The organism is Mammaliicoccus sp. F-M27, assembly GCF_022387115.1.
In the GTDB taxonomy this organism is placed as follows: Bacteria; Bacillota; Bacilli; order Staphylococcales; family Staphylococcaceae; genus Mammaliicoccus; species Mammaliicoccus vitulinus.
Genome location: NZ_JAJNIE010000009.1, coordinates 1 through 115,343, shown reverse-complemented (window position 1 = coordinate 115,343; position 115,343 = coordinate 1). Strand labels below are relative to the sequence as shown.

Sequence of the window (115,343 nt, the reverse complement as noted above, 5' to 3'; positions counted from 1 at the left end):
AGCTACATTTTGTAAATACTTCGATGAATTCTCCGTCTTCAAGAATGTTTCTTACGATGTTACGGTCTTCTTCATACGGTGAAATAAATGCTGTCATCGTAACAACACCAGCATCTACCATAAGTTTACCTACTTCACCTATACGTCGAATGTTTTCTTTTCTATCTTCTGGACTAAATCCAAGATTTTGATTTAATCCATGACGAATATTATCGCCATCTAAACGATATGATGTGATTTGTTGTTCAAATAATGCTTTTTCTAAAGCAACTGAAATTGTTGATTTCCCTGATCCAGACAAACCTGTAAACCAAATAACGACGCTTTTATGGCCGTTTCTTTCTTGTCGTTGTTCTTTTGTTACTTCTGAATCGTGCCATGTGATATTTGTTGACGCGCTCATTGTTTCACTCCTAAAGAAATTAGTTTTGTTTTAAGCCTTTAATTAATACATCTGCCACTTCTGGTCTAGAGAATTCTTTTGGTAATTGCTCACCGTTACGCAATTTTTCTCTTACTTTTGTTCCGCTTAAATGTACATGCTTGGATTTATCATGTGGACATGTTTTGGCAGTTGTCATGTTTTCACAAACTGTACAGAAAAATGCATGTTCAAATTTAAAGATTTGAATATCGATTTCATCTTCATATTGAGCAATCAATTCTTGTGCATCATAAGTGCCATAATAATCACCTACACCTGCATGGTCACGACCGACAATAAAGTGCGTACAACCATAGTTTTTACGTACTAGTGCATGTAAAATCGCTTCACGTGGGCCAGCATATCTCATAGCTGCAGGATATATTACAAGTCTCGCTCTTTCTTCAGGATAATAATGTTTTAAGATGACTTGATAACTTTCCATTCTAATTTCTGCTGAAATATCATCAGACTTTGTTTCACCTACAAGTGGATTTAACAGTAAACCATCTACTGATTCAAGTGCTATTTTTTGAATATATTCATGAGCTCGGTGAACAGGATTTCTTGTTTGGAAACCAACGACTGTTTTCCATCCTAACTCTTTAAATAATTCACGCGTTTCACTAGGATCTAAATGGAAATCACTAAATTCATCATGCTTAGGACGGTCTACTAGTTGAATAGGACCTGCAAGATATATATTGCCTTTTTCATAAACACGTTTCACACCAGGATGATCGACATCTGTTGTGCCATAAACATTTTGAGCTTCTTTTGATTTATCATAAGTATATTTTTCTTCAAGGTTTAACACACCATATAGATGATCATCTTCACCATATAAAGCGATGCTTGAACCTATTTCAAAGTTGTTTGCTTCTTCTTCTGTAACTGGCAATGTAATTGGAATACTCCATACTAAGCCATTTTCTAGGCGTACATTCTCTACTACACTCACGTAATCTTTCTCACCTAAAAATCCTGTTAACGGACTGAAACCACCAATTGCGATAAGTTCTAAATCCGATAAACTCCAAGGATTTAATGTTAACTTAGGAAACGATTGCGCTTCTTCAATTAATTGTTCTCTTTCTTGACCTTTAACTTGACGATTGATCAATTCGCCACCATGAGGCTTGATCGTTTCTTTAGTCTTTTGAGTTGTTGATACCATCAATGTTCACTCCTATTAATTAATTTGGTCTACTTCTTTTGATTTTTGATTTTGAATGTTGAAAGGAAATTTATTATGTTGGTAAAGTGTAAATAAGACGAGACCTAACCAAGCAACGATAATACCAATTTTCACTATGTTGATTGTTGCTTCATTGCTTACAAAGTTACCTAATAATACACTGCTATTTGTAAATATGATTAGTCCGCCTACAAGTACTGCAAGCACATATACTGGTAAAGTTTTCACTAACCAAGCTGAGAATGGCGCTGCAACTACACCACCAAAAGCTAATGCCACAACGAGTAGTAAGTTAATTTGACTCCATCCAAGGAAAATAATAAACCCTAACGAAGTAGAAATTGTTACAAAAAATTCACTCGCTGAAACAGTACCAATCACATATCTCGGCTCAATTTTATTTTGAGATAGCAATAGAGGTGTGTTAACTGGACCCCAGCCTCCTCCACCTATTGCATCTAAAAATCCTGCAATAGCGCCTTGAGGAACAAGGACAAATCCAGATAACTTACCACTGTTTAATTTATTGTTTTGTTGTTTTTTAAACACAAATTGATAAATAATATAAACACCCATCGTTAATAAAAATATGGCTATAAATGGTTTTATAAAATCACTATGTAGGTTACTAAGCACACCCGCACCTATAAACCCTGTAATTGCACCTGGTAAAGCAAGTTTTAAAATGATAGATTTATCTACGTTTTTAAACTTTAAATGTGATATACCAGACGCTGCTGTCGTTGCAACTTCAGAAAAATGAATTGTTGCAGATGCGATTGCTGGGGCAACACCAAATGTTAATAATAGTGAAGATGAAGTTGCGCCAAATCCCATCCCGAGAGAACCATCAATTAATTGAGCTAAAAATCCCACAATTGCAAATATCGTTAGTTTTCGCATATGCTACTCCTCTCTTGCCCTCTTTTTAGGTTGTCGTTTTAACCAATTTGTTAATTTCTCTTGTTCATCTTCATCAAAATATTGATCAGATAAAATGGATTCTAACAATTGATTCTTTTTTGCTTTTTCTAGGTCTAATGATTTAATGATTATGCGACATTCATATAAGAAATCTACATATTCTGCATAATCAATAGGATATTGCTTATCTAAATCATTCAAAATATTACTAACTAACTTCGGACTTGCACCAGTTGAAGTTACGCTTATTTGTAATTTCCCTCGTTTTAATGTCCCAGGAAATATAACGTTGCCACCTTGTGCATCTCCGACCATATTGATCAGACTATGAATAGGGGCTGACTTTTTAATAACATCATTTACCTCTTCTTGATTTGTAGCAGAAATAATAAGTTCAGCATTATCCAAATCCTTTGATTCGAAAGATTTTTTATACCATATTATTTTTTCATCAAGATAAAGTTGATATAAATTGGCTGTCAGGTCTGGGCTGATGACGTGAATCGTTGCATCACTATCGAGCAAGGCTTTCACTCTTCGTTCAGCAATTTTTCCACCGCCGATGACTTTAATCTGCTTATTTGTTAAATCAATATTGAGAGGAACATATGCCAATTTAGATCACCCTTTAATCATATATTCAGACTTTTTGAGTAGTAAGTGTTTCAAGTACACGGTCTTTCAATGCTTCTTGTATAGAAGGATGATGACCTAAATGTTCACATACGATAATGTCACTTTTCGTATTATGTTCTTTAACCGTTTTCTCTATATGGCGTTCTAAAACGCCAGTGAACCAGAGATAAGGTGCTATAAATATTTGAGAATGTTCTGCTTGTAACGCTCTTTGTAGCGCATCTTCGAAGGAAGGCTCACATGCAGCTAAATAACAAACTTCTACATTTTCAAATTCAGTCGTTTCGTTTAATGCATTACCAATAGCTGATATATCTATTTGAGTTTGAGGATTATAACTTCCTCTTCCTACAACAAGCAATTTCACATCTTCTTTAAGTGAAACATTCGTTTCTTCAATGCGCGCTTTAAGAATAGCTGTTAATCTTGGTTGAACACCTAAAGGCTCTCCATAAGTAAATGTAACTTCTGGATATGATTTCTTTATTTCGTCAATTTCATTAGGTATATCTTTAAAATAATGACCTGCGCTGAGCAATAATACTGGTATAACAGATATTTCAGTAGCACCTTTGTCTATTAATTTTTTTACACCTTGCTGAATATCAGGTTGTGCTAACTCTAAGAAGCAAATTTCTTGTAGTGGAATATCTATTTTCTTTTTAACGGATTCAATAAAAGAAATAGCCTCATCTGTCGCCTCTTTAATTCTGCTACCATGACTGACATATAATACGCCTATCATTGTATCCCTCCAGTATTAATAAATAAGTTGTGGAACATGTTGTTCGTCTGCTACTTCCTCAAACCAACTCATCTTTTCTCTTAGTTTTACAACTTCTCCTATGACGATCATTGCAGGATTTTTTATATGTTTAGATTTCGTTATAATATCATCTAAAGTTCCAGTAACCGTTACTTGATGATTTGATGTGCCGCAATGTATTAATGCAACAGGTGTATCAGAACTTCTACCATGTTTTACTAACAATCGTTTAATTTCTGGCAGCTTTTTGACACCCATATAAATACAAAGCGTTTCAGGACCTAAAGCTAAATGTTTCCAATATTCATCTTCATCAACCGAATCTTTCATTACACCTGTAATAAAAGCAACTGACGAACTGTAATCTCTATGAGTTACAGGAATTCCGGCATAAGCTGGTGCTGCAACACCAGCTGTAATACCTGGAACAACTTCAAATTGGATGTCATAATTTTTTAATGTTTCTGCTTCTTCACCGCCACGACCGAATATGAAGGGATCTCCACCTTTTAGTCGTGTAACGGTATAACCTTCTAAAGATAATTTCACAAGTAACTCATTAATTTCATCTTGTGTTAATGAGTGATTGTCAGGGCTTTTTCCGCAGTAAATCATTTTTGTATCTTCAGTCGCATAATCAAGCAACGCTTTATTAACGAGTCGATCGTAAAGAATGACGTTAGACTGTTTAATTGCTTTAATACCTTTAACTGTTATTAGATCTGGATCGCCCGGTCCAGCACCAACCAAGAATACTTTGCCCATTCTTTCACCCCATTTTTTGATTAACTATGAAAGTCTTGTCCTGAATGCACTTCTTTAATAATGCCTTTACGGATAACATAGTCTCCAAAGTGTTCTCCATCATTTTTTTCTTTACCGTATTGAATAAGAATTGGTTTTAAACTTTCTAAAATTTCATCTTCACCAATATTTTCTTTATATAGTTTGTTTAGACGGTCTCCTGTGAATCCACCACCAAGATACATGTTGTATTTACCTGGTGCTTTACCGATAAATGCAATTTCAGCTAATGCTGGTCTCGCACATCCGTTAGGACAACCTGTCATACGAATTGTAATTTCTTCTTCGTTTAAGCCCGCTTCATCTAAAAGACCTTCAATTTTATTAATAAGTGTAGGTAAATAACGTTCAGATTCAGCCATTGCTAAACCACAAGTAGGGAAAGCTACACAAGCCATTGAATTTCTTCTAAGTCCTGTATAATGTTCGCCGTCTGTAATATTATATTTATCTATAATTTTTTGAATTTCATTCTTTTTACTTTTGTCTACATTAGCAATAATTAAGTTTTGGTTAGGAGTTAAACGGAAATCTCCAGTGTGAATTTCAGCAATTTCTCTTAAAGCTGTTTTTAGCTTGTAGTCTTGTGTATCTTTCACACGACCATTTTGTATAAATAGTGTAAAGTGCCATTTGCCACTACCTTCAGTCCAACCGTAACGATCTCCATTATGTTTAAACTCAAATGGTCTTGGCTCTTCAATTTCCCAACCAAGTCTTGAATTCAACTCTTCACGAATCCAATCCACGCCTAGTCGATCAACTGTATATTTGAATCGAGCATTTGCTCTATTCTCTCTATTACCATGATCTCTTTGAATTGTTAAAATCTTTTCACAAACATCAATTGCTTCTTCTTTAGGGAAGTAACCAAGCATTCTACCTACTTGAGGGTATGTCTTAGTATTACCATGTTTCATACCCATACCACCGCCGACAGTGACATTGAACCCAACTAATTGGCCATCTTCAATAATTGAAATAAGTCCAATATCTTGTGAGTAAACATCGATATCATTTGAAGGTGGTACAGCGATACCGATTTTAAATTTTCTAGGTAAATAAGTTCTACCATACATCGGTTCTACTTCTTCTTTAGTATCAATAATTTTTTCGTCGTCTAGCCAAATTTCATGATACGCGCCTGTTTGTGGAGATAAGTGATCACTAATATCAGTAGCAAGTTGATCGACTTCTTTATGAACGCCTGATTGATACGGATTCGGGTTACACATAACATTTCTGTTTACATCACCACATGCTGCAAGTGAATCCATCACTGCATGATGAATACTTTGCATAGAACTCTTTAAGTTTCTTTTTAAAATGCCGTGGAATTGAAATGCTTGTCTTGTCGTTAATTTGATTGTGTCGTTTGCATATTCTGTAGAAATATCATCCATTGCAATCCATTGATCAGCTGTTGCAGTACCACCCGGCACTCTAACTCTAATCATGAAGCTATAAGCTGGTTCTAGCTTTTGCTTACGACGTTCGTCACGGATGTCTCTATCATCTTGCATGTAGCTTCCGTGGAATTTAAGCAATTTCGTATCATCTTCAGCTATCGCGCCAGTGATTTCATCTGCTAAACCTTCTTTAATTGTTCCTCTTAAATAATTACTTCTATTTTTAATGTGTTCCAGTTCATCTAATTTTTCGGATAAATTAGTTTGAGTGCTCACAATAATGCCCCCTCTTAATAAATATCTCTTTGATATCTTCTGTCTTTTTTCAATTGAGTTAAAAATTCTTCTGCTTCTTCTTCGTTATAATGGCCCTCTTTTTGAATGACATTCAAAATGGATTGATGCACATCTTTAGCCATGTGCTTTTCATCTCCACAAACGTATATAGCAGCGCCTTCTTGAATCCATTGATAAAATTCTTTACCATTTTCTTCGATTCTATGTTGTACGTATACTTTTTCTTCTGAATCTCTAGAGAAAGCAACGCTCAATTTATCAAGCACACCATCTTTCAACCAGCCTTGCCATTCTGTTTGATATAAAAAGTCTGTTGTAAAATGTTGTTCTCCAAAGAACAACCATGCTTTATTATTAAGTTCTAGTTCTTCTTTTTCTTGAATATAAGATCTGAATGGTGCTACACCTGTACCAGGACCAATCATGATAACTGGTGTTTCATTTGTTTTAGGGAACTTAAAGTTCGGGTTCTTTTTCAAGTAAATAGGTACTGTGTCTCCCGGCTCTAATCGTTCAGCGAATTGAACTGAACAAACACCTTTTCTATCTCTATCATTTGCATGATATCTAACGGCACCAATTGTAAGATGTACTTCATCTTGTGTCGCTTGGTAACTACTCGCAATTGAATATTCTCGAGCTGGTAATTTTCTTAAAATTTGATGTAACGCATCTGGCTGTAAATCTTCTGGTGGGAAATCATTGAGTAAATCAATTAAATCTCTACCTTCAACGTATCCGTATATCCATCTGTCTTTTTTAACTTTTTCGGATAACACACCATTCCCAAAAATATTAGCTGCTTTCGTAACAATTGGTTTTGTAAGTTTTGTAATTTCAAAATGGTTTGTAAGTGCATCACGAAGACTTAACGTATCGCCTGCATCATTAATAGGAACACTTTCATCTGGATCCCAAACAAGTGTTTCAATTAATTCTGATACTACTTCCGGATCATTTTTAGGGAATATACCAATACAATCTCCCGGTTCAAAGGAATCATTGAAACCTTCTAAAGATAGCTCAATGTGTCTGACTTCTTTATTTGAACCTCTACCATTTAAGTTAATGTTCTCAAGTATTTCAGCTTCGTAAGGATTAGTTCTAGAATACGTTTGAGTAGCCGATATATCTTCTGAATCAATTTTAACTGGCTCATCAGATTCATGAACTGATGTTTGTCCAATTGAATTCAAGATGTCTTCCATCCATTTTTCAGCTGGTTCATCAAAATCTAAGTCACAATCAACTCTAGGATGTAATCTCTCAGCTCCTAGTTCTTCTAGTCTCTTATCAAAATCTTTACCCGTCTGACAGAAGAATTCATATGACTCATCTCCTAGAGCTAAGACAGAATATCTTAAGTCATTTAACTTAGGTGCCTTACGACTATGTAAAAACTCATGGAAAGTAATGGCATTATCAGGTGGATCACCTTCACCATGAGTTGCAGTAATGATAAATAAATCTTCTACTTTCTTTAAATCTTTCGTTTTGAAATCTTCCATACATGCAAGATTAACGTTAAATTCTTTTTCTTTTAGTTTACTTTCTAACGTTTCAGCTATTCCTTGAGCATTTCCTGTTTCAGAACCAAACAATATTGTAATGTCTCTCGTTTTTGGTTTTGGTTCATTACTCACTGCTACAGTTGGTTCAACAACTGACACGCTTGATTGATTACTTTGGGCAGCTGCCGCTATTAAATAACCACTAAACCAAACTTTCTGTTCTTTTGTAAGCGTTGAAAGTACTTGATTTAATTTTTCTGACTGTTCTTGATTAAATGGGCTGTTTGTTACTGTTAATTCCAAAAATGTCACCTCATCCTGTCCAATTTTTAAATTACACAATTTTACTATTCTTATTGGAATAGTATGTTTTATACTAAAAAAAGATTATTAAAATCTTTTAATTAGATCATTTACTTAGGTTTATTATTCGCTGTATGCAGTCCACATTCAGTCTTGTTGAAATTCGTCCATCTTCCTTCACGTGAATCCCCTGAAGACGAAACTTGTGATGTACAAGGTATGCACCCGATACTAGGATAATTGGAATCATGCAATTCGTTATAAGTTAAATCATGACGTTCCATATAAGCCCATACATCATCCCAAGTCCAATAAATTAAAGGACAAACTTTTATAGCTTTAAATCTTTCATCCTTATTAATGAAATCTGTGTTTTGTCTACTTGGAGATTGTTCTCTTCTTAATCCTGAAACCCAAGCTGTCGCACCAGATAATACTTCTTCTAACGGTTTAATCTTTCTTATATAACAACATTGATTTGGATCACTCGTCCACAAAGCTGGTTCATATTGATCAGCTTGCTGTTCCAATGTTAAATCCGGCTTTTTTAATTCGATATTCAATGAAGGATATCTTTCTTTAACACGATCAATTAAGTCATAAGTTTCTTGAAAGTGTAAATCCGTGTCTAAAAATACGATTTTCGCATCTTTTTTAACTTTTGATATTAAATCTATCAAAATCATACCTTCTGCCCCGAAACTACAAGAATATACTATAGAATCTCCGTAATGTTCATATGCCCATTTAATTATTTGATATGCACCTTTCGTTTCATCGTCAATATCAATATCTTTAAAAGGATCAGTGTCAAAACGTTCATAAGTTAACACTTCTGCCATGATATATAACGTCCTCCTTATGCTTATTTCTCTCCTTTTTCTGTCTAAAATTTCATCGATTTAACGGAAATTATTTTAAACAGATTAGAATACTAAGAAATAATAAATTATGATGATTAGCATACCCGATACACAGTATGATGTCAACTGTTCTTTTTTAATTTTCAGTCAATTCAATATAAAAAAATGCCCGTAATTTCTTCTCAAAAATTACGAACATTTTTTAAACAATCTATAAATTATCGTCTTCTTTTTTCTCTCGAACTTGGACGATTCTTAATGAACGTCGTTCTACTTCTTTGAGCCTGTCTGCTCGTTCTTCTAATTTAATCCGATCTTCATTTAATGTTCGTATAAATGAGATCATCATCATAACAAATATAACTGTTAACGGTACACTCGCTAAAATAGAAGCAGTCTTTAAAACATCCAATGCTTGTTCTCCGCCTACTAACATTAAAGAGAATGGTAATAAACATAAAGCAAAGGCCCAGAATAAGCGATTTGCTTTTAATGGTTCATCAATCACTTCTTTTTGAGTTGCTGCAGCTAATATATATGAACCCGAATCAAATGTAGTAGCTAAATATAAGAATGCTGAGATTAAGAACAAGACAATCATCACTTTCGGGAATGGTAATTGATGCATTACTTCTATAATAGTAGCTTCTGCACTATGTTGGTTTAAAAATTGAATAACATCAAACTGTCCTGAAATTTGTAAAAAGACAGCATAGTTTCCGAAAATACCAAAGAATAATACACAACCTAAAGTCCCATATATAATTGTTCCTAATATCACTTCTTTTAAAGTACGCCCTTTTGAAATTCTAGCGATAAACAGACCTATAAATGGGGCGTATACTAACCACCATGACCAGTAGAATATCGTCCAGTCTTGGGGGAAATTGGTTTCTTTTCTGTTTCCAATTCCACCAAACGGTTCTAACCAAGTTGCCATTTGGAAGAAGTTCTTAAGCATATTACCAAATCCAGTTACAGTAGTTTCCATTATAAATACTGTCGGACCAACAATCAGTATGATACCCAAAATTAAGAACGTTAGCCAAACATTAATGTCACTTAATTTTTGTATACCTTTTTTCAATCCTGTATATGAGCTAAATGCAAATATAACTGTGATGATGATTAATATGATACTTCGCATGACCATACTTTCACCGTCGAGTCCTGTTAGTCGTTCAACACCTGCTGAAATCATTGGTACACCGAGTGCTAAAGATGTTGCTGCACCACCAAGCAAACCAAAAATAAACAGAATATCTACAACTTTACCAGCAAACTTGTCAGTTTGCCCTTTTAAAATTGGTCTACAAGCTTGGCTGATTTTATAAATCGGTTTTTTCTTAACAAATACTAAGTATCCAATAGGTAATGCAGGTAACACATAAATAGCCCATGCAATCGGTCCCCAATGGAACATGCCATACATTGTTGCATATTGGAGTGCTTCATCTGTCATACCTTTCGCACCATATGGCGGCACTTGATAGTAAAACGCCCACTCTATTACACCCCAGTATAGAATATCGGAACCTATACCTGCACAAAACAGCATAGATATCCAACTAAAATTATTAAACTCAGGCTTATCACTCGCTTTGCCTAGAGTAACGTTTCCATATTTACCAAACGCTATGTATAATACAAACGCAAATACAATCAAGCCAAGTAATAAATACCATGGACCTAATGAATTTGAGATCATGTCATTAAGGCTTGTTATAACTTCTTGACTAGCTTTTGGGAATACCATCATCGGTATAACTGCTACAAGCAATACAGCGACCGTCCCGTAAAATGTCCACCAGTCCATTACTTTATGTTTCTTCACTTCTGAACACTCCTCGTTGTCGATTAATGTACATCGTCAATATAATCACTATTAATGAACACGATGATTTAAATCACAATAAAGACACTATAGTTTTTTCAATAATAATGCAAATTACATACAATGAAGAATGTCACTTGTTATGAATAAATATATATAAACAAGTATTTAAAATCTTTACAAATATTGCTATAACGGTTGCGTTAAGTTATTATTTAACAAACATTATAAATCTTACATACTTTTATTTCGTATTATTATACATAATTAATGAATAAAAATTTATATTAAAATTATGGATTTCTCTATGATTTTTCACAAAAAATTAGAAGTTATAGTGATTTTACACCATAACTTCTTTTATAATTCACTATTATTAACAATTTAAATATAAGTCATCATTAAGTAGAGAAAAGGTAACAAAATTGCGCTTAACACTGCAGTTAATATCATACCAATTGTACTAAACGCGCCTGCTTGCAAGTTAGTCTCTAATGCTTTCGCTGTACCAAATGCGTGGGATGCATTCCCATACGTTAAACCTTTCGCTAAATCACTTTTAAACCTAGCTTTACTTATATAGAAATTACCTAGAATACTACCTATTAAACCCGTAGCAATAATTAACATAACGGTTATCGTATCTGTTCCACCCATTTGATGTGAAACTTCTATACCTACTGCAGCCGTCATCGATCTTGGCAATACGGTAACAATAGTCGAACTAGGGTAGCCCATTACATAAAGGGCGCCATATATCACAATAAAATTAACCATAATACCCGTTAATACGCTAGAAATGATAATTTTAAAGTTCGCGACAATTAATTTTCTGTATTTATATAAAGGGAACGCTAAGCTCACAACCGAACAATCTAAAAATTGATGTATCCAAGAGCCACCTGTCATATAGTCTGTATAGTTGAATCCTAGAATAAGCAATACGCTCACTATCATGATTGAAGATATGAGCGCAGGATTAAGCATAGGATGGTTATATTTAAGTTGTAATTTCTTAGCGATTATAAAACATCCAAGTGTTAACAATATCATTGTAATTGTTTTTATAATCATGATGCATTCTCCTTATTCGCTTTATTTATATTTAAAATCTTTTCACAAACATAACCAGATGACAGCGCAACTAAACTCGTCGTTATAATCAATAACACAACCATAATGATGTAGCTTGGTCCAATTTGATCTGCGATATCCATTACACCAACAATAGAAGGTACAAAAAATAGAATCATAACATTAATCAATTTATTAGCGCCAACTTCAATCCAATGCTCAGGCAAAATACCCGTTAATAGCAAGAAAAACAGAAATGCGAGGCCAACAATACTTCCAGCAATCGGTATATGCAGTATTTCTTGTAGCCATTTTCCAATTTGCGTAATCACATATATGAGAGATACTTGGAATAGTATCTTAATAAATAGTTTCATCATTTAAACACAACCTTTTATAAATCGTTATAGACATCATTATAGGGGCATTTGAACTATTAATAAAATACATATTATCGATATAAACTATTCCGTTTTGGAATACATAGAAAAAATCAGAAATATAAAAATCACCCAATCCGAAAATGTATCCAACGGATTGGGTGATTTATTATAAGAAAGGGAATGATCTCCCAAGCTGCTTATTTCTTTTTTAGTGATTCTTTTAAAAATATTATCCATTCATTTGTAACGTTGTTCACGTATGCACCTTTTTTCCAAATGAGTCCTAGATGCCAATATATTTTCTCACCTTTAAGTTCAATCATTCTAACATCATTACTCATTTGCTCTGCTATGCTTCGAGGGACTATTGAAAGTCCTAGTCCCCTCTCTATCATATTGCTTATAAAAGTCAGCTGTGATATTTTCGCTACAGTTTTTGGATAGAAACCTTCTTTACGACAATTTTCTATAATCATATCTCTTAAATAATAATCATCATGAAATAGTACAAATTCCTCATCTCTCAGTTCGCTAATAGCAACTTGTGCTCTTTGAGCGAACTTATGTGATTTGTAAACGACTAAAAACAACTCTTCTTTATACAAAGGCATACTATTATATTTAGAAGAGTCTACGGGTAATGTTGTTACACCAATATCCACTTCATCTTTATTGATATAGTGTTCTACCGCTTTCCCGCCACCTTCAGTCACTTCATATGTAACATTCGAGTATTTCTTATGAAAATTTTCCAGACTATCTGTAATGAGATCCACTTTTATCATCGGTGATAAGCCTAATCTGATATGTCCTCGTTGAACTTCAAATATATCATTGAGTTCTAATGTTAAATGATCAAATAACGTTAAAAATTCTACTGCTTTATCATAAAATACTTCTCCCGTATCTGTCAGTTTAATATGTTTTTGAGAACGGTCAAAAAGCGTTACATCAAATTCATTCTCAAGATTTTTAACAGCTTTACTTATTGTTGATTGCGCTACAAACAAATAATCTGCAGCTTGTGTCATACCACCATTTCTAACGATTTCCACAAAATACTTCAACTGTTTAAATTCCAATTATGACACCTCTTTTCATGGATTTCGTTTCGAATTTAAAGTGAGCATATAAATACGATAATAATAATGATAGGTATGATATATCTCATTAAGAATTTCCATAATTTAAACCATTTTAAAGATAGTTGATTACCCATTTGGAATTCTTTTTTCACGATTGCTTGATCCATTCTAAATGAGATGAATACCGCTATGAGCAAACATCCAATCGGTAGAAGTATATTACTTACTAAATAATCTGTTGCATCGAATATAGATTTACCGAATATAGATACATCTGCAAGCACACCATATGATAATGAAGATGGTATACATGCAATAAATGTTAACAAGCCTATTATCCATACAATTTTAGTTCTAGATCTTTTACCTTCTTTTTCTAATGCCGAAATAATGATTTCGAATTGACTGAAAGATGATGTCAATGTTGCAAATAAGAATAACAGTAAAAATAAAGTTAAGAATATTGAACCGAATGCCATTTGACTAAACACATTTGGTAGTACTATGAATAATAAACCGGGTCCTTCAGTCGGTTCCAATGAAAATGCATATACGACTGGGAAAATAGCCATACCAGCTAAGATTGAAACGACGATATTCATAGCCGATACGGTCGCAGCTGATGTAGGTAAGCTTTCCTTTTTACTCAAATAAGAACTGTAAGTAACCATACATGAAAAGCCTACTGCTAACGAGAAGAATGACTGTCCAAGTGCATACAATACACCTTCTGCTGAAAAATCTTCAAAATTAAAACTAAAGAAAAAAGATAATCCTTCAGATGCACCTTCTAAAGTAACTGCTCTTATAACAAGTATGATAAAGAAAATAAATAGTAAAGGCATTAAAATATTATTCGCACGTTCAATTCCTTTTTTAATACCAAAATTCAAGACGATGACGTTCATTAAGATAAACACGAATACACCGATGAGCACTGTGAAAGGTTGTCCGATAATCTGTTCGAATATTTGACCGTAATTTGCATCATCAGAAATAATGTTCCCCGTTAAACCTAATAGCGTATAGATCGTTATCCATCCACCAACTACACTGTAGAAAGATAGTAATAAGAAACATCCAACGACACCCAGTCTACCCGTTATTCTCCAAGGTGATTTAGGTGCCAATGAATCATAAGCAGCAACCGCTTCTTTACTCGTAGAACGTCCAATTATAAATTCTGATATTAACATTGGTAATCCTATAAATAGCGTAAATATAACAAACAACAGTAAGAAAGCACCGCCGCCGAATTGACCAGCAACATATGGGAATTTCCATATTGCCCCAATACCGATTGCAGCACCAGCAGATGCCATAATAAATCCTAATTTAGACGACCATTGATCTCTTATTTTTTCCACGTTATCACTCCATTCTTGTCACTTAACCCTTTATTGAAGTATAACTTATAATTGTAGACTACACAGTAAGAAATTTATGATTATGCGTTTACATATATTCATATTTAAACTTACAAATAAAAACTGCCACAAAGTTAACCTTTGCAGCAGATAATGAACATGATATTTAAAGTTCTTTTTTTCCAAACTTCATTTTAAATGGTGCATATAAGAGCGCTAATATGAGTACTAACCCTAAATAGCCAATTAGCGGATAGAAAATGGCAACTAAATCTGTAAATCCTACAAAGCTTAAGCCTAATCCAACGATTACAGATACCGTATAGAATATTTTGAAAGGTGTTGAACCGACAAATGTAAATCTAGAAGCAAACGCATAAAACATGCCTAGTCCTGTATTAAATATCATGCCGAATATAACAATCGCCATGAGGACACCTAATATAGGAGATATTTCATTGACAATACCTAACATAGGCATATCGAGATCTCCTACTGTATCGATTTTAGTGAAAATAGCTAAATGACTTAATATAATCATTAAACCTAAAGCAATACCACCGATTAAACCACCAATACTAGCGATTTTAGAATCTTTTTCAGCACCACCCATGACAATCGCCATTGATGCACCTACCGCAGTATTAAATGACGCATAGTTAATACCTGCTATAAACCAGTTTGGCAATGGTGATGAATGTGCCACTGATAATTTATTTAATTCAGCAAACGATGTATCTACAGTGAAGAAACTATACACTGAAATGATGACGATAAAGACAATAAGAAATGGTGTTATGTTCCCTATTACTTTAACTACACCTTCAACTTTTAACATACCTGCAAAAAGAATAAGGACAGTCATAATTAAAGTACCGATAATAGGTGCGATACCAAATTGTTGGCTTAAATTTGAACCTGCACCTGCCAACATTACGACACCTACACCAAATAGTGTGAAGATAATAACTAAATCAATAATCCATCCTACGATAACGCCAATAATGGATCTTCCAGTTATTTTATGTATGACTTCTTTATGTGAATCTGTCTTCATTTTACTTCCGAGCCAAACAAGCATCATACCTACATAAGCAAACAATGCTGTTGTTATGATAGCTCCAAATATTCCCATAATGCCGAAGCTTGTGAAATATTGTAGCACTTCTTGACCAGATGCAAATCCAGCACCTACTATTACACCTATAAAAGCACATGCTATCAAAATAATTCTCTTCATAAAACTCACTCTCCCCTTATGTACACTATATCAAATTTCAGGGTTAATTTTTTAAATATTAAATTATTTTTTATAATTTTTATTTATGAATAGAAAATATTTGCAATCGTTTTCATTTTGTGAATTAAAAAGCTTCTTATTATCCGATTTCTCATTCCAAAACCTTATGTCATATTAGTGGAATTCCCTAATATTGAGAACTTTTTTTATATACTATAATTAAGCTAAAATATATGACTATTTCAAAAGGAGGCATTCAAATGATTACTAAAGAACGTCATGTTGCAGATGTCGTAACAGATATCCCAAAATCTGCTGATATTTTCCGGAAATATGGTACTGATTTTTGTTGTGGAGGTGATGTATCAATAGAACATGCAACTTCTAATAACAAAAATGTTGATTTAGAAACGCTTTTAAGCCAATTAAATAGCATTACCCAAACTGATCATACTGGAAATATCGATATAAAATATTTAAGCGCACCATCGTTAATGCAATATATACAATCTCGCTATCACGAAACTTTAAGAGAAGAGTTCAAGAATCTTACACCTTATGTTACTAAACTAGCTAAAGTACACGGTCCTAATCATTCATATTTACTAGAATTAAAAGATTTATATACTAAACTGAAACAAACACTTTTACAACATATTGAAGACGAAGATCAACATTCTTTTCCAAAACTAATTGAAGCGTCCTCAGGCAACTACACAGATAACCTTTCTGAAACCATCATGTCACTTATTGATGACCACGAAGAAGCTGGACAAATATTGAAGGAAATTCGTTCAATCACTAATGACTATCAACCTCCATTAGAAGCATGCGGCACATGGAGACTCGTATATCAACGATTAGAGAAATTAGAACACGATACACACGAACATGTACATTTAGAAAATCACGTACTGTTCAAAAAATACCAACACCTGTTATAGGTTCTAAAAACGAGCGTTTCTTAGATGCGATAAAAATAAACACAAACTCAAAAATGATTTTTATTTTTTGAGTTTGTGTTTATTTTTTGCAGAATGAGTGTTTTTGTTAAATCAGCTATACTTTTTTTATAAAAAAGCATTTATGTTCTTTAGACATAATGATATATAATATGGATAAAAAAAACAGGAGGTCGATATATGGAACCTATCACTTACTTCCAAGCGATTGATAATCGTATAGAAGAACATGAAACAACTAAAGAAATTTATACTCAGTTAAAAGGAGAAGAAGGAGAAAGAATCGTTAAATCAATCTTAGATCAAGGACTTAAATTAAATTATGAATACAATCTCAGACTAGATATTAAAAATAAAGTTCAAATTGATTTTCTAGTTGTAGATGATGAAAAAATGATCAATCTAGAAATTAAACACTATCATGGCGACTACTATATTGTTGATAATCAAATGAAAAATAGCTACGGAAACATATTCCCAACACCTTTTCAGCAGATGAGGAGGGCAGAATATGAACTCGAAATGATGAAATCCAAACTTCATATCAACCGTGAAATCGAATCATATCTCATCTTTACCAATCCCACTTTTACAATTCACACAGAAATCCCAAATCGAAATCAAGTGTTACTCCCAACAGAACTACACAAAATCCCAAAGTTATTTAAAAATTATAAAACTCACGAAAATAAATCTATATTGAATAAAATCAAAACTCTGCAACAAGATTCTTCACAAATCTATCCTAAAAGCTTAATCCCATTCGCTAAAATAACCCCAGGTTTAAGATGTCCCCACTGTAGAAAAGTAGGACATATAAACATAGACGAACGCATGAGACACGGGCAATGTATGTATTGTTCAACAACCACTACAAGACAATCACTATATTTAGAAAACTTGAAAGAATTATACGTATTGAAAAATGAGCCATTTACATTGAAAGAAGCGGAAGCCTGGTGTGGAGGGAATAGATATGCAATAAACACTTTAAAAAAGAAGGTCGTCATACATTTCATTATTATCTATGACTCATCCATTGATTAGGTAATGTCTTGGATTAACTTTGGACTTAAACAATCAAAAGTGTACATTATTAAATTATCATTTCCAGACTTCGGCTATGTCTTGGATTAACTTCGGAATTAACTCACGACTTTGGCTATGTCTTGGATTAACTCAAGACTTAACTCACGACTTCGGCTATGTCTTGGATCAACTTCAGACTTAACTCACGACTTAGGCACCAAGACCAAGTCATCTCAAACTAAAAACCACAGCTTCAGCGAGTTTTGAAACAAGCTGAAGCTGTGGTTTTGTTATGCCCACCAAATATTATCTAGTGATTCATTTATGTTGACTGTCTGAAGGTTGTGGGCTGCTTTTTGGAATCCTTCTTCGACTGACATAATTGGATCTTCGTGTTCTATACTTACGACATAGTCATATCCATTAATTCTTAATGCGCTTATTATATCTCCCCATACTTGCGGGCTATGTCCATAACCGACTGTTCTAAACGTCCATGCTCTTGATTGGACTGAACTATACGGTTGCATATCTGTTAATCCATACATGTTGACATTTTCTTGATCGATATAAGTATCTTTCGCATGGAAGTGATGAATTGCATCGGCTTTGCCTAATATTTTAATTGCTGCTATTGGATCTATGCCTTGCCACCAAAGATGACTCGGGTCTAAGTTTGCACCTATTGCATCATTTGTTGCTTCTCTTAGTTTCAGCAACGTATATGGTGTGTGCACTGAGAATCCTGCATGTAATTCAATACCTATTTTAACATTGTGGTCTTTAGCAAACTGAGCCGCTTCTTTCCAATATGGGATTAATTTTTCTTCCCATTGCCATTCTAGAATTTCAGAATATGCTGTTGGCCAAGGTGTTACAGGCCAGTTAGGATGCTTTGAATCTTCATCTGATCCTGGTATCCCTGAAAAAGTGTTTACTACTGGTACACCTAATATTGAACCTAATTTGACCGTTTTAATAAATGTTTCATGTGCTTGTTTAGCATGCTCTTTATTAGGTGATACGGGATTGTCATGGCAACTAAACGCACTAATTTCCAAACCTCTTTGTGTGATGGCATCCATAAATGCTGATCTTTTGTCTTCATTTTCTAATAATTCATCTAAATTACAAAAATGATTTCCTGGGTTACCACCTGTTCCTATTTCGACCATTTTTAAACCAGAATTCGCTACATGATCTAACATTTCTTCAAATGTTTTATCTTGAAAAAGCACTGTAAATACACCAATTTTCATATGTAACACCCCTTAGAAATTTGTTAATATTTTATTCTTACACTTCTGCCTTCTTCACTACTTTGATAAATCGCATCTATTAATGAACTTACACGCTGAGCTTCTTCCGGCTTCACAATTAAATCTTCTAAACCTAAACAACTATTAACGAAATTTAAAGCTTGTCTTTGTGCTGCCTCGTCTTCATTATGTTCGGCATATGCTTGTTCATTAAAGAACGTTCCAAATCGAGGTTGATATATTTCAAATGGATACACATTGAGACCACCTTCAACTCCGGACATGCTTAAATGAATTTTATCTTCTTTAATATTCGCCGACCATGAACATTCAAACTGCATCGTTGAACCATCATCAAAAGTTATAAAAGTAGAAACATGGTCATCTACTTCAAATGTTTCATGGTTAAAAGCACCCCAGTCATTTATTTGGTTTGGTGTTTTGCTTAAACGGTTATAAGTCTTACCTAACACTTCTACTGGTTGGGCATTATTTTGTAGCCACATAGCAAGATCTAATAAATGACATCCATAATCTATAAGGCTTCCTCCACCTTGAAGTTCTTTGTTTGTAAAGACACCCCAACCTGGTACTTTACGTCTGCGCAACGCTTGTACCCTTGTTACAAGTGGATCTCCAACAACACCTTCTTCAATTGCACGATGAGCAGTAATAGCCGCATCTGTAAAACGATAATGATATCCAATTGCTAATAACTTACCAGATTTTTTCGACGCTTCTATCATGGCATCACATTCTTCTCGATTCATCGCCATTGGTTTTTCACAAAATACATGCACACCCGCATTTAAAGCTGCAATGCTGATTTCAGCATGAAATTTATTCGGTGTGCATATAACAACCGCATCCACTTCACTAAACATTTCTTCATATTCAGTAAAAACATTCGAAATATGAAATTGAGATGCTACTTTCTGAGATAACGCCTCATTAATATCTTGCACACCTACTATTTCTACTAAGTGATTTAATTTTTGAAAAGCTGGTATATGCCTATTTTGTGCGATTCCACCAACACCAATGACACCTAGTTTGAGTTTATTCATAATTGAAGTCTCCTATTTTATTTTTCACTAATTTCTTCTAGTGGTTGAGCGTTGCCATATTGATGTTTCGGTGTGTTTCGATTGCGTGCCCACTCAACAGCATTTTTAATAACTTGCTGGATTTGCTCATTATAATAAGTAGGATAACTTTCATGTCCTGGTCTAAAGTAGAAAATCTTACCATTGCCCCGTTTAAATGTCGCACCACTTCTAAAGATTTCTCCTCCTTCAAACCAACTTATAAATACTGTTTCATCAGGTGCAGGAATATCGAAATGTTCACCATACATTTCTTCTTTTTCGAGCTCAATGTACGAATCTAAACCTTCTGTAATAGGATGTGTTGGATCAACTACCCAAAGTCTTTCTCTGTCGTCAGCTTCACGCCATTTCAAATCACACGTTGTACCCATTAAACTTTTGAATATTTTCGAAAAATGACCTGAATGCAACACAATAAGTCCCATACCATCTAGTACACGTTGCTTAACTTTAGCTACAATTTCATCTTTTACTTCATCATGTGCTTTATGTCCCCACCAAATTAAGACATCTGTATGCGCTAATACTTCATCCGTTAAACCGTGTTCAGCTTCATCTAATGTTGCAGTTTTAACTTTATAATCCTTACTTAAAAAACCTGCTATAACATTGTGAATACCATCAGGGTAGACAGCTTTAATTGCTTCACTTTCTACTTCATGTCTAAATTCGTTCCATACTGTTATGTTCATATCGATATCCCCTTTTTATTAATCAAAATAAACAGCTTTACCTGTTTTAGCAGATTCGTAAAGTGCTTCTAATATTTGAGTGATGATAATCGCTTCTTCTGGTTTAACAACTGGTTCACTGTCATTCAGAATGCTATCAATCCAACTACGCGCTTCTACTTCAGCCTCATCAACTGTTTCACCTTCATAAAAATCGACGCCTTTATTTTCAAGCTCTATATTTGAAGTATATAAAGAGCCGAAATTTTCACCATGAATTCTTAAACCATCTTTCATATCAGCGCCACCTTCAGTTCCTGAAAGTGCACATTTCGCTTCATCCACATCTAATGAATTGAGAGCCCAACTTGATTCGAGAATAATCGTAGAGCCATCTTTCATTTTAATAAATCCAAAAGCTGAGTCCTCAACAGTGAACTTTTTAGGATCCCACGGTCCCCATGCATTTGCTGCATTTTCTTTTTTACCTAACTCATGGAAAGTTGAACCCATGACTGATTCAGGCTCATAATTATCCATCATCCATAATGTTAAATCTAAAGCATGTGTGCCAATATCGATTAAAGGTCCGCCGCCTTGTTTTTCTTCATCAAGAAATACACCCCAAGTCGGTACTGCTCTTCTACGGATAGCTTGAGCTTTCCCGTAATAAATATCACCTAAGTCACCACGTTGGGTTGCTTTACGTAAATATTGACTGTCAGGTCTGAAACGATTTTGGTAACCAATTGTTAACTTTTTACCGTTACGTTTAGCCGCTTCAATCATATCTCTCGCTTCTTCTGTCGTCTTAGCCATAGGTTTTTCACACATAACATGTTTACCTGCGTCGAGAGAAGCAACCGTTAATTCTTTATGAGAACTATTTGGTGTACATACATGAATAACATCAATAGAATCATCTTCCAGCAATAATTTATAATCTTCGTAAACTTTCGCGTTATCAGTTCCATATTGTTCAGCAGCAACTTGCGCTTTTTCAACTTCAATATCACAAAAAGCAACAATGTTCACTTCATTTATTTTCTGCAAACTAGGTAAATGCTTACCGTTTGCGATACCACCACAACCAATGATTCCAACATTTAAACTCATACGTACAGCCCCTTTTATGTATTTCTAAAAATTAATTTTAATTTTTAGAAATCGCTTACATTTTTGTTTATATAACTATGTTAAGATAAAAAAGATCAAAGACCAATGAATAACCCTTGTATAGACACTTATATTTCACATCTGTATATATTTTCATAAGCTAAAAATATTTTCACTTAAAATAAAAGATGTCTTCATTAGGTTATAGACTAGTGAAAACATCTTTATATATATTAAAATCTTACGATTTTGTTCGTGCATGCTTGCCTAGGGGTATGGTTCGAGCCTGTAGTCTCTCTCTCATACTATTCCCCCGGGCGTCAGCACTTCACAAAATCGCGAGGAATATTCATTTTTCTTATATTTTTTCGTTTGTTCTTTTAAGTACATGCTGTATGTTGCAAGACTACACAAACAAGCAACATAGAACGTCTGTATGTTGCAAGACTGACCAAACAAGCTACATAGAAGCTCCGAATGTTGCAAGACTTACCAAACAAGCTACATTCAGACCCCGCTCCCGCCAAACACACCAACCTCAGCCAATAATAAAAAATAAAAAGAGCGCAAATTCTTCGAAAATAAGAATTTGCGCTCTTTTATATTAATCTGAGATGTTAATGTCTCAGCCTATCTTTACTTTTATAATCTAACTTCTGATGTTTGTGTATATGTGTCTTCACCTAAATTGATCATAGATTCAGATATATTTCTTGAGTGATAACCGATTCTTTCAAGAACGGAAATCATATCTATATAAACAAGGCTGCCTTCTGGAGAACATTCTCCGGAACTTAATCGTTTAATGTGTTTTTTACGTAACTCGTGTTCTAATAAATAAGAATCTTCACTTCTTTTAACGACTTCATCTTTTTTAATATAATCATAAACGTCGAATACTTCGAATGTTTTTTCATACGATACTTTGACGTGATTATATAATTGACCGATGCTTTTTTCTGCTTTTTCAGATATATGGATATCTGCCGATTGTTTTTTCTGAAGTTCTTCTAAATAATTTTCTGTTAATGACGAAACTTTTAATATCGTTCTATTTACATCATATAACACTGACAATCTTTCAGCATCTTTAGCAGATAACTTTTTCTCTGATAATTTATTTAAATACTGTCTTACATTATCGTACATGTTATCTACTGCTACATGTTTTTGTTTATGTTTTTTTATAGATTTATCATCTATGTTTTCAACATTATTTAACATTGAAACTGTCATTTTACCGATGTTTTGTATTTCATTTTGTGCTTCTTGTAGTGCTATGCTCGGTGCTCTATTAATTAAATTATTATCTAAATATTTTGGTTTATATTTTTCATTTAAATCTTCACCTGGAATAATCTTCGTTACAATCCAAGCTAATGCGAATATAAATGGTAATTGAATGAGTGTATTTGTTACGTTAAATGTTCCATGTGCAAATGCAATAACCATTTTAGGGTTTAAGTTCAATGCATGTTGAACCCATTGCATTGCCGCTTCATAAAATGGCAATATTAATAAGAATATTGCTGCACCAATCACGTTAAACATAACATGTACGACTGCTACGCGTTTTGCTGCTATCGAACCTGCTAAACTTGCTAGTACTGCTGTTATCGTTGTACCAATATTGTCTCCGAGTAAAATTGGTAAAGCACCATGCAATGATACTAAATCATTCGCAAAGAATCCTTGAAGAATACCAATTGTAGCACTTGAACTTTGTACAATTAAAGTTACGAACGTACCTGCTGCTACGCCTAAAAATGGATTCGAAGACATATCTAACATGATCTGTTTAAATCCATCTAAGTCTGCCAATGGTTTAACTGCACCACTCATTAACTCGAGTCCATAGAATAGTGAACCAAATCCGAAGAAAATCATACCAATATTTTTAACTTTACGTTTTTGAATGAAGAATATTAAAAAAGCACCTAATGCTAGTATTGGTAAAGCATAGTCTCCAATATTAATACCGATAATAAATGCTGTTACTGTAGTTCCTATGTTAGCACCCATGACAACACCAATGGCTTGTCTCATCGTCATAAATCCTGCACTTACTAACCCGATAGTAATAACTGTTGTTCCCGAACTGCTCTGTATCAATACCGTAACAATCATACCTGCTAGTACGCCCATTAGTGGATTGCTCGTTAATCTATTTAATATACTTCTTAACCTATCTCCTGCTGCTGCTTGTAAGCCATCACCCATTTGCTTAATACCATATAGAAAAATACCTAAACCACCAATAAATGTAAAGATAATTTCTAAAGCCGACAGTTCCATAAGACACCTCTTTAAAGTTATTGTAACCATTATGAATATTAAACTATCATTGTAAATCTAGTGTAAAGATTTAATGAACTTTTCTTTACACTAGATTTAATTTTTTATATTCATTTTATAAAAAGGATTTCATTATTGATATATGGGCTTTTCTTACTTATTAAATAATACTTCAATATTTTGATGCATTTTAAATATCATCATACGTTCACCTGTAAGTGAACTTAAATCAGTATGAAAACTTTTAACTTCATGTTGCGTCATGTTATATATCATTTTATATAAGTTCTCCATATCTGATTCAACTAATTTCGAACGCGTTCTTTTAATAGATAGTAAGCCTTCTTGCGTTTCACAAACACTATATTCAGCAGGTGTTAATACGCCTTGTAAATCTACTATAATCATATCTCTCAATATATCTGTTTTTACAGATAATGATCCTCTGCCTAAGTATTCTTTTTCCCATTGTGTGATGGCTTTACTTATTGATGATTCACATGCGCCTTTTGTTATGTCCATATTTATCGTCTCCTTGCTGCATATTTTAGTCTAGTTATTGTATGTTAAGTAGTTTGCTCTATTACTACCTCTGTTTCATTTTTCTTTATCTTTACACCATTTATTTTAATGCCTATTGGTATGAGCGGATGATTTGAAATATGATTGACACTTGCTTTTAAACTTTTATCAATATCATTTTCACCATTTAGCCAATCTACTATATTGTCACTACTAAATTCTGGTTTACAATTGTGAAACAAATAATCGAGTGTTTTAATTTTCTCTGTATTATTTATGATACTTTTAGGCAACTCAATTGTATGCATATAGGTAGAACTTCCTATTATATAGATTTCATGTACATTATATTGGTAAATAGCAATTATGATTGATCTCATCACATCACCATATGCATGAGATATTTCAGCCTGATAACTATTAATTGTCATCACTTTACCAGGCTTGAATTCCAAAGATTTAAGAAGTTGGTTTTCTAGATGTGTATTTAAATCAGATAGTATGAGTATATTTTTTTCTTCATTCATATTATACATCCTCTCACCGTATTTATTTTGATCAAATTACCATTTGTGCCATTCACCCTTTTCATCAATACTTGATAATAGAAGCCAATCATTTTCAACTTTCGTTCTAAACGTCTTATTTTGATTGAGCAAGTTCTCTATATAGACGTTTGGCGCTTGGATTACAACTAGTAATCTAATTGGTGCATGATAATATTCTTCATCAGATTTCATCACAGATTGCCATGGTAATCCCGTCAGTAAATCACTACCATTTCCTTGCATAACACCAATGCCACCTGTAACTGTTTGCGTGATTTTATTTCCACTACCATAATAATGAGGTGCTACAGTCGATGCATAATATTGAAGGTTAATCCATTGCGCTACAGTTGCAGGTCCACTCATAATTGTATTTAAAATTTCTCCATTTAAATCTTTCGTCCAATCATAATTATGTAAAAATGCACGCCCATCCAATTGAGATTGTTCCGTTAGCGCTCTTTGCCCAATTATAAATGCAGCATTTCTAGCAAGTCCCCATTCTGGACGTATTTCACTCCAGTCACTCGACAATCTATCAGCTTTCGTTCTAGAGTTACTTTTCGAATGACTCATCCCAGGAATGTGTTCAAGTCTTAATCGATTTGCATGACGACTAACTGTAGGTAAGACATTTTTCAATTTTTCAAAAGATGCTGTCGCTTGATCAGTAAGTTCAGGTACGTAAACCCACTGTAAATCATCAACTGTCGTGCAATGCTCAGCCGCTATAAATACAGTTTCTTCTGGAATAATTATATTTTCTTTAATAAGTCCTGCTCTAACTTCAGGCAAGTTACATAAAGTAGCCAAAACTTTAGCGTTAAATCCACTTGCCGAACCTCCACAAGCGCCACAATCTAATGAGGACGCATAAGGGTTGTTTGCACTATGACTTCCATGTCCACAAATTACAACAAGTGAAGCAAACTGTTCCGTTAAATTCATCAGTTTTAAAGCTTCTCTTACATAAATGATTTTTTCTTGTTTTGTAAATCCTATCGGTAATTCATTGTGATCATTTTGACTTCTATCAATAGAAAGTTTCGTTTCTGGTTTCTTTAATACTTTTTGATTAAATTGATTAATGAACCACCCTGTACTTTTAGGAGCAAAACTTCTTGAAATGGTTTGTAAACTTAGCCACGGACCTGTCAATTCAGGTAATAATAAACTTGGTAATACATTCTGTTTCATTTTTTTAAACGTATAAATGAGTGAAGATAAGCTTTTCTTTTTTTCTATATATTGAGTAGTTTGACGTGTATCTACATATTCATATATTTTATGCTGTGGCTTGTTCATAACAGGTAAGGCATTATGCGTGTGATGCTGACCTAATTCACATTTCTCTATCGGTAAACCAAAGAATCCTGCAATACCGATTGTTTCAAAAGGGCCTTCCATCTCTAATTGACGTCTGAATGGTTCAGACCTTGTATCAATACAAAAAGCTAGCTGCGCTTCAACTTTTTCTTTTTTATACTCAGTAGATATATGAGATGAAATTTCTTGTTTTAAACGATGTTCATAAGTATCTTCCCAAGCTTCTAACAACAATTTATGTCTTGTAATGTGATCAAAATCATTCGCAAAAGAAATATATATATCTTGATCCTCGCTTGATAATTGTAACCAACTGTCCACTGTAAACATGCCACACTTAATCCATGAAACTATTGGTGTTATATCAATGTTATCTTTATTCGATAGTTCTACTGACTCATCACTTATAAGCGCCCATTCTAAAGAAAGTCTGATTGCTAAGTAATCAGTCACTAAAACGAGTTGTTCATCTTTCCAAAGCAACATACCCGTCCATCCTGGAAGTGATAACAAATGTGCTTCTAAATAAGTTTGAAAATCATCTTCAGTCATCCCAAGTCGATTCAAACAATAATATATCGACTCAATTGGCTCTAAAGGTAACGTTTTAATTTTATGTCTCATCAATTTATTTAATGCTGGATCAAACTGTGCCATTTCATTCCAAGTCTTATAAAATCCTTTGCCATATTTAGGGATTGACCAACCTGATTGTGTATCATCGAGATATAATTTACACCACTTAATCATTTGAGCATTCAGTACATCTAAACACGATTGACCAGATCGATGCATGATATATGAGCTGAGTACGTGTTTATGCTCGTTTTTATAAGGCTTATTCATATTTGCTAATGATGCTTCCAACTTCTCTTTATCATGGTTAGAAATCATAATATTATTTACATCATTCATGATTGTTTGTTTACAATATTGTTCTATTATCTCTATATTTAAATCATTATTTCTTCCTTTTAACCATTGAGCAAGTTTGTTTTCAATAACATCTTGTTGAATTTCTCCTCTTTGAATCGCAGAGCTTAATAAACTTTCACTCGGATATAAATTTATGTTTTGTGTTTTTTCAAACGATCTTGCGACTTCTTCAAAAGTTTCTTCTTCCATATTTGCCCACGGATGTCTTGCCGCAAAAATATTAATCGGAGAAAGTGGTGTTATGACACGACTTGCTCGTTTAATCAAATCATAAACAGTTTGATGTGTTTCAACCGCTTCAGTCATGTTTATAACCTCCTTTAAATAGATGATTTTTTAAATAATGAGGATGTGTTTCTATATTTTGAGTCTTAGCTTCGCCTATATGAATCAGCCATAAATATATAATCGTAACGAACTTAGATGATTGATTTCTTCCAATCCATAAGTTCAAGCCACTACCTATGAGCAGCAATATCACCATAATGATGACAGCTAACAATGGCGTCTCATTACTGTAGATTGAATATTGATAAAGTAAGTCATGGAATAAATGGTGTACAGCAAAATAAGCAGCACCAACGATCACTAATGCAACGAGACCAATTATGCGACCTAGTTTCCCTTCACCAAACGCTACGAGTTGCGTCCATGAAACAGATAACGACCACGCTAAAATTAATGCACTTATAATTTGATAACTGTTTGTTGGCGCCATAAGCCAAAACATTATTCCAATAATGATTGCTAACAATCGACCTAGCAATACCCATATATACGATACACTTTCATTCATTCTTGAAGGCATGTCAAAATGCCTCACAGCTGATCCTGAACGTAAAAATAGCGTCGCTTTAAATAAACCATGCAGAATAAGATGTACGATTGCTGCTGAATAAACACCTAACGCACATTGAATTAACATAAATCCCATCTGCCCAATTGTTGAACCAACTAACTGTCTTTTATAATCCACATGTACTAAGCTAATGCCTGATCCAATTAACACGGATACCGTCGCTATAATAATTAATAACGTGATAACCCATTCATTCGTAAAAATTGGTGCAAAGCGCGTTAAAATAACGCCCCCTACATTTACAATACCAGCGTGCATAATAGCTGATACTGGTGTCGGCACAGCAACAGACTCTATTAGCCATTTATGAAACGGCCATTGTGCTGCTGGAATAATAACTGATAATATTAACAACAATTGGATCACAATACCTTGCCAAGATTTAAACTGAGCAAAGTTGTCACCTTTAAATATTAACGACTGATTCCACTCACCTGTAACGTTGTAAGTCATGAACATTGCGATGAGTAATGCTAACCAACTTACAAAAAAGATTACGCTCGTACTTCTAGCAACTCGTTTTGTAATTTGCCACTTTGCATTTAAACCTATTAACAACGTTAAGCAAAAAAGCGTTAATCCCCATAAACACGTCATTAATCTAAGATCATTACTTAACCACGCGACAGAAGCCAATGTCGTCAAGAAAGTAAATAACGCAAAGTATTTACGATACTGTGCATCACCATCTAAATATCGAACTGAAAATCGTTGAAGGATAAGTCCAATGCTTAAAATGAAAAAGGCAAGCAACCAAGATAAAGTATCTAAATGCCAAAATCCTATATCTATCATTTCATTCATAAAAACTAATCCTATAAATGCTATAAAAACTGGAATAGATACAATAACCAAATGAACATGAACATATCGTGTTGGAACTTTCGGTATTAAATATACAATTCCACTTATCACAGCTAATACAATTGAAATAAAAAATAATGTTAATAAATACGTCATATCGTTTGCCCCTTTTCTGACAAAAGCAATAAAAAAAGCCGACAATGTAAAACAAATCATTTAAACTGATTTGTTTTAATTGTCGGCTTCAACCAAACTAACTTTGTATAGTTATTTTAATTGCTTCCTTACTATTTATGTTGCTTATATGTAATTTCCTGAGAAATATTTAATGTTAAACTAAGACTTATCAATATCTTTTTCAATTAACCAATTATTATTAGCTGCTTGCTAAAGATTTTCACATGATATCGTTTTTAATATACTTTAATAACATATATTTATTTTTAAAAAATGTCAATAGATTGATGCTAACTGTTTTCATATAGTTTCATTTATTCGTATTAATGATTATTCATTGTTAAAATAAGATAATAATAAAAATGAGGAGATTAGCATGAAAAAAACAGACTTAATAGCACCCGAAACATACAATATTGTTAATGAAATCGAAAAATATACAACTGACGAATCTAAAGAGGCAATCGTTTTTGAAGATGTCGAAGGTACAGTACAAACAATTACATACTCAAAACTGATAAAGAACGCTAATAGAGTTGGGAATATATTTAAAAACCACGGCTTGAAAAAAGGTGACAAAGTACTTATTTTAATGCCACGCTCTATTAAAACTTATGAAATATATATTGCTGCACTTAAACTCGGCGTTATCATCATTCCAAGTTCAGAAATGTTACGTACGAAAGATTTACAACATAGAATTACACATGGTGAAGTGGACGCTGTAGTAGCCATCGATCAATGTACAGTCGAATTTGAAGGTATTAAAGAATTCGATGATTTAACAAAATTCATCGTAGGATCTGAGCAAGAAAATTGGATATCAATCAATCAAGAAATACAAGATGCTAGTGAAGAACTCACTGTAGATGAAACAAAAAGAGATGATATCGCAATCTTATCTTATACTTCAGGTACAACAGGCTTACCTAAAGCAGTTATACACACTCACGGTTGGGGATTTGCACACATCCAAACAGCACCAAAACATTGGTTAAGCATTACTGAACAAGATACTGTTTGGGCAACTGCAGCACCAGGTTGGCAAAAATGGATTTGGAGTCCATTCTTATCAATACTAGGTTCAGGTGCAAAAGCTTTCGTTTATAATGGTAAATTTAATGCTGCTAAATATTTAGACTTGCTAGAAAAACATCAAGTAAACGCATTATGTTGTACACCAACAGAATATCGTTTAATGGCTAAATTACCTAATTTATCTGATTACACATTAAAAGATCTTCATAGTGCAGTTTCTGCAGGTGAACCATTAAACAAAGAAGTAATAGAACAATTCCAAAGCAATTTCAACATTAAAGTAAGAGATGGATATGGACAAACTGAAAACACATTGCTTATCGCATTTTTAAAAGACACTGAAAGCAGACCAGGCGCAATGGGTAAAGCAATACCAGGAAGCCATGTTGCCGTTATCGATGAAGACGGTGAACCCATTACAAACGGAGAAACAGGAGACATTGCCGTTTCATTAGATTCACCATCATTATTCCAAGGTTACTTCAAAGACGAAGAACGCACAGAAAAATCAAAACGAGGCAACTACTATGTAACAGGAGACCGCGCACAATTAGACAAAGACGGTTACTTTTGGTTTAAAGGCAGAGAAGATGACGTTATCATTAGCTCTGGATATACAATTGGGCCCTTCGAAGTAGAAGACTCATTAACAAAACACCCTAAAGTACAAGAATGTGCAGTCGTAGCAAGCCCAGATGAAATAAGAGGTAACATCGTCAAAGCATTCGTCATCTTGCAAAACGATATCACTGGCGACGAAGAACTTGTAAAAGAATTACAAAGCTATGTTAAAAAAGATGTAGCACCATATAAATACCCAAGAGCAATCGAGTTTGTAACAGAATTACCAAAAACAAACTCAGGTAAAATCAGACGTGTAGAATTAAGAGAAGCTGAAAAACAAAAATATAATAAATAGCATATAGTACTCCCCGAAAGTTAGAACAGATAAACTAACTTTCGGGGATTTTTTATATGGCTAAATTGTAAGAAGTTGGAGATGTGGACGCGATTGCAGATGAGATGTGGATACAGTGCTATCTCTTGGATTAACTTCGGACTTAACTCACGACTTCCCCTATTTCACACAAACAAAAAAGCATTCGATTCAAATAATCGAATGCTTACTATCATTACCTTACATATTCAAATATTCCTGCTGCGCCCATTCCTACACCGATACACATTGTTACCATACCGTATTTAGTGTCTGGTCGTTTACTCATTTCTGATAATAACTTACCTGTTAACATTGCACCAGTTGCTCCGAGTGGATGTCCTAATGCGATTGCACCACCGTTAACGTTAGTTTTATTAATATCTAATCCTACTTCATTTATTGAAGCTACAGTTTGTGATGCGAATGCTTCGTTTAATTCTACTAAGTCTATATCATCTACTGATAAGTTTGTTAATTCTAACACTTCAGGTATGGCATAAGCTGGACCAATACCCATTAATTTAGGATCTACGCCAACAGCTTTGAAGCCTACAAATTTAGCAATTGGCTTGATACCTAATTCTTTTACTTTATCGCCAGACATCAGCACTACAAATCCTGCGCCATCAGTAAGTGGTGCTGATGTACCGGCAGTCACTGTTCCATCTGCTTTAAATACGGTTCTTAATTTAGATAAGGATTCTAAATTTGTTTCTGGTCGTATTAACTCATCTTGCTTAAATTCTTCTTTTGTTACAGACGGTCCATTTTCGTCATACTTCACTTTATGCACTTCTATAGGTATAATTTCATCATTAAATTTACCTGATTTTTGTGCTTCTGCTGCTCTTTTATGACTTTCGACAGCGTACGCATCTTGCGCTTCTCTCGTTACTTTATATTCTTCAGCAACCATTTCAGCTGTTAAGCCCATTGGATACGATACGCCAGTGTCTGCTTCTTGCAACTCTGGATTATTCGTTGGTTCATTACCGCCCATTGGTACTGCACTCATTAACTCTACACCACCTGCTACGAGCACATCAGCTTGCTCTGACATGATTTCATTCGCTGCAATGGCGATGGTTTGAAGTCCTGATGAACAATAACGGTTAACGGTTTGACCAGGCACTTCATTTGGTAATCCGGCAAGCAAAGCAATTGAGCGTGCTATATTTTGTCCTTGTAATCCTTCAGGAAAAGAGTTCCCCACAATGACATCTTGAACCATGCTTAGATTAAATGAGCCACCTACTCTATTGAGTACGCCTTTTAATACTTGAGCTGCCACTTCATCAGGTCTTTCATGAAATAATGCGCCACCTGGTTTAGCTTTACCTGCTGCAGAACGTCCGTATGCTACTATATATGCCTCTTGCATTGATATTCATCCTCTCTTATTCAGCACTTTATTAATTACGTAAAGGTTTTCCTTTTTCTAGCATGTGCGTAATACGATCATAAGTTTTTTCATTTTGTAAAAGAGATAAGAAACCTTCTCTTTCAAGCTTTTGAATATATCTTTGGTTTATATACGTATTACGTGGTAAATCACCACCTGAAAGTATGTGTGCTACTTTTAACGTAATTTCATAATCATAATCACTAATAAAATGACCGATTCTTTGAGCGTCTAATTGAGCTTGCGCTAACGCTTTGAAGTCTCTACCTAATGCTGGATATTGAGCTTTAGGTTTAGGTACATAGTTCGTTTCAGATTCATAGCGCGCTTTATTGAGTGCAACTTCAATACGTCTTTCTTTATTGAAAATAATTGTATCAATGTCTCTTAAATAGCCATATTTTTTAGCTTCATAAGCGTTCGTAGAAACTTTAGCTAAACCTACATTCATTAATACTTTAGAAATAGATTCTTGTTTATCATCATTTTTATGATCCGTTCTTAACACTCTATCAACAAACTCAGCTAACCCGCCACCTGAAGGTAATAAGCCTACACCTGTTTCAACTAAACCAATATATGTTTCACTAGCTGCAACAATAAATGGAGAATGTAGTACTACTTCACAACCGCCACCTAATGCTCTTCCGTGAACAGCTGTTACGATAGGTTTAAGTGAATATTTCATTCTGCTGAAACTTTCGTGAAGCTTATCAATTGCTGGACCAACTAACTCTTCTACTTTTTTGCTTTCATGAACCTGTTTCATCATGTACAAGTTCGCACCTACGCTAAAGTTGTTACCTCCAGCGTATATCACCATGCTTGTGTAGTCTTCTTGTTCTAATAAGTCAATTGATTCAATTAAGTCATTTGCAAAACCATCTGAGATAATATTATTTTTACTTTGTATTTTAAGTAATAATTGATCTTTATTCGCTACTGATAAATTAGAGTCTTCTCTATTCCATATTTCATGGTCAACAAAAGCTGAGGTAGGTGTTACACGTTCGATTGTTTCATCTTCTTTATAGAATGAACCACTTTGTTGTTCAATCCATTTAGGTAATTCTCCAAGCTCTTCTTTCATTCTCGTTTTAACGCGTTCAAATCCCATCAAGTCCCAAAGTTGGAATGGTCCTTTTTTCCAATTGAAGCCCCATACAAGTGCACGGTCGATATCTTTAAAATCTCCTGCAGCTTTAGGAACATTGATTGCTGAATAATAGAAATTATTTCTTAATGTTTCCCATAAAAACTTACCAGCATCATCTTCAGCGTTAAAGATGACATCTAAATTTGATTGTAAATCTTTACTAAATTTTGATAGTATTTCAAATTTTGGTTGTTCAGCTTGAACATATTCATTTGAATCTATGTCATAAACTAATCTTGTTTTTTTATCTTTTTTATAGAAACCTTGTTTTGTCTTGCGACCTAACGATCCATTTTTAACAAGTGTGTCTGCTACTTTCGTATCTTTAAAGTAAGGTTGTTCTTCAGGAACTTGTTGTAACCCTCTTGTCACAGTGACTGCAATATCTAAACCTACTAAATCTGATAATCCATAAGTTCCTGTATGCGGTCTACCGATTGCTCTACCCGTTAAGGCATCTACTTCAATAATGGAAAATCCTTGTTCTTCACCACGGTACATAATATCATTCATCGTTTGAGTACCAACTCTATTTGCTACAAATCCTGGCACATCATTCGCAACGACAGCACCTTTACCTAGTACTTCTTCGGCAAATACTTGAGTTCTTTCAATTACTGCATCTGAAGTATGACGATTAGGTATAACCTCTACTAATTTCATAATACGAGGTGGATTAAAGAAATGAAGTCCTAAAAATCGTTCTTTATCCTTTTCATCAAATGCTTTAGAAATAGCTTCAATCGGAATACCAGATGTGTTAGTAGCGAATATTGCACTTTCTTTAGCTACTTGTGTAACTTGTTTCCAAACTTGATGTTTAATATCTAATTCTTCCTTCACCGCTTCAATATAAATATCGGCATCATCTTCACCTGTTAAATCATCTTGAAAATTACCATAAGATAAATTTGATGCAAATTCTAGATCAAACAATAAAGGTCTTTTAGCATCTGTGATGACATCATATGCTTTTTTAGAAATTTTATTCGGATCATTTTCATCTATTACTATATCTAATAATTTTACTTTTAAACCTGCGTTTACTAATAGTGCGGCAATTTGACTTCCCATAGTACCTGCACCTAGAACGGTCGCTTTACTTATCGTCATAAAAAGTCCTCCAAATTAATATATTCTGAGATAATCTTCGCTCAGTTAGACTAAATAAATGCTGAATCACCAGTCAATGCACGTCCTATAACTAATGCATTAATTTCGTGTGTACCTTCATATGTGTAGACGGCTTCTGCATCCGAGAAGAATCTCGCGATATCATATTCGGCCAATATACCGTTTCCGCCAGTAATACCACGACCCATTGCGACTGATTCTCTTAATCTAAGTGAATTCATCATTTTGGCAGCTGAAGTTGCAACTTCATCATATTCACCATGTTCTTGCATTCTCGCAAGTTGTGCACATATTGACATGGAATGCGCTAAATTACCTTGCATCATCGCTAACTTCTCTTGAATCAATTGATATTTACTAATTTCTTTACCAAACTGTTTACGTTCAGTTACATAATCAAGTGTCGCGCGTAACGCACCTGCTAAAGCACCAGTTGCCATATAAGCTACGCCGGCACGTGTTGAATAAAGTATTTTTGCAATATCTTTAAACCCATTAATATTTTGGAGTCTTTGTTCTTCTTCAACTTCTACATTTTCCAATTTAATAATCGTATTTGGGATGATTCTTAATGCAATTTTGTTTTCAATGATTTCAATATCTACACCTGCTTGTTCAGGTCTCACAATGAATCCTTTAGGCTTACCTGTTTCAACATCTACAGCATAGACAGGAATAACATCGGCTAAATTCGCGCCGCCAATCCATTTTTTCTCACCATTTAAGACCCATTTATCACCTACACGTTTAGCTGTCGTTTCTAGACCACCAGCTACATCTGATCCATGTTCTGGCTCTGTTAAAGCAAAGCATGTTCTCAATTCATGTGATTGTAATTTCGGGATGTAATAAGCAATTTGTTCTTTACTGCCACCGAACAAGAATGAATTGTGACCTAATCCTTGATGTACACCTAATAATGTAACTAACGATACGTCAAACCTTGCTACTACATATGACATGAAAAATTGGAATAATTGACTTGGTGTTTTAGCACCTTCACGCCCTTCAAATAATAACGGATTTTGAAAATAATTTAATTTTCCCATGTCATCAAAGAAGTCCTCTGGTACAGTTGCATTCACCCAATGTTCATTGATTGTTGGACGGTATTTCTCTTCTAATAAATCATCTAGCTGTTTTAAAAATTTCACTTCACCTTCAGTTAATTCTTTTGAAATATTTAAAATATCTTCTGGAAATAATTTTTTTAATGTCTCTAATTTAGTTGTCATAACTATGACCTCCATTTATTTTTAAAGCGCTTACATAATCATCTAAAAAATTTTAGCAATTATGCTAAGTCGTCTTTTTTCTTCAATTGTTCAGCTTTTCGATTCATCATTTTCTTCACTTCTAATTTGTCAGGTTTAGCTGTTGAAGTTAATGGCATCTTCGTAACTGATAAATACATTTTCGGCACTTTGTAACTCGCCAAACTTTCTCTCATATGTTTATCTAATTTTTCTTCAAAATCAGGATCATTTTCAGTTAGCAATACGGCTGCTGATACAGTTTCGCCAAACTTCTCACTTTCAAATCCTACAACAACACATTGAGCAATAAGAGGATGAGCTGAAAGAACCGTCTCTACTTCAGATGGCAATACGTTCTCTCCACCTGTAATAATCAATTCTTTTCTACGATCTACAATAAAGATGTCACCATCTTCATCTAATCGAGCCAAGTCTCCCGTTAAGAAGTAACCATCATGAAACGATTCTTCAGTCGCTTCCTTTTTATTCCAATAGCCAGGTGTAACTTGTTTACCTTTAATTGCTAATTCACCTATTTCACCTATCGGCACATCGTTAAAGTCTTCATCAAACAATCTTGACTCAACATACATAACAGGTTTACCAATACTCATCGGCTTTTTAAGTGAATTCGTAGGCGTATTGATTAACGCAAGTGGTGCCTCAGTTAGTCCATAACCATTAATAATATTTAATCCCATGCTAGCGAATTTTTTCTGTACGCCAGGTAATGGTGCTGAACCACCTTGAATAAGGAAGTCTATATTATCAAAGTTCTTAACATTAAAGTTCGGTGCAACTAACATCGCATAATACATTGTAGGTATAAGCGACAAATAGTTCGGTTTATATTTAGCCATTAAATCGTTGAGCTGTTCACCTTCAAAATAGCGATGCAATACAATTGAACCACCTGCCATTAATAGTGGAATAACTAAGTCATTAAAGCCAAATACATGAAACATTGGTAACGATACAACTGTTGAAAAACCTGCATTAACTTTATACGTTAGAATCGTATTAACAGCATTTGTCGTAAACGATTCATATGTGAACATGACACCTTTAGGTAAACCAGTTGTTCCACTCGTATACATTAATGCTGCTAAATCATCTCTATCAACATCGGCCGTTTTGAAAGGTTTATGATTTCTAGGATGTACAAGTTCATCATATTCAGGTGAATCAATATCCATGTGCAAATAATCATCCGCAATACCTTGTAAACTACTTAAATGTCGATTTGCATAAAATATCATTTTAACGCCTGAATCTTCAATCACACTTTCAATTTCGTTCGGTTTCAGTCTCCAGTTCATCGGAAAGTATACTGCACCTATTTTAAATGAAGCGAATAATAAATCGATGACCGCTACATCATTTGGTGCAAATATGCCTACTACGTCTCCTCTTTGAACACCTTGTTCTTGAAGATGATTCGCTAAGTTTTCAGCACGAATATTTAAATCTTGGTACGTCCACTCCGTTCCTTTTAACGGATCGGTGACTGCTGCCTTCTCTTCATCAAATTGTGCTCTCGTCTTTATCCAATCGTAATTCATATTAAACTACCCCCTTAATAGTTTGAACCTTTGCCTTTAATACATTGTTGCAATCCTCCCCAATTGTCTTGATAAATATTCTGATCTATCACTTTAAGTTCGTCATCAATAATTGGTTGAAATGCTATGTTTGCGAGTATATCTTTTTCCAAATCAAGACCAGCAGCTATTTCAATCAATTTCAGACCTTCATCAGTTAATTGGAATACAGCACGTTCTGTAACATAATAAATTTCTTGACCTAATTCTTTTGCATAAGATGCATTGAAGTCCATATTATGCACATGTTCCACAAACTTTTTAGAGTGACCTTCTTGTTCAATAACTAATGCTTTATCATTACAAGTAGACTGACTTCCGACTACCATTGTTCCTGAAAATATAATTTTTTTAACAGTTTGGCTGATGTCTATGAAACCCCCACAACCATTCATTCTATCGCCATATTTAGAAACATTTACATTGCCAAACTGATCTACTTCAGCAAAGCTTAAGTAAGCTATATCTAAACCACCATTATAAATAAAATCCCAAGTCATTTCGTGTCGCATTTTAGCATCTAAGTTATAATTCAAACCGAAATTTTGACCGCTGCCAATCATGCCACCAAACACACCAGTATCTATATTCAATTGCACTAAGTCATCAACTTTTTCCTCAACTAATAAATTAGAAAGCTCATTATTAATGCCAAACCCTATACTTACGACATTACCTTCACTTAAATATTGAGCTGCACGTCTTAAAATCACTTTACGTATACTAAATTTATTAGCCGGTTCAGGCATATCGAGCACTTTGTACTCACCTGATATAGCAGGATTATAATAATGTTGAAATGTTTGTCTATGATATTTTGGGTCATCATTTATAAATACATAATCCACAAGTTCTCCAGGTATAAAGACTTCTGTTGGTTTAAAACTACCATGTTGTACAACTTCTTTTACTTGCACAATTACTTTTCCACCATTTTGGTGAGCAGCTAAAGCAACACCATATCCTTCACCTAAATGTGCTTCATGGTTCATATAAATATTTCCCTCGCTATCAGCGTATGTACCACGAAGCAAAGCAATATCTACTTTAGGAAATGCATATTGTAAAAATTCTTCACCATTGATTTCTAATAATGAAACAATATCTTCCTTAGTCATATTATTTACTTTTCCGCCAGTGTATCTTGGATCCACAGAAGTGTGTAATCCTATTTTAGAAATCATGTTTGGAAATTTATTCGATGAATTTCTATAATGGGTAGCCAATAAACCTTGTGGCACAAAGTAAGCTTCTAACTCATTATCTTTAATAGCCCCAATCGTTTTAGGTGACCCAATAATAATGCTCATAATGAGACGTTTAATCATACCTCTACTAACAAATGAATCTAAATCATATCCATCCCCGCGATAATCACTTATATCATTTGCTAACATAAACGTTAAATCATCAATATTACCAAATTCATCGTGAGCCTTAACAATATGTTTTAAAACATTAACAGGTAAATTGCTTACCGATAATGCAGCAAGTGCTATGACATCTCCACTTTTAACAATATCTTTTAAATCATTGAACGACATAATTTGCATACGATTATCCCCTTATCTCTCATTATTACAATCGTTACATAAAAGACCTCCCTAATATAATGTAAGCCCTTACATAACTTAATATAACATAGTGCAAATATGAATTAAAAGCGAAAAGGTATACAACAATATCTTTTAAATAACAAAAATTAAAAATTTACAACTAACACTTAGTACCTCCTCACATACTGTAGTTATAATATTTTTAAAAATATTCATCGTTCGATAACAAGCAAAAATTGACAAAGTAAGATGAATGTTAAGGAAATATTTAATTATATTTATATAACATTTATAGCGTTGATAAATAGAAAAAACCTATAAATGATTATGGAAAGATACTAGATACTAAGCGAAATTCGGTGTATAATTTCACGAAAATATTAAATTCATAATATTTGATAAATGAAACATTATGACGCAAAATTTAACCAAAATCGTTGGATAATTAAAGAAGGCCATCTAGCTTATGACTATTCATAAAAAAATAGCTATGAAGAAGTCTATTGGCATAGATTTCTTCATAGCTAATCTTAATATGTTCTTTCTTTATAACTTGTTATTCTTCTAGTTGTAGTTCTTTTGCTGTTTGTTTACGAATCTTTTGTAATAATTGTGTATCTTCGATTAAAGATTCACCATATGAAGGAATGATTTCTTTAATTTTTGGTTCCCAACTTTCAATATACTGCGGGAAGTTCTTTTCGATTACTTCTAAAGCAACTGATACAGATGTAGATGCTCCAGGTGATTCTCCTAATAAAGCAATTACTGTATGGTCTTCTGAATTCACAACTTCTGTTCCAAATTGAATAAATCCTCTACCATGTTCTTCTGTATCTTTAATAACTTGTACACGTTTACCTGCGATGTGGATATCCCAATCTTCGTCTTTAGCATTAGGTACAAAGCGACGTAATTCTTTCATACGATCTTCTTTTCGTTGTAATACTTGTTGAATTGAATATTTCACAAGCGATAAATTTTTAACACCTGAAGATAACATTGTAACAACATTACTTCTATTGATAGATTTGAATAAATCTAAGTTAGATCCATTCTTCAAAAATTTAGGTCCAATTGCAGCAAATGGGCCAAATAACAAACTTTCTTTTCCTTGAATATAGCGTCTGTCTAAGTGAGGAACCGTCATTGGTGGTGTGCCAGGTGGCTCTTTACCATAAACTTTCGCATTATGTTCACGCACAACTTTAGGGTTGTTACACACTAAGAATGCACCGCTAATTGGGAAACCTCCAAGATGTTTACTTTCAGGAATTTTAGTTTTTTGTAGTAACGGAATCGCATTGCCACCTGCACCGATAAAGATGTAATCTGCAACGTGCGTTTCTGTTTCTCCTGTTACAAGATTACGTACTTTCACTTCCCATTTGCTATTATCTAGTTGTTTAAAATCTACAACTTCATGACGGAAGTGTACTTGTGCATTGTCATGTTGTTCAATGTTTTTAACTAATTTACGTGTTAACTCACCAAAGTTCACATCTGTACCTTCATCAATTTTACTAGCAGCAAGAGGTTCGTTTGAATTACGACCTTGCATCATTAAAGGCATCCATTCCGCTAAAACTTTATGATCTTCTGTGTATGTTAAACCTTCAAACATCGGTAAAGATTTTAATGAATCATAACGACGCTTTAAGAAGTCTACATTTCGAATACCCATTACAAAACTAATATGAGGCAATGGTCTTATAAATTCTTTAGGATTTTCGATAGATTTATGCTTAACTAAGTATGACCAGAACTGTTTAGAAACTTCAAATTGTTCATTTATTTCTTTAGCTTTTTCTACATCAATAGAACCATCTTCTTGATCCACTGTATAGTTAAGCTCACATAAAGCTGCATGACCAGTACCAGCGTTATTTTTTTCGTTCGAACTTTCAATAGCCGGTTGATCCAATCTTTCAAATAATTTAATGTTCCAATCCGGTTCAACATTTTTCAAAAAAGAACCAAATGTCGTACTTAAAATACCAGCACCAATTAAAATAATTTCTTTTGGTTGCTTATTATCCATTGTGATCACCTTTCTTTTGTAAAATTCATTATATGCTTACATAATGCTTTATTCTCTCTTCGAATAAAGCATTATTAAACTAATTATTATATATAAAAACCTTTAAACACTTGAAAAACACTGTATAAACTTATATTAAAACAACTGTTATGAAATGTAAATTGCAAGGTATGAAAGCGCTAATATATTTTAATCTTCATTTTTTGAGCGTTCTATTTGAATTTTCCCTCGTGTAATAATACACTTGGAGTAAATAGGGGTATCCTCTTATTTTGGCATTTTGGGTTTTAATATATAGTAATCAAGGAGGTTTTTTAAATGACTGTTGAAGGTAAACATTTTATAAAAGTGAACCGACAGAATGAACACAGATCCTCAGAAATTTCAGTAATGATCGAAGAAGGTGGATTAGGCGCTGATAGTTACTATCAAATTATTAAACCGAACACGAGTCATAAAGAGACAGAAGAGAACATTTTTCAATTTGAAGACGAGGTTAGCCAAAAGAGTGACGCTGAACTAATTGATTTACTCATTGTAAATGCACAGGAACATACTGCTGAAAATTATAAAGAAGCGCTCAATATTATTAAAACTGAATTGCTTAAACGTATGGGATAGACAACTTTTCGTAACGATAAGGGATAAAGATGAACAGGTTTTTTAGCTGTTTGTCTTTATCCCTTTTAATGTATATTTTTGTCAAAATATGGTACAATTTTATCGATTGGAATTTTTTACAAATTATCAAGGAGTCAACGAGAGATGATTGGTCACGAGAAAAACATCACTAAACACCAGACTAGATATCTACATGGTTTGGATGGTTTAAGAGCTTTAGCTGTTATAGCGATTATTATTTATCACCTTAACCCTAAATGGTTATCAGGTGGTTTTTTAGGTGTTGATACCTTTTTTATCATTTCTGGTTATCTGATTACGAGCTTACTCATTCACGAATACAAGCATACGGGCTCTATTAATTTGATGCAATTTTGGAAAAAGCGCATTAAAAGGTTGCTTCCTGCAGTCTTGTTTTTAATCAGTATCGTCTTGATATATACGTTAATGTTTGAACCGAATATCATTAAAAATGTTAAACAAGATGCGATTGCTGCATTGTTCTATGTATCGAACTGGTGGTATATATTTCATGATGTCAGTTATTTTGATAGCTTTAAAATAATGCCACTGAAACATTTGTGGAGCTTAGCAATTGAAGAACAGTTCTATATTTTTTGGCCAATTTTGCTTCTGATATTATTACGAATTAAGAAACTGAAGCAACATTTTTTGCTCATCATTTTTGTTTGTTCTCTTATTTCTTTATTGACTATGTTCCTTATAGCACAACCAAATGTCGATAATTCAAGAGTGTATTTTGGCACGGATACTAGGTTACAAACTTTGTTGTTAGGTGTCCTACTCGCATACATATGGCCACCATTTAGACTTAAAGCGCAAATCCATTTACCGCTGAAGATCGTGATAGAATCATTCGGTTTTATCTCAATTGCACTGTTAATATTTTTCATAATGACTGTGTCATCAAATGATAATTGGTTCTATTTTGGAGGCATTTATTTTATATCATTATGTACATTACCTGCAATTGCAAGTGCTGTTCATCCTAGTACATTTTTAGCAAAAGTATTGAGTAATCGAATATTTTCATGGATTGGTCAAAGGTCGTATAGTTTATACTTATGGCATTATCCTGTAATAACATTTATGAATAAACACTTCGTACAAGGTCAAATACCTGTTTATATTATTGTTATTGAAATCATCTTAACTTTGATATTAGCAGAATGCTCTTATCGTTATGTTGAAGTACCTATTAGAGTTCAAGGCTTTAAATATTTCTTACCTAAAAAAAGCGCGTTGAAACCACTTATAATAAGAAGTTGTTTCGCTTTAATTTTGGTAAGCTGTTCAACCGTCATTTTATTAGGTCACTACGATGCTTTACAACATGAGGATAAAAAAGAAGTTAAAACAACTTTTACAGTTACAGATAATGAACCACCACATAAAAGCTTGATCTTACCTGTTCCCAAAATCATCATAAACAATCCACAATCCGCTCATCAGAAAGTCGATTATAAAGATGTACCTTTGTTTATTGGCGATTCAGTAATGGTCGATATTGGAGAAGAACTACATAAAAATTATCCGAATTCTTTAATTGATGGCAAAGTAGGTCGTCATTTATATGATGCTATCCCACTCGTTCATGATAAATACCCTTACTTTAAACAGCAGAATCAACAAGTTGTGCTAGAACTCGGTACAAACGGTGATTTTTCTTATGAAGACTTAACAAAACTCATTAACTTATTTGGTAATGCTAAAGTTTATGTAGTCAACACGCATGTTCCTCGAGACTGGGAAGAAAGCGTAAATGAAAAATTAGCAAAAGCCGCCGATGCTCATAAAAACGTACAATTAATAGATTGGTATAGTACATCACAAAGTCATTCTGATTACTTTGCTTATGACGGTGTACATTTAGAACACCAAGGCGTTCAAGCACTCGTATCAGAAATAAACAAACATATGAAACATTGATAATTTTGAAGTTAATATGTAAAAATTAAACGGCTCTATTTATCATGTGAAGCCTGACTTGATAAATTCAATGGCTCTATTTATCATGTGGGCACTGACTTGATAAATTCAACGACTCTATTTATCATGTGGACCTCGACTTGATAAATTCAATGGCTCTATTTATAATGTGGAGCCTGACTTGATAAATTCAATGGCTCTATTTATCATGTGGAGCCTGACTTGATAAATTCAACGGCTCTATTTATCATGTGGAGCCCGACTTGATAAATTCAACGACTCTATTTATCATGTGGACCGCGACTTGATAAATTCAATGGTTCTATTTATCATGTGGGCACTGACTTGATAAATTCAACGGTCCTATTTATCATGTGGTGCCTGACTTGATAAATTCAACGGCTCTATTTTATTTTTCTGGTGTAAACACACTGGCTTCACTATTTTCTGGGTAATAAAATCCTGAAGGTATGGTTTGTAATTCTATTAAACTTCCCCACGGTGCTTGAACGTACACAGTCTTATTGCCTTCTGTATCTTCATATTTTGTATTTTCATGTGGTTCTGACAAAGCTACGCCGCCTGCTTTTTGTATTTGTTCAAAAGCTTTATCAAAATCATCAACATAAAATGAAAGATGTGTATAACCTATATCTTGCAACAAGACCGGTTCTCTTTGTTTTGCATCTTTAAATTCAAACATTTCAATATTAGGACCATTTCCAAATACCATCATACGTTTTTTAATAATTTTCGCACCGTCTTCTAGTCCTAATACATTTTCAACAAATTCTCCTGCTCTTGGAGGATCTATTTCGGTTTGGCTATCATATGCAATTTTCCCATCTAGTGATTCTTTGAAAAATTTTGTTGCTTCATCGATACTCGGAACTGTTAATCCAATATGGTTGATACCTCTTGTAATGCTCAATAGTATCTCTCCTAACTTTCACTTGCTACTATGAAATGAATGTCATTGCGACTGATTTTGCTTTTCTTTTTTTCGTTTTGCTCTTACTGTTTCTTCTATTATTGAACCTACAATCAGCCCTACTGAAATAATGATGTTTCCTATCAATAGAATCATTTGAAATCACCCTTAATTTCATATTATTCTTCTGGAATAAACGTTTATGCTAGTAAAGCTTTAGCGATTAAACGATATGACTGGACTCTGTCTTCATAAGAAATAGTGTTCGTACTTATCATAATCTCTTCACAACCATATTTATTTCGGAGTGATTGAAGTTCTTTTTTAACTACATTTGGATTTCCTATAATGATGTTGCGCTTCATTTCATATAGCATTTCTTTTTCTCTTTCAGATAGTTGATCGAATTCTAGCACTTTATGCGCTTTATCATCACCTTGAACTGCAGGAATCAAACTTTTTACTGCTCGTTCTTCTGCTTCTTGTGTAGTTTCTGCACATATAACAGATACCGTAACAATCACTTCAGGCTTCACATTTGAATTCTTTTGTTGAAAATGCTCACGATAACTTTGCACAATCGCTTTTCCATCTTGCTCGCTCATAAATTCTCCAAAGACATAAGGCATGCCATTTTTAGCAGCTAGCAACGCACTTTTCTCGCTTGTACCGAGTAACCAAGGGGTTGGTTGTACATCAGGCTTAGGTAAGACCGCTACTTTGTTATACTCATGTTCTGCTGGAAAATCATCTTTTAAAAACATGAGCAATTCTTCTAATAGTTCAGGTAAAGCCCAAACTTGTTTTAAATATTGCGTTGATAATGCATTCGTCGCTTCCGCAGAACCACCAGGCGCTCTACCGATACCTAAATCTACGCGATTTGGAAACAGTGTCGACAAAGTATTAAATAGCTCTGCTACCTTATAAGGTCGATAGTGTGGTAATAATATCGCGCCGGCACCAATTCTAATATGATTCGTATGCGCGCCAATATAAGCCAACAATACTTCTGGTGCAGAACTAGCAAGGTTTGATAAACCATGATGTTCTGTTAACCAATACCTAGCGTAACCTAAAGATTCACCTAACTGAGCTAAATTTAAAGAACCCTTTAAAGCATCATGAGCAGTTTCATTAGGCGATATCGGTGACTGATCAAGTATACTCAATTTCATATTAATCATTCCTTTGTTTCTTCTGGTATTTCAACAAGAACAAGACGATATTGTGCAACTTGGTCTGCCTCATATAAATTCGTTAAAGAAGTCGCATAATTGTATATCTTACCTTTGAAATCCTTATCTTTTTCAGGAACTTTAATATTAAACTTTTCTCTATATAATAAAACTGCGATATCATGGTACGCTTCACTCGTAACGTCGAATTCTACCGATATCTTGTACAAACCGTTATCCACGTCATCTTCAAAATAAGTTAATGGAATGCGCGTTTCATCTAAATAAATTTCTTTAACCAATTTACTCACCTTCATGTCATATATTTGTTATCTAAACTTAGTATAATATTTAAAAAGCGATAATACATTTATTCTGTTTATACTATACACCTGCTAAATACCTACTATATTTGTCTATCGCACATGATATGCTTACAATGTAAGTGAAATATAAAAGAGATTTTGGGAATGTGGTGGAAACTTTGCTAGATAGACACGTTAAACTTATCAAGCTACTACTACTAAATAGTGAAAGTTATTTAAACGGGAATGAAATAGCTGACTATTTAAGTGTTTCTAATCGAACTGTAAGAAACGACATCAAATACATAAATAGCGAAATAATTGAAGATGTCATCATGAGTGTTAAAGGTCGTGGATATACATTAAATAAGGAACTGTATAGCACAAGTGAGCTTGAAAAAATACTAGAACAATACGCGGAAAAGAATGGGCAAATACTTATAAAGTTGGCTTATCAATTACTGATGTATAAACAATCTGTGACACTAGATCAATTGGCACAAGATTTTATGATAAGTAAAAATGAACTGATCGATCATATGACACAAATTCAATCTTGGTGTGAGTCTTATGATATTTCAGTCGACCTCGTCAAAAGAAAAGGTGTGACCATTAACGGCAATGAAATGGATATACGAAATGCGATTCTTCATTTGAATCAACTTTCTACTAATAATGTTAAAGTAGAAGATTTTATCCTTCATGAAATTCCGAAAGCGCATAGCCAGTTAATAATGCACATTATGGAACAACATTTAAACGATTATGGCATCCAAACTTCTCATGTGCATATACGACAATTACTTGTACACCTTATTATCATTTTTAAAAGAATTCATAAATCAAATGAAAAATGGGATATTAACGAAGAAGCACTCGTCATTTCCCGGGCAATCATTCAAAATATCAACGAACAGTTAAAATACAATTTAAGTGATGAAACTGCAAAATTATTTTCATTCTTTATTAGCTATTACTTTGATAAATATGATCTTGGGTTTAAACATATATTTATTCAAAGCTATATAGATAGATTAATACATCAAATGAATTCAACAGTTGGTATCGACTTCTCACAAGATCAATTGCTCCGTGAAAATGTTTATTCTCATTTTAGTAGAACTTATTTACGCATTGTGAAAAACATCTATATCAATAATCCGCTTACTGAAGATATTAAACGACAATACCCTTTTGTGTTTAATGCTTTATATGAAACAGTTAGTCATCTTGAAGCAGATGCACAACTTAATTTAAGTGAAGATGAAATAGCTTTTTTAGCATTACATTTCCAATCTTCAATAGATAGAAATGTTCAAGAGCATTTCAACATCGTCATTACATGTTATTACGGCCTCGGAATTTCAAGTTTATTAGAAGCTAGAATTCAAAAGCTTAACGACAAAATTAATATTACAGATACGATTAAACTTGAAGATGTGCCCCACTATCAATTTTCTAATATAGACATACTCGTCACGACACATGAAATTGATGTTACACACGTTCCTGATTCAGTAGAGGTCATTCAAGTTTCTCCGTTATTTTCTGAAGACGATGCATATAAAATCCAAACCATTTTAAATCAAAAACAAAATCCTATTTTAAAGAAAGACGCACTATCACCTATTGAATTTGTAACGTATCCAATTCAAAAAAACATCTCAACAACAGTCGATATTTTTGAACAAACGCAAATTATATTAGAAAATCAACATGCTATAACGAGTGGATATATAGAGAGTGCTTTAGAACGCGAAAAATTCTCTTCTACTTATATAGGTAACGGGATTGCTATACCACACGGTGATCCAACACGCGTTCTTAAATCTCATGTACTCATGTTTAGGCATCGCAAAAAGTTACCTTGGAAGCAACATAAAGTCCAACTCGTTTTCTTTTTAGCAATTGCAGAAAAGGATGCCCAAGTTATGAAAAAAATCATTCATAGTATCGCTGCTTTAACTGAACACGATGTTGATCAATTATTAAAACTTGATGATGAACAATTCAAAAATAAAATCATTCAGCACTTCAAAGAATAATTGCCACTACTAACGGCAATTTTTCTTTTTTATACACCAATGAATGCGTTTACAATTAAATCAAGAAGGAGATGACGTTATGAAAATTTTAGCAATAACATCTTGTCCAAACGGGATAGCACATACTTACATGGCTCAGGAAAAATTAGAGCAAGCTGCTAAAGAAATGGACATAGATATAAAAGTAGAAACACAAGGTGGTGTCGGTGCTGAAAATGTACTTACATCAAAAGAAATTAGAGAAGCAGATGGCATCATTATCGCTGCAGATAGACAAGTCGATTTATCACGTTTTGACGGGAAACGATTAATTAATGAAAGTGTTAGAGAGGGTATTCATAATCCTAAACTATTAATTCAACGTATCATTGATCAAGATGCGCATATACACCATGAAAAAAATGGTAATAAACATACACATGATGAAGATGAACAAAAGAGCGGTCTACAAATGGTTTACCAACATTTAATGAACGGTGTATCGTTTATGGTTCCATTTATCGTAGTCGGTGGTTTATTAATGGCTATAGCATTAACATTAGGCGGGAACACTACACCTGAAGGGTTAAAAATTCCTGAAGATTCGTTTTGGAAATCTATCGAAAATATCGGTAGCTTAGCATTTAGTTTCATGGTGCCTATACTAGCTGGTTATATTGCAGTCAGTATTGCTGATAAACCCGGGTTAGTTCCAGGTATGATTGGTGGTGCAATTGCTGCTGATGGAAGTTTCTATGGTAGTGAAGCAGGCGCAGGATTTTTAGGTGGTATTGTGGCTGGTTTCCTAGCAGGTTATATTGCAAAATGGATTAAAAATATCAAAATTCCAAAAGCAATGGCACCTATAATGCCAATCATTATTATTCCTATCATCTCTTCAATATTAGTAGGACTTATCTTCATATTCGTTATCGGGGCACCAATTGCAAGCATTTTTGAAGGATTAACAACATGGTTAAAAGGCATGCAAGGTGCAAATAGTATCATCTTAGCCTTAATTATCGGCGCAATGATTGCATTCGATATGGGCGGACCTGTAAATAAAGTCGCGTTCCTATTTGGTTCAGCACTAATTGCTGAAGGTAATTACGCAGTTATGGGTATGGTAGCAGTAGCTGTATGTACACCTCCAATCGGACTGGGACTTGCCACTTTTATTAATAAACGCAAATTTAATAAAGGTGAAATTGAAATGGGTAAAGCCTCATTCACAATGGGACTTTTCGGTATTACAGAAGGTGCCATTCCATTCGCAGCTCAAGATCCACTACGTATTATCCCATCTAACATGATAGGTGCAATGGTTGCTGCCGTTATAGCATCTATAGGTGGAGTTGGAGACCGAGTAGCTCATGGTGGACCAATTGTAGCTGTCTTAGGTGGAATAGATCAAGTAATATGGTTTTTCATAGCCGTTATAGTCGGAAGTATCGTAACGATGCTTGTGGCATTACTTTTAAAGAAAAAAGAAACAGCAGTATCCCCAGCTGATATAGATGATTCAGACAGTGGTATTACATCGTCATTTATGGGTATCGATGAGAATGATGAAAAAGATCAAACCACTTCAAACGTTGAAACTCAAAATTCAGAAACAGAAGAATTTAAAGTATTTGATAAAAATGTTATTACAATAGAAAACAGCAACATTTCAAGAGATGAAGCAATCGACAAACTTATTCTAAATTTAAAACAACACAACTATATTGATGACGAAGAAATTTTGAAAGAAGCCGTACTTAAACGCGAATCAGAATCAACAACTGCAATAGGCATGAACGTAGCCATCCCACACGCTAAATCAAATGTCGTCAAACAACCAGTAGTAGCAGTCTTAAACAATAAAAGCGGTGTGGAATGGGAAAGCTTAGATGATACACAACCAAAAATCATCTTCCTAATAGCCGTACCAAATGATAGCAGTGACACACACTTGAAACTATTGCAAAGACTATCACGTACACTCATGGACGATGAAACACGAGAAACATTAATAAACGCAGAAAGCACTGAAGAAATATATCGCATCTTGAAAGAAATATAGAATAGATAAAAATTCCTGGAACAGAGAATTGAACTGACCCCAATTTGTGGGAATAAAATAAAAAACGCTTTCGTTGAATTCATATCAAAATGAATTAATACGGAGGTGTTTTTTCTATGAAAAGAGTCACATATTCAGATATGTCTTGGATTAACTTTGGAATAAACTCACGACTTGAGCAATGTCTTGGATTAACTTCGGACTTAACTCACGACTTAAGCGATGTCTTGGATTAACTTCGGACTTAACTCACGACTTCCACCCTGTCTCGCCTTCTCTCACTCCGATTATATTTCTGGATATCTGCGTTTATATAAGTATACTTTGTATACTTATATAAAGCTGTTTAAAATAGGCAGTGTTAATAAGGTATTATCAACTAATATAAACTTGACATCATTTGTTAAAAACTATACATTGAAAGTAATTAAATAGATGCACTAGGGGTGTTTTAAACTGAGATGAGTATTTACTCAAACCCTTTGAACCTGAACTAGTTAATACTAGCGTAGGAAAGTGTTTGTGAAATGAATTTTAAGGGATGAATATGCCTTTTTATAAATGTTTTCTAATTTTACACAACTTTCTTACGGGAAGGTTGTGTATTTTTTTATTTAAATTTTGTATAGGAGTGATTTAAATGGTTAAAACAGTACTAGTTACAGGAAGTAGTAGAGGATTGGGTGCCACAATTGCACGCACATTGGCATCTGAAGGTTATCAAGTCGTCATCAATTACAATAGTAGCAAAGAACAAGCTGAAAACCTTGTAGCTGAAATCGGTCATGAACAAGCTATTGCTATTAAAGCAGACGTTACAAATCGTCAAGAAGTTGATCATTTAATAACAGAGAGCACGAAGCACTTTGGACAAATAGATGTCGTTGTTAATAATGCGCTCGTTAATTTCAAATTTGATCCTGTGCAACAAAAAGCTTTTGCTGACCTTTCTTGGGAAGATTATCAACAACAAATAGACGGCACTTTAAAAGCTGCTTTTAATATTGTACAAAGTGTTGCTCCACAATTTATAGAAAGAAAACAAGGTGCTGTTATAAGTATTGGAACTAACCTATTCCAAAATCCAGTCGTACCATATCATGAGTATACAACTGCAAAAGCTGGTTTAATTGGTTTTACACGAAATATTGCAGCGGAATTAGGACAATATGGTGTGACAGCAAACGTTGTATCGGGTGGATTGCTGAAAACAACGGATGCGAGTTCAGTGACGACACCAGAAGTTTTCGATTTAATCGCTCAATCTACACCACTAAAAAAAGTAACGACACCACAAGACGTTGCCAATATGGTGAGCTTCTTAGCTTCTGATAAAGCTAAAGGTATTACAGGTCAGAATTATACAGTAGATGGTGGTTTGACGATGAACTAGAATTTCAAACTATATAAGGAGAATATGAATGAGCAATTTCAAGAACGAGCAACTTAATATCGGTGTTTTATTATATGGGTGTGGACATCATCAAGCTGCATGGCTGATGGAAGATTCATCTATCGAACAAATTGGAGATATTTCATATTATCAATCGTTAGCACAACTCTCAGAAAATGGATTGTTAGACGCTGTATTCTTTGCTGATAACCAGTCTTTTCCTGCAAAGTCAGACAGTGAACTCCCTGCATTTTGGTTAGATCCAATCATAAATTTAACAGCAATATCACAAGTGACGCATCATATTGGATTAGTCTCAACAATATCCAGCTCATTTTCGAATCCATATACTGTCGCGCGACAACTTTTAACGCTTGATCATGCTACAAACGGTCGCGTCGGTTGGAATTTAGTCACTTCTATGTCCGATTTAGAAGCACAGAACCATAGCATGGAGGCTTTGCCATCACATGACAAAAGATATCAAAAAGCTAATGAATTTGCTGAATTAATGGATAAACTGTTCACATCTTGGCAAAAAGAGCATTTCATACACGATCGCGACAATAATCAACTCATTAAACATGATCAGATTAAACCTTTTAACCATTCAGGAGAACATTTCCAAGTAAATGGACCTTTATCAACGCCAAGTAGTCCACAAGGTAAACCTGTCGCTATGCAAGCTGGCGCTTCTAAGCAAGGTATAGCATTAGCAGTTAAACATGCAGATGCCGTCTATTCTGTATCTTGGAACATAAAACAAGCAAAAGCTTACAGAGCAAAATTAAACGACGCGATACAACAAAGTAGCACGCCGAATAAATATATTAAAGTCTTTCCTGGATTAGTGACTTATGTTGCAGAAACACGTGAAGCGGCTTTATTAAAAAAAGAAAAGTTAGATAAACGTCTCCCGATTGAAAATGCTATAAAACAACTGAGCACATTCGTAAGGCAAGATTGTACGAAATGGGCATTGGACGAACTAGTGCCAGCGTTGCCTCCAGTTGAAGCATTCGACGGTCCTGTAGGAAGATACGAAACGATTTTAGAAATTATAGAAGACACTCAACCTACTGTGAGAGAATTATTAGGATATCTCAATGCAGGCGGTGGACATCTCACTTTAATTGGGACACCTGTAGAAATAGTAGACGAGATGGAACGTTGGTTTAAATTAGGTGTAGCAGATGGCTTTAATTTAATGCCACCTACACTGCCTTATAGTTTAGAAGATTTTGTAGAGTTCATCGTCCCAGAATTACAACGACGTGGTCTTTATCGAGAAGCATACTTCGGCCACACCTTTAAAGAACATCTCAATATAAATTAGAAAATAATATGAGATAAATAAATGACGATCACTACTGATATCGAACTGAATAGCGTAGACATAAAGACAAGCTCAGCAGCCAACTCAGGATAATTGTCATATTCTTGCGCAATGACCGAACTGTTAACAGAAGTTGGCATCGCTGAAGCGATAAATAAAGTTTGCGCAATAATACCATCTAGACCCATGCACTTTATAATCACAAGAGCAATCGCAGGCCCTACTACTAGCCTTATAAATATATAAATATAAGAAGATGACCATTTAAAGTTGAGCTTAATATTCGCAATTTGCGCGCCCAATAATATTAAAGCGACCGCAATCATGGCATCAGACAAATAACTTACAGTTGTCCACATGAATTCAGGAATCGGAATATGGTTGTAGTTTAAGATGATGGCTAATAAAAGCGCATAAATAATTGGCATCTTAAAATAATTCAGCAGCGCTTTAAGTTTACCTAATTGAACTGATTGAATCGCAAAGACACCATAAGTAAAGGTAAAGACATTTTGCAAAGTTAACACGATTACTTGCGCAGACATTGCAAGTGGATCACTTTTAAATACAATATCATTTAAAGGTGCACCGTAATTACCCGAGTTAAAAAAGAGCACGCTGTTCGTTAAAGTCGTCTCTTTACCTTTATCTAAATTTTGCATTTTGGCCAAGACAAACGCAACAATATAAAGCATTACTATGTATATAATAAAGAAAATGACGATAGAAAATAATAAATTGACAGCTAAGTCAGCCTTATAGAACTTCGCAAAAATAAATCCAGGCACAAACACATTAATATTTAACTTAGCTAACGTTCTTAAATCTAATTTAACACGCTTTTGCAAAACATAACCTAATGCCGTCATCAAAAAAATAGGCACAACTACAGTTAGTAGAATATTGAATATTTCAGCCAAAAAGGCACCCCCATTTCAAGCAAGATATGTTATCGATTACATTTTATCATAACATTCTTCATAACTTGTTGGGGGTGTGTTTTTGTATGAATTTATTTAATAAAAATATACTTAGACATTCCTAAAATAATAAAGTTATTAGAAATAATATACTTTGTGATGTAACATGCGTCATTATATGAGCGACCATGGCACATTCTAAATAGTATTTATAGTATAAAAACCCATAAATAGTACTAGCAATCATATTTAACGTCATTACTTTGATTATAGAAATTGTAATATCGCTATTTGATACTAAAAGCATGGCTGGTAAGTGACCTAATGAAAAAATAAGTGATGATATTAGAATCGATATAATATATACAAATTTAGATTCTCTTTTAGTTATTTTGATTAAAGAATAACTAATTAAAGTCATTAATCCAAATCTTATAATAATTTCTTCTAGAACACCCCCATAGCTAACTCCCCCTAATAATTCTATAAAAGAATTTTCAAGCAAATTCTTGTTCTGTATAAATACATTAGATATCCATTCCCCAATTACTAGAATGAAACCTATAAAAACACCACTCAAAACACTAATCATTAATGTTTTTTTTAATTTTCCTTTTTGATATATTACAGATTTTAATTTAGTTTTCTGATGTAAAAAATGACCCAAAGTCAAACCGACTAAACTTAATATCAACGGATTTATCATGGATAAAAGCGTTAATTGGTATACCGAAAAATGAGAATGAACTTTCATTATTTCTAACTTCTCCATCACTAAGTGGCGTAACATTGGAATGCTTAATAATAAACAAGATAAGATAATCAAGATATAAATTAAGTATGCTTTAAAATTTTTATTCATGCTGAACAGCTCCCATATATAATATAGGTGAAACTATATTATATGACGTCGCGTAATAATCAATACATAAATCTAACTCTTTAAAAGATACTTCATAATACTATTCTGAAAAATGATTTTGTTAGCTCTAAGAGTTACCAATTTCATTATATTTTTCGTTTGTTCTTTTAAGTATATGCTCTATGTTGCAAGACTGATCAAACAAGCAACATAGAAAGCTTGTATGTTGCAAGACTCACTAAACAAGCAACATAGAACGCCTGTATGTTGCAAGACTCACTAAACAAGCAACATTCAGAGCCTGACTCCACTTCCACCACACACATCAACCTCATCCAATTAATAAAGTGTATATTTAACATTAAGTAATCATTTTTCACACAACCAAAAATTATATAGTTTTCGAATTTTTTTGTAAATTCTGTTTATTTTATTGAAATATGTTTTCATTCGTACTATCATTTAGTTTAATATGTTTTTTTAATATTGTTTTTTATATATAGAAGGAGAGTCAATCATGAGTGAAAATAGCAATCTTGTTACTTCAACACAGAATATTATTGAAGAAGCTTTATATAAACTAGGTTATGATGAAGGTCTTTATGAGCTCATTAAAGAGCCGGCTAGATTTTTAAAGGTTCGTATTCCAGTAAAAATGGATGATGGTTCGGTAAAAACTTTTACAGGTTATCGTTCTCAACATAATAGTTCGGTCGGACCTACTAAGGGCGGCATTCGTTTCCACCCTGATGTCGATGAGAATGAAGTGAAAGCTTTATCTATGTGGATGACCTTAAAGTGTGGCATCGTTAATTTACCTTATGGCGGTGGTAAAGGCGCAATTCAATGTGATCCTCATAACATGAGTAAGACGGAACTTGAAAGATTATCTAGAGGTTACGTAAGAGCAGTATCTCAAATTGTCGGACCTACTAAAGATATTCCAGCACCAGATGTGTATACGGATGCTCAAGTTATGGCATGGATGATGGATGAATATAGTTTAATGCATAAAGTAAATGCACCAAACTTCATTACAGGTAAGCCTCTTGCTTTAGGTGGTTCACTTGGTCGTGAACAAGCGACAGCTTTAGGTGCTGTCATCACAATTGAAGAAGCTGCTAAACGTAAAAATATTAATATTGAAGGATCACGTGTTGTCATCCAAGGTTTTGGTAATGCTGGTAGCTTTATCGCTAAAATCTTACATGATAAAGGTGCAAAAATTATCTGTATTTCAGAAAGTCGTGGCGCATTATATGATCCTGAAGGTTTAGATATTGATCATTTATTAGAGCTACGTAAAGAGCATGGCAGAATCACACCTTTATTTGATAACCTCATTCCAAATAGCGAGTTGTTTGGGCTAGATTGTGACATTTTAGTACCTGCTGCTTTAGCTAATCAAATCACTGCTCAGAATGCTGGAGATATTAAAGCTAGCATTGTAGCTGAAGCTGCAAACGGCCCTACTACTCAAGAAGCTACACGTATCTTAACTGAAAACGGCGTGTTGTTAATTCCTGACGTATTAGCAAGCGCCGGCGGTGTTACCGTGTCATACTTTGAGTGGGTGCAAAACAATCAAGGTCTTTATTGGACTGAAGAAGTAATCAATGATTTATTGAAAGAAAAATTAGTTGAAGCTTTTGATAAAGTCTATGAAATATCTCAGAATAGAAATTTAGATATGAGATTATCTGCCTATGTCGTTGGTGTTAGACGTACAGCTGAAGCAACACGTTTCAGAGGTTGGGCATAGCATTATAAATAAAGAGGTTGGCACATAAATCCCAACTTAAAATAAATCACCCAATCCGTTAGAATCATTTTCGGATTGGGTGTTTTTATAATTTATTCAAAATAATGATGTTCTTTTAGAAACTTTTCAGCAATAATTGCAGGTTCTTCTTTTTTACCATCAGCTTTGAAATTCAGTTCTTGCATTTTTTTAGTAGACACTTTGCCAATTAATTTTTCGATAGATTTTTTAGCTTTAGGATTATCTTTCAAATATTCATTTGTTGCTAAAGGACTTGCATCATATGGTGGGAAGAAATGACGATCATCTTCTAACGTCACTAAATCATAGGCGGAAATTCTACCATCTGTCGTATAACCAAGTGCTACATCGATACTTTTATTCTTCAAGGCATCATATACGAGTCCAATCTGCATTGTTCTTATATTTTCAAATTCAAATCCGTAAGCTTTCGCGAACGCTGGATAACCATCACCTTTACGTTTAATCCATGTTGCATCACTTGCTACTCTGAGTTTGTCTCTATGTTTCTTTAGATCTGATACTTTTTTTAAATTGTATTTTTCTGCCGTTTCTTTCGTTACGGTAAAAGCAAAAGTATTTTCAAAGCCATATGAATCAAAAAATGTTTGATTAAATTTATTTTCAAAGCCTGTTTTAACTGCTTTTTCGGCTTTTTTAGTATTTGTAATAGGTTCCAAACCAAGTGCACCTACTAAATCAGTACCTGTATATCTCGTAGCTGATATTTGAGCATCGTCATTTAAAATCGCATTGTGTTCAATAGCTGCAGAACCTAAATTGTTTACAATGACGGGTTTAATTTCTTCATTTGTATCATGCTCAATTTGTAGTCTAATCATATGGGCCATAATTTGAGACTCGCTTGTTGCGAGCGCTGTTATTTTAACAGTTTCTGACGATGCCCCGCCTAACCCAGGTAAAGAACAGCCACTTAACAATAATGTACAAATTATAATTAAAGTAAATTCTTTAAGTTTGATAACAGTTCCCCTCCATAAGCTTTATATTTATATAGTAGTGACTCTTATATTACCATAAAAAATTTAACGCCAATTACAGTCTGTATAACGGGCAGTCTAAAGGGTGTCTTGATTTATATTGTTTAGTTTATATTCAATATGACAACTGCTATAATGTGAATGAGATAAAAATAAATCATTAAACATATAGATGCACGGAGGATAAATGAATGGACGACTCATTAAGAAGTAGAAGAAAGAATGAACATATTCAATTAGCTTTAGATACTTATCAATCAGCAGGTACTGATTTTGATAAAGTACAGTTAATACATCAATCCATTCCTTCAATAAATAAAAACCAAATCGACTTATCTGCAACATTTCCTCACTTCACTTTTAAATACCCTTTATATATCAATGCAATGACAGGTGGAAGTGAAAGAGCAGCAGCAATTAACAAGGCATTAGCACAAATAGCGAAAGCTTGTGATATTCCAATGGCAGTCGGTTCAACACATTCAGCTTTAAAAGATTCTAACGCTGAAGCAAGTTTCACAGTTGTTCGAGATGAGAATCCAGATGGCATCATTTTAAGTAATGTTGGCGCAGATATTGAATATGCAAAAGCAAAAAGATCAATTGAATTACTAAATGCAGACGCTTTGCAAATTCATGTTAATGCCCCACAAGAATTAATCATGCCTGAAGGTGATACTCAGTTTGAAAATTGGTTAACAAACATCCAAGAAATCCAAGCGCATATTGATATCCCTGTCATTATTAAAGAAGTAGGTTTTGGCATGAGTGCCGAAACGATTCAAAAAGTTAAAGACATCGGTATTCAATATGTAGATGTAAGTGGTCGAGGCGGTACTAACTTTGCCGATATCGAGAACCAAAGAAGACCATTGAAAGACATGGCATTCTTAAATCAATGGGGACAAAGCACTGTACAAAGTTTACTCGAAGCTAAATTATTAAATACAGACATGCATATACTAGCAAGCGGTGGCGTGAAAAACCCACTTGATGCAATCAAATCATTAGTATTAGGCGCAGAAGCAGTCGGTCTTTCAGGATATGTACTTAAATATTTAGATGAATACGGCGTAGAAGAAACAATTGAACATATGAAGCAATTCATTGAACAAATGCACGTCATAGCAAACTTGCTCAACGCATCAAACGTATCAGACTTGAGATCAGTCGGCTATGTGTTGGCACCTGAATTACAAAATTACGTAGAGCAACGCTCAAAAATTATAAATCCCGAGTAATATGAAGCAGCTTTTTCTTAATGGGGAAAGCTGCTTTCCGTTTGTGAGATATTGAGGAAGTTCAGACTAAAATAGCGCCACCCCTCAAAATTAAACGAAAATCTATCTATATATCTTACGAAACTAACCTGCTCATTCCAAAAACTCCTATCTCTATCTCGCTTTATATCAGACTTTTTTACGATATAATATTCATTTTCAATGTAGGATATAAAGTGATAATATTAAACATATATATGAACCGCATCTTTAAAGTGCACACACGCTTTTTTTATAAAATAAAAATTAAAGGAGAGCTGAATATGAGCAATCAAGATATACCATCTTTATATTATACTGAAGCTTCGAAAAGTGCTGTTCCACTCCTTGCAAGTGAACAACATTTACAAACTGTTACTGCGGAGCCTTGGCTAAAAATTTCTGACGAAGGTCTTCAATTAGAAGGCTTATGTTTTGATAGAAATCACAACCTTTTTTTATGTGAAGTTTTTGGTGGAACAATATTCCGCGTAGACTTACCTGAGAAAAAAGTAAATACTGTATTCAAATCTGAGAAAACAAACCCGGCTTCTGTTAAAATACATAAAGATGGGCGCTTATATTTGTCTTACTTAGGTGATTTCAAAAATTCTGGTGGTGTTATATCCACAGATGCTGATGGCAGAAACCCTCAAAATATTGTTTCAGATATTGATACTGAATATTGTGTAGATGATTTAGTTTTTGATCGTAAAGGCGGATTCTATTTCACTGATTTTAGAGGGTACTCAACTAATCCTCTTGGTGGTGTTTATTATGTATCACCTGATCATCAAACGATTACACCTATCATTCAAAATATTGCTGTAGCAAATGGTATTGCTTTAAGCACAGATGAGCGTGTGCTTTGGGTTACTGAAACAAACGCGAATAGATTACACCGTATTTCTTTAGAAGAAGATGGTGTTACGATTGAACCATTTGGTGCTTCTATTCCTTATCATTTTACTGGCCATGAAGGTCCTGACTCTTGCTGTATAGACAGTGATGACAACCTTTATGTCGCAATGTATGGTCAAGGTAGAGTACTTGTTTTTAACAAAAGTGGTTATCCAATTGGACAAATATTAATGCCAGGTCGAGATCGAGGTCATATGCTAAGATCTACACACCCTGCTTTCATTCCAGGAACTGATCAATTGATTATTTGTGCAAATGATATAGAACGTGGTGGCGATTCTTGGTTATTTACGGCAAAAGGCTTCGCAAAAGGACATAATAGTTATCAATTTCATTAAAAATGCAATTATTATATAATAATTAGTTAAAGTTTTTGAATATATCGTGACAGAGCTTTATAATAATAAAGTGTTGTTTAACAAAAAATAAAATAGGAAATATTAAAGGTGATTGAAGATATGGCACAAATAGGATATGGGGAAGCAAATGGGAAAGTGATTTTAATAGGAGAGCATGCTGTTACTTTTGGACAACCAGCAATAGCTATTCCATTTACAACAGGTAAAGTGAAGGTAACAATCGCGTCACTTAGTGAAGGTGCGCCTTCATACATCAATAGTGATGTATATGAAGGTACGTTACAACAAGCACCTGAACATATTAAAGCTGTTACGACTCGTTTTATCGAAAAACATCATATAGAAGACTCTATAAATGTTACTTTTGAAACGAATCTTCCCCCTTCAAGAGGATTAGGTTCCAGTGCTGCTATGGCTATCGCCTTTGTAAGAGCAAGTTATGATTATATAAACAAGCCTCTTTCTGACGAGTTGTTAATAGAAGAAGCGAATTGGGCAGAACAAATCGCTCATGGCAAACCGAGTGGCATTGATACACAAACGATTGTTTCTAATAAGCCTGTTTGGTTCCATCAAGGCAAAGTTACAACTTTAAAACCTTTATCATTAAATGGTTATATGGTTGTAATAGACACTGGTGTTCGAGGTTCTACAAAGAAAGCAGTCGAAGATGTCCATCAACTATGTAATCATGACGAGCATTATATGCGATATATTGAACATATTGGCAATCTCGTATATGAAGCAAACAAAGCAATTGAACAGCATGATTTCAACCAATTAGCGCATGTGTTTGAGCTTGCTCAAGATAATTTACGTAAGCTTACTGTCAGTCATGACAATATCGAATCATTGCTTGAAATCAGCAAAACACAAGGTGCAACTGCTGGTAAACTGACTGGTGGCGGACGCGGCGGTAGTATGATTGTACTCGCACAAAACCTTGAAATCGCTGAAAAAATAGCGACAAATGCTGAAAAATTCGGTGCACATCATACTTGGATTGAAAAATTAGGAGGTTAACGAGATTGAATATTAGTGGCAAAGCCCGTGCTCACACAAATATTGCATTAATTAAATATTGGGGAAAAGCCAATGAAGACTTAATCATTCCCATGAATAATAGCTTATCCGTTACACTAGATAAATTTTATACAGAAACAAAAGTGACATTTAGTCCTGAGTATACGAAAGACACTTTAATTTTAAATGGACAAGAAGTTAACGAAGAACAAGCTAAGAAAATTTATAAATTTATGGATATCGTAAGAGAGCGTGGTAATACGTCATTACACGCATACATCGATAGCGTGAATTATGTACCTACCGCTGCCGGACTTGCTTCTTCAGCAAGCGCATATGCAGCCTTAGCAGCAGCTTGCAACGAAGCGCTTGATTTAAACATGTCTGATACAGATTTATCAAGATTAGCACGCAGAGGTTCTGGTTCTGCTTCTAGAAGTATTTTTGGTGGATTTGCTGAGTGGGAAAAAGGATATGATGATAAAACATCATATGCGCATTCAATTGATGCACAAAATTGGGAAGACGACTTATCTATGATTTTTGTCGTAATCAATAACCAATCCAAAAAAGTCTCTAGTCGTTCTGGTATGTCTCATACACGCGATACATCTCGATTCTATCAATATTGGTTAGATCATGTAGATGAAGATATTGCATCTGTAAAGCAAGCAATTAAACAGAAAGACTTCAAACATTTAGGCGAAGTCATAGAAGAAAATGGATTGCGTATGCACGCTACAAATTTAGGTGCCCAACCTCCTTTTTCTTATTTAGTACCTGAAAGTTATGAAGTTATGGAAATTGTCCATCAATGTAGAAAAGCCGGATTCCCTTGCTATTTTACAATGGATGCTGGACCAAATGTTAAAATTTTAGTTGAAAAGAAAAACCAACAATTTATACTAGACGCTTTACTTAAATCTTTTAATAAAGAACAAGTTATTGCGAGTGATATTACACACACAGGAATTGAAATTATTGAATAAGGAAGAGATAAAATGATTCAAGTCAAAGCGCCAGGAAAGCTGTATATTGCTGGAGAATATGCAGTAACAGAGCCTGGATATAAATCTGTATTAATCGCAGTTGACCGATTTGTAACGGCCACTGTAGAAGATACTCATTCAACTTCAGGGTTTATCCATTCTAAGACTTTACATCATGAACCGATTACTTTTAAAAGAGAACAAGATAAAATAATCATTTCTGATACAGATGCAGCAGATCAACTTAAATATATTACACAGGCTATCGAAGTCTTTGAGCAATATGCAAAAAGTTCAAATGTCACTTTAAGACATTATAACCTTACAATAGATAGTAACCTAGATGATGCATCAGGACATAAATACGGATTAGGCTCTAGCGCCGCTGTATTAGTATCCGTCATTAAAGCCTTAAATGAATTTTACAATATGCAATTATCCAATTTATACATTTATAAATTAGCCGTTATCGCAAACATGAAATTACAAAGCTTAAGTTCTTGTGGCGATATAGCCGTTAGTGTTTACACAGGTTGGTTAGTCTATAGTACATTTGATCATGATTGGGTCAAACAACAAATCGAAGAAACATCTGTCCTGGAAGTCCTTTATAAAAACTGGCCAGGTCTACACATAGAACCACTACAAGCACCAGAACATATGGAAGTACTAATCGGATGGACAGGTTCACCAGCCTCTTCACACCATTTAGTAAGTGAAGTTAAACGACTGAAAGCCGACCCAACAATATATGGACAGTTTCTTGATCAATCACAAACATTTGTTGAGCAACTTATCAAAGCCTTCAAAACGAACAATATTAAAGGTGTACAAGAAACAATTAGAAAAAATCGCACAGTCATACAATACTTAGACTCATTCGCTACAATAGACATCGAGACACAACATTTAAAAAAACTATGTGATATCGGTGAAAAATACGGCGGAGCAAGTAAAACATCCGGCGCTGGCGGCGGAGACTGCGGTATCACCATCGTTGAAAATGATAAAAACAAAAGCAAAATATATGAAGAATGGTCAAATAACGACATCAAACCACTCAACTTCAGTATTTACCACGGACAATGAAATAAAGAATTGAATATAAAGAACCCCGTTGCACAACAAATACGTTGAGCAACGGGGATTTTTTTATGTTGTAAAGTAATTAAGAGGTAGCTGGACTCAATATTAAGTTATACAAAAGATAGCAAGGGGAAATTTTGGTTATGTCTTGGATTAACTCAATACTTAACTCACGACTTGGGCATTTTCTTGGATTAACTTCGGACTTTACTCACGACTTACGCTATGTCTTGGATTAACTTCAGAATTAACTCACGACTTCGGCTATGTCTTGGATTAACTTCGGACTTAACTCACGACTTGGGCTATGTCTTGGATTAACTTCGGACTTAACTCACGACTTCGGCTATGTCTTGGATTAACTCCAGAATTAACTCACGACTTGGGCATTTTCTTGGAATAACTTCAGACTTAACTCACGACTTGGGCTATGTCTTGGATTAACTTCGGACTTAACTCACGACTTGGGCATTTTCTTGGATTAACTCCAGAATTAACTCACGACTTCGACAATGTCTTGGATTAACTTCAGACTTAACTCACGACTTTACCCTTTTCTCCTACGACTTGAATTCTAGGAGTTGTCTTTTACCACCTTATACAAAATCCAAGCACAGTCACTTTTTACGCCTCTGCTTCATTTATATTTATTTATTAACGATTGTGGGATATGACAATAATCATCTGGACATTTGTCTAGTCTGTCTTGATGTTCTTCTGCACTTTTTACATAATTCGTTAATGGCATCACTTCAACCACAATTTTCTCAGCATCGTTTCTATTTTTAATAAATTGACGTGCTGCTTCTAAATGCTCTGAATTCTCACTATAAACGCCTGTTCTATATTTTAAGCCAACATCGACACCTTGTTTGTTCAAGCTATATGGATCAATAACCTCAAATAAGTACCCCATCAAATCATTAACTGTTACAACTTCAGGATTAAAGACCGTCTTTACACACTCGGCATAACCATCATACTCGCCTGCTCTATTATGACTACTACCATTCGCTCTACCCGCTTCAGTTTCAATCACTCCAGGTAAAGTCTTCACGAAAGCTTGTACACCCCATAAACAACCGCCTGCTAAATATATCGTTTCCATACATTACGCTCCTAAAAATAAGTTATGCCCATTATACAAGAAAACACCGTAAGTACATTGGATTTTCAATTATTATGTTAAAATACAATAAACTCAATTCCCACAAAAATTAAATCCTGGAGATACCGTTTCAGATTAAATTGAACAACGAGGTGTAACATGAAATTAATATCATATAATGACTCATACTATAAACATATCAAAGACTTTCAGATTAATGCTTCCCAATTACAATTCACTATCGCACCACTAGATAATATTAGATTAGCAAAACAAAACCCCAACAGACATTGCATATTGGGGCTTTCCGAACAAAATGATTTAGTTGTATTTTTTGTCTTACATGAAGACAGTGAATTTACGAATTACTTTTCTACAACACCAGAAACAACTATATTTGTAAGATCATTATCTACAGATGAACGTCATTTAAGACAAGGTTATGCTAAAAAAAGTTTAGCACTACTAGATACATATCTATTAGAGCATATGCCCCATATTAAGCACATTGCCCTACTTGTAGATAAACCAAATCAAATCGCCTACAAACTATACATTAGTCTAGGGTTTAAAGACGTCGGCGTAGAAGTAAACAACGATGGAGATATGCAGTTATTAATGGAGAAAAGTATATAAAAATCACCCATTCCTTAACTGTTTCTTAACTATTATTAAATAACTTTTAAATGCCGATTTTTTGGATTTTTTTATATTATAATCAACTCATCAAACGAAATGGAGATGATTATATGAATTTCAAAAAATTAATTCCTGTTACTTTATCGGCTGTTATTTTAGGTTTTGGAGCAGTCAGTGTCACTGAAGCGAATCATGCTAATGCGAGAACTTATTCTCAAAATGGTATCACATTACACGATGATGCTCGTTTACTTTTCCACACTACGGAAGATTTAGCAGTGCTTTTAAATAAACATACAGACCCTTTAACTAAAACTCAACTTATTCATTATTTTAAATCATTAGGTTTTAAAAATGTAGGACAAGTTATCAAAACTGCCGAGAAACAAAACATAGATGTTTCAGCTTTTTATAAATACAGAAATCATAAAGGTTGGAAGTAATGATTTTGTAAAGTGTATTCCTCAGAATCAAAAATATAAAAATCACCCAATCCGTTAATACAATTTCGGATTGGGTGATTTATTTTGAGAAAGTGATTGATGCCTAAGCGCTTATTTAAATCCTTCTATAAATGTTACTTTATCTATTGAACCTGCGTGTGCTAATTGATGTCTTAATCTGCTATTTCTCATAGCTTCATTATTATCTAGTTCTTTTAAAGTTTCTATTAGTTCAGCATATTTTTCTAATGAAAATTGATTTTCTGTGGCAATATAATTTTCATTATGCAGTGTTTCTATATATCCTAACACGAGCAATTGATAATCAAATGCGCTTTTAACTGCATCCAAAATTTCATTTCCTTTGTTAATATCTAAATATATATCGCATTTTTGATATAAAGAAAGAATTTTATCTTTTGGAGCGTTAGGAAATAGCATGACGTTCTCATGACTATTTAGTTTCATCAATTTTTGTGACATCTCTGTTAAAGCTACAATATGAAATTGGTATTGTGGAAGACTATTCACCATCTCTTCTAGATGAGGAATTTGATCAGAGTTTGTTAATGTTAAAACATTATGGGATTGTTGGTTCTGACCTACAAAATCATATACATAACCTGATTTCAAAATTCGATTTTTATGTTCTTCTTCTACTAGCTCAGATAAGTGATTAAATTCATGTTCACTTGGCGCTATAATATGACAACTTCGCATTTTTTTAGATAACATCAACTTCATATTTCCAGGTATCGTATCTCCTGTTTTCTCTTGCCAAAACAAATAATCATTACCTTCAACTTTTAAGTCGTGTAGCACTGCACAAGATATAGATAATGAATTTATTAAAAAACTGTCCATGGAAATATTAGCTACTTTCAAATAAAAGATGACAAACTGAACTTTTGAATGAAAAATATATTCCTTGTCACGCCATTTTAAAATGATATCATTTGTTATAAAATTCTCAGTTATAATTTCTTGATTTTTATCATTGAACCAGCGCTTGATAATTCTTCTTTGATTATCATCCACTAACAATTGAGCATATTTCAAACCGTTCTTATTATAATAGTCGATTACTTGTGTCTTTCCATTTTTATTTAACCACTCTATTCTTTCAACTATTCTAAAACTAAAATTCTTTTTATAAATAATTCTACCTTTCGTTTCCCCCATATGTTTAACTTGTGCTGAATTATTGCTACCTTCAATCTCCCAATATCTTGGAATCATCACTTGATTGAAAAATAAAGGATCTGATGAATGATTACTGTTACACGCAAAAAATTGATAAGGCGTTAGTACATTTGAAGGTAAAAATCCATCTTCTTCAATCACGATTGTTTCATTGTCCATACCAACATTTTTAAATGTCTTATAAAGTACTTTAGTTTTTGTGTCGAATGATTCAAAAAGATTAATCATGTAGCACCTCTTTAATTAAAACAAACCATCTTTGTTTTATATTTTCTGTTTTAAAAGTTTCAGCGATTTCATAAGAACGTTTATGATAAGCTGCATGATCATTATTGAAAAATTGTATAATGGCATCAGCTAAATTTTCTACAATTTGTTGTTCAGATTGTTTGGTTATATTTATAGGTATTAAATGACCATTTTCGTCATGAACGATAAAAGTTGTATTACCATAATCAACTTCAAATCCAATCATTCCTAACCCTGATCCTATTGCCTCCATTAGCGTTAAACCAAATCCTTCACTAGTAGAACCGGATAAAAACAATTCATACTCAGCATATACTTCTTTCAAATCCACGTGACCTAAAAGTGATATATATGGATTCGCTTCTTTTTCATCGATTAATTTTTGTAAAGCAGTTCTTTGTCCGCCTTCACCATAAATATCAAATTCGAGCTTCGGAATAGTTTGCTTTGCAGTTACAACTGCTTTAATGAGCCAATCAATGTGTTTTTCAGCAGCTAATCTCGAAGCTGTAATAATTGAATAAGGACGTCTATTTAATGGATTAATAATCTCATCAATGCTACCAACAGGAATTGTATATATTATTGGATTAGTATGATAATATTTCTTAAATTGGTCACTCAACACTTCTTTTTGTCGATCCGTTGCTGCAATATAAAAATCAATTTCATTTGAATTTGAAAATACATATTCATAATGACTATTCCATAAAACATTTTCTTCTGTAGTCGAATTTTCACTATAATGTTCGGCATGAATCACGATACCTAATTTAGATTCACCTTTATTTTGAATGATAGGTTGAGCAAATCCTTTAGAACGATCAACAATTACGATATCGTTTGAAGACAATTGAAGTAAATTCATAAAATAAGCTACAAATTCTTGCTTAGAATATAAAATTTTGTCCTTAAACATATATAAATTACTATTATTATTAATGTACTCATTATAAGCAATTGAACCATCTTCATTGTAAAATTGTCTCATATATACCTTTGCTTGATTTTCATGAGGCGCATAATACTCAGAAAAAACTCTAGTATAAGAATAAAAATCTTTCCTAATTAATTTACCTCTCGAAACAAATTCAGCTCTATCGACAAATGGCTTGCCTTGTTCCTTTAAATAGCAAAGAATATAAGTTTGATCTACGTCATTGAACAGTTTAACCTTTTTCTTATCTTCTACTTGATGTGTGACATCCATATCCAGTGTTTCGATTAAATCATTCACAGTATAAGAAGTTGGTGCAATTTTTATATCAGTAAAATATTGGTAAAGCCAAATAATTTCATCGTCATTAAATCCTAAATGACTCGTTAAAGTCTGAATATTTTCTTGTGCAAAAAAGTCTAAAAATATAAATTTCACACGTTCACTTTGCTCTCTTAACATCTTCGCCCTATATAATTGCGCATACTCAACGCCACTACTTGCCCAGCCAATACCATAATTAATATTATAAATTGTCATAAAAAGCTCCTTCTCTACATTTACACATTATTAAATAAAAACTTTAAAAATACTAAACAGCATAAAACTTACAATCATAAATGTACCTACAAATTTCAACGATAAAAACTGTTTCTTCTCAACAATTTCTTCTTCAGATTCTTTAAATTGAAGCAATTCCTCTTCAATTTGTTTGTTAATTTCTTCTAGCTCTTTATGATTATCCATATACTATCCTTTCTTATTTTACATTTGTAATAATTATACACTATTAAATACATATATTAAAAATAAGCTAATAAAAAAATTCGTAATTTATTAGTGAAATGCATTTAAATAGCATTTATAGTTATTTTGCAAAATGCTATTTAACAAAATTTAATTATTTTCACATCCACCAAAAACTTAATCTGATGTTATATTTCACAAAACTATTAATGGCTCTTATATTATTTTAAAGTTCGGACTTTTTCTTTTAGTAAAGATTTGGTAAAATTTATGTTGTGTAAAAATTCATTATATGGGGGATTTTAATATGGAAACTATAGAGAATAAAGAAGCATTACAAAATTTTAAAACTAAGCTTTTAAGATTAAATAGTAATTTTAAATTCCTATGTGAACATGTTGCTAATGAAAATGGCTATTCATTGAATTTTTGTAACCTATTATATTTTATAAGTGAAAATGAAGGAATGACTTTAGCCGAGTTAGCTGGATCCGTTGATATGGATAAAGGTAATTTAAGTAGATTACTGAACGAACAAATTAAGAGTGGATATGTAGAGAAGAAAATGGACGTTGTTGATAATAGGAAAATACGTGTCTACATCACAAATGTTGGCCATAACAAAGTGAATGAGCTTAACCAAATTTGTATTGCGAACCTTAGTCAGTTACTAAGTGTATTACCAGAAGACGAATTTTTAAGCTTTGTGACGACTTTAAATAAATTGGACGGTCATTTCGCCAATCTTTCGAAAAATATTAAAGACGGTCGATTACAATTATAACTTTCACATCATTCAACATATAAAATGAATCCCCCTTCCACCTCGATTTCATGTTAAATAGATAAGTAAAAACGATTTCATATTATTTCGCAAAATCAAACAATTGAAAAATGCAACTTTTTTGATACAATATAATGAGGATAAAAATGTGCACTCATATTAATATCGTTCCATACTTCACCAAAGATACTATCAAATAGACTTTTAATATAAATTAATAAACAGAATTAGAGGAGATTAGAAAATGGATTATAGAGTATTATTGTTTTATAAATATACAACAATTACTGACCCTGAAACTTTTGCAACAGAACATTTAGAATTTTGTAAAGACCTAGAGCTTAAAGGCCGTATTTTAGTAGCAACGGAAGGTATTAACGGGACACTTTCAGGTACGAAAGCTGACACAGACAAATATATGGAACAAATGAAAGCAGATGAAAGATTTGAAGGTATCACATTTAAAATTGATGAAGCAGAAGAACATACTTTCAAAAAAATGCACGTGCGTCCAAGAGCTGAAATCGTAGCTTTAGATTTAGAAGATGATGTAAACCCAAGAGAGTTAACAGGTAATTATTTATCACCTAAAGAATTTAAAGAAGCATTATTAGAAGATGATACAATCGTAATCGATGCTAGAAATGACTACGAATATGACTTAGGTCATTTCCGCGGAGCAATCCGTCCAAACATTACAAGATTTAGAGATTTACCAGATTGGATCAAAGAGAACAAAGAACAATTTATGGATAAAAAAATTGTTACTTACTGTACAGGCGGTATCCGTTGTGAAAAATTCTCAGGATTCTTACTTAAAGAAGGATTTGAAGATGTAAGCCAACTAGAAGGCGGAATTGCAACATACGGTAAAGACCCAGAAACTAAAGGTGAATACTGGGACGGTAAAATGTATGTATTCGATGAACGTATTAGTGTAGATGTGAACCAAGTAGAAAAAACTGTAGTCGGTAAAGAATGGTTCGATGGTACACCATGCGAAAGATACATTAACTGTAGTAACCCAGAATGTAACCGTCAATTCTTAGTAAATGAAGAAAACGAACATAAATATTTAGGTGCATGTTCACACGAATGTGCAGAACATGAAAGTAACCGCTACGTAAAAGCACATGATATCAGTGAAGAAGAAAAAGCAAATCGCTTAGAAAACTTTAAAGCATTAGTATAAAAAAAGACGCTCAGTTGAGCGTCTTTTTTGTTATCGTTAAAGATAAAATAACTATTATCATTTTAAATTCATTTAAATAAATTTGATATTACATCCGTATTAGTGCTCCTATTTACTTCCTTGTACTTATCGATTAAACGACTATCAATGCTTGCCATTTCACTTAAAAACTCAGAACTCACCTTTAAATCTTCTAATAAATATTCAGGTGTTATCACACGCTCTTTGAAGAAAAAGTTTAATAAGCTATTAATTTTTACAGGTTTAGCTAATTTAATTTCTTCATCTAAAGGTTCTCTTTTTTTATACCCTTTTTTATTAACAGAAGACCAAAAATATCTATATTGAACATCAGTCATTAAATCAAGATAATAAGCTCTCATCGCTATAGCTTGAATAGAAACAAACCATTTTTCTTTTAATAATTTAATATGATCCGGATTGGATTTTTTTGTTAGTTTATTAAAGTCATTAATAAATTCAGCTTCTGGTAAAAGAAACTCAGCTGCAAATATATCTGCTTCTTTTTCAATTTGCTTATATTCATCTTGAGGTAAAATATCAAATTCAATATGTCTGTGTAGAAGTAAGTGACATAATTCGTGCGCGATATCAAAATTCCTTCTCACAGCAACGCCTTTATTATTACCTAAAGCAATATATGGTATATCAGAATCAGACCAAAAACTAAATGCATCCGCTTCGTTATCTATAGCCTTCTCGTAAACCATAATACCTGATTTTTCTAAATAAAATAACAAACGATTATTACTATTATTTCCTAATAAATTCTCTCTACTGATACTTGCACACATCTTGACGATTTTAATTCTATCCATATCCCCTGCTGACATTATAAAATCTTCAAGTTGATTAATTAACTCAAAAATAGGCATTACAGGTGACTTAACATATGAAAGTAAATAATTTGTGAAATTAGACAAATAATTAGCTTGATGATGCTGTTTATTCAATAACTTTGTAGATACTTTATAACTTTTGGCTCTGAATGCTATAGAATGCTTATCAACTGAATTCTGTTTAAAAGCATCAGGTTGTTCACTAATAAAATAACTTGTTTTCACATGAAATAACTTAGACAAATCATAAATCTTATTAATTTCAGGCATCATATTCTTAACTTCATATTGCCATATAGCCTGTTCACTCACATCAACTTTTTCCGAAAGTTCTTTACGACTTAATCCATTAAGCATTCGAATACTTTCGAGATTGCTCCCAATAAACATTTATTTCACCTATTCTTTTAATCCTTATCAAATTCCATTTCTTCTTCAATTCCAAACCCAAATTCATACACTGGGTCTACAATAATATCATCTAAATCATGATCAGATTTTAGAACTTCTAAATCTTTATCATCAATAATATACAATTCTTCACTTTTGATTATATTCAATAATTTTTCTGTTAAATCATAATACATGACTGCTGTATTATCACTTGGATTAGGTATCCATAACTTTGCAGAATTTAATTGTCTAGATATAACATCAATACCATAAGTGATAATAGCAAAAATATTACCTTCATGATTATTTTCATTATTTATATCTTTAAAAAGTAAACTGTCTGCATCTAACTGATATGATTCCTGACTTTTTAACTGAATTTGTTTAAAATCAAGCCCATTATTAAATTCCATTAAAGATTTTAAATATTTTTTCTCTTTCTTCTCTTTATCATTCAATGGATTTTTACCAAACGTAACATTTTTATCATCAAAATATTTTTCATTCTTAAAAATAAAAGTGATTTTATTTTTGCCTTGCTCTTCATTTGTATTAAACTTTAATAATTTCCATGATGGACCAGCATTTTGCTTTCTAATATTTACATACTGATTGATATGTTTATATACTTGATCTTCAATATGATTAGATTTTACAAATGCATAAGCATCACTGATTTGCATTGTTTCCTTTTTTTCTTTTCTTACATCAATATAATCCTTGTAACCTGCAATAATACCTTTAACAATCGAATCGAGTAAATTAGTGTTAATAGAAATCATTTAGTCACCTCTTAAAATATATGTAATTAATACAAATATACATTATAAAAACTGTAAAATCAAAGAATTATTTAAAGTGAAATACCTTAATCTCTAATATATATAAATTAAAAAATCACCTTGCTTATAAAAATATAAAACAAGGTGGTGCCTATGGAGATAGTGCTTTGGAACATTATCTCACCTATCATTGTAGGTGTGACACTTACGTTGTTATCATACTGGTTAGATAAACGTAAGAAAAATGGCGACAAATAACCAGCATCAAATAACCCCCCTTACTAATTACAGTAGTAAGGGGGTTTGATGTTGCCTATGAAAATAGTGCTATACAGATATTATAAAAAATCTCCTAGAAAATGTAAATAAAAATTTTTAACTTATCTTTACAATTCATAACCTACATAGACTATTTATCAACAATTATTTTTATTCTTATATATAGCTTCACTTTTGGGAATTAAACCATTTAAACTAGGTTCGTATACTTTATGATTATATGTATTTTTAGCAAATTCCCTAATGTTATTCACGAATTCACCTAAAGCTTCGTCTAATTTCCTTTTTGAAAAAGCTATGGCATTCTTATCAAAATCGGCTAAGTTATAGTTTTGGTTATATATTTTGTATGCTATTCTAAATTTGTTAAATCTACTTTCTACTGGCTCATAAAATCCTAGTAACTCTTGAATAGATGCATTAGAATCATCAATATGATGACTCATCATTGTTATTACTTCTTGCATTAGTTGATCTAAAGAACGAAAATCTTGTTCTACATCATAATAAATTTCCATAGTATTCTCTTTACTATAATTAGCATTCTTAAAATCTAGTCTGTTATTTCTTACTTTAGAAGACTTATATGTCAGTATATCAATCATACTCACTAAATCATTATTATACTCTCGTTCTTTATCTTTATCTTGTTTTTTAAACTGTAGCCAAACAGCAGAAAATGTACCTATTAAAGCTAAAATTCCCCCTACTAAAGCTGCTATAAATTCACTCATTCTTACAACTCCTTATACTCTTTTTGTATACATATACACATTATACTATGAAATAAATCTTTATATATATATATAACAACCCCCTTCAAAAAATGGTAAATTTCTATTCTTCATCTATTTCTCTCAATAAACACGATTTTTCGTTTACTCTTCGTCATTTTCCCGTTTTCGTCTACAAATCTATAGTTGGTTAATACAGTGTGATTCGTTTTGATGAGTTTGATATCATTGATGCTTGTTACTTTTTCTGTATAAGCATAGAAGTTAAAGCTGTATTTAGATGTTCCTGATTCGTTTTCGAATTTCGTATATCTTTTTTTATGTTCTTTCACTTTAAATACTGCTATGACTTTTCCATCATGTGGATGAATGCCTATTATATATTGTGTCTTCTTTGCTACTTGTTCACTGATTTCTAAGTCACTTACGACTGCTCTTTTAAGAATTTTAGATGATGTTGAGTATGTTCTCATTCCTGGTACGCTATGTCCGGTTGTGTCTATTGCGAGTTTCACGATGAGTATATTTGGGTTTTTCAATTTTTCTATATCGATATATTGCGTTTGAATATGTTGTTGTATCATATTTAGATTACCGTATATTTTCGAGCTGATTTCATGATTTTTTGTTTGATAATCATTGGCATAATTGTACATTTGATTATATGATACGACGTCTCCTAAATTTGCTGGATTAAATATTCGATATTGATTAATGAGTGCTTTCACGGCAATCTGGGCTTCTCGCTCGCTTATATCTGTCATAAACACGACTGGAGATATGAGGGCGTGATCTATGAGTAATCTTTCGTTATGTTTATAATCTTTTATGATTGGAATGTCTTCTAAATCTTGAATATTTAAATTTCCCAGGTGATAACCAATATGTATGAGTTCTTTGTTTTCATTGTTTATGAGACCATATACATAGTATCGATTGAAGGCTTTAATGTCTTCTATTTTTAATATAACTTTATCATCCGCTTCAACTATTTGTTCTACACTATCCGGTACTCTAAAATCTCGAAAAATATCTTCTGAAAAGTCATCTTCATACTGTTTATAATATAGTGAGTGAAAATGATCGAGCATCTTATTTCCTAGAGTAGGCACAAATACTTGTGACTTTCTTGTATGTCGATACAATTCACTAGTAATCATATCTTGAACATATAAAGAGCGCATGATTTTCGTTGTGTTTTCTTCTATATCTTTCGTTTCAATCAATACTTTCCCTTCATTAACCTCTTGTTCAAACGTCACTTTATGACTAATATGCTTGTAATCTCCTTTAGGAATTTTCACTAATAGTTTCCCTCTATAATTAGGCATATCTTTAATCGCTTTTAAAATGAAATAATGCTTATAACTAAAGTTACACCATGATGTTTTTTCTAAATATTGTTTAATAATTTCCATCATGCTTTCAACATCTTGATAATGATCATAATAAACGGTATACAGTGACTTTAGCGTTCCCTTTCTCTTATGATCACTAATTCTAAATGTTATCCACTGGTGTAAATCCGTATTCAGCAATGTAATATAATAAGAATTTTTGTTACCTGAAAAAGCAAAAGAAAACAACTTTTCACTTGGCTTTAGTAACTTTGTGATTTCAGTTTTTAATACATCAGCAAGTGTCTTGCTATGAGTATTCACAAAATATTTTCCGTATAACATATATTCCATCCCCTAAATTAAATGAATATATTATAAGATATTATTACTGATTTTAAAATTTTGACCATATTAGAAAGCTTGACCATAAAATTATGGACAAGCCTTCTTCTCAAATTCACTCTAAAATGATATAACGCCAATCATGCCAGCTACAAAAATATCATAAACAGTGATGAACCCACTGCCCATTTCATAACTACTTTTTGGTTTGTACCATAATCTATTCCTAACATACCGACTAATAAGTAACCTGCTGCATATAATGGACTCAATACGTGTAATGGTTGTCCAAGTATTGAAGCTCTCGCCATCTCTGCTTTTGAAACGCCGAATTGTTGTGCTGATTCTGCTAATATTGGCAAGATTCCATAATAAAATGGATCGTTCGCCATAAAGTAAGTGAAAGGCATACTTAATATCGCTGTGATTAAAGCAAAGTGATTACCCATAGACTCCGGAATAATATTAACTAATGCTTTTGCCATTTCATCTACCATTTCAGTTCCGTTCATGACACCTGTAAAAATTCCTGAAGCAAATACTAAACCAACAACTGCTAATACGTTGCCTGCATGTCTTTTAATCAATTCCGACTGAACTTCCAAACTTGGATAATTGATTAATAATGCTAATGCAAAACCTATCATAAATAGAACAGGTATTGGTAAGAAATTCGTAATGAGTGCAACTAATAATAAGATTGTTAAAAGTGCATTTACGATAACGATTTTAGGTCTAAGTAATGCCTTTTCGTCTTCATCTGTGCCATTTGAATTATGCATATCATCTAAAGTTAAACTTAAATGATTTTTTACGCCGATTCTTTTTCTTTCCTTTACACCTAGAACATATGCGCTGAACACAGCAAATAGAATACCAGCAATCATAACTGGAATAATAGGTAGAAACACTTCTTCAGTCGTTAATTGAAGTGAAGAAATTGCTCTAGCTGTTGGTCCGCCCCACGGTGTCATATTCATTACGCCAATCGATAATAATGCTAAAGTTGATAATATGTATAAATTCATGCCCATTTTCTTATATAAAGGGAGCATAGCAGTAACTGTAATAATAAATGTTGTTGTTCCATCTCCATCTAATGCGACTAATGATGCTAAAGCTACAGTTCCTATTGTAATTTTAACAGGGTCCCCTTTAACAGCTTTCATAATCGCTTCAATAACAGGATTAAATAATCCAGCATCAATCATGACACCAAAGTATAAAATTGCAAATATAAGCATAATACCAGTAGGCGCAACAGTTAAAAGCCCGTCCACCATGTATTCACCTAAATTTGAGTAAAAACCCCCGATTAACCCAAAAACTGTTGGTACTATAATTAATGCAGCCAAAGCTGACATCTTTTTACTCATAATGAGAATCATAAAGATAATAACCATTACGAAACCAAGTATTGCCAAATTCATGATTTTACCCCCTCTATTTCTATTTTTTAATTGTAAGCGTTTTCTGAATTATTCGCAATAGACTTTACGTAAAATTTTCAGAATATTTTTATTTTTATAGGATTGTACACGAAATTTTCGAGAGATAAACGACTGGAATCATATCTCAAGACAAGCATGCACAAGTAAAATTGTAAGACTATAAAAAAATAAGCATATCACGTTAATACTGAGAAAAATCAGCAACATGACATGCTTATTTATTTTGAGTTGAGTATAATGTCTCAGACTCTATATCTTAAATTATTTCGATAATGCTAATTTTATATGTGCTAAGTGGTGTTCTTCGTGCCACGATAATTTTGCTATTTTAGATGCAACTGTAATTTCACCATTATCTTCATGTGTAAATGCTCGTTTTAATTGTTTCTCTGTCTAACCTCGACCGATTGCTACTATACGTTCGTTCATGCCTTCTAACATTCTGAGTGAACATTCTATTGGCAATTTACTATCAGGCAATTTAGCCCATTCATCTTGGTCAAAACTGATTATTGTTGGTTTTCTATCATCTGTTAATGCTATTTTTAATCGTTGATACATATTAAGTTGAGAATCTGCTATATGATGTACAAGCTGTCTTACAGTCCAGCTACCTTCGCGGTAAGTCTTATCCAAATCTGCGCTGTCCAGACCATCCACTACTTTTCTTAATCGATAGGCATAATTGCCCATTTCATCTAACCACTGTTGAATATGATCCATTGTTACTGTTTCAGGTAATTCTTGCTCTCCGATAGGAAATCTCGCATCCATTTTAATCACCCTTTTTAGTTATTTTAGATTCACGTTCATTATATGTCATATTCTCTGTTTAGCAAAAGTTAAGCATTAGTGAAGATACGTAATTTGGTATTTATATATATATGAACGCTGGTTAAATGGCTGGTTTTATGGCTGGCTTTATTAGCAAGATTCACCTGTTATGCTCGTATGACCACCCTTATTAGCAAGATTCACCTATTCTGCTCGTAAGCCACCTCTTATTAGCAAGATTCACCTATTCTGCTCGCATGACCACTCTTATTAGCAAAATCTACCTGTCTTGCTCGCATGACCACCCTTATTAGCAAGTTTCACCTATTCTGCTCGCATGACCACCCTTATTAGCAAGATTCACCTGTCTTGCTCGTATGACCACCCTTATTAGCAAGTTTCACCTATTCTGCTCGCATGACCACCCTTATTAGCAAGATCTACCTGTCTTGCTCGTATGCCATCCCTTATAATCAAACCTCACCCTTTCTACTCGCATACTCATCCTTACTTTTCCTACTCGCATGTATGCCACCTTCTCTCCTACAAAAAATACACATACTTTAATCCTGCCTTTAGACTACTCTCCATAAAAAAGCGTCAGCAATATCTTAAAAGATTTGCTGACGCTTACTGTTCATATACTATTTTGTGATTTTCACTTTACCGACTGTATTGTCTTTACTTTTAGCTGTGACTTCAAATTTCAGACCATTGCTTGGCAATAATACACCTGCATCTTGTTGACCTTTATTTGAATAATCTTGGCTATCATCGAATAGTGGATTTTTCTTGATTTTATTATCGTGTAATTCATAACCTTCTTCATTTTTCAGTTTCATTTGTGGTTGATGATCTAGACTGAATGCTGCATCTCTAATTTGGAATTGAGTTGTTGCAGGATCATCTGCCATGCCTTTTTTCTTCCAGTTTAATGCACTTTGATCTGCATCAACAATACTAATGAAACCTTGTCCTGGATGGCTGCTCACATTGTTGTCTGAGAAACTCTTGTCTACATACCAAACTGTTAAACCTTTGTTATAAGACATCGTTCCGCCACCGCGTTTAATATTTTGCAAGCCTTTATCAGGACCAGTGAAGTTTCTCCATTGTAATAAATAATAGTTATCGTCATATCTATTACCATCACTTTGTTCAAATCCTTGTAATTCAAATTTAGAATCACTTTCAGCATCATCACTTAAAATGGCTTTACCATCATTTGATGACACTTTAATTTGGTCGATAAACCAACCAGGATTTGTTTCATATTTATCCGTTACATATAAAAATCTTAATTTAACTTTTTTACCATCGTATTTTGATAAATCGAATTTCGCATCTACATATCCATCAGACTTACCATCTATACCGTTACCTTGGTTTTGTCCGCTTCCTTGTGGATCATCGTTATTCGTAATACTGCCTTTTATGTTTTCCCAGTTTTGACCGTCATCTGTAGACACTTGAACGTAGGCATAGTCAAATCCTTGTTCAATGTCGTACCAAGTTTTGAAGTTTAATTCACTTGTCTTAGCTGACGTTAAATCTAAAGAAGTTGCCATCGCGTGTTGAGAATCATCATCTGCGCCACTCCAATAAGCTTTCTCTCCTTGAGCTGGCTTTTGTATCAACGTTGATTTAGCTGGTAATTTAACTTTTATAGCATCACTGTTCGTACCTTTCGTTGTTGCTTCATCTATTAATTCAGATGTTTCGCCATTAATTTCAGATGCATCTATTTCACTACCTGTTTGCCAGTTACCACCATGTTGTTGTTGAAGCATTTCTTTCATGTAAGGATCAAATCCAGTTGGTTCAGTACCTGGAATCGCACCTGCCCAACTACCCGAAGACATAATTGACCAGAATGACACTGGTTCACCTTTTCCTGAATATTCCGTGTCGTATTCATCTGGTAAACCTAAATCATGACCGTATTCATGAGAGAATACACCGGCAGCACCATCTTCAGGTTGAACTGTGTAATCGATAGCTGCTAATTTACCATCAAATTGGTCAAGACCTGAATCTGTACCCGGAATTGTATATGGTTCACCTTGTTCATCGAAATCAAGCGACCATCTATGTGACCAAATTGCATCTGTACCTAATTTACCACCACCAGCTTCTTCGCCAGGACCAGAGTGTACAATCATAATGTGATCAATAATACCATCTTTCTCATCATAAACACCATCACCATCTATATCGTCACGATCCCATTGATCGTAGTCACTTAAGTTTATACTCGAATCATTTGCAGCTTGTTCTAAAGCTTCTTGAATCAATTCTTTTGGCTTACCGTCACTGCCACTTTCATCTGGTACGTTTCCTCCATAGTAGCTTGCAGGATGTTTAGCTTTGTACCAACCGTGTACTTGACCATCGACATCATAACTGCCGCCAGATTGATTTTGATAATATTGTTTCATACTCATTAAGTTCTTACCATTTGGACCTTCATAACCATTTTCTCCAAACACCATATCTTGAAAATGTGAAATCGGATATTCATCATAATACATATCCGTCTCATCTTTCGTGATAGAGCTATTAGGATAGTCTGGAAATTCCATAGCAAGCACTAACACTTTATCTTTACGTACTTTGCCGCTATATTTTTCTTCTTGAACTTTATCTACGCGTTTACCATTATTCTCTTTCTTATACATTTCTTTTTTGTTCTTATTCAATTGACCTAGACGCTTACCGTTATTTCCCTTGTTATACTTCTTATCAAAAAGTCCCTTATTAGGTATGTATTTCTGACGATACTGTTCACCCTTACCGTCCATATATTGCTTTAACTTTTCATCTTTCTGTTCAGGCGTATTCGCAGACTCAATAACCCCTTCTTTTTCTAACGTTTCAAGCAAACGATCTTCATTCGGAGCAACACTATTTGCAGATGCTTGAGAAGCAAAAGCAGGCAATGCAATTAGAGCACTCAATGAAGCAATTGATAATTTCTTTAAAAATAAACGCACTGTATAAAATCCCCCTTATTTATCTAATATAAATATATTATATACAATTATCCATAAAATAGTAGAAAGAATTCAAAAAATTCTAAATTTTATTATTTAGTATATCAAAATAATACACCCCCTATTAATTCGATAAGCCGAATAATATGGGGGTGCTAAGTTTAGAAATGTTGTGAACAGGAGGTGGGGGTGGGGATGAGTAAATCGCACGATATCTCTGGAGTCTTCGTGCGTTTTTACCGGATTCCACCTGAATCGCACGAAGTATTTCTCACATCGTTATTCTACTATATACTGATGTTGCTTTAAGTCTCTTACAGCATTGTCTAATATTTTTTCTGTATGTGCTGAGATTGTATGTAAATGCAGATTAACTGTAAGGTGTGCTAACATTTGTCCTTCGAATTTCTCCATTTCACTTATAAATTTATCTAAGTCTTCTTGGGTTTCAATCATGAGGTCTGCTTTTATACTGCCATAAACTGGATGATCGATTGCGACATCATTTATCATTGCGCCATTGTCTATAATGATTTGCAGTTCTTCTTCCATTTGCTCGTTATCATGTTGGCAAACGATTACGCGTTTATATGCTTTTCCTTGTGGTTCATTATTGATAACATAACCTCTGCTAGTAGAAGTTATCATGTGATTTTGTGATTTGAGTATAGATATATCTTTCACAATAATTTGTCTTGATACATCAAATTGTTGGCTAAGTTGCTTCCCACTAATTGGTTTATTTGATGTCTCAAGTAATTCCAGAATTTGTTCTCTTCGTTTAAAAGGGTTATTCATTTCACTGATCTCCTCTTACAATTGTTTTTAAGTGATCAAAACATTTATCAATATCTTCTTTTGTCGTAAATTTACTAATGGATAAACGTATATATTGATCGTATGTTTTTTTGGGTATTGAGTCTATTTTAACTTGTAAACCTCTACTTAACAATGCACCATGACCGCAAGCTGTTCCTGTCGATATACATATATTTCTATTTGATAGATATTGCATTATATATTGTCCTTCATATTTTGGAGACAACAATGCAACTATATGTGGTGCACACTCGCTGTAAACCATTTGTGTAAAGTCTAACTCTGTCGATTTCTTTATCATATATTGCTGCATAGATTTCATATGTTGTATGTTACTTGATAAAGATAATGCTTTTGTCATTGCTATAATACTTGGTGAATCTATTGTACCATTTTGTGTATACATTTCATGAAAGTAATATTCATTTAATGGCTTCACATATTCATGATTCATTAATAATCCACCTGAACCTTTAGTTCCATGAAACTTATGTCCCGAAAATGCATATGAACTAAATGATTGTACATCGGCAGTTTCTATTTTATGTACAGCTTGCACACCATCAACATGTATTGGAACATTATGATGTCTTGCGATCTCACTTAATGCCCCTACTGGCAATATGTAACCAGTCTCTGAATTCACATGTTGAGCTATGATTAGAAGGACTTCATCTGCCATCATTTCTTTAGTTTTTTCTAAATGAATCTCCCCCGTACCCTCTAAAGGTAAGTCTAAAATTTCGAATTCTGTTTTGAAATTTTCCAATGCTGCATGTACTGAAGGATGTTCATATGGAGATACAAGTATCGTCCCTCCATTTTGTCCTTTTAAATAACTATGTATCGCAATTTCATTTGCATGTGAACCACTTCTCGTAAAAATAACTTCTTTGTTTGTTGAAAAGTGTTGCTTAATATAGTGTTTACATTCATCCAACAGTTGTCTTGTATGCAGACCTCCGATATGTAAACTTTCACTATTATAATATGCTTCTCTTTGTGTATCTTGATAAACATCTAGTACTTCACTATCAACCATCGTAGTTGATGCGTTATCTAAATAAATCATTTATAATCCCCCACTTGTTATTTATCTTTTAATGTGTCAATATATTGTATATAAAATGATAACATATATGTAAAGTAAGGTGTAAACTTGAAAAAAGTTATAATTATTGGTTCTGGAATTGCTGCATTGTCTGCTATTCGCTCACTTAATGAACATACCGAGATTTATTGCATTACGAAAGATAAATTGAATACCCATAACAGTTCACTCGCACAAGGTGGTATTTGCTTTTCTAAATTTGAGGATGATGACGGACTTTCTCATATACAAGATACTTATATAGCCGGTAATAAGCTCGGCGATATGACTGTTATTGAACCGATCATCCAACATAGTCATGAGATTATCCAGCAGATGATAGAAGAAGGTTTAACCTTTGATAAACTAGTCGATAAACATAATTTAGACTTTGCAATAGAAGGCGCTCATTCTAAGCCACGTATTCTACATATAGGCGGTGATCAAACTGGCGCGTACCTCACAAAATATTTAATCGAGCAGTTATCATCAAAAGACTTAACGATTTATGAAGAGACTGAAGTTGTTGATTTATTAAGAGACGATTCAAACGAAATATGTGGTGTTCTTGCTCTCGATAAACATGGAAATAAGACAGAATTTTTAGCGCATGATGTCATTTTAGCAACAGGTGGTTATAGTAATCTCTACCCAACTAACTCAAATGCATCAACAACGATAAGTTCAGGTCATATTATTGCTTATCACCATCAACTTCCGTTACGACATATGGAAATGATTCAATTTCATCCAACTTTACTAGGGACTAAAAGCGATACATACGGTCTCGTTTCAGAAGCTGTGAGAGGTCATGGAAGCTTTTTAGTGAACGAGTTTGGAAAGGCATTTATGAAAAATATTCATCCTCTAGGAAGTCTAGCACCTCGAGATGTTACGAGTAGAGCCATTTTCCAACAACAAACAGAAGGTCATCAATGTTTTATTAACATAGAGCATATCGAGCATTTCTCTACACGATTTCCAACAATATACCAAAATGTCATGAGCCATTTTCCAAATGAATATCACAACCATCTTATACCTGTTACACCTGGTGCACATTACACAATGGGTGGCGTTGAAACTGATATTTATGGAAGAACGGATGAGCAACATTTTTATGTAATTGGTGAGGCAAGTAACACAAACTTCCATGGTGCAAATCGTTTAGCAAGCAACTCACTTTTAGAAGGACTTGTTATGGGACACCTTTGTAGTCAAGCTATTAACCAATCTTCCATTAGAGATATTCATATGACTAATTCACAATCTTTGAGCATACCTAAAATGAATACTCAAGAAGTTGAAAGAATACGTCAGCTAAGCTCTGAAGTACTAGGTATTGAACGAAATGGTCATGATATGACGCAATATTTAAATGACATCCAGCTATGTTTAAAAAACTCTACAGTTACAACTCAATGGTCGAAAGATGATTGGCATAGATATGTTGCCATTAAGACGTTAGAGATGGTTTGTCTATCAGCCTTAAATCGCAATGAATCAAGAGGTGTTCACTTTAGAACGGATTACCCAAATGTTCAACAAACATTACAACATACAGATATAGAAATTTTAATGGAGGATATATTTCATGCTAAACAAGTTGCACGTACAAGAAAAACTCAAACAATTTTACCTTGAAGATAATCATTATGGTGATTTATCGTCGAGCATTTTTGATATAAATCAACATGGAACATTAACGCTATTAAGTAAAGATGAAGGTGTTTTTTGTGGAGAAATCATTCTTCAAGAAAGTTTCAAAATCATCGAAAGTGATATTCAAACTGATATTGCAGTTAAAGATGGAGATTCAATTAAAAAAGGACAAGTACTTGCAGTGGTTAAAGGAAGTGTTACTACTTTACTCACTATGGAACGCATCACTTTAAATTTAATTCAACGTATGTCAGGTATCGCCACGTCTACCCATCAAATCGTTCAAAAAGTACAACATACTAACGTTAAAATTGTGGATACGAGAAAGACGACGCCTGGATTAGGTATGTTTGAAAAGCACGCTGTTCATGTAGGTGGAGGTTACAATCACCGTCGAACATTAAATGACGGATTAATGTTGAAAGACAATCATATTAGCTTTAGTAAATCAATTGATGATCTAGTATCAAAAGCTAAAAGACATATCGGACCTATGGATAAAATTGAAATCGAAATAGAAGATGAGCAAACATTGACTGAAGCTATTCAAGCAGATGTAAATATTATGATGTTCGATAATTGTACACCTGAATGGATTAAAGAACATATCGTTAAAGTACCGAGTCATATTCAAACAGAAGCTTCAGGAAACATTAACATAAACAATGTCGTTCAATATGCAGAAACAGGTGTTGATTACATTTCTATCGGTTCATTATTTTATGATCAACATGCATTAGATATCTCAGCAAAGGTGGTTATTTAAATGTTCAATCCTACAATAGAAAAAGCACAATCTATACCTGAAAAATACTTAAATATGACAACAGAACAACTAGAAAATAAAATTAAAACCATTAAAGAAGCGCTTGGTGAGCGACTATTTATGCCGACACATCATTATCAAAAAGATGAAGTAGCACAATTCGCTGATATAATGGGAGATTCTCTTGAATTAGCACGAATTTGTAAAGAAAATACTCAAGCTCAATACTTTGTTTTTAATGGTGTGCATTTTATGGCAGAAACTGCTGATATCCTTACGAACGACAATCAAAACATCTATTTACCCGATTTGTCAGCAGGTTGCTCTATGGCAGATATGGCAAATATTGATCAAGCGTTACACGGATATGATGTCTTAACGAATCGATTAGGTGATAACATACTTCCGCTTACTTACGTAAATTCAACAGCAGCTATTAAAAAATTCGTCGGCGAAAATGGTGGTTCATGTGTCACAAGTGGAAATGCAGATAGTGTGATTCAATGGGCACTAGATCAAGACAAACGCATACTGTTTCTGCCCGACCAACACTTAGGGCGCAATACCGCCTTTAAATTAGGTATTAAACTAGAAGAAATGGCCGTATGGGATCCTATTCAAAAAACATTAGAATTTGACGGAAATGATGAAGATATTAGAATTATTTTGTGGAAAGGACACTGTTCCGTTCATGAAAAGTTCTATCCAATTCATATAAAACAAGCACGTAAAAAAGACCCTAACGTCAATGTCATCGTCCATCCTGAATGTCAATTTGACATCGTACAAATGGCAGACTACGCGGGGTCTACAAAATATATTATAGATATGATAAAAAACGCACCAAAAAGCTCACATTGGGTAATCGGGACAGAGATGAATCTCGTTAATCGATTAAAAACAACTTACACAGATGTTACTATAGAATCACTCAATCCACTTATGTGTTCATGTCTCACAATGAACAGAATAGACTTACCACATTTAGCGTGGTGTCTAGATAAAATTCAAGACGGGCATAAAGAGAACATCATCAAAGTAGATAAAGAAACTGCATATTATGCCAAGCAATCATTAGAACGCATGTTGAGTATCGTATAAACAATCCTATGACTAAGAGGTGCAGCAAAATGGAGACAGAGACAATTAATTTGTCCCTGCCTCTAATTTGCTTTTTTATTGTGGATGATTTATATAGCGCTAATGTGCTTGTTTTAGGAGTCTTGCTCGTTAGAATTTCTAACGTGCTTGTTTGCCTTTTCTTGATTATTAGAATTTCTAACTCCACTCTATAACTTTATAATTTCACCATGCTTCCCACTGTTATCTAAAATGGGTTTCTATTTAACCATTGTCCACCATCCATCGTGATACAATCTCCATTTATATATTCCGCTTCTTTTGAAAATAAGAATCTAGCTAATCCTGCGATTTCTTCTGGTTGTCCCATTCTTCCTAATGGTACGCTATCTAATGTTTGTTGTTTTGCTTCTTCTGATAATGATAACTTTTTAGCGCCACCTGTATTATCTATTGGTCCTGGTGCAATAGCATTAACTGTTATACCGTATTTACTTCCCCATTCAACTGCAAGTGTTCTCGTCATTGCAAGTACACCTGCCTTAGCACTTGCTGAATGTATCACACCTGCTCCTGCAGTCCATGAATATGTTGCTACTATATTTAAAATGCGCCCTTTGTGTCCACTTTTAATCCATTCTTTACCTACTGCTTGTGAACAATAAAATGTGCCATTTAAGACGATATCAATTACAGAGTTCCAACCATTTATAGATAAATCTTCTGCTGCACATAAAAAGTTTCCTGCTGCATTATTAACAAGTCCATCTATTTTACCAAATGTTTTAATCGTTTCATCTACAGTATATTGTACTCTTTCAGTATCTCGAACATCCATATCTATACAAAGAACTTGGCCATCATATTGTTCCATTTCTTTTTTAGCTTCTTCAAGACGGTCTAGAGAGCGACCCGTTATAACAACTTTAGCACCATCAGCTGCAAATCGTTTAGCCATTGCTTTTCCCATTCCACTACTGCCACCTGTTACGATTATCACTTTATCTTTCATATATATTCTCCTTAATGTTACTATATTTGAATAACTAAATTTAGTAAGCGCTTACATATAGTGTACAATAAGTTAGAATAAAGAACAATTGAACAGCTGTTACTAATCAATAAGACTATTGTCACTCTATATCACTATAATATAAAGAACCATCCAAGCTATTTAGCCTAGATGGTTCTTTGTTCTATTTTAATATCCAGATCCTACTTTATCTCCATCTTCATCGTACTCAGTTACTTCACCATCATCATCAATAATATATGATCCGGCTAAGTTACCCTCTTTATCTTCAAATGAGAATCCCCATTTACCATCGTCTGTTTTTTCAGGTTCTTTATACGTATAAGTGTCTGTATCTAAAGTTGACCCTTCATATGATTCAACTTTATCTATAACATTTTCGCGTGTTACTTTTTCAAAACTATCTTCTGAATCAGAATCATCATTTGAATTTGATCCATCAAACATTTCGACAGTTTGTTCAATCTCATCATTCGATGCATTATAAAGTTTAACCACTTTAGGACTATTTATAATATCTTCAGATTTTCGCTGTGAGTAGTCATCATCTTCCAACCATCTTTCATCATGAAAATGTGATGGTACATCATAAATTGATATTGTGCCGTCTCCATTGTTCTTATAAACAACTTGTCCAGCAGCTGTTGGTGTACCTGCTAGTCTTTGTACACCTTTAGGATATTTAACTGTATTTTCTTCGTTATAAGGATTTAATAAATCACCTTCTATATTTTGATGCTCAAGTTCTGCATCCATTTCACTATCTCCAGAATCTCGATAACTTGGTAAAGCTGTTAACCATACTTTGGCGTAATATTCATTACTAATTGTATCTACATTAGAAGTGTCTTCATTATTTGATGGCATTGGATCACCATACTCTATTTTATTAGCTATATTTGCTACTTTACGATTGTCTTTATATTTACTGTACAAATCAGAAATATTTAATGTTTTAGAAGTTTCACTATTCTTAACTTCATTAAAGTCAAAAATTGTACTTTGGGTCATAATATAAACAACCTCTTCTTTATTCACTCCGATAATCGTCGCATAACTCCCTTTAGATTCACTCAAACCATAGAACTTCATACCATCTGGTTTATTTTTCATCTTATTGAGTTCAGGACTTTCAGAAAGCTCTAAAGTATCAACTTGTTGTTCTTGTTTCTCACCTGCACCAGAAGTTCTAGTATATTTCCCAGATAATAATTCATCACCCGTTACAATATCAGACTCTAAGCTAGGTTCAAGCATCGCCATCGCAATACTTTGTTGTTCAGTTATATTAGATTCATCCTTAATACCACTTTCATTACCATTATCTTTAGTATCTCCAGATTGCTCATTATTTGAATCACGATTGGATTTATTACTCGTTGATTCACTTTTACTATCGCTATTTGATGATTTCGTATCATCAGAATTTCCACCAATACTAAAGCTACATCCCGCAATAGTTAATGATGAAACAAGTACAATCCCAGCCAAAAACTGCTTCTTCAAAAGTACCACCCCTTAAATTTTATAATATATTTTCTAAATAAAATTATATTCGATCATTATATATTTATTACTATTGTAACAAATACTTCGTAAATTGAAATGATTATCAAATTTTGTGATAAGATATCTATGAATTATGAATATTGAAAGGAATGAAGAGAATGGGATTTAGTATTATGATTATTTCAATAATTTTAGGTATTTACTTAACTATTCAAGGAATATCTCGTAGAAGGCAAAATTTTCTATATAAGAGTTTTATTGTGATAGGCATTGCACTAATTATTTTCGCTATATATTTAGCTTTGCCCCACTAACTATTTAAAAAATGAGGTAAGTTGTAGATTAAGTACCTAATTAATCTAAGAGTTCGGCTAAGTTGTTGATTAAGTCTGGAGTTAATCTAAGAGTTTGGACAAGTTGTAGATTAAGTACCTAATTAATCTAAGAGTTCAGCCAAGTTGTAGATTAAGTACCTAGTTAATCTAAGAGTTTGACCAAGTTGTAGATTAAGTACCTAGTTAATCTAAGACATTCTCAAAATCATTTCCATACAATGAAAGGCTGAGACAAATTAATTTGTCTCAGCCTTATTATTTAACTTCTATCTTGTATTGATTCTGTGAATACTGGTGGTTCAACATTGTCTGATGCTGTTTTTACTTTTTTATCTTTTTGCCATATTGTTTCTAACTCTTCTAATGTCTTACCTTTTGTTTCAGGGATGAATTTCCAAACGAATATTCCTGATAGTATACTCATTGCTGCGTAGAATCCGTATGTCATTGTTCCACTGATATCCATCATAAATGGATATGTTGATGTGATTGTAAAGTTTGCTAACCACTGTACGGCTACGGCTATTGCCATTGCACCGCTTCTTATTCTATTAGGGAATATTTCTGATAATAATACCCAAATAATTGGTCCCCAACTCATCATAAATGAAGCTGTATAAATAACCATGAAGATTAATGTAATGATTCCGAAGATCCCATTAGCTGTTAATACACTCATACCGATCATACCGATTGCCATTCCTGTTGATCCAATTATAAGTAATGGTTTACGTCCAAATTTATCTACATAGATTATAGCAATTAATGTAAAGATTACATTTACTAATCCCATTACTACTGTTTGCATCATTGATGTATTGCTTCCTACACCTAAATTTTCAAATATTCTTGGTGCGTAATAAAGTGCAACGTTTATTCCGATAAATTGTTGGAATATTGATAGTAATATTCCGATAATAATAACTGTCTTACCGAAGCTGAATAATGGTGCTTTTATTTCTTTAGTTTTACTTTTTGTAGATAATATATCATTTAATACTTTCTTAGCATGTTCACTTGAAGAATATATTTTATTAAGTACATTTAATGCATCTTTATCTTTATTAACTAAAATTAAATACCTTGGTGTTTCAGGCACTAAGAATAATAATACGAAAAAGACGACTGCTGGAATTGCTTCTGTCATAAACATGTAACGCCAACCGATTAAATCAACCCAGCTTTGCGATTGACCGAATGTAATTCCATAGTTTACGAAGTATACGACTAACATACCAAATATAATTGCAAACTGATTCCAAGACACAAGTCTACCTCTTATTGAGGATGGTGAAATCTCACTGATATACATTGGTGAAATTGCAGAAGCTAATCCTACACCAATACCACCTATAATACGATAGATGTTAAACATAATAAGTAATCCAAGTGTTGATTCTCCTCTATCAAAAAACAGAAATTCTGGATAACCTGATAAAACAGCAGAGATTATAAATAGTATAGCTGCTACTTGTAAAGATTTCTTACGTCCTAAACTTTTTGAAATATTTGAAGATAATATTCCACCTATGATACACCCTATTAATGCACTTGATACGGTTATACCATGTACGAAACTCCCATAATCAGCTGTAATATATTTTTGTAATGATTGTTCTGCACCAGAAATTACTGCTGTATCGTAACCAAATAATAGTCCACCAAGAGTTGCTATTAACGCAATCTTAAAGATAAACTTCTTATTATCATAACTACTCATTACCCCATCTCCCCAGTTCTTTATTTAAATTGAGTTAAACCTTTCGTTATTGGCTGAGTTGCAGTATAAATTAATTTATAGATGTTAAATAGTTTTTCATATGATTCTGTATGACTCGAAATAGGTGATACGTGCTCACGATAATTAATCCAAGTTTCGTTCATATCATTGAATGAATTAAACCATTGTTCACCCATTGCTGCTAGCATAGCTGCACCATATGCAGGGCCTTGTTCTTCTGTTCTTGTTGTAATTGGTACATTAAAGACATCTGCTTGAATTTGTAGCCATTCTGCATTTTTAGCACTGCCACCGATAGATACAATTTCTTTAATATCTATATCTTTACTTCTCATAATTTCAATACTTTCATTTATAGAATATGTAATGCCTTCAAGAACAGAACGTTTCATATCCAATTGAGTTGTATTTGCATCTAAGCCTATAAAGCTACCCCTAATAGATGCATCGTTATACGGTGTACGTTCACCTAATAAATATGGTGTATACATCAAACCATTTGATCCTAATTTTGATTTTGAAATATCTTGTAAAAATGTATTAAAGTCTTCAGATGGCTCAATCAATTGTTTGAGCCACTCTAAACTATAACCTGCAGAAAGTGTTACACCCATTACGTATTTTTGATTTGGTACACAATGACTGAAATAATGCATATTACCATCATTCTCGTAATTCGCACTATTCTCAATAGATAGTGCCACACCTGAAGTTCCAATACTTACAAGTTGTTTCGTTTCATCTGTAATTCCTGAACCGAGTGCTCCACAAGCATTGTCAGCTCCACCTTGATAAACATTTATTTCCCAGTCAATATTTAACTTCTCTTTAATGTCTTTTGTTAAAGTACCGCTTCTATCATGGGAAGCTATTACATCTGGACAAATCTTAGAATCAATATTTAATTGATTTAATATTTCTTTAGACCATTTTTCAGATTTAATGTTATACATAATTGTTCCAGCAGCATCCGATGGCTCGGTATAAATATTGCCAGTCAATTTATAAACGACATAGTCTTTAGGTAACATAAACTTATGAATTTTATTATAATTTTCTGGTTCATGTGCTTTTAACCACATTAATTTAGGAAGTGTAAATCCTTCGAGGACTGTATTTTGTGTATGTTTAAGTAACGTTTCTATACCAATAGCTTGTTTAATGTCTTCAACTTCTTGAGATGTTCGCGTATCATTCCATAAAATAGCTGGTCTTATACTCTTACCATCTTCATCAACGACAACTAAACCATGCATTTGTCCTGAAAAACTAATACCTGAAATCGTTTCTTTATCAAACTTGCTTAATAAGTGATTTAAACTATCTAATGTTGCTTTGTACCAAATATTTGGATCCATTTCGCTGTAACCAGATTGTGGATGCTCAGTCTTATAGCTAATACTGTGTGAATCAACTACTTCACCTTTTTTATTAACTACTATCGATTTCAATCCACTCGTACCGATATCAATGCCAATTACGAAGTTCATCATTATCAGTCTCCATTATTAATATTTAAAATATATTGATTAATTTGAGTTTTAATAACTTCTAAATGATCAGATTCATTCTCGATTTTTTTAATATTATGTGCGTATTCTTCAAGTTCTTTAAATGAAGTAGTACCTTCTACAATTTGTTTACCTATACCTTCATTAAATGATTGGTATTTTTTATTAATAATATTTTCAAAGAACTTATCTTCTATCATTTTGTAAGCTACTTTTAAACCTAATGCAAATGTATCCATACCTGAAATATGTGTTAATAATAAATCTTCTTGTTTAAATGAAGTTCTTCTAGGTTTAGCATCAAAGTTTAAACCACCTGGAGTTAAGCCACCATTCTTAAGAATTTCGTACATAGCTAAAGTTGTATCATACACATCAGTTGGAAATTCATCCGTATCCCAGCCTAATTGTGGATGGCCCTGGTTAGCATCAACTGAACCTAACAATTGATTATCACGTGCATATCTCAACTCGTGTTGGAAAGTATGCCCAGCTAAAGTTGCATGGTTTGCTTCAATATTAAATTTGAAGATTTTATCTAAACCATATTTTTGTAAAAATGCATGTCCAGTAGCAACATCTGTATCATATTGATGAGAAGTTGGTTCTTTCGGTTTAGGTTCAATTAAAAATTGTCCTTCGTAACCAATTTCTTCAGCATAACTCTTCGCCATTTTGAAGAAATTAGCTAAGTTATCTAATTCTAATTTCATATCAGTATTTAATAAGCTTTCGTAACCTTCACGACCTCCCCAGAATACAAAGTTTTCAGAACCTAGCTTTTTAGCAATTTCTAAAGATTTTTTAACTTTTGCTGCTGCATATGCATATACTTTAGCATTAGAAGAAGTTGCTGCACCATGAACAAAACGCTCGTGAGTGAAATTGTTAGTTGTATTCCATAATAATTTCTTACCAGTCTGTTTCATCTTCTCTTGAATTAAATCTACAATCACATCTAAATTTTCATTAGATTCTTTTAAAGTTTTACCTTCTGGAGCAATATCTACATCGTGGAAACAGAAATATTCGATACTTAATTTTTCCATGAATTCAAAAATTGCTTCAACACGAGCCTTCGCTTTACCCATTTCATCTAAATTATCCCAATCACGCTCAGCCGTACCAACACCGAATGGATCTGAAAGGTCAGCTGTGAACGTATGCCAGTATGCAACACTAAATCTTAAATGTTCCGCCATCGTTTTGTCGCCAAGTTTTTCTTCTGGATTATAATATTTAAAACTAAATATATTATTTGAATTAGAACCTTCGTATTTTATTTTATCAACGTTAAAGTATGTCATGATAATCCCCCTAGTTTTAGTTGGTTAGTTTATTAAACAAACTAACTTTAAAAACAATATAGCATAACGAAATAAATATGTAAACGCTTACTAATTAAATTAAAAATATAGATTTAACCCAAATTTTTTTTCATAACTTCTAGCTATTAGTGATCAGGTAAAATCTAAAAAATTCAAATATAAAAAAGGAGTGGGTAGAAATCTAATTTTATGAAAAAGATTTCGTATCCCACTCCTTTTAACCTATTATAGAAAATATCCTACATAAGTCATATGTGCAATTAAATTATAAATTGTATTATGGCGATTACTATTAATATAATTAGCATTCCTCGTTGAATAGAATCAGGTACTTTCTTACCCACTTTCAATCCTATCGGTGCAAAAATAATACTACCAATTATCAAAAAAATTGCACTTTCTACTGGTATATATCCTTGCATTAATTTTATAAAAAATGCCCCTACTGAAGATATAAAAGCAATTGCTATGCTATTGTTCACTACCGTATTCATTGGTAATTTAAATAATGCTAATAATACAGGAATGATGATAAATGCTCCACCTGCACCCACAATTCCCGAAATTACACCAATTCCAAATCCAACTATAATAAGTAGCAAAGGTTTAGATTTCGTCTCTTGTGTAGTAGGTTTAACTTTAATAAACATCAATATTAAAGCAAGTATGGCGATTATTACATATACCGTATTTACAAAAGTAGCATTAAACAAACTAGCTAAAATTGCCCCTAACATGCTTCCAATCAACATACCCCCTCCCATATATATAACAAGTTTAGGAGAGAAAGCTGGTTGTTTTCTTGCATTTAATGATCCACCAAGTGTACTGAAAAATACTTGACTAGAGGTAAGTCCCGAAGCAATATATGCACTATACGCAGGTATACCTATTAATGGTGGCAATATAAGAATAGCTGGGTAAATAATAATTGCGCCCCCAATACCTATTAATCCAGATATAAATCCACCCAGTACGCCAATTAGCAACATAATAGTCATATTTGCTATATCCATTATTTACTTTTAACTAATAAATTAACTGCTTCATTAATTAATTCTTGAGAACTTTCATTATTTTCTTCTGCTGTTTTGACGCATTCTATTAAATTTTTACTAATTATAATCCCCATTAAACGTTGTATAGAACCTTTAGATGCACTAAGTTGCGTAATTATATCTTTGCAATCTTTTTCTTCTTCCATCATTTTTACGACACCATTTAATTGACCTTGTATTCTATTTATACGATTAATCATTTTTTTATCATAAGTCACATTCATTTCCTCCACATAAATTGATTAAGTTAATAATAATAAATTAAAACAAAATTGTCAAATACCCCTATAGGTATTTGACAAATGATTCTATCCGTTTTATTATACCCTCATAGGTATTTATAGGAGGTAAGTATGGAACAATACAAAGAAGTACACATTAATTCATTAAACAAAGAAGAATTAGAAAAATTGGCAAAAATGGGTCAATTGATTGATGTTAGAACAAAAGAAGAATATGAATTAGGACACATTAACGGTTCAACTTTACACCCAGTAGAAGAGATTAAATCATTCAATAAGAATAGCAACAAAACGTATTATATACATTGTAAAAGCGGTAACCGAAGCACTAAAGCTTGCGATTATTTAGCCAAACAAGGTTATGATGTCGTGAATTTAAAGGGTGGATATAAAGATTATGAAGCAAAGAACTTCAATAGTGCTCCTTTAATAGAAAAAGATATTGAAATCAAAGAGAATCGTAAACAATTTGATTTTAGAGGTCTTCAGTGCCCTGGACCTATTGTTAATATCAGTAAAGAAATTAACAAGATTTCAACGGGTGAGCAAATCGAGGTAACAGTTACAGATCCTGGTTTCAATAGTGATATTAAAAGTTGGGCGAAACAAACAGGGAATACCCTTGTAAATCTTACTGAAGAAGCAAATGTAATTAATGCAATTATTCAAAAAGAAAAGCCAAAAGAATTTGAAATCAATGACACTGCTACAGGTACAACAATTGTTTTATTTAGCGGTGAGTTAGATAAGGCAGTAGCAGCAATGATCATCGCAAATGGCGCTAAAGCAGCAGGTAAAGATGTAACTATTTTCTTTACTTTTTGGGGCCTCAACGCATTAAAAAAAGCGCAATCAACTCGCGTTAAAAAGAAAGGTATTTCCAAAATGTTTGACCTTATGTTACCTAAGGATCCAATACATATGCCATTATCAAAAATGAATATGTTTGGACTAGGTAATATTATGATGCGTTATGTAATGAACAAGAAAAATGTTGATTCTTTATACTCACTTATCGATCAAGCAATCGATCAAGATATAAAGTTAATTGCTTGTACCATGAGTATGGATGTTATGGGAATTTCAAAAGAAGAATTAAGAGATGAAGTCGATTATGGTGGCGTAGGTACTTATATTGGACATACTGAGCAAGCAAATCATAACTTATTTATCTAATTAATAAAATCTATTTTAAAAAGGAGTTTTTTTATGTTTTTCAAACAATTTTATGAAGACAATTTGTCACAAGCATCTTATTTAATTGGATGTCAACGTACAGGAGAAGCAATGATTATTGACCCTATACGAGATTTAACAAAATATTTAAAAGTTGCAGATAAAGAAGGATTCACAATTACTAAAGCTGCAGAAACACATATTCATGCTGATTTTGCTTCAGGTATTAGAGATGTGGCAAATAAATTGAATGCAAGTATATACGTATCTGATGAAGGTAAAGATGAATTTAATTATAAAAATATGCCTAAACAAACACATTTCGTTAAGCATCAAGATATTATCTATTTAGGAAAGATTAAATTAGAAGTCTTACACACTCCAGGCCATACCCCTGAGAGTATTAGTTTTTTACTTACTGACGAAGGTGGGGGTTCCAGTATACCCATGGGATTATTTAGCGGTGACTTCATCTTTGTTGGTGATGTAGGTAGACCAGATCTATTAGAAAAAGCTGTAAATGTTGAAGGTTCTACAAAAATCGGAGCAAAACAAATGTATCAGTCCATACAATTTGCTGCAACATTACCAGACTATATTCAAATTTGGCCAGGTCATGGTGCAGGGAGTCCTTGTGGTAAAGCGCTAGGTTCATTACCTACAACTACTTTGGGTTATGAGAAAATAAACAACTGGGCTTTTAATGTTAAAGATGAAACTTCATTTATCGAAACTTTAACACTCAATCAGCCAGCTCCACCACACCATTTTTCACAAATGAAAAAAATAAATCAATTTGGTATGCAAATGTACCAACCATATAATGTTTACCCTAGTTCAAGCAATACACAAACTGCTTTTGATCTTCGAAGTAAAGAAGCATTCCATGGTGGTCATATGCATGGAACTATCAATATTCCTTTTAATAAAACTTTTATAAATCAAATTGGTTGGTATTTAGATTATGACAAAGATATTGAATTAATTGGCGATAAATCTACCGTTCAACAAGCTATTCATGCTTTACAATTAATTGGTTTTGAAAATGTAAAAAGTTACCGTTTGCCACAAACAAATATCGTCACATCATCTATTCATAGTTCTGAAATGACTGGTGAAGAACATAATGTATTAGATGTTCGTAATGATGATGAATGGCGTAAAGGTCATTTAAAACAAGCAATTCATATTCCTCACGGTAAACTTTTAAATGAAGATATACCTTTCGATAAAAATGACCTAATTTATGTACATTGTCAATCAGATGTTAGAAGTTCAATAGCGGTAGGAATATTAGAATATAAAGGATTTACGAATATTGTTAACGTTAGAGGTGGCTATCAACATTTACCAGCATCTTTAAAATAGTTTTCTTCTGCAATAGAACTATAAAAATCCCTCAATCCGAAAATTCAATTCGGATTGAGGGATTTTTTTATAAAGACAATTACGAACTTTGATTATTCATTTGAATTAGTCTTTTATGATTTTATATCTAAGTATATATCATTAATCTGCAGTACTTTTTCGATAATTGCTAATGTGCCACCTAACAAAGTTGCAAATTTCACATTTGATGTTAATTTTATTTGAATTTCGTTACGTGAATATTGTTTGAACTGGTTCTTAATTGCTTCTAATATTTCAGGCATTTCATTGAACAATGGACAGTTAATGTAAATTGCATTCGGATTAAACTGGGTGTTTAAATTATGTATTAAAACAGCAATTTTATTTATAAATTGTTCCATTTCTTCAACTACGACTGGATTTTTTTCATTATAAAATTGAATTAATTTGCTAAGCGTCATCTTCTCATTTAGTTGATTACTTAAATTATGCAGTAAAGCTTCTTGTGAAAAAATATCTTCAATCTTATGAAAGATCTCCACATTATCGCTAACTTTTGAGACAAGTGTTTTTCCAATTTCACCCGCTTCCCCATTTGCACCACGATACAATTGATTATTAATAATAAGCCCAGCACCAATACCTTTATGTATACTTAAAGCAATAAGATTATTGTAGGATAAATTATGATTAAAATTACGTTCATATAACGCTGAAAGATTCGCTTCATTTTCAACTACGACTGGAACATTAGTAATTTCTTTTATTTTCTTAGCAATTGAAATTCCTTCAGTTTCATGGAAAGGTAAATATGTCACATGCTGCTCATTATCCACAACTCCATGTATAGAAACAGACACACCTAATAGTCCGTTATAAGTATCAAGTTTCTCCTGAATATCAATATGTTTTTTTATTATGCTTAATATACTACTAACCTTTTCATCAGGTAAATCATAAGATTCATGCTTAATGACATTACCATCAAAATAATTGTACATCACTTCAACAGAACTATAAGTTAAATCCAAAGAAATAAAATAACCATAAAGATGATTAACCTTCAGAAGAATAGGTTTTCTACCACCACTCTTCGTGCTATCACCCTCACCAACCTCATTAACAACAGATTTATACTTTAACTTATTCAAAATACTAGAAATCGTTGCCTTATTAATCTCAAGATTTTTAGATATTTGAGTACGCGAAATATTATGATGGTTATAAATTTCCCTTAGCACTCTTTTTTCATTATCATTTATATTTAAAATATTTTCCATAATTGCCTACCCCATAAGTTATTTTGAATTTAGTTTATAGTTTATCATGTATTTTTATACCAACTATTTTAACATAAATTAAATTAAACCTTAGAACAACTTAAAACCTCACTTAGGTTATCATCTTCGTTCTTTTATTTTTTTTTTATTATTTCAATAAATTACGTATTTCCAATATGACGATTTTTTATGCAAAGTCGTTGTATGTTTTTCAAATTTTTGACATTTATGCAATCTAAATAGCCAATTAGGGAATTTTTAACATTTTTTATTTGTTTGATTTTATACTTAATGTATCTTAAATAGAAAGAGGGTATGCATATGGATTTCACTGGTGTTATTACAAGCATTATTGATTTAATCAAGACTTGCATTCAGACTTTCGGTTAATTTTTTCAACTAAAAAACAGAGGAAATATTCAACGACTTGATTGTTTCCTCTGTTTTCTATGTATTGTTGTAAATACAACAATTTTATTTTTTATTCAATATATTTCTCAATTCTTCTATTTCATCTTGTGATAGATCTTCTTTTTCTACAAAGTTTAAGACAAGTGAATTGAAACCGCCTTTGTATACTTTATTGATAAAGTTTTTAGATGTTTTATATTTTATATCACTTTCTTCTACAAGAGAGTAATATTGAAAAATTTTATTGTCTTTTTTACGATCTATAAATCCCTTTTTATACAATCTCGTTATAAGTGTACGAATGGTTTTTGGACTCCAGTCCTTTTGCATTTGTATTTCTTCTATTATATTATTCGCACTTGCATATTTTTTCATCCAAATGATATTCATAACTTCCCATTCTGCAGATGATATTTCATACGTTTTATTATCCATTATATTAACTCCATTTCTTTTAAAATACGCTCAGAAATTTGTTGTGCTTTTTCGCCATTCGCATTGTCTTCGCCTTTTAAATGTGTAGCAAAATAATACGTATTATCTTTCGTTTCAACATAACCTACGAACCATCCATTTGCTTCTTTGTGATTCACGATTCCTGTTCCAGTTTTACCTACATATTTATAAGTATCTTTTTGTTTCAAAGTCATACTATTTTCAACTTTTTCAATAGCCTTATTATCAAAATGCATGTTATGTTGTTTCATATTTTTCAACAAATTAACCTGTTCTATTGCAGAAATTTTTAATGAAGATTCATTCCAATAATTTTCATTCCCTGATATTTCTTCATTACCATATTCAATTTGATCTAAATAAGATTTAACCTCATCTTGTCTTAAATGTTTGTTTAAATTTTCGTAATACCAATTTACTGAATATTTCATTGAAGAATTTAAATTTTGATCTTGGTTCCATTCTTTAAATGGATATTGATGTTTATCCCATTGTTGTTCAGTATGATTTAATGAGAGTAAATTTTGGTCGAATGCCATTAACGCTAAATAAATTTTGTAAGTAGAATTAGGTGAATATCGTTGTTTACTTTCTGGTTCATTATAAATAGAATAAGCTTGCTCCCGCTCATTATAAAGCACAAAACTTCCATCAAATCCTTTGAAATACGGAGCTAGTTGATTTAATTTTTTATATGATACATTTGTTTCATATTTGTCTTGTTGAACATGTGCAGATAGTAACGGTGCTTGTATTAAAAGCGATATACTACATACAATATACGCAACAATACGCTTGTTTCGATTAGGTTTAGGTATTGAATCATAAAGTGCAATATACTTAACACGTTCTTTAATATTTGAATTAAAACCTAGTAAATATTGTGCTGCCACATTATTTATGTGATGAGATTTTAAAATAGAGCATTTTAATATCGATTCACCATAACGTATATGTTCATGTCGATTCAAAATTTTTAAAACGTTTCTATCACATACTTTTTCACAGTCATTGTCCATCATTGTTTTACTTATATATAGTGCAGGATTAAACCAGAATATCATTTTAAAAACAACATAAAGCTGGTTGAATATTAAGTCATGACTTTTCACATGTGATAGTTCATGTAGAATAATATATTCAATTTCTTTGTCATTCATGGTTTCGACTACGACAGTTGGTAGTACAATTTGGGATTTCACTAAACCAAATACCATCGGATTATCAATGTTTGAACTATAACTAATTGTTATATGCTTTTTGTAGAACTGCATCTTACTTTGACATACTTTAAGTCGTTCATTAAGATATGGCGATTCCAATGACGAACTTTTAATAATATCAATTTGTCGGAATGCCTTAATCATATAAAATAAGCACAACAAACTACCAAATACCCATATCAAAAGAATCATATACGTTATATTTGAGGTCTCAAACTGATTAACATTAATTGCTAAGTCTTTCGTAACAGATGATTGTTGACCATCTAACATATGACTAACCGAAGAAGTCGTGTCAGATACATTTCGATTCATCATATCTTTTGAAAATGTAAAATTCGATATTTTGTAAAATGGTATTAATGGAATTAACGTGGAGACGAGCACTAATAACCAAATCTTATGTGACATAATATTTTGAGTATATTTTATATAGAGCATTCTCACTAAAAAAATTACACATATCGTGAGCAATGAACTGATTATACTTAACATTAAAAAAGATGATAACACCTGCTACACCTCCATATCACAAAAATTATAACATTATTTTGACATAAATACTACATTTGTAATATACTACAAATGTAGTCCTATATAAGGAGGATATTGATGAAAAAGATAAAAATTGTTCCACTTATTTTAATAGTTGTAGTTGTCGGGTTTGGTATATATTTTTATGCTTCAAAAGATAAAGAAATTAATAATACTATTGATGCAATTGAAGATAAAAATTTCAAACAAGTTTATAAAGATAGCAGTTATATTTCTAAAAGCGATAATGGTGAAGTAGAAATGACTGAACGTCCGATAAAAATATATAAAAGTTTAGGCGTTAAAGATATAAACATTCAGGATCGTAAAATAAAAAAAGTATCTAAAAATAAAAAACGAGTAGATGCTCAATATAAAATTAAAACAAACTACGGTAACATTGATCGCAACGTTCAATTTAATTTTGTTAAAGAAGATGGTATGTGGAAGTTAGATTGGAATCATAGCGTCATTATTCCAGGAATGCAGAAAGACCAAAGCATACATATTGAAAATTTAAAATCAGAACGTGGTAAAATTTTAGACCGAAACAATGTGGAATTGGCCAATACAGGAACAGCATATGAGATAGGCATCGTTCCAAAGAATGTATCTAAAAAAGATTATAAAGCAATCGCTAAAGAACTAAGTATTTCTGAAGACTATATCAAACAACAAATGGATCAAAATTGGGTACAAGATGATACCTTCGTTCCACTTAAAACCGTTAAAAAAATGGATGAAGATTTAAGTGATTTCGCAAAAAAATTTCATCTTACAACTAATGAAACAGAAAGTCGTAACTATCCTCTAGAAAAAGCGACTTCACATCTATTAGGTTATGTTGGTCCCATTAACTCTGAAGAATTAAAACAAAAAGAATATAAAGGCTATAAAGATGATGCAGTTATTGGTAAAAAGGGACTCGAAAAACTTTACGATAAAAAGCTCCAACATGAAGATGGCTATCGTGTCACAATCGTTGACGATAATAGCAATACAATCGCACATACATTAATAGAGAAAAAGAAAAAAGATGGCAAAGATATTCAACTAACTATTGATGCTAAAGTTCAAAAGAGTATTTATAACAACATGAAAAATGATTATGGCTCAGGTACTGCTATCCACCCTCAAACAGGTGAATTATTAGCACTTGTAAGCACACCTTCATATGACGTCTATCCATTTATGTATGGCATGAGTAACGAAGAATATAATAAATTAACCGAAGATAAAAAAGAACCTCTGCTCAACAAGTTCCAGATTACAACTTCACCAGGTTCAACTCAAAAAATATTAACAGCAATGATTGGGTTAAATAACAAAACATTAGACGATAAAACAAGTTATAAAATCGATGGTAAAGGTTGGCAAAAAGATAAATCTTGGGGTGGTTACAACGTTACAAGATATGAAGTGGTAAATGGTAATATCGACTTAAAACAAGCAATAGAATCATCAGATAACATTTTCTTTGCTAGAGTAGCACTCGAATTAGGCAGTAAGAAATTTGAAAAAGGCATGAAAAAACTAGGTGTTGGTGAAGATATACCAAGTGATTATCCATTTTATAATGCTCAAATTTCAAACAAAAATTTAGATAATGAAATATTATTAGCTGATTCAGGTTACGGACAAGGTGAAATACTGATTAACCCAGTACAGATCCTTTCAATCTATAGCGCATTAGAAAATAATGGCAATATTAACGCACCTCACTTATTAAAAGACACGAAAAACAAAGTTTGGAAGAAAAATATTATTTCCAAAGAAAATATAAATCTATTAACTGATGGTATGCAACAAGTCGTAAATAAAACACATAAAGAAGATATTTATAGATCTTATGCAAACTTAATTGGCAAATCCGGTACTGCAGAACTCAAAATGAAACAAGGAGAAACTGGCAGACAAATTGGGTGGTTTATATCATATGATAAAGATAATCCAAACATGATGATGGCTATTAATGTTAAAGATGTACAAGATAAAGGAATGGCTAGCTACAATGCCAAAATCTCAGGTAAAGTGTATGATGAGCTATATGAGAACGGTAATAAAAAATACGATATAGATGAATAACAAAACAGTGAAGCAATCCGTAACGATGGTTGCTTCACTGTTTTATTATGAATTATTAATAAGTGCTGTTACTTCTCCCTTAAATACAATTTCTTCATTTTCATTGTATGTTGAAAGTGACACTGTAACGAGTCCATTTTCTTTTTTTATGGATTTCTTATTTGTAATTTCAGCGATAACGTACAATGTATTACCTGGGTATACAGGTTTAATAAATTTAACGTTATTCATTTGTGTTCCTGCTACAACTTCTTCTCCGTATTTACCTTCTTCTACCCATAATTTAAATGATATTGAAAGTGTATGCATGCCAGATGCAATGATACCTTTAAATCTACTTTGTTCTGCTTTTTCTTTATCTATATGCATATATTGAGGATCAAAAGTTGTTGCAAATTGGATAATTTCTTCTTCTGTAATATGAAGGCTTTTTGTTTTGAATGTTTCTCCTACTATAAAATCATCGTATTTCATATATGTCTCTCTTTCTTATTCAAATTAATTTTTTAGTATGTAACATGTTAAAGGTAAGTCTACCGTCACTGAAACGTAAGACTCACCTCTAACTTTCTATTGAGACAAATGCACCATTTTATCTGCATTGTCTGTAAAGATACCATCAACTCCCCAATTAGCAAGTTGGTTTGCACGTGCTGGTTTGTTTACAGTCCATACGTTCAATTCATAACCCGCTTCTTTTACCATTTTTACTTTTGCTTTAGTAAGTTTGGCATCTTCAGTGTTTACTATTTTAGCATTACAGTAATCTAAAAGTGTTCTCCAGTCTTCACGAAACGAAGTTGTATGGAATATAACTGCTCTGTTATATTGTGGCATGATTTCTTCTGCAAGTTTAACAAGCACAACATTAAAGCTTGAAATGAGCACTTCTTGATTCTGATTTAAGTTTGTTAATTGTTCTTCCACTTGCTTAACCATACTTTTAGAAAGTGCTAGTCCATTCGGTCCAGTAATACCTTTTAATTCTACATTTAAATTCATATTATATTCATTTGCTATTTTTACTACATCATCGAAAGTTGGCAAATGTTCATCTTTGAATTTTTCACCAAACCAAGATCCTGCAGAAGCATCTTTAATTTCATCATAATTCAATTCAGTTATTTCCCCGGACATATTTGTAGTCCGTTCTAAATAATCATCATGAATGATAATCAGTTGTTCATCTTTTGTAATTGCAACATCTAACTCCAACCAGTTTATACCTTCTACTTCTGAAGCAGCTTTAAATGATGCAATTGTATTTTCCGGAGCTTTACTAGGTAATCCTCTATGTCCATATACAGTTAGCATATTACCTCTCCTTGCATTTTTATTTTTTTAATTAACGTAACTGTATTATCACATTAATCGCACTTTTATTTCCATTAAAAAGAGATGAATATCATAAATAAAGAAGTCGATAGATTCGTATTGATTATAGAGTTAATCTACGTCTCATCTCATTTTTAAAAAATCATTTATGTCCCAAGCTCCATTTTGTAATCAAGTCTAGTTTTTCTGTACCCCTTATCTGCAATTTTACTTAGGATTGCTTTTAACTTACCTCTTATCTGCAATTTTACTTAGGATTGCTTTTAACTTACCCCTTATCAGCAATTTTACTTAGAACTGCTTTTAACGCACCTCTTATCAGCAATTTTGCCTAGAACTGCTTTTAACTTACCTCTTATCTGCAATTTTACTGAGAACTGCTTTTAACTTACCCCTTATCAGCAATTTTGCATGGAATTGCTTTTAACTTACCTCTTATCTGCAATTTTACTTAGGATTGCTTTTAACTTACCCCTTATCTGCAATTTTACTGAGAATTGCTTTTAACTTACCTCTTATCTGCAATTTTACTGAGAACTGCTTTTAACAAACCTCTTATCTGCAATTTTACTTAGAACTGCTTTTAACATACCTCTTATCTGCAATTTTACTGAGAACTGCTTTTAACGTACCTCTTATCTGCAATTTTGCCTAGAACTGCTTTTAACATACCTCTTATCTGCAATTTTACTTAGAATTGCTTTTACTATTCCTCTTATTAGTATAATCTCAGTAAAAATGCGTATAAAAATGAAAATTACAACCGATTTTGTAAGTGCTGACGCCTGAGGGAATAGTATGTGCGAGAGACTAATGGCTCGAGCCATACCCCTAGGCAAGCATGCACGTACAAAATCGTAAGATAAAAAAATAAGCATATCACTGTAAACTTTAAAAAATCAGTTTAGTGATATGCTTATTTATTTCGAGTTAGGATTTATGTCCCAAGCTCATCAAGCACAATCGGCCACTAGTTTATTTCTCTATCTTATATGTTCTGATATGGTCTTCTATACTGTATAAGTATACTTTTGAATATGGATCTTGTGTCAATTCACGTTCGAAATCAAATTCTTGATTATCAAATCTGTTAAAGAATGTTTCGTATTCTTCGACTGATAATTGCTCTCTAGATTCTAGCATATTTAAGTGTTTCTCTTTATCTAATGCTTTGTCATATCCTTCAACGATTGAACCACTAAAGATTTCTCCTACTGCTCCTGAACCATAACTAAATAGACATACTTTCTCTTCTGGTTGGAATGTGTGGTTCTGTAATAACGAAATTAAACTTAAGTATAATGATCCTGTATAAATGTTACCAACATCTCTATTCCATAATACTGATTCTTGGTAAGCATCCATTAATCTATTTTTGATTGAATCTTCTACGTTTTCCTTTAAAATAGTCTTGAAAGCCTTTTCCCCCATTTTAGTAAATGGTACGTGGAAACAGAATGATTCAAAGTCGTTTACAGTATATCCAGTACGTTTAGAGTATTCATTCCAAACTGTATTAAATGATTCGATATATGCGTCTTTAGATAAAGCGCCATCTACGACAGGATATTTTTCAGAAGTTGGTCTCCAAAAATCGTATACATTATTCGTATATGCTACGCTATCGTCATTTAATTCTAAAATTCTAGGATTATGACTTAATAATAACGCAACTGCTCCTGCACCTTGTGTAGGTTCGCCACCTGAATTTAATCCGTAACGTGCAATATCTGATGCGATTACAAGTACTTTTTTACCAGGATTGTTGGATAAGAAATCTTTTGCAAGTTGTATTGCTGCAGTAGCAGAGTAACATGCTTCTTTCATTTCTATACAACGCGCGAAAGGTTGAATATTTAATTGATTGTGTATTTCAACAGATGCTGCTTTTGAGTGATCAATTCCCGATTCAGTAGCTACGATTACCATATCGATATCTTTTTTGTCTTGCTCAGATAAAATATCTTGAGCTGCATTAATACCCATTGATATAATATCTTGGCTCACAGGATTAACAGCCATTTTTGTTTGGCCAATACCAATCTTGAATTTATTTGGGTCTACTTCACGAGCTTTTGCCAAATCATCCATGCTAACATAGAAATTTGGGATGTAAAAATCTAATTTATCAATACCTATTGCCATAATAATTTCCTCTCAATATGTTATTTTATAGTTAAATCATATCAAAATAACATATTTAATGACAATTATTAATAAATAAATTTTTTAAGGAGAACATAAACATGAACAAAGTTGTAATAGTTAGTGCTCAAAGAACACCTGTAGGAAAATTCAGAGGAAAGTTGAGTAACTACTCTGCAGTAGAATTAGGGACTGCTGCATTAAAATCTGCAATTAACAAAATTCAACTAGATCCTAATCATATAGAAAACGTTATTTTCGGGAATGTCATTCAAGCAGGAACTGGTCAAAACCCAGCACGTCAAATAGCAGTTAACGCTGGTTTACCTTATTCAACACCTGGTATGACTGTGAATGAAGTTTGTGGATCAGGACTTAAATCTATTATTTTAGGTAAACAACTGATCCAACTTGGAGAAGCAAATGTTGTTGCTGTAGGCGGCGTTGAAAGTATGACGAATACACCAGACCTTATTCTTAAAAAAGGTGATTCACCAGTAAAAAGCTTTATGCATGATGGCTTAACTGATGTGTTTCATCAAATAGCTATGGGCTTAACTGCTGAAGAAATAGCAACTAAATACGAAGTTACTCGTACACAACAAGATGAATTTGCTATGAACTCTCATTTGAAATCTGACAAAGCAACAAAAGCAGGTAAATTTAACGAAGAGATAGTACCTCTAGAAGATCTAAATGGTGAAACTATGACTTCTGATGAATTAATTAGACCTGAAAGCAATATGGAAGACTTAGCAACTTTAAAAACAATTTTCAAAGAAGATGGCTCTGTTACAGCTGGTAACGCATCTGCTTTAAGTGATGGCGGTTCTGCTTTAATTCTTATGAGCGAAGCATATGCTAAAGAAAATGGTTATACAATTTTAGCTACTTTAGGACAACATGCCGAAATAGGTTGTGATCCATTATACATGGGTTACGCACCTTTTTATGCAGTAGAAGCTTTGTTAAACAAAACTGAAAAAAGTATTGAAGATATTGATTTAGTTGAGATGACAGAAGCTTTTTCAGCACAAAGTATTCCTGTGAAAAAGAATCTCAACATACCAGATGAGAAATTCAACATATACGGTGGCGCGATTGCTTTAGGACATCCACTAGGTTCAACAGGATCTAGACTTGTTACGACACTTACTCATGCGTTGAAGCAAGAAGATAAACATACTGGCATAGCGACTGCTTGTATTGGCGGTGGCCTAGGTATCGCATTAATGATAGAAAAAGGAGCAGGACTTTAATGAAACCTTTAACAAAAGATTTCAGACACTTATCCAGACCAGAAAAAATTAATCAATTAAAAGAACATGGTTGGATTCAAGAACAATCTGAACAAATATTACTAAACAATTCAGAAATAGATAAAGAATTATTAGAGAACTTAATCGAAAATGTAATCGGTCAAGGGACTTTACCAGTTGGCGTATTGCCTGAAATTATTGTGAATGGTAAATCGTATGCTGTTCCAATGATGGTTGAAGAGCCTTCAGTTGTAGCTGCAGCAAGTTATGGCTCTAAATTATTTAACAAGTCCGGTGGTCTAAAAATCATTCAAAGCGACAATATTAAATTAGGTCAAATTGTATTTGATAATGTTACAGATACTGCTCAACTATCTAAGGATATACTAAATTTAGAATCAGATATACACCAAGTAGCCGATCAAGTCTACCCTTCTATCCTTAAAAGAGGTGGCGGTTACCGCAAAATCGAAACGGATGAATTCCCTGAAGAAGGCATGCTTTCTTTAAAAGTTCATATCGATACACGTGATGCAATGGGTGCTAATATTATCAATACTATACTTGAAGGTATTGCACACTATTTAGAAACTCAATTAAGTGATACAAACGTATTAATGAGTATCCTTTCAAACTATTCAACAACATCTGTGATTCGCATCGAAGGTAAAATTGCCGTTTCAGACTTAGAAAAAGGTGAAGTAAGCGGTGCAGAAGTCGCACACCGTATGGAGAGAGCATCTGTATTAGCGCACATCGACCCATACAGAGCAGTGACTCATAATAAAGGTGTTATGAATGGTATTAGCTCTGTTGTATTAGCTTCAGGTAATGATACGAGAAGCGTTGAAGCAGGTGCGCATGCTTATGCAAGTAAAGACGGACAATATAGAAGTTTAACAACTTGGAAATATGATAGAAATAACGAATTTTTAGTAGGTACAATAGAATTACCATTAACACTTGGCATTATTGGCGGAAGCATAGACCTCTTACCAATATCTAAAGTTACATTAGACTTACTAGGCGTTAAAACAGCACAAGAATTAGCGCATATTGTAGCATCAGTCGGACTTGCACAGAACTTTTCAGCATGTCGTGCACTCGTATCAGAAGGTATACAACATGGTCATATGAACCTACACTATAAATCATTAGCAATTAAAATCGGTGCAAAAGGTAATGAAATCCAACTAATAACAGAAGCACTTAAAAATATGGATAAACCAAACCTAGAAGCAGCACAAGGATTACTTTATGAGATGAGAAATAACTAGAAATTTGGTGAGCTTAGATATGCGATTCGGTGCGCTAACGATCTTGTTTCGCTTTCTTGGACGTTAGAATTTCTAACGATCTTGTTTTCGTTTCTTGATCGTTAGCGCCACAAAAGTAAACATAAAAGAGCCTAGAACAGTATTCATCCTTGTTCTAGGCTCTTTCTTTGTATATCCTCAATATCAATTTGACATCTTCTTACAAAACACATTAAGATAGTGAAGTTGATTAAAAAAATAGGAGAAATTTATCATCATGAAAAATAAACTTACTTTTAAAGAAAATATATATATCGGATCATTACTTTTTGGCTTGTTTTTTGGAGCGGGAAATTTAATCTTCCCTATTCATTTAGGTCAATTGGCAGGATCGAATGTTTTAACGGCCAATATTGGTTTCTTAATTACTGCGATTGGTTTACCATTCTTAGGAATTATCTCAATTGGTATTTCTAAGACGAATGGTATTTTTGAAGTAACGACACGTGTAAATCGCAAATATGCTTATATATTCACGATTTTACTTTATCTTGTAATTGGTCCCTTTTATGCTTTACCTAGGCTTGCAACGACATCGTTTGAAATTGCATTTACACCGTTTATTTCAGATTCATCTGTCACATTATATTTATCGATATTTAGTATTTTATTCTTCTTAGTTGCTTGGTTTTTCTCAAAAAAACCTTCAAAAATTCTAGAATATATCGGTAAATTTTTAAATCCTGTATTTTTAGTCCTTTTAGGCTTATTGATTTTATTAGCGTTTATTAATCCAATTGGACAAGTATCAAATGCTAATATTAGTCCTGATTATGAAAACAGCGCGTTATTAAAAGGTTTCATTGATGGTTATAATACGCTAGATGCTTTAGCTGCACTTGCATTCGGTATTATTATCGTATCAACTATTAAAAAGTTAGGTATTACAAACCCAAATCATATTGCGAAAGAAACATTCAAATCTGGTACGATTAGTATTATTTTAATGGGTATTATTTATAGTTTATTAGCATTTATGGGTACGATGAGTTTAGGTCATTTTAAAGCGAGTGAAAATGGTGGCATAGCTTTAGCTCAAATCGCACGATATTATTTAGGTGATTACGGCATCATATTACTATCACTCATCATTATCGTAGCTTGCTTAAAAACTGCTATTGGCCTAATCACAGCCTTTTCAGAAACATTCACAGAACTATTTCCAAAGCAAAACTATTTAATGTTTGCAACAGTTGTAAGTATTATTTCATGTATTTTTGCTAATGTTGGTTTAACAAAAATTATTGAATACTCTACACCAGTATTAATGTTTTTATATCCTTTAGCGATTACAATTATTTTGCTAACGTTATTCAGTTCATTCTTTAATCATTCAAAAATCATTTATCAATTTACGACATATTTTACAATGATCGCTTCATTTGTTGATGGTATTAAAGCAAGTCCTGAATTCATCGCAAATACAGGTTTTGCACATGCAGTTATCACTTTTGGCGAAAAATTCTTACCATTCTTCACGATTGGAATGGGTTGGGTATTACCAGCCGTTGTCGGATTTATCATCGGCTTCATCGTATATCAATTTAAGAAATCATCATACAAAACAACATAATTCAGACAAAAGCAAGTTACCTCGACTAGGCACTGCACCCTTACTAAGGGAGCTCAATAAAAACACTATTTTCTAGGCTGCTAATTCCCTATATTCTATAGGGGATAAGTAGCCTAGTTTTTGTTGAATTCTAACTTTATTATAGTTTTCAATGTAATTTTCGACAATATCTATTACAATGGTATTAGAGCTTCTAAGCTCACTGTTTAAGTAGAATGTTTCACACTTTAGAGAGGCATGAAAACATTCTATTGGGGCATTATCAGCTGGCGTTCCCTTACGGGACATGCTTCTGGTAATGCCTTTTTCTGTACATAGGGCATAGTATTTATAAGAAGTATACACACTTCCTTGATCACTATGTAATATAGTACCTGGTTCCAATTGAAGTTGTTTTAATGTCTCATTTACTAATTCTTGATTTTATTTATTACCGATTTTATATGCCACAATTTCACCATTGTAAGCATCCATGATAGATGAAAGATACAACATTGTATTCCCGAAGGGTAAATAAGTGATATCTGTTAAAAGTACTTCTATAGGTTTCTCTGCTTTGAAGTTTCTATTTAATAGATTATGTGTCTTATAATATGCATTCCCTGGTCTTTTCGATTTCTTCATTCGTACTTTACAATTTAAATTATGTTTTTGCATAATCCTTTGTACATTTTTGTGATTAATTGGTTTATTATTTTTTCTATTTAACAAGGCAGTTATTTTTCTATAACCATATGTAAAACGATGTTTCTTACATAGTTCTATAATTTCTCGTTCATCCTCAGATATACTGAAATCTTTGTTTTTCCATCTGTAATAATTTGATTTTGGAACATCTAAAGCTTCTAAAATGACTTTCACTGTATATTTAGATTTCAATTCATTTACTAATTCAGCAACTACTTCTGGGACCACTTCCTTTCAAATTCCTTGTACTTTTTTTAAATTTCATTTTCTACTTCTTTGCGCTTTAATGCAATTTTTAGCGTCTCAACAGTACTCAATTCTTCATTTCCTTTTCCGTAGGAATATTGTTTACCTACTTGTTGATTGAATCTATGTGTTTCCCCATTTCTATACCATTTCCACCACACTTTAACTTGAGATTCATTTTTAATATTTAAAGCATCCATTATTTCTCTTGTACTATATCCTTTAAGTTTCATTTCTACTACTTTATATTTTGTTTCAACTGAATATGCCACTCTTTTCATGGAAAAAACACCTCCGTATAAATTGTTGTAAAAAAATAACATAATAATTATCATTTTGTTTATCCAATATTTTAATTACTTTTTTTGTTATAAATTTGCTTTTTTTGGGTATTACATATATAGCTATACTAGAGAAAGAGGTAGAACCATGGTTATGAACAACGGGAAAGGCTATTATGAAGATATCAGTGATGATTTGTTGTATGTTTCACAATCTATTAGCCAAAAAATCTCATCTGAAGATTTTAATTTATCAGATGAGAAGGAGATTATTAAAGACATTCTAGAAAAGTTGGAATCCCAATCCTCAGAATAATTCGTTATATACCGTCATAACGACTGCTCAAACTCCCATAGCAATCGTTATGATTTTTACTTTTTAAGATTAAAATATGCTTTAATCAAAGGCACCTCTTGATTGATTAATTCTTCTTGTGTCATATCAGTTGCATGTTCACCCCAAAATGATAATGCAGATCCTTTAACATTTTGACTATTCACTTCATTATAAGGATTCTTATTATAATAAAATTTGTTATATGCATATGCCCAACCTATATATTCAGCCTGTTCATTAATATCGTCCTGGCTAAACTGTTTTGAAGGCAAGAAATATAACGAATAATAATTATAGTTATATACATCAAAATAATATTTATCAAAATCTTCTACAGTTAAATTAGATTTATTGTCTTCATTTTGCTTCCAATATAATATTGAATAATGGTTATTTAAAGACTTCACCCCTTCATGCGTGACCATATCATTCCACATCTGTGGCTCATATCCTTGTTGAAATGCATAGTCACCTATTTGATTCATATATTCTATAAAGCTATTTTGATGCGCACCTCCACCTGCTACTTCATCCCCACCGAGTACAATTCGTTGTTGTTCTGCAAATTGAGGTTGTTTAAACAACTCTGTTATTTCATCAATTTGTCTATTTGTAACATCTACTGCTTTACGATTTGAGAAAAAATCTAAAGTGTTATCACTATAATCACTGATTATTTCTTGATATAATGATTTATCATTTTGTTTAATCAAAGATAAAAAAGCTTTGGAATGAGAGGGAAAATCCATATCTGGAATGACCATTACATTTAAATCATTACTATACTCAATAAGTGATTTCACTTCTGTTTTTGTTAAATAATATGGATTAGAAAAACTTTTACGATCAAAATATTCTGATTCAATTTCGTAATTTTCATCATCTGAAAAATGTAATTGAAGGTATTGACCATTGTGATCATGTATATATTTAACGATGGTTTTTAAAGTTTCTAAGGAATATGATTTTCTTGCGATGTCTACGGTGATACCTTTTTGTATACTTTCAGCTTGTACTTCATTGTTTAAAAAAGTGAAACTTAATAAAACAGATAAAGTGATTAGTATTTTACTTTTCATGTTGTCACCTTTTTCTATATAGTATGCAAACTGTTTTAATATGTATATTGATATATTTTAAGCGGAAACTCAATTGAGCTATCCCGCTTAAAATATATACAAAAATGCTTTTTATTAACTAAGCAAATTCTCTACTTCTCAGTATATCTCGGGTTATCTTTATTAAGTGTCCAATTACCTGTTGTTAAATATGAGGCATAGGCAGACCAACAAACATAAGGGATTAATAACAACCCTGCTGACTTATTCACTTTATAAAATTGAACAGTTGTTAAAATGACTGCACTCAATAAAACATAACTTTCAATAAGTGCTGTACCTCTTAATTTATATTTAAAATAAAGAATTGACCATAAATAATTTAAGCCCAACTGACTATAATAAGTAGTCTGTGTTGATTTAGTAGCACGCTCTTTCGTTATAATAGAATGTGCGATACCCATGCTTAAATATAGTATAGGCCATACAATTGGGAATATATACCCAGGTGGTGATGAACTGTACCCTGTCAAGTAGACAACTAAATAATAAAAATGGATTTTTGGTCGAGTTCATAGCTAAGCTATGGATTCGGCCATTTTTAATGTAATTCTATTAGTATTATAAAAATGGATATACTTAGTTAATTCATTTACTGCCTGTTCATAATTTATAAAAGAAAAGTTCTTATTGCCTTTATAAATTTCACTTTTCATCATTCCCCATACTGATTCCATAGGTCCATTATCAATACAACAGCCTACACGTGACATACTTTGAATCATTTTATGCTTTTTTAATTTTGCTTTGAAACTTCTAGAAGTATATTGAAACCCTCTATCGCTATGAAATATAATACCCTTGGTATTTTTTACTTGTTTAACTGCTTTTTCAAGCGTATTAAATACTAATTGGTTATTATTTGAACTACTCAATTCATAGCTTAAAATTGTTTTACTACCTAAATCATAAATCGCACTTAAGTATATTTTATTACCATTTTTTAATTTGAATTCAGTCACATCTGTTAACCATTTCTTATTTTTCTTACTTTCATTAAATGATCTATTTAAAATATTTTGCGCAGTTACTTCAGGAGTAAAAAGCCTATATCGCTTAGCTTTGCGACGTATAATAGCTTTTAATTTTAATTGTTTCATTAACCTATAAACACGCTTATGATTTACACGTTTATTTAATTTAAGACGGATATAGATATAAATGCGTCTATAACCATAAATACCTTGATATTGATGATAGATATCGTTGATATCTTCCATTAATGTATTATTTTCAATCTCTCTCT

At 33.0% G+C, this 115,343-nt stretch carries 92 protein-coding genes, 6 pseudogenes and 1 riboswitch (1 of these 99 running past the window's edge); of the genes and pseudogenes, 32 read left to right on the top strand and 66 right to left on the bottom strand.

The features are described 5' to 3' along the window. The 15 genes from cysC to LQ598_RS09870 all read right to left on the bottom strand — a co-directional run. Positions 1–403 carry the 5' portion of an adenylyl-sulfate kinase gene (gene cysC / locus LQ598_RS09940; protein WP_016912017.1) on the bottom strand. Its footprint begins 197 nt before the window's first position, so only the first 403 of its 600 coding nucleotides appear in the window; the start codon lies at positions 401–403; its stop codon lies beyond the left edge, outside the window. A 19-nt stretch (positions 404–422) separates the two neighbouring features. Then, the gene (gene sat, locus LQ598_RS09935) at positions 423–1,601 is read right to left on the bottom strand and encodes a sulfate adenylyltransferase (protein ID WP_107536654.1); all 1,179 of its coding nucleotides are present in this window, start codon (positions 1,599–1,601) and stop codon (positions 423–425) included. A gap of 15 nt (positions 1,602–1,616) precedes the next feature. Further along, positions 1,617–2,525: a sulfite exporter TauE/SafE family protein gene (locus tag LQ598_RS09930; protein WP_107536653.1), complete on the bottom strand. Its 909-nt coding sequence runs from the start codon at positions 2,523–2,525 to the stop codon at positions 1,617–1,619. A gap of 3 nt (positions 2,526–2,528) precedes the next feature. Then, complete coding sequence (locus tag LQ598_RS09925; protein WP_107592774.1) at positions 2,529–3,161, bottom strand: NAD(P)-binding protein; 633 nt, start codon at positions 3,159–3,161, stop codon at positions 2,529–2,531. Positions 3,162–3,186: 25 nt separating this feature from the next. Then, positions 3,187–3,927 (bottom strand): sirohydrochlorin chelatase, encoded by a 741-nt coding sequence (locus tag LQ598_RS09920; protein WP_107592775.1) that lies wholly within the window; start codon positions 3,925–3,927, stop codon positions 3,187–3,189. Between the two features lie 15 nt (positions 3,928–3,942). Next, on the bottom strand, positions 3,943–4,713 hold the full coding sequence (gene cobA / locus LQ598_RS09915) for a uroporphyrinogen-III C-methyltransferase (RefSeq protein ID WP_016912022.1): 771 nt from the start codon (positions 4,711–4,713) through the stop codon (positions 3,943–3,945). Between the two features lie 20 nt (positions 4,714–4,733). Next, entirely contained in the window at positions 4,734–6,437 is a 1,704-nt protein-coding gene (locus tag LQ598_RS09910; RefSeq protein ID WP_371868275.1) for an NADPH-dependent assimilatory sulfite reductase hemoprotein subunit, read from the bottom strand. Positions 6,438–6,451: 14 nt separating this feature from the next. Beyond that, on the bottom strand, positions 6,452–8,272 hold the full coding sequence (locus tag LQ598_RS09905) for an assimilatory sulfite reductase (NADPH) flavoprotein subunit (protein ID WP_016912024.1): 1,821 nt from the start codon (positions 8,270–8,272) through the stop codon (positions 6,452–6,454). Between the two features lie 110 nt (positions 8,273–8,382). Beyond that, positions 8,383–9,114, bottom strand: coding sequence for a phosphoadenylyl-sulfate reductase (locus tag LQ598_RS09900; protein WP_107536649.1), 732 nt, complete (start codon positions 9,112–9,114; stop codon positions 8,383–8,385). Between the two features lie 232 nt (positions 9,115–9,346). After that, a complete protein-coding gene (locus LQ598_RS09895; protein WP_107536648.1) occupies positions 9,347–10,969 on the bottom strand; it encodes a BCCT family transporter in 1,623 nt (540 codons plus the stop codon). Between the two features lie 384 nt (positions 10,970–11,353). Beyond that, positions 11,354–12,043, bottom strand: coding sequence for an LrgB family protein (locus tag LQ598_RS09890; protein WP_016912027.1), 690 nt, complete (start codon positions 12,041–12,043; stop codon positions 11,354–11,356). After that, positions 12,040–12,423 carry a CidA/LrgA family protein gene (locus tag LQ598_RS09885; protein ID WP_107556540.1) on the bottom strand — a complete coding sequence of 128 codons (384 nt, stop codon included), beginning with the start codon at positions 12,421–12,423 and terminating at the stop codon, positions 12,040–12,042. Before LQ598_RS09885 ends, LQ598_RS09890 begins: the two co-directional genes overlap by 4 nt. A 200-nt stretch (positions 12,424–12,623) precedes the next feature. Continuing rightward, on the bottom strand, positions 12,624–13,508 hold the full coding sequence (locus LQ598_RS09880) for a LysR family transcriptional regulator (protein WP_103323653.1): 885 nt from the start codon (positions 13,506–13,508) through the stop codon (positions 12,624–12,626). Positions 13,509–13,543: 35 nt separating this feature from the next. Beyond that, positions 13,544–14,878, bottom strand: a complete 1,335-nt coding sequence (locus LQ598_RS09875; RefSeq protein WP_016912030.1) for a sodium-dependent transporter — start codon at positions 14,876–14,878, stop codon at positions 13,544–13,546. Positions 14,879–15,044: 166 nt separating this feature from the next. Beyond that, complete coding sequence (locus LQ598_RS09870; RefSeq protein ID WP_107536835.1) at positions 15,045–16,118, bottom strand: YkvI family membrane protein; 1,074 nt, start codon at positions 16,116–16,118, stop codon at positions 15,045–15,047. A gap of 260 nt (positions 16,119–16,378) precedes the next feature. Here LQ598_RS09870 and scdA point away from each other — a divergent pair, with 260 nt between their 5' ends. Next, a complete protein-coding gene (scdA, locus tag LQ598_RS09865) occupies positions 16,379–17,062 on the top strand; it encodes an iron-sulfur cluster repair di-iron protein ScdA (RefSeq protein WP_239745468.1) in 684 nt (227 codons plus the stop codon). Positions 17,063–17,260: 198 nt separating this feature from the next. Continuing rightward, the gene (locus LQ598_RS09860) at positions 17,261–18,127 is read left to right on the top strand and encodes a nuclease-related domain-containing protein (protein ID WP_239745466.1); all 867 of its coding nucleotides are present in this window, start codon (positions 17,261–17,263) and stop codon (positions 18,125–18,127) included. A 272-nt stretch (positions 18,128–18,399) separates the two neighbouring features. On the opposite strand, the gene LQ598_RS09855 is transcribed toward LQ598_RS09860, so the two are convergent. The 9 genes from LQ598_RS09855 to LQ598_RS09815 form a co-directional block, all read right to left on the bottom strand. Then, the gene (locus tag LQ598_RS09855) at positions 18,400–19,368 is read right to left on the bottom strand and encodes a sugar phosphate isomerase/epimerase family protein (RefSeq protein ID WP_107536833.1); all 969 of its coding nucleotides are present in this window, start codon (positions 19,366–19,368) and stop codon (positions 18,400–18,402) included. Between the two features lie 23 nt (positions 19,369–19,391). After that, positions 19,392–20,435 (bottom strand): Gfo/Idh/MocA family protein, encoded by a 1,044-nt coding sequence (locus LQ598_RS09850; protein WP_107536832.1) that lies wholly within the window; start codon positions 20,433–20,435, stop codon positions 19,392–19,394. A gap of 17 nt (positions 20,436–20,452) precedes the next feature. Next, the gene (locus LQ598_RS09845; RefSeq protein ID WP_107536831.1) at positions 20,453–21,169 is read right to left on the bottom strand and encodes a ThuA domain-containing protein; all 717 of its coding nucleotides are present in this window, start codon (positions 21,167–21,169) and stop codon (positions 20,453–20,455) included. Positions 21,170–21,187: 18 nt separating this feature from the next. Continuing rightward, entirely contained in the window at positions 21,188–22,264 is a 1,077-nt protein-coding gene (locus LQ598_RS09840) for a Gfo/Idh/MocA family protein (protein WP_107536830.1), read from the bottom strand. A 642-nt stretch (positions 22,265–22,906) separates the two neighbouring features. Then, entirely contained in the window at positions 22,907–24,559 is a 1,653-nt protein-coding gene (locus tag LQ598_RS09835) for a Na/Pi cotransporter family protein (protein ID WP_107536828.1), read from the bottom strand. A 153-nt stretch (positions 24,560–24,712) separates the two neighbouring features. Next, positions 24,713–25,081: a Na-translocating system protein MpsC family protein gene (locus LQ598_RS09830; protein WP_107536827.1), complete on the bottom strand. Its 369-nt coding sequence runs from the start codon at positions 25,079–25,081 to the stop codon at positions 24,713–24,715. Positions 25,082–25,125: 44 nt separating this feature from the next. Then, positions 25,126–25,617: a carbonic anhydrase gene (locus LQ598_RS09825; protein WP_239745465.1), complete on the bottom strand. Its 492-nt coding sequence runs from the start codon at positions 25,615–25,617 to the stop codon at positions 25,126–25,128. Between the two features lie 27 nt (positions 25,618–25,644). Then, on the bottom strand, positions 25,645–28,197 hold the full coding sequence (locus tag LQ598_RS09820; protein WP_107556545.1) for a DUF2309 domain-containing protein: 2,553 nt from the start codon (positions 28,195–28,197) through the stop codon (positions 25,645–25,647). Next, positions 28,190–29,710: an NADH dehydrogenase subunit 5 gene (locus tag LQ598_RS09815; protein ID WP_239745464.1), complete on the bottom strand. Its 1,521-nt coding sequence runs from the start codon at positions 29,708–29,710 to the stop codon at positions 28,190–28,192. The genes LQ598_RS09820 and LQ598_RS09815 overlap by 8 nt, the downstream gene beginning before the upstream one ends. A gap of 397 nt (positions 29,711–30,107) precedes the next feature. Between LQ598_RS09815 and mbcS the strand changes: the two genes are divergently transcribed. After that, positions 30,108–31,688, top strand: coding sequence for an acyl-CoA synthetase MbcS (gene mbcS, locus LQ598_RS09810; RefSeq protein ID WP_107536456.1), 1,581 nt, complete (start codon positions 30,108–30,110; stop codon positions 31,686–31,688). A 214-nt stretch (positions 31,689–31,902) separates the two neighbouring features. Here mbcS and LQ598_RS09805 read toward each other — a convergent pair whose 3' ends face one another. The 6 genes from LQ598_RS09805 to mqo all read right to left on the bottom strand — a co-directional run bounded on the left by LQ598_RS09805 (position 31,903) and on the right by mqo (position 41,864). Further along, on the bottom strand, positions 31,903–33,090 hold the full coding sequence (locus LQ598_RS09805; RefSeq protein WP_103323418.1) for a thiolase family protein: 1,188 nt from the start codon (positions 33,088–33,090) through the stop codon (positions 31,903–31,905). A gap of 31 nt (positions 33,091–33,121) precedes the next feature. After that, the gene (gene fadB / locus LQ598_RS09800; RefSeq protein ID WP_107556547.1) at positions 33,122–35,380 is read right to left on the bottom strand and encodes a 3-hydroxyacyl-CoA dehydrogenase/crotonase FadB; all 2,259 of its coding nucleotides are present in this window, start codon (positions 35,378–35,380) and stop codon (positions 33,122–33,124) included. 50 nt (positions 35,381–35,430) lie between these two features. Further along, a complete protein-coding gene (gene fadE, locus LQ598_RS09795) occupies positions 35,431–36,636 on the bottom strand; it encodes an acyl-CoA dehydrogenase FadE (protein WP_016912420.1) in 1,206 nt (401 codons plus the stop codon). Positions 36,637–36,695: 59 nt separating this feature from the next. Then, complete coding sequence (gene fadD / locus LQ598_RS09790) at positions 36,696–38,219, bottom strand: long-chain-fatty-acid--CoA ligase FadD (protein WP_107536458.1); 1,524 nt, start codon at positions 38,217–38,219, stop codon at positions 36,696–36,698. Between the two features lie 14 nt (positions 38,220–38,233). Further along, the gene (gene fadX / locus LQ598_RS09785) at positions 38,234–39,811 is read right to left on the bottom strand and encodes a fatty acid degradation protein FadX (protein ID WP_239745463.1); all 1,578 of its coding nucleotides are present in this window, start codon (positions 39,809–39,811) and stop codon (positions 38,234–38,236) included. 559 nt (positions 39,812–40,370) lie between these two features. Further along, positions 40,371–41,864, bottom strand: a complete 1,494-nt coding sequence (gene mqo, locus LQ598_RS09780; RefSeq protein ID WP_308615334.1) for a malate dehydrogenase (quinone) — start codon at positions 41,862–41,864, stop codon at positions 40,371–40,373. Between the two features lie 309 nt (positions 41,865–42,173). Between mqo and LQ598_RS09775 the strand changes: the two genes are divergently transcribed. Together LQ598_RS09775 and LQ598_RS09770 are read left to right on the top strand one after the other, a co-directional pair. Next, entirely contained in the window at positions 42,174–42,476 is a 303-nt protein-coding gene (locus LQ598_RS09775) for a hypothetical protein (RefSeq protein WP_103323413.1), read from the top strand. A gap of 144 nt (positions 42,477–42,620) precedes the next feature. Then, positions 42,621–44,426: an acyltransferase family protein gene (locus tag LQ598_RS09770; protein WP_107536461.1), complete on the top strand. Its 1,806-nt coding sequence runs from the start codon at positions 42,621–42,623 to the stop codon at positions 44,424–44,426. 409 nt (positions 44,427–44,835) lie between these two features. Here LQ598_RS09770 and LQ598_RS09765 read toward each other — a convergent pair whose 3' ends face one another. From LQ598_RS09765 to LQ598_RS09755, 3 genes are all read right to left on the bottom strand, one after another. Continuing rightward, on the bottom strand, positions 44,836–45,357 hold the full coding sequence (locus tag LQ598_RS09765; RefSeq protein WP_016912935.1) for a VOC family protein: 522 nt from the start codon (positions 45,355–45,357) through the stop codon (positions 44,836–44,838). 200 nt (positions 45,358–45,557) lie between these two features. Then, positions 45,558–46,535, bottom strand: coding sequence for an LLM class flavin-dependent oxidoreductase (locus LQ598_RS09760; RefSeq protein ID WP_103322744.1), 978 nt, complete (start codon positions 46,533–46,535; stop codon positions 45,558–45,560). 5 nt (positions 46,536–46,540) lie between these two features. Beyond that, on the bottom strand, positions 46,541–46,846 hold the full coding sequence (locus LQ598_RS09755; RefSeq protein ID WP_338086593.1) for a DUF3219 family protein: 306 nt from the start codon (positions 46,844–46,846) through the stop codon (positions 46,541–46,543). 134 nt (positions 46,847–46,980) lie between these two features. Here LQ598_RS09755 and LQ598_RS09750 point away from each other — a divergent pair, with 134 nt between their 5' ends. The 5 genes and pseudogenes from LQ598_RS09750 to LQ598_RS09735 all read left to right on the top strand — a co-directional run bounded on the left by LQ598_RS09750 (position 46,981) and on the right by LQ598_RS09735 (position 53,658). Beyond that, positions 46,981–48,885 carry a BglG family transcription antiterminator gene (locus tag LQ598_RS09750; protein ID WP_345773319.1) on the top strand — a complete coding sequence of 635 codons (1,905 nt, stop codon included), beginning with the start codon at positions 46,981–46,983 and terminating at the stop codon, positions 48,883–48,885. A gap of 79 nt (positions 48,886–48,964) precedes the next feature. Further along, positions 48,965–50,348, top strand: a pseudogene (locus LQ598_RS09745) (PTS fructose transporter subunit IIC); the annotation flags it as partial. Positions 50,349–50,491: 143 nt separating this feature from the next. Then, positions 50,492–50,929 (top strand): annotated as a pseudogene (locus LQ598_RS13945) (PTS sugar transporter subunit IIA); the annotation flags it as partial. 432 nt (positions 50,930–51,361) lie between these two features. Then, positions 51,362–51,461, top strand: a riboswitch (TPP riboswitch). 108 nt (positions 51,462–51,569) lie between these two features. Then, complete coding sequence (locus LQ598_RS09740) at positions 51,570–52,322, top strand: 3-oxoacyl-ACP reductase (protein ID WP_107536464.1); 753 nt, start codon at positions 51,570–51,572, stop codon at positions 52,320–52,322. A gap of 28 nt (positions 52,323–52,350) precedes the next feature. After that, the gene (locus LQ598_RS09735; RefSeq protein ID WP_103322601.1) at positions 52,351–53,658 is read left to right on the top strand and encodes an NtaA/DmoA family FMN-dependent monooxygenase; all 1,308 of its coding nucleotides are present in this window, start codon (positions 52,351–52,353) and stop codon (positions 53,656–53,658) included. Here LQ598_RS09735 and LQ598_RS09730 read toward each other — a convergent pair. Together LQ598_RS09730 and LQ598_RS09725 are read right to left on the bottom strand one after the other, a co-directional pair. Then, positions 53,655–54,578 carry an AEC family transporter gene (locus tag LQ598_RS09730; protein ID WP_103322600.1) on the bottom strand — a complete coding sequence of 308 codons (924 nt, stop codon included), beginning with the start codon at positions 54,576–54,578 and terminating at the stop codon, positions 53,655–53,657. The genes LQ598_RS09735 and LQ598_RS09730 overlap by 4 nt on opposite strands. Before the next feature lie 121 nt (positions 54,579–54,699). After that, entirely contained in the window at positions 54,700–55,440 is a 741-nt protein-coding gene (locus tag LQ598_RS09725; protein ID WP_107536465.1) for a CPBP family glutamic-type intramembrane protease, read from the bottom strand. A 517-nt stretch (positions 55,441–55,957) separates the two neighbouring features. Here LQ598_RS09725 and LQ598_RS09720 point away from each other — a divergent pair. Further along, a complete protein-coding gene (locus LQ598_RS09720) occupies positions 55,958–57,202 on the top strand; it encodes a Glu/Leu/Phe/Val family dehydrogenase (protein ID WP_103322598.1) in 1,245 nt (414 codons plus the stop codon). 92 nt (positions 57,203–57,294) lie between these two features. On the opposite strand, the gene LQ598_RS09715 is transcribed toward LQ598_RS09720, so the two are convergent. Beyond that, positions 57,295–58,164, bottom strand: coding sequence for an osmoprotectant ABC transporter substrate-binding protein (locus tag LQ598_RS09715; RefSeq protein ID WP_226908905.1), 870 nt, complete (start codon positions 58,162–58,164; stop codon positions 57,295–57,297). Between the two features lie 251 nt (positions 58,165–58,415). Between LQ598_RS09715 and fni the strand changes: the two genes are divergently transcribed. The 5 genes from fni to LQ598_RS09690 all read left to right on the top strand — a co-directional run bounded on the left by fni (position 58,416) and on the right by LQ598_RS09690 (position 63,864). Further along, positions 58,416–59,465: a type 2 isopentenyl-diphosphate Delta-isomerase gene (gene fni / locus LQ598_RS09710; RefSeq protein WP_239745462.1), complete on the top strand. Its 1,050-nt coding sequence runs from the start codon at positions 58,416–58,418 to the stop codon at positions 59,463–59,465. A gap of 302 nt (positions 59,466–59,767) precedes the next feature. Then, positions 59,768–60,742, top strand: coding sequence for an SMP-30/gluconolactonase/LRE family protein (locus LQ598_RS09705; protein WP_239745461.1), 975 nt, complete (start codon positions 59,768–59,770; stop codon positions 60,740–60,742). 120 nt (positions 60,743–60,862) lie between these two features. Further along, positions 60,863–61,786, top strand: coding sequence for a mevalonate kinase (mvk, locus tag LQ598_RS09700; RefSeq protein WP_239745460.1), 924 nt, complete (start codon positions 60,863–60,865; stop codon positions 61,784–61,786). A 5-nt stretch (positions 61,787–61,791) separates the two neighbouring features. Then, the gene (gene mvaD / locus LQ598_RS09695; RefSeq protein WP_103322593.1) at positions 61,792–62,775 is read left to right on the top strand and encodes a diphosphomevalonate decarboxylase; all 984 of its coding nucleotides are present in this window, start codon (positions 61,792–61,794) and stop codon (positions 62,773–62,775) included. 12 nt (positions 62,776–62,787) lie between these two features. Further along, on the top strand, positions 62,788–63,864 hold the full coding sequence (locus tag LQ598_RS09690) for a phosphomevalonate kinase (protein WP_103322592.1): 1,077 nt from the start codon (positions 62,788–62,790) through the stop codon (positions 63,862–63,864). A gap of 634 nt (positions 63,865–64,498) precedes the next feature. Here LQ598_RS09690 and LQ598_RS09685 read toward each other — a convergent pair. Next, positions 64,499–64,969 carry a peptide-methionine (S)-S-oxide reductase gene (locus LQ598_RS09685; protein ID WP_103322246.1) on the bottom strand — a complete coding sequence of 157 codons (471 nt, stop codon included), beginning with the start codon at positions 64,967–64,969 and terminating at the stop codon, positions 64,499–64,501. A 159-nt stretch (positions 64,970–65,128) separates the two neighbouring features. Here LQ598_RS09685 and LQ598_RS09680 point away from each other — a divergent pair, with 159 nt between their 5' ends. Then, positions 65,129–65,605, top strand: coding sequence for a GNAT family N-acetyltransferase (locus LQ598_RS09680; RefSeq protein WP_103322247.1), 477 nt, complete (start codon positions 65,129–65,131; stop codon positions 65,603–65,605). A gap of 113 nt (positions 65,606–65,718) precedes the next feature. Then, complete coding sequence (spn, locus tag LQ598_RS09675) at positions 65,719–66,051, top strand: SPIN family peroxidase inhibitor (RefSeq protein WP_239745459.1); 333 nt, start codon at positions 65,719–65,721, stop codon at positions 66,049–66,051. A 111-nt stretch (positions 66,052–66,162) separates the two neighbouring features. Here spn and gtfB read toward each other — a convergent pair whose 3' ends face one another. Genes gtfB through LQ598_RS09660 form a run of 3 tightly spaced genes read right to left on the bottom strand, consistent with a single transcriptional unit; the run spans position 66,163 to position 69,187 of the window. Next, entirely contained in the window at positions 66,163–67,482 is a 1,320-nt protein-coding gene (gene gtfB / locus LQ598_RS09670; protein WP_103322249.1) for an accessory Sec system glycosylation chaperone GtfB, read from the bottom strand. Next, positions 67,475–68,980, bottom strand: a complete 1,506-nt coding sequence (gtfA, locus tag LQ598_RS09665) for an accessory Sec system glycosyltransferase GtfA (RefSeq protein ID WP_239745458.1) — start codon at positions 68,978–68,980, stop codon at positions 67,475–67,477. Before gtfA ends, gtfB begins: the two co-directional genes overlap by 8 nt. 30 nt (positions 68,981–69,010) lie before the next feature. After that, the gene (locus LQ598_RS09660) at positions 69,011–69,187 is read right to left on the bottom strand and encodes a hypothetical protein (RefSeq protein ID WP_239745457.1); all 177 of its coding nucleotides are present in this window, start codon (positions 69,185–69,187) and stop codon (positions 69,011–69,013) included. Positions 69,188–69,494: 307 nt separating this feature from the next. Between LQ598_RS09660 and LQ598_RS09655 the strand changes: the two genes are divergently transcribed. Both LQ598_RS09655 and trhO read left to right on the top strand, forming a co-directional pair. Next, on the top strand, positions 69,495–69,971 hold the full coding sequence (locus tag LQ598_RS09655) for a MarR family winged helix-turn-helix transcriptional regulator (RefSeq protein ID WP_239745456.1): 477 nt from the start codon (positions 69,495–69,497) through the stop codon (positions 69,969–69,971). A gap of 244 nt (positions 69,972–70,215) precedes the next feature. Next, positions 70,216–71,163: an oxygen-dependent tRNA uridine(34) hydroxylase TrhO gene (gene trhO / locus LQ598_RS09650; protein ID WP_016912105.1), complete on the top strand. Its 948-nt coding sequence runs from the start codon at positions 70,216–70,218 to the stop codon at positions 71,161–71,163. Positions 71,164–71,231: 68 nt separating this feature from the next. Here the strand turns inward: trhO and LQ598_RS09645 are convergent, their stop codons facing one another. Together LQ598_RS09645 and LQ598_RS09640 are read right to left on the bottom strand one after the other, a co-directional pair. Then, a complete protein-coding gene (locus LQ598_RS09645) occupies positions 71,232–72,413 on the bottom strand; it encodes a spr1629 family repressor/antitoxin (protein ID WP_103322250.1) in 1,182 nt (393 codons plus the stop codon). A gap of 17 nt (positions 72,414–72,430) precedes the next feature. Further along, positions 72,431–73,198: a spr1630 family ClpXP-sensitive toxin gene (locus tag LQ598_RS09640; RefSeq protein WP_226908907.1), complete on the bottom strand. Its 768-nt coding sequence runs from the start codon at positions 73,196–73,198 to the stop codon at positions 72,431–72,433. Positions 73,199–73,351: 153 nt separating this feature from the next. Between LQ598_RS09640 and LQ598_RS09635 the strand changes: the two genes are divergently transcribed. Continuing rightward, the gene (locus tag LQ598_RS09635; protein WP_239745454.1) at positions 73,352–73,456 is read left to right on the top strand and encodes a type I toxin-antitoxin system Fst family toxin; all 105 of its coding nucleotides are present in this window, start codon (positions 73,352–73,354) and stop codon (positions 73,454–73,456) included. A gap of 158 nt (positions 73,457–73,614) precedes the next feature. On the opposite strand, the gene LQ598_RS09630 is transcribed toward LQ598_RS09635, so the two are convergent. The 7 genes and pseudogenes from LQ598_RS09630 to LQ598_RS09600 all read right to left on the bottom strand — a co-directional run bounded on the left by LQ598_RS09630 (position 73,615) and on the right by LQ598_RS09600 (position 83,002). After that, on the bottom strand, positions 73,615–74,211 hold the full coding sequence (locus LQ598_RS09630) for a hypothetical protein (protein WP_016912106.1): 597 nt from the start codon (positions 74,209–74,211) through the stop codon (positions 73,615–73,617). Between the two features lie 110 nt (positions 74,212–74,321). Then, positions 74,322–75,893, bottom strand: a complete 1,572-nt coding sequence (locus LQ598_RS09625) for a hypothetical protein (RefSeq protein ID WP_107536610.1) — start codon at positions 75,891–75,893, stop codon at positions 74,322–74,324. Positions 75,894–76,013: 120 nt separating this feature from the next. Next, positions 76,014–77,323 (bottom strand): annotated as a pseudogene (locus LQ598_RS09620) (CitMHS family transporter). A gap of 282 nt (positions 77,324–77,605) precedes the next feature. Continuing rightward, a pseudogene (locus LQ598_RS09615) lies at positions 77,606–78,118 on the bottom strand (YfiT family bacillithiol transferase). A 644-nt stretch (positions 78,119–78,762) separates the two neighbouring features. Continuing rightward, entirely contained in the window at positions 78,763–81,111 is a 2,349-nt protein-coding gene (locus LQ598_RS09610) for an immune inhibitor A domain-containing protein (RefSeq protein WP_103323297.1), read from the bottom strand. Positions 81,112–81,390: 279 nt separating this feature from the next. Further along, on the bottom strand, positions 81,391–81,909 hold the full coding sequence (locus LQ598_RS09605) for a transcription repressor NadR (RefSeq protein ID WP_107509765.1): 519 nt from the start codon (positions 81,907–81,909) through the stop codon (positions 81,391–81,393). Position 81,910: 1 nt separating this feature from the next. Then, positions 81,911–83,002, bottom strand: a complete 1,092-nt coding sequence (locus LQ598_RS09600; RefSeq protein WP_053464975.1) for a cysteine desulfurase family protein — start codon at positions 83,000–83,002, stop codon at positions 81,911–81,913. Positions 83,003–83,089: 87 nt separating this feature from the next. Here LQ598_RS09600 and LQ598_RS09595 point away from each other — a divergent pair, with 87 nt between their 5' ends. The 3 genes from LQ598_RS09595 to nadA are packed head-to-tail and all read left to right on the top strand — an operon-like array spanning position 83,090 to position 86,549. Then, complete coding sequence (locus tag LQ598_RS09595; RefSeq protein WP_239745453.1) at positions 83,090–84,664, top strand: L-aspartate oxidase; 1,575 nt, start codon at positions 83,090–83,092, stop codon at positions 84,662–84,664. Continuing rightward, positions 84,615–85,448, top strand: a complete 834-nt coding sequence (gene nadC, locus LQ598_RS09590) for a carboxylating nicotinate-nucleotide diphosphorylase (protein ID WP_053464977.1) — start codon at positions 84,615–84,617, stop codon at positions 85,446–85,448. The genes LQ598_RS09595 and nadC overlap by 50 nt, the downstream gene beginning before the upstream one ends. Continuing rightward, positions 85,449–86,549 carry a quinolinate synthase NadA gene (nadA, locus tag LQ598_RS09585; protein WP_239745452.1) on the top strand — a complete coding sequence of 367 codons (1,101 nt, stop codon included), beginning with the start codon at positions 85,449–85,451 and terminating at the stop codon, positions 86,547–86,549. A 226-nt stretch (positions 86,550–86,775) separates the two neighbouring features. Here the strand turns inward: nadA and fadH are convergent, their stop codons facing one another. The 7 genes from fadH to cstR all read right to left on the bottom strand — a co-directional run bounded on the left by fadH (position 86,776) and on the right by cstR (position 95,261). Beyond that, on the bottom strand, positions 86,776–87,540 hold the full coding sequence (gene fadH, locus LQ598_RS09580) for a 2,4-dienoyl-CoA reductase (RefSeq protein ID WP_053464979.1): 765 nt from the start codon (positions 87,538–87,540) through the stop codon (positions 86,776–86,778). A 189-nt stretch (positions 87,541–87,729) separates the two neighbouring features. Beyond that, positions 87,730–89,067 (bottom strand): hypothetical protein, encoded by a 1,338-nt coding sequence (locus LQ598_RS09575; RefSeq protein WP_226908943.1) that lies wholly within the window; start codon positions 89,065–89,067, stop codon positions 87,730–87,732. A 597-nt stretch (positions 89,068–89,664) separates the two neighbouring features. Next, positions 89,665–91,125 (bottom strand): D-xylose transporter XylE, encoded by a 1,461-nt coding sequence (gene xylE / locus LQ598_RS09570; RefSeq protein ID WP_107509767.1) that lies wholly within the window; start codon positions 91,123–91,125, stop codon positions 89,665–89,667. A gap of 20 nt (positions 91,126–91,145) precedes the next feature. Continuing rightward, positions 91,146–92,636 carry a xylulokinase gene (gene xylB / locus LQ598_RS09565; protein ID WP_107509775.1) on the bottom strand — a complete coding sequence of 497 codons (1,491 nt, stop codon included), beginning with the start codon at positions 92,634–92,636 and terminating at the stop codon, positions 91,146–91,148. A 5-nt stretch (positions 92,637–92,641) separates the two neighbouring features. Beyond that, positions 92,642–93,964 carry a xylose isomerase gene (gene xylA / locus LQ598_RS09560; protein ID WP_107509768.1) on the bottom strand — a complete coding sequence of 441 codons (1,323 nt, stop codon included), beginning with the start codon at positions 93,962–93,964 and terminating at the stop codon, positions 92,642–92,644. 281 nt (positions 93,965–94,245) lie between these two features. After that, positions 94,246–95,001 carry a sulfite exporter TauE/SafE family protein gene (locus LQ598_RS09555; RefSeq protein WP_107509769.1) on the bottom strand — a complete coding sequence of 252 codons (756 nt, stop codon included), beginning with the start codon at positions 94,999–95,001 and terminating at the stop codon, positions 94,246–94,248. Further along, positions 95,001–95,261 (bottom strand): persulfide-sensing transcriptional repressor CstR, encoded by a 261-nt coding sequence (gene cstR / locus LQ598_RS09550; RefSeq protein WP_107509770.1) that lies wholly within the window; start codon positions 95,259–95,261, stop codon positions 95,001–95,003. The genes LQ598_RS09555 and cstR overlap by 1 nt, the downstream gene beginning before the upstream one ends. A 135-nt stretch (positions 95,262–95,396) precedes the next feature. Here cstR and LQ598_RS09545 point away from each other — a divergent pair, with 135 nt between their 5' ends. Together LQ598_RS09545 and cstB are read left to right on the top strand one after the other, a co-directional pair. Continuing rightward, the gene (locus LQ598_RS09545) at positions 95,397–96,461 is read left to right on the top strand and encodes a DsrE/DsrF/DrsH-like family protein (protein ID WP_107509771.1); all 1,065 of its coding nucleotides are present in this window, start codon (positions 95,397–95,399) and stop codon (positions 96,459–96,461) included. 33 nt (positions 96,462–96,494) lie between these two features. Beyond that, the gene (cstB, locus tag LQ598_RS09540; protein WP_107509772.1) at positions 96,495–97,829 is read left to right on the top strand and encodes a persulfide dioxygenase-sulfurtransferase CstB; all 1,335 of its coding nucleotides are present in this window, start codon (positions 96,495–96,497) and stop codon (positions 97,827–97,829) included. A gap of 113 nt (positions 97,830–97,942) precedes the next feature. Here the strand turns inward: cstB and LQ598_RS09535 are convergent, their stop codons facing one another. Then, entirely contained in the window at positions 97,943–99,091 is a 1,149-nt protein-coding gene (locus tag LQ598_RS09535) for an ROK family transcriptional regulator (RefSeq protein WP_275590103.1), read from the bottom strand. 321 nt (positions 99,092–99,412) lie between these two features. On the opposite strand from LQ598_RS09535, the gene psm-mec reads away from it, so the two are divergent. Then, positions 99,413–99,481: a phenol-soluble modulin PSM-mec gene (psm-mec, locus tag LQ598_RS09530; protein ID WP_103323307.1), complete on the top strand. Its 69-nt coding sequence runs from the start codon at positions 99,413–99,415 to the stop codon at positions 99,479–99,481. A gap of 84 nt (positions 99,482–99,565) precedes the next feature. On the opposite strand, the gene mecI is transcribed toward psm-mec, so the two are convergent. Both mecI and mecR1 read right to left on the bottom strand, forming a co-directional pair. Continuing rightward, positions 99,566–99,937 (bottom strand): mecA-type methicillin resistance repressor MecI, encoded by a 372-nt coding sequence (gene mecI, locus LQ598_RS09525; RefSeq protein ID WP_000369214.1) that lies wholly within the window; start codon positions 99,935–99,937, stop codon positions 99,566–99,568. After that, positions 99,937–101,694 (bottom strand): beta-lactam sensor/signal transducer MecR1, encoded by a 1,758-nt coding sequence (gene mecR1 / locus LQ598_RS09520; RefSeq protein ID WP_107509773.1) that lies wholly within the window; start codon positions 101,692–101,694, stop codon positions 99,937–99,939. Before mecR1 ends, mecI begins: the two co-directional genes overlap by 1 nt. A gap of 96 nt (positions 101,695–101,790) precedes the next feature. Between mecR1 and mecA the strand changes: the two genes are divergently transcribed. Continuing rightward, the gene (gene mecA, locus LQ598_RS09515; RefSeq protein WP_239745451.1) at positions 101,791–103,800 is read left to right on the top strand and encodes a PBP2a family beta-lactam-resistant peptidoglycan transpeptidase MecA; all 2,010 of its coding nucleotides are present in this window, start codon (positions 101,791–101,793) and stop codon (positions 103,798–103,800) included. Positions 103,801–103,845: 45 nt separating this feature from the next. Here the strand turns inward: mecA and LQ598_RS09510 are convergent, their stop codons facing one another. The 3 genes from LQ598_RS09510 to LQ598_RS09500 all read right to left on the bottom strand — a co-directional run bounded on the left by LQ598_RS09510 (position 103,846) and on the right by LQ598_RS09500 (position 107,280). Further along, positions 103,846–104,274, bottom strand: coding sequence for a MaoC family dehydratase (locus tag LQ598_RS09510; protein ID WP_000872606.1), 429 nt, complete (start codon positions 104,272–104,274; stop codon positions 103,846–103,848). Positions 104,275–104,370: 96 nt separating this feature from the next. After that, positions 104,371–105,114, bottom strand: coding sequence for a glycerophosphoryl diester phosphodiesterase (locus LQ598_RS09505; protein ID WP_000958858.1), 744 nt, complete (start codon positions 105,112–105,114; stop codon positions 104,371–104,373). A 996-nt stretch (positions 105,115–106,110) separates the two neighbouring features. Continuing rightward, positions 106,111–107,280, bottom strand: coding sequence for a hydroxymethylglutaryl-CoA synthase (locus LQ598_RS09500; protein ID WP_119634346.1), 1,170 nt, complete (start codon positions 107,278–107,280; stop codon positions 106,111–106,113). A 101-nt stretch (positions 107,281–107,381) separates the two neighbouring features. Between LQ598_RS09500 and LQ598_RS09495 the strand changes: the two genes are divergently transcribed. From LQ598_RS09495 to brnQ, 3 genes are all read left to right on the top strand, one after another. Further along, positions 107,382–108,539, top strand: a complete 1,158-nt coding sequence (locus tag LQ598_RS09495) for a thiolase family protein (protein ID WP_078357491.1) — start codon at positions 107,382–107,384, stop codon at positions 108,537–108,539. Further along, positions 108,539–109,816: a hydroxymethylglutaryl-CoA reductase, degradative gene (locus LQ598_RS09490; protein WP_239720059.1), complete on the top strand. Its 1,278-nt coding sequence runs from the start codon at positions 108,539–108,541 to the stop codon at positions 109,814–109,816. The genes LQ598_RS09495 and LQ598_RS09490 overlap by 1 nt, the downstream gene beginning before the upstream one ends. 253 nt (positions 109,817–110,069) lie before the next feature. Then, positions 110,070–111,428 (top strand): branched-chain amino acid transport system II carrier protein, encoded by a 1,359-nt coding sequence (gene brnQ, locus LQ598_RS09485; protein WP_239720174.1) that lies wholly within the window; start codon positions 110,070–110,072, stop codon positions 111,426–111,428. A gap of 72 nt (positions 111,429–111,500) precedes the next feature. Here the strand turns inward: brnQ and LQ598_RS09480 are convergent. After that, positions 111,501–112,642: pseudogene (locus tag LQ598_RS09480) on the bottom strand (IS3 family transposase). 154 nt (positions 112,643–112,796) lie between these two features. On the opposite strand from LQ598_RS09480, the gene LQ598_RS09475 reads away from it, so the two are divergent. Then, positions 112,797–112,958 (top strand): hypothetical protein, encoded by a 162-nt coding sequence (locus LQ598_RS09475; protein WP_182476378.1) that lies wholly within the window; start codon positions 112,797–112,799, stop codon positions 112,956–112,958. A 56-nt stretch (positions 112,959–113,014) separates the two neighbouring features. Here the strand turns inward: LQ598_RS09475 and LQ598_RS09470 are convergent, their stop codons facing one another. The 3 genes and pseudogenes from LQ598_RS09470 to LQ598_RS09460 form a co-directional block, all read right to left on the bottom strand. Further along, entirely contained in the window at positions 113,015–114,058 is a 1,044-nt protein-coding gene (locus LQ598_RS09470) for a family 20 glycosylhydrolase (RefSeq protein ID WP_239732838.1), read from the bottom strand. A gap of 131 nt (positions 114,059–114,189) precedes the next feature. Continuing rightward, positions 114,190–114,552 (bottom strand): annotated as a pseudogene (locus tag LQ598_RS09465) (TspO/MBR family protein); the annotation flags it as partial. Between the two features lie 63 nt (positions 114,553–114,615). Continuing rightward, a partial coding sequence (locus LQ598_RS09460; RefSeq protein ID WP_239745450.1) for an IS3 family transposase occupies positions 114,616–115,343 on the bottom strand: 728 nt, incomplete at its 5' end.

Excerpts from the sequence above, each read along its gene's own strand:
- LQ598_RS09775 (WP_103323413.1), top strand. The coding sequence starts at position 42,174 with ATGACTGTTGAAGGTAAACATTTTATAAAAGTGAACCGACAGAATGAA.
- LQ598_RS09890 (WP_016912027.1), bottom strand. The coding sequence starts at position 12,043 with ATGATTATAAAAACAATTACAATGATATTGTTAACACTTGGATGTTTT.
- LQ598_RS09845 (WP_107536831.1), bottom strand. The coding sequence starts at position 21,169 with ATGAACATAACAGTATGGAACGAATTTAGACATGAAGTAGAAAGTGAA.
- xylE (WP_107509767.1), bottom strand. The coding sequence starts at position 91,125 with ATGAGTAGTTATGATAATAAGAAGTTTATCTTTAAGATTGCGTTAATA.
- trhO (WP_016912105.1), top strand. The coding sequence starts at position 70,216 with ATGGATTATAGAGTATTATTGTTTTATAAATATACAACAATTACTGAC.
- LQ598_RS09825 (WP_239745465.1), bottom strand. The coding sequence starts at position 25,617 with ATGTATAATATGAATGAAGAAAAAAATATACTCATACTATCTGATTTA.
- LQ598_RS09740 (WP_107536464.1), top strand. The coding sequence starts at position 51,570 with ATGGTTAAAACAGTACTAGTTACAGGAAGTAGTAGAGGATTGGGTGCC.
- LQ598_RS09605 (WP_107509765.1), bottom strand. The coding sequence starts at position 81,909 with ATGAATAACCCTTTTAAACGAAGAGAACAAATTCTGGAATTACTTGAG.
- spn (WP_239745459.1), top strand. The coding sequence starts at position 65,719 with ATGAATTTCAAAAAATTAATTCCTGTTACTTTATCGGCTGTTATTTTA.
- fadH (WP_053464979.1), bottom strand. The coding sequence starts at position 87,540 with ATGAAAGATAAAGTGATAATCGTAACAGGTGGCAGTAGTGGAATGGGA.
- fadE (WP_016912420.1), bottom strand. The coding sequence starts at position 36,636 with ATGACAACTAAATTAGAGACATTAAAAAAATTATTTCCAGAAGATATT.
- xylB (WP_107509775.1), bottom strand. The coding sequence starts at position 92,636 with ATGAACTTCGTAATTGGCATTGATATCGGTACGAGTGGATTGAAATCG.
- fadD (WP_107536458.1), bottom strand. The coding sequence starts at position 38,219 with ATGAATTACGATTGGATAAAGACGAGAGCACAATTTGATGAAGAGAAG.
- LQ598_RS09625 (WP_107536610.1), bottom strand. The coding sequence starts at position 75,893 with ATGTTATACGGAAAATATTTTGTGAATACTCATAGCAAGACACTTGCT.
- LQ598_RS09470 (WP_239732838.1), bottom strand. The coding sequence starts at position 114,058 with ATGAAAAGTAAAATACTAATCACTTTATCTGTTTTATTAAGTTTCACT.
- LQ598_RS09635 (WP_239745454.1), top strand. The coding sequence starts at position 73,352 with ATGGAGATAGTGCTTTGGAACATTATCTCACCTATCATTGTAGGTGTG.
- cobA (WP_016912022.1), bottom strand. The coding sequence starts at position 4,713 with ATGGGCAAAGTATTCTTGGTTGGTGCTGGACCGGGCGATCCAGATCTA.
- sat (WP_107536654.1), bottom strand. The coding sequence starts at position 1,601 with ATGGTATCAACAACTCAAAAGACTAAAGAAACGATCAAGCCTCATGGT.
- xylA (WP_107509768.1), bottom strand. The coding sequence starts at position 93,964 with ATGACATACTTTAACGTTGATAAAATAAAATACGAAGGTTCTAATTCA.
- LQ598_RS09685 (WP_103322246.1), bottom strand. The coding sequence starts at position 64,969 with ATGGAAACGATATATTTAGCAGGCGGTTGTTTATGGGGTGTACAAGCT.
- LQ598_RS09820 (WP_107556545.1), bottom strand. The coding sequence starts at position 28,197 with ATGACTGAAGCGGTTGAAACACATCAAACTGTTTATGATTTGATTAAA.
- cstB (WP_107509772.1), top strand. The coding sequence starts at position 96,495 with ATGTTTTTCAAACAATTTTATGAAGACAATTTGTCACAAGCATCTTAT.
- LQ598_RS09690 (WP_103322592.1), top strand. The coding sequence starts at position 62,788 with ATGATTCAAGTCAAAGCGCCAGGAAAGCTGTATATTGCTGGAGAATAT.
- LQ598_RS09555 (WP_107509769.1), bottom strand. The coding sequence starts at position 95,001 with ATGGATATAGCAAATATGACTATTATGTTGCTAATTGGCGTACTGGGT.
- LQ598_RS09900 (WP_107536649.1), bottom strand. The coding sequence starts at position 9,114 with ATGGCAGAAGTGTTAACTTATGAACGTTTTGACACTGATCCTTTTAAA.
- LQ598_RS09850 (WP_107536832.1), bottom strand. The coding sequence starts at position 20,435 with ATGAATAAACTCAAACTAGGTGTCATTGGTGTTGGTGGAATCGCACAA.
- LQ598_RS09760 (WP_103322744.1), bottom strand. The coding sequence starts at position 46,535 with ATGAAATTGAGTATACTTGATCAGTCACCGATATCGCCTAATGAAACT.
- LQ598_RS09840 (WP_107536830.1), bottom strand. The coding sequence starts at position 22,264 with ATGAGTTTAAATGTTGGAATCATTGGTTGTGGTGGTATCGCAAACGGT.
- gtfA (WP_239745458.1), bottom strand. The coding sequence starts at position 68,980 with ATGACAATTTATAATATTAATTATGGTATTGGCTGGGCAAGTAGTGGC.
- LQ598_RS09920 (WP_107592775.1), bottom strand. The coding sequence starts at position 3,927 with ATGATAGGCGTATTATATGTCAGTCATGGTAGCAGAATTAAAGAGGCG.
- nadC (WP_053464977.1), top strand. The coding sequence starts at position 84,615 with ATGCTAAACAAGTTGCACGTACAAGAAAAACTCAAACAATTTTACCTT.
- LQ598_RS09930 (WP_107536653.1), bottom strand. The coding sequence starts at position 2,525 with ATGCGAAAACTAACGATATTTGCAATTGTGGGATTTTTAGCTCAATTA.
- LQ598_RS09860 (WP_239745466.1), top strand. The coding sequence starts at position 17,261 with ATGGAACCTATCACTTACTTCCAAGCGATTGATAATCGTATAGAAGAA.
- LQ598_RS09680 (WP_103322247.1), top strand. The coding sequence starts at position 65,129 with ATGAAATTAATATCATATAATGACTCATACTATAAACATATCAAAGAC.
- LQ598_RS09815 (WP_239745464.1), bottom strand. The coding sequence starts at position 29,710 with ATGACGTATTTATTAACATTATTTTTTATTTCAATTGTATTAGCTGTG.
- LQ598_RS09835 (WP_107536828.1), bottom strand. The coding sequence starts at position 24,559 with ATGGAACTGTCGGCTTTAGAAATTATCTTTACATTTATTGGTGGTTTA.
- LQ598_RS09885 (WP_107556540.1), bottom strand. The coding sequence starts at position 12,423 with ATGATGAAACTATTTATTAAGATACTATTCCAAGTATCTCTCATATAT.
- scdA (WP_239745468.1), top strand. The coding sequence starts at position 16,379 with ATGATTACTAAAGAACGTCATGTTGCAGATGTCGTAACAGATATCCCA.
- LQ598_RS09495 (WP_078357491.1), top strand. The coding sequence starts at position 107,382 with ATGAACAAAGTTGTAATAGTTAGTGCTCAAAGAACACCTGTAGGAAAA.
- fadB (WP_107556547.1), bottom strand. The coding sequence starts at position 35,380 with ATGACGATAAGTAAAGCGACCGTTCTAGGTGCAGGTACTATGGGAAGT.
- LQ598_RS09855 (WP_107536833.1), bottom strand. The coding sequence starts at position 19,368 with ATGAAAATTGGTGTATTTACAGTGCTTTTTCAAGATAAAACATTTGAA.
- mvk (WP_239745460.1), top strand. The coding sequence starts at position 60,863 with ATGGCACAAATAGGATATGGGGAAGCAAATGGGAAAGTGATTTTAATA.
- LQ598_RS09600 (WP_053464975.1), bottom strand. The coding sequence starts at position 83,002 with ATGATTTATTTAGATAACGCATCAACTACGATGGTTGATAGTGAAGTA.
- fni (WP_239745462.1), top strand. The coding sequence starts at position 58,416 with ATGGACGACTCATTAAGAAGTAGAAGAAAGAATGAACATATTCAATTA.
- LQ598_RS09770 (WP_107536461.1), top strand. The coding sequence starts at position 42,621 with ATGATTGGTCACGAGAAAAACATCACTAAACACCAGACTAGATATCTA.
- LQ598_RS09720 (WP_103322598.1), top strand. The coding sequence starts at position 55,958 with ATGAGTGAAAATAGCAATCTTGTTACTTCAACACAGAATATTATTGAA.
- LQ598_RS09535 (WP_275590103.1), bottom strand. The coding sequence starts at position 99,091 with ATGGAAAATATTTTAAATATAAATGATAATGAAAAAAGAGTGCTAAGG.
- nadA (WP_239745452.1), top strand. The coding sequence starts at position 85,449 with ATGTTCAATCCTACAATAGAAAAAGCACAATCTATACCTGAAAAATAC.
- LQ598_RS09490 (WP_239720059.1), top strand. The coding sequence starts at position 108,539 with ATGAAACCTTTAACAAAAGATTTCAGACACTTATCCAGACCAGAAAAA.
- LQ598_RS09725 (WP_107536465.1), bottom strand. The coding sequence starts at position 55,440 with ATGAATAAAAATTTTAAAGCATACTTAATTTATATCTTGATTATCTTA.
- LQ598_RS09735 (WP_103322601.1), top strand. The coding sequence starts at position 52,351 with ATGAGCAATTTCAAGAACGAGCAACTTAATATCGGTGTTTTATTATAT.
- LQ598_RS09640 (WP_226908907.1), bottom strand. The coding sequence starts at position 73,198 with ATGATTTCTATTAACACTAATTTACTCGATTCGATTGTTAAAGGTATT.
- fadX (WP_239745463.1), bottom strand. The coding sequence starts at position 39,811 with ATGCAAATTATGTCGTTCAATGATTTAAAAGATATTGTTAAAAGTGGA.
- LQ598_RS09805 (WP_103323418.1), bottom strand. The coding sequence starts at position 33,090 with ATGCAAGAGGCATATATAGTAGCATACGGACGTTCTGCAGCAGGTAAA.
- mbcS (WP_107536456.1), top strand. The coding sequence starts at position 30,108 with ATGAAAAAAACAGACTTAATAGCACCCGAAACATACAATATTGTTAAT.
- LQ598_RS09630 (WP_016912106.1), bottom strand. The coding sequence starts at position 74,211 with ATGAGTGAATTTATAGCAGCTTTAGTAGGGGGAATTTTAGCTTTAATA.
- gtfB (WP_103322249.1), bottom strand. The coding sequence starts at position 67,482 with ATGATTAATCTTTTTGAATCATTCGACACAAAAACTAAAGTACTTTAT.
- LQ598_RS09655 (WP_239745456.1), top strand. The coding sequence starts at position 69,495 with ATGGAAACTATAGAGAATAAAGAAGCATTACAAAATTTTAAAACTAAG.
- LQ598_RS09830 (WP_107536827.1), bottom strand. The coding sequence starts at position 25,081 with ATGGACATAACAAAAGGCGCATGTGAATCATCAATAAGTAAAGCCATC.
- LQ598_RS09705 (WP_239745461.1), top strand. The coding sequence starts at position 59,768 with ATGAGCAATCAAGATATACCATCTTTATATTATACTGAAGCTTCGAAA.
- LQ598_RS09510 (WP_000872606.1), bottom strand. The coding sequence starts at position 104,274 with ATGAAATACGATGATTTTATAGTAGGAGAAACATTCAAAACAAAAAGC.
- LQ598_RS09475 (WP_182476378.1), top strand. The coding sequence starts at position 112,797 with ATGAACAACGGGAAAGGCTATTATGAAGATATCAGTGATGATTTGTTG.
- LQ598_RS09500 (WP_119634346.1), bottom strand. The coding sequence starts at position 107,280 with ATGGCAATAGGTATTGATAAATTAGATTTTTACATCCCAAATTTCTAT.
- LQ598_RS09645 (WP_103322250.1), bottom strand. The coding sequence starts at position 72,413 with ATGTTTATTGGGAGCAATCTCGAAAGTATTCGAATGCTTAATGGATTA.
- LQ598_RS09505 (WP_000958858.1), bottom strand. The coding sequence starts at position 105,114 with ATGCTAACTGTATATGGACATAGAGGATTACCTAGTAAAGCTCCGGAA.
- LQ598_RS09545 (WP_107509771.1), top strand. The coding sequence starts at position 95,397 with ATGGAACAATACAAAGAAGTACACATTAATTCATTAAACAAAGAAGAA.
- LQ598_RS09870 (WP_107536835.1), bottom strand. The coding sequence starts at position 16,118 with ATGAAGAGAATTATTTTGATAGCATGTGCTTTTATAGGTGTAATAGTA.
- LQ598_RS09660 (WP_239745457.1), bottom strand. The coding sequence starts at position 69,187 with ATGGATAATCATAAAGAGCTAGAAGAAATTAACAAACAAATTGAAGAG.
- mecI (WP_000369214.1), bottom strand. The coding sequence starts at position 99,937 with ATGGATAATAAAACGTATGAAATATCATCTGCAGAATGGGAAGTTATG.